This is a genomic window from Chelativorans alearensis (assembly GCF_010993735.1).
Taxonomy (GTDB): Bacteria; Pseudomonadota; Alphaproteobacteria; order Rhizobiales; family Rhizobiaceae; genus Chelativorans; species Chelativorans alearense.
This window is the reverse complement of sequence record NZ_WQNI01000004.1, coordinates 1-115,343: the sequence shown is the minus strand read 5'-3', so window position 1 is coordinate 115,343 and position 115,343 is coordinate 1. Positions and strand designations below refer to the sequence as shown.

91 protein-coding genes are annotated in these 115,343 nt (G+C 64.4%); 28 read left to right on the top strand and 63 right to left on the bottom strand.

Going from position 1 to position 115,343, the window contains the following annotated elements:
- Positions 1-470: 470 nt before the first annotated feature.
- Positions 471-1,148 carry a Crp/Fnr family transcriptional regulator gene (locus GPJ75_RS07750; RefSeq protein ID WP_163266804.1) on the top strand — a complete coding sequence of 226 codons (678 nt, stop codon included), beginning with the start codon at positions 471-473 and terminating at the stop codon, positions 1,146-1,148.
- A 20-nt stretch (positions 1,149-1,168) separates the two neighbouring features.
- Here the strand turns inward: GPJ75_RS07750 and GPJ75_RS07745 are convergent, their stop codons facing one another.
- Both GPJ75_RS07745 and GPJ75_RS07740 read right to left on the bottom strand, forming a co-directional pair.
- Positions 1,169-5,335, bottom strand: coding sequence for a cytochrome P450 (locus tag GPJ75_RS07745; protein WP_163266802.1), 4,167 nt, complete (start codon positions 5,333-5,335; stop codon positions 1,169-1,171).
- Positions 5,336-5,416: 81 nt separating this feature from the next.
- Complete coding sequence (locus tag GPJ75_RS07740) at positions 5,417-7,156, bottom strand: adenylate/guanylate cyclase domain-containing protein (RefSeq protein ID WP_163266800.1); 1,740 nt, start codon at positions 7,154-7,156, stop codon at positions 5,417-5,419.
- A gap of 263 nt (positions 7,157-7,419) precedes the next feature.
- On the opposite strand from GPJ75_RS07740, the gene GPJ75_RS07735 reads away from it, so the two are divergent.
- Positions 7,420-8,214 carry a LuxR C-terminal-related transcriptional regulator gene (locus GPJ75_RS07735; protein ID WP_163266798.1) on the top strand — a complete coding sequence of 265 codons (795 nt, stop codon included), beginning with the start codon at positions 7,420-7,422 and terminating at the stop codon, positions 8,212-8,214.
- Between the two features lie 136 nt (positions 8,215-8,350).
- Here GPJ75_RS07735 and GPJ75_RS07730 read toward each other — a convergent pair whose 3' ends face one another.
- From GPJ75_RS07730 to GPJ75_RS07715, 4 genes are all read right to left on the bottom strand, one after another.
- Positions 8,351-9,037, bottom strand: a complete 687-nt coding sequence (locus tag GPJ75_RS07730) for a response regulator transcription factor (protein WP_246248983.1) — start codon at positions 9,035-9,037, stop codon at positions 8,351-8,353.
- Positions 9,038-9,442: 405 nt separating this feature from the next.
- Positions 9,443-10,171 (bottom strand): Crp/Fnr family transcriptional regulator, encoded by a 729-nt coding sequence (locus GPJ75_RS07725; protein WP_163266796.1) that lies wholly within the window; start codon positions 10,169-10,171, stop codon positions 9,443-9,445.
- Between the two features lie 210 nt (positions 10,172-10,381).
- Positions 10,382-11,647, bottom strand: coding sequence for a polysaccharide pyruvyl transferase family protein (locus GPJ75_RS07720; RefSeq protein ID WP_163266795.1), 1,266 nt, complete (start codon positions 11,645-11,647; stop codon positions 10,382-10,384).
- Entirely contained in the window at positions 11,644-13,104 is a 1,461-nt protein-coding gene (locus GPJ75_RS07715; protein WP_205602490.1) for a hypothetical protein, read from the bottom strand. Before GPJ75_RS07715 ends, GPJ75_RS07720 begins: the two co-directional genes overlap by 4 nt.
- Positions 13,105-13,264: 160 nt before the next feature.
- Here GPJ75_RS07715 and GPJ75_RS07710 point away from each other — a divergent pair, with 160 nt between their 5' ends.
- The 5 genes from GPJ75_RS07710 to GPJ75_RS07690 all read left to right on the top strand — a co-directional run bounded on the left by GPJ75_RS07710 (position 13,265) and on the right by GPJ75_RS07690 (position 28,781).
- On the top strand, positions 13,265-14,104 hold the full coding sequence (locus tag GPJ75_RS07710) for a glycoside hydrolase family 16 protein (RefSeq protein WP_246248964.1): 840 nt from the start codon (positions 13,265-13,267) through the stop codon (positions 14,102-14,104).
- A 281-nt stretch (positions 14,105-14,385) separates the two neighbouring features.
- Positions 14,386-16,326 (top strand): non-ribosomal peptide synthetase, encoded by a 1,941-nt coding sequence (locus tag GPJ75_RS07705; protein ID WP_163266793.1) that lies wholly within the window; start codon positions 14,386-14,388, stop codon positions 16,324-16,326.
- Positions 16,323-24,314 (top strand): non-ribosomal peptide synthetase/type I polyketide synthase, encoded by a 7,992-nt coding sequence (locus GPJ75_RS07700; RefSeq protein WP_163266791.1) that lies wholly within the window; start codon positions 16,323-16,325, stop codon positions 24,312-24,314. Before GPJ75_RS07705 ends, GPJ75_RS07700 begins: the two co-directional genes overlap by 4 nt.
- Positions 24,311-27,130 (top strand): condensation domain-containing protein, encoded by a 2,820-nt coding sequence (locus GPJ75_RS07695; RefSeq protein ID WP_163266789.1) that lies wholly within the window; start codon positions 24,311-24,313, stop codon positions 27,128-27,130. Before GPJ75_RS07700 ends, GPJ75_RS07695 begins: the two co-directional genes overlap by 4 nt.
- A 1-nt stretch (position 27,131) precedes the next feature.
- Entirely contained in the window at positions 27,132-28,781 is a 1,650-nt protein-coding gene (locus GPJ75_RS07690; protein WP_246248963.1) for a glucosamine inositolphosphorylceramide transferase family protein, read from the top strand.
- Here the strand turns inward: GPJ75_RS07690 and GPJ75_RS07685 are convergent.
- Entirely contained in the window at positions 28,751-29,557 is an 807-nt protein-coding gene (locus GPJ75_RS07685) for a 4'-phosphopantetheinyl transferase family protein (protein WP_163266787.1), read from the bottom strand. The two genes, GPJ75_RS07690 and GPJ75_RS07685, sit on opposite strands and share 31 nt — an antisense overlap.
- A complete protein-coding gene (locus GPJ75_RS07680; RefSeq protein WP_163266785.1) occupies positions 29,547-30,725 on the bottom strand; it encodes a DegT/DnrJ/EryC1/StrS family aminotransferase in 1,179 nt (392 codons plus the stop codon). The genes GPJ75_RS07685 and GPJ75_RS07680 overlap by 11 nt, the downstream gene beginning before the upstream one ends.
- Positions 30,726-31,065: 340 nt before the next feature.
- Between GPJ75_RS07680 and GPJ75_RS07675 the strand changes: the two genes are divergently transcribed.
- The gene (locus tag GPJ75_RS07675) at positions 31,066-32,694 is read left to right on the top strand and encodes a GMC oxidoreductase (protein ID WP_246248962.1); all 1,629 of its coding nucleotides are present in this window, start codon (positions 31,066-31,068) and stop codon (positions 32,692-32,694) included.
- On the opposite strand, the gene GPJ75_RS07670 is transcribed toward GPJ75_RS07675, so the two are convergent.
- Both GPJ75_RS07670 and GPJ75_RS07665 read right to left on the bottom strand, forming a co-directional pair.
- Positions 32,681-33,499, bottom strand: a complete 819-nt coding sequence (locus GPJ75_RS07670) for a methyltransferase, TIGR04325 family (RefSeq protein WP_343036177.1) — start codon at positions 33,497-33,499, stop codon at positions 32,681-32,683. The two genes, GPJ75_RS07675 and GPJ75_RS07670, sit on opposite strands and share 14 nt — an antisense overlap.
- Before the next feature lie 99 nt (positions 33,500-33,598).
- Entirely contained in the window at positions 33,599-35,131 is a 1,533-nt protein-coding gene (locus GPJ75_RS07665) for an oligosaccharide flippase family protein (RefSeq protein WP_246248961.1), read from the bottom strand.
- A gap of 276 nt (positions 35,132-35,407) precedes the next feature.
- Between GPJ75_RS07665 and GPJ75_RS07660 the strand changes: the two genes are divergently transcribed.
- Complete coding sequence (locus GPJ75_RS07660; protein ID WP_163266780.1) at positions 35,408-35,560, top strand: hypothetical protein; 153 nt, start codon at positions 35,408-35,410, stop codon at positions 35,558-35,560.
- Between the two features lie 6 nt (positions 35,561-35,566).
- Here GPJ75_RS07660 and GPJ75_RS07655 read toward each other — a convergent pair whose 3' ends face one another.
- From GPJ75_RS07655 to GPJ75_RS07635, 5 genes are all read right to left on the bottom strand, one after another.
- On the bottom strand, positions 35,567-36,244 hold the full coding sequence (locus tag GPJ75_RS07655) for a sugar transferase (protein WP_163266778.1): 678 nt from the start codon (positions 36,242-36,244) through the stop codon (positions 35,567-35,569).
- Between the two features lie 219 nt (positions 36,245-36,463).
- A complete protein-coding gene (locus GPJ75_RS07650; protein WP_163266776.1) occupies positions 36,464-37,756 on the bottom strand; it encodes a glycosyltransferase family 4 protein in 1,293 nt (430 codons plus the stop codon).
- 2 nt (positions 37,757-37,758) lie between these two features.
- Positions 37,759-38,664, bottom strand: coding sequence for a glycosyltransferase family 2 protein (locus GPJ75_RS07645; RefSeq protein WP_163266774.1), 906 nt, complete (start codon positions 38,662-38,664; stop codon positions 37,759-37,761).
- Complete coding sequence (locus GPJ75_RS07640; RefSeq protein ID WP_163266772.1) at positions 38,651-41,008, bottom strand: GumC family protein; 2,358 nt, start codon at positions 41,006-41,008, stop codon at positions 38,651-38,653. The genes GPJ75_RS07645 and GPJ75_RS07640 overlap by 14 nt, the downstream gene beginning before the upstream one ends.
- Before the next feature lie 37 nt (positions 41,009-41,045).
- Positions 41,046-42,389, bottom strand: a complete 1,344-nt coding sequence (locus GPJ75_RS07635; protein WP_246248960.1) for a polysaccharide biosynthesis/export family protein — start codon at positions 42,387-42,389, stop codon at positions 41,046-41,048.
- A 311-nt stretch (positions 42,390-42,700) separates the two neighbouring features.
- On the opposite strand from GPJ75_RS07635, the gene GPJ75_RS07630 reads away from it, so the two are divergent.
- From GPJ75_RS07630 to GPJ75_RS07605, 6 genes are all read left to right on the top strand, one after another.
- Positions 42,701-43,831, top strand: coding sequence for a glycosyltransferase (locus GPJ75_RS07630; protein WP_163266770.1), 1,131 nt, complete (start codon positions 42,701-42,703; stop codon positions 43,829-43,831).
- A gap of 38 nt (positions 43,832-43,869) precedes the next feature.
- A complete protein-coding gene (locus tag GPJ75_RS07625) occupies positions 43,870-44,214 on the top strand; it encodes a hypothetical protein (RefSeq protein WP_205602489.1) in 345 nt (114 codons plus the stop codon).
- Positions 44,215-44,611: 397 nt separating this feature from the next.
- Positions 44,612-45,604 carry a hypothetical protein gene (locus tag GPJ75_RS07620; protein ID WP_246248959.1) on the top strand — a complete coding sequence of 331 codons (993 nt, stop codon included), beginning with the start codon at positions 44,612-44,614 and terminating at the stop codon, positions 45,602-45,604.
- Positions 45,605-45,796: 192 nt separating this feature from the next.
- Positions 45,797-46,153 carry a hypothetical protein gene (locus GPJ75_RS07615; protein WP_163266766.1) on the top strand — a complete coding sequence of 119 codons (357 nt, stop codon included), beginning with the start codon at positions 45,797-45,799 and terminating at the stop codon, positions 46,151-46,153.
- A 102-nt stretch (positions 46,154-46,255) separates the two neighbouring features.
- Positions 46,256-47,716 carry a multicopper oxidase family protein gene (locus GPJ75_RS07610; protein ID WP_163266764.1) on the top strand — a complete coding sequence of 487 codons (1,461 nt, stop codon included), beginning with the start codon at positions 46,256-46,258 and terminating at the stop codon, positions 47,714-47,716.
- A gap of 44 nt (positions 47,717-47,760) precedes the next feature.
- On the top strand, positions 47,761-48,216 hold the full coding sequence (locus GPJ75_RS07605; protein ID WP_163266762.1) for a DUF411 domain-containing protein: 456 nt from the start codon (positions 47,761-47,763) through the stop codon (positions 48,214-48,216).
- 24 nt (positions 48,217-48,240) lie between these two features.
- On the opposite strand, the gene GPJ75_RS07600 is transcribed toward GPJ75_RS07605, so the two are convergent.
- The 5 genes from GPJ75_RS07600 to dksA all read right to left on the bottom strand — a co-directional run bounded on the left by GPJ75_RS07600 (position 48,241) and on the right by dksA (position 53,922).
- Positions 48,241-50,352: a DUF294 nucleotidyltransferase-like domain-containing protein gene (locus GPJ75_RS07600; protein ID WP_163266760.1), complete on the bottom strand. Its 2,112-nt coding sequence runs from the start codon at positions 50,350-50,352 to the stop codon at positions 48,241-48,243.
- 87 nt (positions 50,353-50,439) lie between these two features.
- The gene (locus GPJ75_RS07595; RefSeq protein ID WP_163266758.1) at positions 50,440-51,237 is read right to left on the bottom strand and encodes an ABC transporter ATP-binding protein; all 798 of its coding nucleotides are present in this window, start codon (positions 51,235-51,237) and stop codon (positions 50,440-50,442) included.
- Positions 51,234-52,118, bottom strand: coding sequence for an ABC transporter permease (locus GPJ75_RS07590; RefSeq protein WP_163266756.1), 885 nt, complete (start codon positions 52,116-52,118; stop codon positions 51,234-51,236). The genes GPJ75_RS07595 and GPJ75_RS07590 overlap by 4 nt, the downstream gene beginning before the upstream one ends.
- 155 nt (positions 52,119-52,273) lie before the next feature.
- Positions 52,274-53,227, bottom strand: coding sequence for an ABC transporter substrate-binding protein (locus GPJ75_RS07585; RefSeq protein WP_163266754.1), 954 nt, complete (start codon positions 53,225-53,227; stop codon positions 52,274-52,276).
- Positions 53,228-53,505: 278 nt separating this feature from the next.
- Entirely contained in the window at positions 53,506-53,922 is a 417-nt protein-coding gene (gene dksA / locus GPJ75_RS07580; RefSeq protein ID WP_159586735.1) for an RNA polymerase-binding protein DksA, read from the bottom strand.
- Between the two features lie 231 nt (positions 53,923-54,153).
- Here dksA and GPJ75_RS07575 point away from each other — a divergent pair, with 231 nt between their 5' ends.
- The 3 genes from GPJ75_RS07575 to GPJ75_RS07565 all read left to right on the top strand — a co-directional run bounded on the left by GPJ75_RS07575 (position 54,154) and on the right by GPJ75_RS07565 (position 57,484).
- The gene (locus GPJ75_RS07575) at positions 54,154-55,620 is read left to right on the top strand and encodes a YcjX family GTP-binding protein (RefSeq protein WP_246248958.1); all 1,467 of its coding nucleotides are present in this window, start codon (positions 54,154-54,156) and stop codon (positions 55,618-55,620) included.
- On the top strand, positions 55,617-56,690 hold the full coding sequence (locus GPJ75_RS07570) for a YcjF family protein (RefSeq protein WP_163266750.1): 1,074 nt from the start codon (positions 55,617-55,619) through the stop codon (positions 56,688-56,690). Before GPJ75_RS07575 ends, GPJ75_RS07570 begins: the two co-directional genes overlap by 4 nt.
- 251 nt (positions 56,691-56,941) lie before the next feature.
- Entirely contained in the window at positions 56,942-57,484 is a 543-nt protein-coding gene (locus tag GPJ75_RS07565; RefSeq protein ID WP_163266748.1) for a hypothetical protein, read from the top strand.
- Between the two features lie 77 nt (positions 57,485-57,561).
- Here GPJ75_RS07565 and folK read toward each other — a convergent pair whose 3' ends face one another.
- Genes folK through folP form a run of 3 tightly spaced genes read right to left on the bottom strand, consistent with a single transcriptional unit; the run spans position 57,562 to position 59,270 of the window.
- Positions 57,562-58,077 carry a 2-amino-4-hydroxy-6-hydroxymethyldihydropteridine diphosphokinase gene (gene folK / locus GPJ75_RS07560; RefSeq protein WP_163266746.1) on the bottom strand — a complete coding sequence of 172 codons (516 nt, stop codon included), beginning with the start codon at positions 58,075-58,077 and terminating at the stop codon, positions 57,562-57,564.
- Positions 58,061-58,420, bottom strand: coding sequence for a dihydroneopterin aldolase (gene folB / locus GPJ75_RS07555; RefSeq protein ID WP_163266744.1), 360 nt, complete (start codon positions 58,418-58,420; stop codon positions 58,061-58,063). The genes folK and folB overlap by 17 nt, the downstream gene beginning before the upstream one ends.
- Positions 58,421-58,433: 13 nt before the next feature.
- Positions 58,434-59,270 (bottom strand): dihydropteroate synthase, encoded by an 837-nt coding sequence (gene folP / locus GPJ75_RS07550; RefSeq protein WP_425483127.1) that lies wholly within the window; start codon positions 59,268-59,270, stop codon positions 58,434-58,436.
- A gap of 159 nt (positions 59,271-59,429) precedes the next feature.
- Here folP and GPJ75_RS07545 point away from each other — a divergent pair, with 159 nt between their 5' ends.
- Positions 59,430-60,044, top strand: a complete 615-nt coding sequence (locus tag GPJ75_RS07545; RefSeq protein ID WP_163266742.1) for a DUF922 domain-containing Zn-dependent protease — start codon at positions 59,430-59,432, stop codon at positions 60,042-60,044.
- 9 nt (positions 60,045-60,053) lie between these two features.
- Here GPJ75_RS07545 and GPJ75_RS07540 read toward each other — a convergent pair whose 3' ends face one another.
- The 3 genes from GPJ75_RS07540 to GPJ75_RS07530 all read right to left on the bottom strand — a co-directional run bounded on the left by GPJ75_RS07540 (position 60,054) and on the right by GPJ75_RS07530 (position 61,923).
- Positions 60,054-61,082, bottom strand: coding sequence for an NAD(P)/FAD-dependent oxidoreductase (locus tag GPJ75_RS07540; RefSeq protein ID WP_163266740.1), 1,029 nt, complete (start codon positions 61,080-61,082; stop codon positions 60,054-60,056).
- 54 nt (positions 61,083-61,136) lie between these two features.
- Complete coding sequence (locus tag GPJ75_RS07535; RefSeq protein ID WP_159586743.1) at positions 61,137-61,457, bottom strand: 2Fe-2S iron-sulfur cluster-binding protein; 321 nt, start codon at positions 61,455-61,457, stop codon at positions 61,137-61,139.
- A 133-nt stretch (positions 61,458-61,590) separates the two neighbouring features.
- The gene (locus GPJ75_RS07530; protein WP_163266738.1) at positions 61,591-61,923 is read right to left on the bottom strand and encodes an Hpt domain-containing protein; all 333 of its coding nucleotides are present in this window, start codon (positions 61,921-61,923) and stop codon (positions 61,591-61,593) included.
- A gap of 288 nt (positions 61,924-62,211) precedes the next feature.
- Between GPJ75_RS07530 and GPJ75_RS07525 the strand changes: the two genes are divergently transcribed.
- Together GPJ75_RS07525 and GPJ75_RS07520 are read left to right on the top strand one after the other, a co-directional pair.
- Positions 62,212-66,972: an apolipoprotein A-IV repeat region-like domain-containing protein gene (locus GPJ75_RS07525; protein WP_163266736.1), complete on the top strand. Its 4,761-nt coding sequence runs from the start codon at positions 62,212-62,214 to the stop codon at positions 66,970-66,972.
- A 152-nt stretch (positions 66,973-67,124) separates the two neighbouring features.
- On the top strand, positions 67,125-67,856 hold the full coding sequence (locus tag GPJ75_RS07520; protein ID WP_163266734.1) for a LuxR family transcriptional regulator: 732 nt from the start codon (positions 67,125-67,127) through the stop codon (positions 67,854-67,856).
- Here GPJ75_RS07520 and glpK read toward each other — a convergent pair.
- From glpK to GPJ75_RS07425, 19 genes are all read right to left on the bottom strand, one after another.
- Positions 67,846-69,348, bottom strand: coding sequence for a glycerol kinase GlpK (gene glpK, locus GPJ75_RS07515; RefSeq protein ID WP_163266732.1), 1,503 nt, complete (start codon positions 69,346-69,348; stop codon positions 67,846-67,848). The genes GPJ75_RS07520 and glpK overlap by 11 nt on opposite strands.
- A gap of 79 nt (positions 69,349-69,427) precedes the next feature.
- Positions 69,428-71,155 carry an ABC transporter substrate-binding protein gene (locus tag GPJ75_RS07510; protein ID WP_159589872.1) on the bottom strand — a complete coding sequence of 576 codons (1,728 nt, stop codon included), beginning with the start codon at positions 71,153-71,155 and terminating at the stop codon, positions 69,428-69,430.
- Between the two features lie 74 nt (positions 71,156-71,229).
- Positions 71,230-71,511, bottom strand: coding sequence for a DUF2160 domain-containing protein (locus GPJ75_RS07505; RefSeq protein ID WP_159589870.1), 282 nt, complete (start codon positions 71,509-71,511; stop codon positions 71,230-71,232).
- A gap of 15 nt (positions 71,512-71,526) precedes the next feature.
- Entirely contained in the window at positions 71,527-72,345 is an 819-nt protein-coding gene (locus tag GPJ75_RS07500) for an ABC transporter permease subunit (RefSeq protein ID WP_163267025.1), read from the bottom strand.
- Between the two features lie 110 nt (positions 72,346-72,455).
- On the bottom strand, positions 72,456-73,325 hold the full coding sequence (locus tag GPJ75_RS07495; protein ID WP_163266730.1) for a carbohydrate ABC transporter permease: 870 nt from the start codon (positions 73,323-73,325) through the stop codon (positions 72,456-72,458).
- A complete protein-coding gene (locus GPJ75_RS07490) occupies positions 73,322-74,398 on the bottom strand; it encodes an ABC transporter ATP-binding protein (RefSeq protein WP_163266728.1) in 1,077 nt (358 codons plus the stop codon). Before GPJ75_RS07490 ends, GPJ75_RS07495 begins: the two co-directional genes overlap by 4 nt.
- An 11-nt stretch (positions 74,399-74,409) precedes the next feature.
- The gene (locus GPJ75_RS07485; protein ID WP_163266726.1) at positions 74,410-75,492 is read right to left on the bottom strand and encodes an ABC transporter ATP-binding protein; all 1,083 of its coding nucleotides are present in this window, start codon (positions 75,490-75,492) and stop codon (positions 74,410-74,412) included.
- On the bottom strand, positions 75,476-77,038 hold the full coding sequence (gene glpD, locus GPJ75_RS07480) for a glycerol-3-phosphate dehydrogenase (RefSeq protein ID WP_163266724.1): 1,563 nt from the start codon (positions 77,036-77,038) through the stop codon (positions 75,476-75,478). Before glpD ends, GPJ75_RS07485 begins: the two co-directional genes overlap by 17 nt.
- Before the next feature lie 97 nt (positions 77,039-77,135).
- The gene (locus GPJ75_RS07475) at positions 77,136-77,900 is read right to left on the bottom strand and encodes a DeoR/GlpR family DNA-binding transcription regulator (protein WP_163266722.1); all 765 of its coding nucleotides are present in this window, start codon (positions 77,898-77,900) and stop codon (positions 77,136-77,138) included.
- An 89-nt stretch (positions 77,901-77,989) separates the two neighbouring features.
- The gene (locus tag GPJ75_RS07470; protein ID WP_163266720.1) at positions 77,990-78,718 is read right to left on the bottom strand and encodes a proteasome-type protease; all 729 of its coding nucleotides are present in this window, start codon (positions 78,716-78,718) and stop codon (positions 77,990-77,992) included.
- A gap of 36 nt (positions 78,719-78,754) precedes the next feature.
- Positions 78,755-79,549: a transglutaminase family protein gene (locus GPJ75_RS07465; protein ID WP_163266717.1), complete on the bottom strand. Its 795-nt coding sequence runs from the start codon at positions 79,547-79,549 to the stop codon at positions 78,755-78,757.
- Between the two features lie 23 nt (positions 79,550-79,572).
- Positions 79,573-80,511, bottom strand: coding sequence for an alpha-E domain-containing protein (locus GPJ75_RS07460; RefSeq protein WP_163266715.1), 939 nt, complete (start codon positions 80,509-80,511; stop codon positions 79,573-79,575).
- A gap of 18 nt (positions 80,512-80,529) precedes the next feature.
- A complete protein-coding gene (locus tag GPJ75_RS07455) occupies positions 80,530-81,939 on the bottom strand; it encodes a circularly permuted type 2 ATP-grasp protein (protein WP_425483126.1) in 1,410 nt (469 codons plus the stop codon).
- 185 nt (positions 81,940-82,124) lie between these two features.
- Positions 82,125-83,255 carry a tRNA guanosine(34) transglycosylase Tgt gene (tgt, locus tag GPJ75_RS07450; protein ID WP_163266713.1) on the bottom strand — a complete coding sequence of 377 codons (1,131 nt, stop codon included), beginning with the start codon at positions 83,253-83,255 and terminating at the stop codon, positions 82,125-82,127.
- Positions 83,252-84,322, bottom strand: a complete 1,071-nt coding sequence (queA, locus tag GPJ75_RS07445; RefSeq protein ID WP_163266710.1) for a tRNA preQ1(34) S-adenosylmethionine ribosyltransferase-isomerase QueA — start codon at positions 84,320-84,322, stop codon at positions 83,252-83,254. The genes tgt and queA overlap by 4 nt, the downstream gene beginning before the upstream one ends.
- Positions 84,323-84,408: 86 nt before the next feature.
- The gene (locus tag GPJ75_RS07440) at positions 84,409-84,888 is read right to left on the bottom strand and encodes a peptidylprolyl isomerase (RefSeq protein WP_163266708.1); all 480 of its coding nucleotides are present in this window, start codon (positions 84,886-84,888) and stop codon (positions 84,409-84,411) included.
- A 16-nt stretch (positions 84,889-84,904) separates the two neighbouring features.
- Positions 84,905-85,486: a peptidylprolyl isomerase gene (locus GPJ75_RS07435; RefSeq protein ID WP_163266706.1), complete on the bottom strand. Its 582-nt coding sequence runs from the start codon at positions 85,484-85,486 to the stop codon at positions 84,905-84,907.
- A 26-nt stretch (positions 85,487-85,512) separates the two neighbouring features.
- A complete protein-coding gene (gene coaD / locus GPJ75_RS07430; RefSeq protein WP_163266704.1) occupies positions 85,513-86,013 on the bottom strand; it encodes a pantetheine-phosphate adenylyltransferase in 501 nt (166 codons plus the stop codon).
- Between the two features lie 63 nt (positions 86,014-86,076).
- Positions 86,077-86,688, bottom strand: a complete 612-nt coding sequence (locus GPJ75_RS07425) for a LysE family translocator (protein ID WP_163266702.1) — start codon at positions 86,686-86,688, stop codon at positions 86,077-86,079.
- A 224-nt stretch (positions 86,689-86,912) separates the two neighbouring features.
- Between GPJ75_RS07425 and GPJ75_RS27575 the strand changes: the two genes are divergently transcribed.
- Entirely contained in the window at positions 86,913-87,047 is a 135-nt protein-coding gene (locus GPJ75_RS27575) for a hypothetical protein (RefSeq protein WP_281354756.1), read from the top strand.
- Between the two features lie 27 nt (positions 87,048-87,074).
- Here GPJ75_RS27575 and GPJ75_RS07420 read toward each other — a convergent pair whose 3' ends face one another.
- The 3 genes from GPJ75_RS07420 to GPJ75_RS07410 form a co-directional block, all read right to left on the bottom strand.
- Positions 87,075-87,461, bottom strand: a complete 387-nt coding sequence (locus GPJ75_RS07420) for a VOC family protein (protein WP_163266700.1) — start codon at positions 87,459-87,461, stop codon at positions 87,075-87,077.
- Positions 87,462-87,507: 46 nt separating this feature from the next.
- Positions 87,508-90,285: a DNA gyrase subunit A gene (gene gyrA / locus GPJ75_RS07415; RefSeq protein ID WP_163266698.1), complete on the bottom strand. Its 2,778-nt coding sequence runs from the start codon at positions 90,283-90,285 to the stop codon at positions 87,508-87,510.
- Between the two features lie 555 nt (positions 90,286-90,840).
- Positions 90,841-91,596 carry an NYN domain-containing protein gene (locus GPJ75_RS07410; protein WP_163266696.1) on the bottom strand — a complete coding sequence of 252 codons (756 nt, stop codon included), beginning with the start codon at positions 91,594-91,596 and terminating at the stop codon, positions 90,841-90,843.
- A gap of 405 nt (positions 91,597-92,001) precedes the next feature.
- On the opposite strand from GPJ75_RS07410, the gene GPJ75_RS07405 reads away from it, so the two are divergent.
- Positions 92,002-92,634: a LysE family translocator gene (locus GPJ75_RS07405; RefSeq protein ID WP_163266694.1), complete on the top strand. Its 633-nt coding sequence runs from the start codon at positions 92,002-92,004 to the stop codon at positions 92,632-92,634.
- 354 nt (positions 92,635-92,988) lie between these two features.
- The gene (locus GPJ75_RS07400; protein ID WP_163266692.1) at positions 92,989-93,591 is read left to right on the top strand and encodes a dihydrofolate reductase family protein; all 603 of its coding nucleotides are present in this window, start codon (positions 92,989-92,991) and stop codon (positions 93,589-93,591) included.
- A 286-nt stretch (positions 93,592-93,877) separates the two neighbouring features.
- On the opposite strand, the gene GPJ75_RS07395 is transcribed toward GPJ75_RS07400, so the two are convergent.
- The 4 genes from GPJ75_RS07395 to GPJ75_RS07380 form a co-directional block, all read right to left on the bottom strand.
- Positions 93,878-94,273 (bottom strand): DUF4168 domain-containing protein, encoded by a 396-nt coding sequence (locus GPJ75_RS07395; RefSeq protein ID WP_163266690.1) that lies wholly within the window; start codon positions 94,271-94,273, stop codon positions 93,878-93,880.
- A gap of 380 nt (positions 94,274-94,653) precedes the next feature.
- Entirely contained in the window at positions 94,654-94,974 is a 321-nt protein-coding gene (locus tag GPJ75_RS07390) for a hypothetical protein (protein WP_163266688.1), read from the bottom strand.
- Positions 94,975-95,020: 46 nt separating this feature from the next.
- Positions 95,021-95,419 (bottom strand): hypothetical protein, encoded by a 399-nt coding sequence (locus tag GPJ75_RS07385; RefSeq protein ID WP_425483125.1) that lies wholly within the window; start codon positions 95,417-95,419, stop codon positions 95,021-95,023.
- Positions 95,420-95,456: 37 nt separating this feature from the next.
- Positions 95,457-95,945, bottom strand: coding sequence for a single-stranded DNA-binding protein (locus GPJ75_RS07380; RefSeq protein WP_163266686.1), 489 nt, complete (start codon positions 95,943-95,945; stop codon positions 95,457-95,459).
- Between the two features lie 955 nt (positions 95,946-96,900).
- On the opposite strand from GPJ75_RS07380, the gene uvrA reads away from it, so the two are divergent.
- Entirely contained in the window at positions 96,901-99,825 is a 2,925-nt protein-coding gene (gene uvrA / locus GPJ75_RS07375; protein WP_163266684.1) for an excinuclease ABC subunit UvrA, read from the top strand.
- An 825-nt stretch (positions 99,826-100,650) separates the two neighbouring features.
- Positions 100,651-101,418, top strand: coding sequence for an alpha/beta hydrolase family protein (locus GPJ75_RS07370; protein WP_163267019.1), 768 nt, complete (start codon positions 100,651-100,653; stop codon positions 101,416-101,418).
- A gap of 299 nt (positions 101,419-101,717) precedes the next feature.
- Here GPJ75_RS07370 and GPJ75_RS07365 read toward each other — a convergent pair whose 3' ends face one another.
- Positions 101,718-102,353, bottom strand: coding sequence for a DUF2726 domain-containing protein (locus tag GPJ75_RS07365; protein WP_163267017.1), 636 nt, complete (start codon positions 102,351-102,353; stop codon positions 101,718-101,720).
- 362 nt (positions 102,354-102,715) lie between these two features.
- On the opposite strand from GPJ75_RS07365, the gene GPJ75_RS07360 reads away from it, so the two are divergent.
- Together GPJ75_RS07360 and GPJ75_RS07355 are read left to right on the top strand one after the other, a co-directional pair.
- Positions 102,716-103,546, top strand: a complete 831-nt coding sequence (locus GPJ75_RS07360) for a hypothetical protein (RefSeq protein ID WP_163266682.1) — start codon at positions 102,716-102,718, stop codon at positions 103,544-103,546.
- Positions 103,547-103,888: 342 nt separating this feature from the next.
- A complete protein-coding gene (locus GPJ75_RS07355; RefSeq protein ID WP_163266680.1) occupies positions 103,889-104,689 on the top strand; it encodes a DUF72 domain-containing protein in 801 nt (266 codons plus the stop codon).
- Here the strand turns inward: GPJ75_RS07355 and GPJ75_RS07350 are convergent.
- From GPJ75_RS07350 to GPJ75_RS07305, 10 genes are all read right to left on the bottom strand, one after another.
- Positions 104,670-105,527: a glycosyltransferase family 32 protein gene (locus tag GPJ75_RS07350; protein WP_246248956.1), complete on the bottom strand. Its 858-nt coding sequence runs from the start codon at positions 105,525-105,527 to the stop codon at positions 104,670-104,672. The genes GPJ75_RS07355 and GPJ75_RS07350 overlap by 20 nt on opposite strands.
- A gap of 3 nt (positions 105,528-105,530) precedes the next feature.
- A complete protein-coding gene (locus GPJ75_RS07345) occupies positions 105,531-106,706 on the bottom strand; it encodes a lipid-A-disaccharide synthase (protein ID WP_163266678.1) in 1,176 nt (391 codons plus the stop codon).
- Positions 106,703-107,599 carry an LpxI family protein gene (locus GPJ75_RS07340; protein WP_163266676.1) on the bottom strand — a complete coding sequence of 299 codons (897 nt, stop codon included), beginning with the start codon at positions 107,597-107,599 and terminating at the stop codon, positions 106,703-106,705. The genes GPJ75_RS07345 and GPJ75_RS07340 overlap by 4 nt, the downstream gene beginning before the upstream one ends.
- Positions 107,580-108,413: an acyl-ACP--UDP-N-acetylglucosamine O-acyltransferase gene (gene lpxA, locus GPJ75_RS07335; protein ID WP_163266674.1), complete on the bottom strand. Its 834-nt coding sequence runs from the start codon at positions 108,411-108,413 to the stop codon at positions 107,580-107,582. Before lpxA ends, GPJ75_RS07340 begins: the two co-directional genes overlap by 20 nt.
- 8 nt (positions 108,414-108,421) lie before the next feature.
- Positions 108,422-108,892: a 3-hydroxyacyl-ACP dehydratase FabZ gene (gene fabZ / locus GPJ75_RS07330; RefSeq protein ID WP_163266672.1), complete on the bottom strand. Its 471-nt coding sequence runs from the start codon at positions 108,890-108,892 to the stop codon at positions 108,422-108,424.
- A complete protein-coding gene (gene lpxD / locus GPJ75_RS07325) occupies positions 108,885-109,943 on the bottom strand; it encodes a UDP-3-O-(3-hydroxymyristoyl)glucosamine N-acyltransferase (RefSeq protein WP_163266670.1) in 1,059 nt (352 codons plus the stop codon). Before lpxD ends, fabZ begins: the two co-directional genes overlap by 8 nt.
- Positions 109,944-109,998: 55 nt before the next feature.
- A complete protein-coding gene (bamA, locus tag GPJ75_RS07320) occupies positions 109,999-112,356 on the bottom strand; it encodes an outer membrane protein assembly factor BamA (RefSeq protein WP_163266668.1) in 2,358 nt (785 codons plus the stop codon).
- A gap of 240 nt (positions 112,357-112,596) precedes the next feature.
- A complete protein-coding gene (gene rseP / locus GPJ75_RS07315) occupies positions 112,597-113,736 on the bottom strand; it encodes an RIP metalloprotease RseP (protein WP_163266666.1) in 1,140 nt (379 codons plus the stop codon).
- A gap of 87 nt (positions 113,737-113,823) precedes the next feature.
- Positions 113,824-114,675 carry a phosphatidate cytidylyltransferase gene (locus tag GPJ75_RS07310; protein WP_163266664.1) on the bottom strand — a complete coding sequence of 284 codons (852 nt, stop codon included), beginning with the start codon at positions 114,673-114,675 and terminating at the stop codon, positions 113,824-113,826.
- A partial coding sequence (locus GPJ75_RS07305) for an isoprenyl transferase (RefSeq protein ID WP_163266662.1) occupies positions 114,672-115,343 on the bottom strand: 672 nt, incomplete at its 5' end. The genes GPJ75_RS07305 and GPJ75_RS07310, both read right to left, overlap by 4 nt.

The window sequence follows — 115,343 nt, the reverse complement described above, 5'->3', positions numbered from 1 at the left end:
CGTCAGACAGCTCTTTCGCGTTCCTGCAGGTCATGGAGCGGGGTCAACTTGAGCGTTGCGAAGGTCGGCCTTCAAGAAGCCCGTCGAATGGCAATTTATAAATTCCACCCTTCTGCGACGGTCGGGAACTGTAAGGTTACTGTGTGTAATTTGTACGGTTTCTTCTACAATTGACTGAAATATTTGAACTTTCGTCTCAATTCATCAGAGGCGTATTGGCAAATGCCTCTTCTTTGTTTTTCAAAGTTTTATGATACATTTCAGCTGGATTAGACCGTAGCGCCATGCACTTTCTTGGATCAAATTGCACGGGTTTCCGGCCCGGATCCCGCTGTGCACGGATTGGGAGACTATAGGGGACGGCTATGGTTACGGAGGGTTCAAGTTCGGCGAATTGAGGACCCCTGTGGCCTGCTATATGCCCAAGCGTGGTTGTACAGATGACGGCGGAACAGCCTGGAATGCGGGAGATGAGCGCCCCGTGGAGCGGTGACCCCGCCCCACGCCTGGCCATGTTGCGCCCCGATCTGTTCGACCTTCTGTTCGGCGCATGCCGGCCCGAACAATACAGCGCTGGCGTCCATCTCTTCATGCAGGAGGATGTGGCCGACCGCATTTATGGCGTGTTGTCGGGCACGGTGGAGATTTCGATCTACTCTCCAGGCGGGCGCAAGCTCGTCGCCAACATCGAATTGTCGCGAAGCCTCGTCGGCGAAATCGGGGTGCTCGACGGAGGCGCCCGCACGGCAAGCGCACTTTGCCTGACCGATTGCACGCTGGTCTCCCTCAACAGGGCGCAGCTTTTTGACAAGCTGGAGAAAAATGCCCCCCTCGCGCTGGCGATGATAGAGCTTCTGTGCGCGCGGTTACGCTGGGTCAGCGGCGAGCGGAACGACCAGGCTTTGCTCAAGATCGAAGCCCGTCTCGCCAAACGGCTGTTGTTCCTCTCCGGAATATTGGCTGACAAGGATGGTTGGATTCCAATTTCGCAAGCCGAACTCGCCGCGTTTCTGGGGGCGACCCGGGAATCGGTCAACAAGATGCTGAACGAATGGCGTAGCCGCTCGCTGATCACGATAAAGCGCGGCGCGATCCGCGTGAGGAGCGCGGATGGCTTGCAGGAGATTGTCGATCTGGGGGATGCGTGATCGGCCCGAAGCGCGGCGCTCTAAAGTCTTGAAAGCAGATAGCGCAGGCTTGACCGGCTCGGCATGAAGAAATAGCCGCCGCCGCGCGTAGTGACGAATTCGGGTAGGCCGGTCAGCACCAATGAGCCGTCGCTGGAAGGGATCGTGAACCGCCCTTCCCCGCCATTGGCTCCTATTGTCGGGTCCTTCTCCGCCAGAAGCCCATGGAAGGTGGTGGCCGAGACCCAGCTTTGCTGCATGAACTCGTACTGGCGCTCAATGTCGGCGTTGAGACACATGAAGAGCAGCCCTTTTTCGCTCCCCCTCTCGTAGGTGCGCCCGCAGCGCAGGATGCGGTGGCGATTGTTGAGCCTGATCTGTGTCTCCTTGTCGTCATTGTCGTCACCCAGCGAATCCCGTGGATTGGAGCGCCTCACATGCGAGCCGAACGGGCAGCGCAGCCCCTGCGGGTCTTCTGTGGCGTAGGAGAAGTCGTTATCCGGGTTGCGTGCCTTGCGGCCATTCGGGTTACGGACCAGCGACGTTCCGTCGGGCCAGCGACCGACCATTTTTGCGGAGATCCAGCGCGCATTGATGGCGGGATTGCCGATCTGCGAGCGCGCCGTGGTCGCGGCTTTCTTGCAGTACGCGTGGAACGTGTCGACGTGCTGTTCGAGCTGGCGTACGACCACGAAGGAGCCGTTCCTGCCGAAATCCCGCAACCGCGACCTTGCCCCGAAGAGAGGTTGATGCTCGCTCTCTACTGCCGGCAGTATGCCGCAGCGATCGCGTGATGAATGCACTGTCGGGGTCAGCGGATAAAAGCCGCTTTCATCCTTGTAACCTAGGAGGAATTCGCCAGGTGCCACCAGGTGCATGGAGGGGACCGGCGCGTTGGCGCGTCGGGTGCCCATCACAACGGGCTGTGAGATCCCATCCGCGAAGCCGAAATGCTCGACCGCCTGTTTCCCCCGCCTCTTTACCTGGAGCGGCAGTTGCGTGACGATCGCCATCCCTGCCTCTTCCGTGCGCTCGTGCAATTCCTTGATGTCTTCCGTGAGCGTCTCCTCATCGGCTGCGTAGCATATGAGCACTGCATCCACCGGCTTTTCCGCCGATCCCCACTCCCACTGTTCCGGCGCACTGCGGCCGATGTCGTCGAGTATGCGGCTTCTCGGCTCTGTACCCATTCCCTGGCGGAACACCGCCGGGAAAGTCTCAAGCCCACTCTCGGGCGAATGATCGTCAAGGCCGAGGCGCGCCAGCCCGTTCGGCCCGAACATGACTGCCATAGCCCGCTTCCCGGGAAGCCGGTTGCCGAAGCTGGTCCTCTCCGCCACGAAACGCAACCAGGCCTTCCGCTTCGTGCGCCCAAGGCCCTCGGGAATGCCGACTGCCGTCATGCGGGCATACTGTAGCGGCCCGAGGGGACCGAAGAAGATCGTCTGTATCTCCTCCGTTTCCAGCGTGCCGTGCGGGCGTGGCTGGGAACCGAAAAGTCGAAGCCAGTCGCGCGCCTCGCTCTCTGTCTCGGCCTTCGCAATGCCGCTCCTTATGAGCGAATTGATACGGATGCGATTCGTGTTGAGGTCGGGATAAGCCGAATACCAGAAAAGGGTCGGTATCTGTTGCGCCCGCGCCCACCGCTTGAAGCGGGCGCCGTCTCCCGCGCCTTCCAGGAAAAGGGAACGGGTCCTGGGAAAGCCCAGCGTATTGCTCCAGACACCCGTCAAACCGGCGCGCGCCTTGGCAATGAAGTCTTCGAGATAGCTTTCCCAGCTGCCTCCGTAGTTGCTGAAGAACACCAGCCTGTCTGTGCCGGGCAAAAGCACCCAGCGCGCAAAGTGGATTGTGTTGATGTCGGCGAGGAAGCCGGGCCGGAAAACGTGCCGGGCCATGATGGAGATAAGATAAAAGGAGAGGCGCAGCGTCAGCCGCCGCAGCCAGCCGGGCTTCATGACCGAGACGGCGGTCAGGTGGTTCTGTGGAAAATGGTTTTCCCGCCTTATAATCTCGGCAAGCGTTTCCGGATCCGGCTGAGCGTCACTAGGCACGTCCCGCTTTTCAAGCCGCCGCAGCGCGAGATGGAGGACCAGTCCGATGAAGGCCAGAGACATGCTGACCCCCAAGAGGCTGAGCACAAGCGAGGTCCCGAAGACCAGAAGATTGCGGAAGATGCCGGGCGTGTATCCGAAAACGAGGGTGTAGGTGATCCCCCAGCACACGAGGAGCACGATCGCGGCCGTGACCAGCAGCCTAGGGGATCGAAGCGTTCTCTTGATGGCCGCCCACAGACTTCCCTCCGGCAATTCCAGAAGACTTTGCACCGGCTCGAATGCCCATTCGTAGCCGCCGTCCCGCGCCAACCTTTCCCGCACCTCGGCAAGTACGTCGCCGGCATCGTTACCCCGCGCTTCGGCTATGATTTCGCGTGCCGCATTCTGCAGCTTCGCCTCCGCACGGATGCGGGCAACCGAATGGCCGGGCGTGCCGGAAAATACGAGGCCCGCATTGCTGCCGAAGGTCGGGGAGATTTTGATCATTCGCGCGCGCATGAAATCCTCGAGGGACTCTTCGGCACCCAGCCCGCACACGTCTTCCAACAGGTCACGAACCAGGGAACCGGCGTGTTCGGCAAAAGCCTGGGTAACGGCCTCATCCGCGCCGTCGCCCGAGAGTTCGAGCACGAGATATGGCCGTTCACCGTTCGCGGGGGTGCTCGGAGCGCAGACGACAGCGAGGCTCGCGAAGTGGATGATGCCGCTTGCATCCAGCGCCGCCGCTGCCCGTTCGTTGGCCGGGTTGCCGAGCTTGTCGACCTCTTTCCGCAATCTTTCGGCTTCTGTGCCTTCGCTGCACTCGAACACGACCGTGACCATCGAGTGCTCTACCGCTTTCGAAAGCGGCGAAGGCTCGAAGGCTATCCTCAGGCTCTCCGGATAGGCGCCGAGCCGCGAAAGACGGCCGGCCCTGCCCTTGGCTCGCCGCACACCCGGTTTTGAGAAGATCGCGCGGAAGCATTCGGCGATCTGCACGCGGGCGATCGCCGCGCCTATGCATTGGTGAATGCCGTGACCGAAGACGAGATAGTCGCGCGCCGGCCGTTCGATGTCGAACATGTCCGGATTGGTCACGGCGTCCGGATCGAACATCGCCGACAACACTGCCGGCATGACGGAGGTTTCGGCCTTAACTTCGCGCTCCCGGCGCGTGCCCCTGGCTATCACCGCGTCGCGGGCGGTGTAGCGAAAAGGCCCGATCCAGATTGGCTTGAACCGCATCGCTTCCAGGATCACCCGCTCGAGGCGTGCATCGTCCTTCGCGGCGACAGCCTCCCCGATTTCCCTGCGCGCGTCGTCACGCGAAAGCACCACGTCAAGGCAGTTGCTGCCGGCAAGCAGGTTAGTCGGCGCAAAGCCGGCTATCATGCCCATCATGATGGAATGGACATGCCCGATACCGACGTCTGAACCGGCGTCGTCGAGCAGGTCGACAAGCCGGCCAAGCGGCGTAGACCGGCTTGCCGTGCCGTCCCTGACGGCTTCTATGGATAGGTCGATCGTCCTTTTCATTCTGTCCGCGGCGACAACGGCAAGCTCGCGCGCGGTCGGATTGGCGAAAGGGTCGGCAAAGAACAGACCGCTCAGCGCATTCGCCCAGTCGGAGAATTGCCTCTCGTCGTCGATCTTGATGCCGAAGTAGTCGCGGCAGATGCGTACCGGCATCACCTTCAAGAGCTCGCCCACCACGTCGAAATCGGGAGCCGCCAGCCGCATGATCTCCTGGGCGTGCCGGGCCGCCAGCGGCCTCACCAGCTGCTCCACCTCGTCCACGGGAAAGACGCTCAGGATAGTAGACTTCATGTGCCGGTATTGCGGCCCATCCTGCATTCCGAGGATGAAGTTGTGCCCGCCGGCGATTTCCGCCATCTCCAGGCCGTAAGGCGTCTGGAACACATCCTGCCGCTCGAGGACTTCACGGACGTCCGCGTTCCTTGTCACCAGAAGAAACTTGCCGAAACGCGGCATCGGCCAAAAACGCCTAAGCAGCGCGAGCGCCCAGCGCGGGTCTTCCAGAAGCCGCTCCGTCAGGCGTCCCCACATGCCCCTGGTGCGCAGGCGCTCCATGTCGAATGGGGGCATCTCGGCAAGCGGCCGCTGCTCCTCTTGCGCTTCGAGAACCCCTTCGTAGTACTTGACAGCCACCATCGCTCACCCCCGGATTCAACGGTTGCCTACGTCCTTGAGCGCCCCGCGTATGTGAAACAGATCACGTAGCCGACATTGTTATCATGCCAGTTCGAAATTGCTTATGAGAGCGGCCTTCGCGGATGCGTTGGCGAATGGGATCCATTCGATGCGCGCGTTCGTGAAGTCGGGGTGCCGTGTCCGGAAAATTGAAAGCTCTCGCCGAGCCTCCTCGAGGCGCCCACCGCGTGCGAGCGCGCCGATCTTCAGGAAGCGCGCATAGAAATAGCCGGGGGAAAGACTGAGCGAGCGGTCCGCGGTCTTGATCGCCTCGTCCCACTGGGAGGTTAGGCAATAGGCGGCTGTCAGTTCGCCGAGATTGTGGAACGCATAGATGTCGAAGGGGCTCAGTCGCGACGCCGCCTGGAAAAGTGGGATCGCCTCCACCGCCTGGCCGAGAAGAAGGTGCGCGCTCCCCATTGCCGAGTGGGCAAAAGCGAAACTGGGATTTATCTCGAGCGCCTCGCTCAGATGTGCGAGAGCCATCTTCGGCTGGCCGCGCATAATCGCGACGACACCAAGATAGGCGTGCGGGCGCGCGTCCTGGCTGTCCATCAGCAGCGATTTGCGCGAATACTCCACGACCTTGTCCAGATCGTCGCTGTCGCCCGAACGCAGCCAGGCACGCCAGAAATACCACCACGCGAACTCGTTGAGCACGGCGCTCGAATTGGGATCTTTCGCCTGTGCCTGCTCAAAGCACTCGAACGCCAGGGCCATATCCTCGCGGCTGCGACGCTGCATGTGCCAGCGGCCGCGCCTGACGAGCTGCCATGTCTCCAGGCTCTCCCACGGAACCTGGAACGTGCGCGCCTGCTCGGCCCGCTCGACCTCCTTCTCCAGCATGGAGACGATCATGCCGCCGATCTCGTCGTGAAGCAGGGCCACCTCGTCCGCCCGGCGCTTGAACTCCCTCGACCAGATCAGCCTTCCATTCGCCGCGTCGGTAAGCATGACCTTCAGGACGAAATACGTGTTTGCCCGGGCAAGCCTGCCGTCGACGATGTAGCGCGCGCCGAGCGCACTGCCGATCATCCGCGTGCCGAGCGATTTACTACGAAACTGAAAGCTGGAGCTCTTGGCGATAACGGGGAGCCATCGGGTGTTGGAAAGGCCCTGAATGACGTCCTCCGCAATGCCGTCCGCAACGTAGTCAAGTTCGCGATCTCCGCTCTCGTTGTGAAACGGCAGAACGGCAACGGACGGCGGCATGGCCGCAGAGGCCTCCTGCCGACGAGGAACTTCGGCGCCTTCGCCGCCACGGGTTGCCGTGAATATACGCACGGGCAGCGCTATGTTCTTCAGGATCTGTTCGCCCAGGTCCGTGAAGCGGGCGGCCGTCTTGTCCTTCACGTGATGCCAGGTGGTCTCTGAGATCGCCAACCCGTCATAGGGCGCAAGTTCCTGGATCCGGGCGGCGATGTTGACGTCGTCGCCGTAAAGGCTTTCGTCGCGGACGATCACGCTCCCGGTATTGATGCCTACGCGGAAGGGCATACGCATCTCGTCGGAAACGGAGGCATTCAGCGCCGCGATCTTCTCCTGAAAATCGAAAGCCGCCCTCATGGCATCGATCGGCGCCCCGAATTCGGCCATGAGGCTATCGCCTGCTGCGCCGAACATCCGCCCGCCCCCAGCATCGCAACTCTCTACAATGATCGCCCGCCGCGCCTCGAAAGCCGTTACAGCAAATTCATCATTGATGCCCATCAGGCGTGAAAAGCCGGCGGCATCAATAGAAACGATGGTTGCGACATGACGGGTATACAGCCGTCCAGTCATCTTCGATCGGGCTAGCCGCCCTCGCCTTCAAGTGGAAAGAATATCTCTGCAGTAAGTTTCCGACAACCGAGTGGCAGCTTGAATATTCGCCGTCGCCCCAGTGTAACCCCCTGCATTCGCCGCGTCGGAGCCGGTACCGCATGATTGCACGAATAGAAGAAACATGTGTAGCAAATTTCACAGACGAAAGGGCCATCACTCCCTAACTTGCAATGCTCCAAGACAACCAGTTCCTAATTCTCAACGCACGGGGGATGTTCGACATGACTCTTTCCACGCACACCGATCTTGGTCTGCGAAGGCCGAGTGCTTTCCATGGCACGGAGCGCGTTGTCAAAGAAGAGATAGGCAGCTTCGACCACGAGATACACTCCGATGAGAATGGTCCCGTTGAAATCGGCGAAGGGCTGCAATCGGTTGCACTCATCGACAATCGCACGCTCCGCAGAGAAAGCCTGCGGCGCAGCCTGGTATCACAACGCGTTTCGTGGGTGGTGGCTGCCTATGGCTCATTGGAAGAGTGGCGTGCATCGGAAGATCTTCACCCCCCCTTGGCGGCGATCGTCTTTCACCTGGGGGCACAGAAGGCTACCGAGGCCGCGGACCAGATCAGAAAGCTCATTGCCGATGCCGGTTCGCTGCCCGTTATCATTCTCGCCGACTCCGACGATATCGTTCAGATCGTTAACGCGCTGGAATACGGGGTCAGCGGCTATATCCCGTCATCGGTGAGTATAGAAGTCTGTGTCGAGGCGATCAATTTGGCTATCGCCGGGGGTGTATACGTACCGGCAAGCAGCGTTTTTGCGATACGCCAGACCATCACATCCGATACGTCGCGAAACGGCCGTCTGGCAGAACTTTTCACGCCGCGTCAGATAAAGGTTGCAGACGCCATCAGGCAGGGCAAACCGAACAAGATCATCGCCTATGAACTTAACATGTGCGAAAGCACCGTGAAGGTTCATATCCGCAACATCATGCAGAAGCTTAAGGCAACGAACCGCACCGAGATCGCTTACAAGATAAGGGATCTGTTCCCCAGCGATACAGCTTGACCGGACCCGCGTTCAGCGGGTCCGGCAGCCGCCGCGACCGCCCTCGCGGCGACAATTGGATTGCAGGGGCAAAGAAAGCCTCTTAGGGGCGCTGATGGCGCCGGCATCAGTTCATCGGCGATGAACGATTTCCTGGTCAGGGCAACATCTCCCTTATCTTGTAGGCCACCTCGGTGCGATTGGTGGCGTTGAGCTTTTTCATGATGTTGCGGATATGGACCTTGACCGTACTTTCACAAAGCTGCAGCTCGTAGGCGATGATCTTGTTCGCCTTTCCGCGCCGCAATGCCTCCGCAACCTCCGCCTCGCGCGATGTGAACAGATTGCCGAGACCGGCAATGCGGTTGGTCGTCGAGTTGATGATGTCGCGCATGGCGAGCACACCACTGGCGGGTACGAACACGCCCCCCGCGCGGGCCAGCAGAATTGCCTCCGCAGCCACACCGACACCAACGTTGCTGGGGATATAGCCCCGCGCTCCCGAGTCGAGCGCCTTCAGGATTTGTCCGAGATCATCCGTATCAGCAACCACGACGACCGGGCTTCCCTCGAATTTCCTCGCCAGCTCCTGGATTTCCCCGCTCACGGCCGGTTCGGCAATCTTCCTGCTGCCGACAATGAACAGCACCGCGGATGGTTCACGTGATTCATGCTTTCCGCGCCATTCGTTGGCGGAGCCGACCGCCACGATATCCATGGCAGGGTTCTGCTCACTCAGGCTTCGCGCCAGGCACTCCCGGTCGAGCGCCCGCGGATCGATCAGCAGAACAAGATCGCGGCGCTTCTCCCCGCCGGGCTCCCCGCCTGCTTCATACTCTCCGATTTTCTCCAAAGTCCCCGGTATGTTTGGTACCTGTTTAAGGCCAGGTACCTGTGTAATCGCGTTCGTATATTCCACGACACAACTCCCCTGAACTGTTTACTTGTCTTGCACAGGCCAAGTCTCCCCGACCACAGGGTCGGCGAACCTGCGTGTTTCCTTCTCTGCTCCCCAGTTGCCATTCCCCAACCTTGCGGAACAATTGTCCGCCCCATTTCGAGAGATATCCCGATTGGTCAACTTGGATGGTAAGTATCTGCGAATTGGGGATAAGATGCACTAACTTGGATTAATACCTTGCCAAATATTTATCGTTTGGTAAGTAATATTCTTGCAATTTATAGTTGTATAATTTTAAACCTACAACCCGGCGATACCCAGATGAGGCGACACCGGTCGAAATGGAGTCTATACCGAGCGCAATTCAAGGTAGGATGGATCGAAACCGGCGAGTTCAACCAAGCCTCGCCGATTGTAAATCTGGACAACCCCACCCCTGAACGACACAAAGCCACCTTCGCGCAACTCTTTCAAAACACGGTTCACATGCACCGCAGAAAGGCCAAGGGCATCGCCTAGGTCGGCTTGCGTCAACGGACAGGCAAAACCCGCGACCCCGTTCTTTTCTCGTGCGTTTATGCGATATGCAAGTTCCAGAAGCAGATGCGCCGCGCGCTCGACCGCTCCTCGCCTGCCGATATTCACCACATGCTCGGCAAGCCTGGCATAACGCTTTGCCATCCCCTTGAGAATGATCTCCGATATCGGTTGGGGATAGGACAGAAGGCCTTCAAAGGTCGGCCCGGGCAACTCCACCACCACCGCGGGAGAAAGGGCAATGGCTGCCTCCCGGGTCCATCCCGTCATGATCACGTCGCCGGCGAGTGAAACGTCGAGGATCGTTCGCATGCCGTTGTTCAGCACCTTGCAGGAAGCCACCCAGCCGGACATGACCAGCAGAATTGCCGGCTTCTTCTCGTCGCCATCGGCAATAGTCGATCCTGTTGGGTAGGTCTGCCGCCTAACGGCTGATCGCAGGATACCCTTTGGCCAAGGGTCATCTGGCGGCACAGCTTTAGCGGGAGCCTCGAGAGCCCCAAGAATATCTCGAAAATTCCCCGTCGCGCTTAAAAGCACACCCCCACCTCTTACCGGTATGCTACTTATTCTTGAACTATCTCATTTATAACACGAGCAAATTTCCCCAGGCATTTCTCCTAAGGTGGTAGCGCCTACGTTTCTCGGTCATTCTCCGCTTCTATCGTCAACCGTCTCAAGGCAAACAGCGCGCTGTGCCCAAGGATCACATCTTGGTGATCAGGGTCTTCGAAGCCTTCGGCCGAACATTCATGGGCCTGCGGCGTCCATCTGGCGACGATTGTCCAAAGGTTGATTGGCAACGACATCCGTCTGGCCGACATCCATCTGACAGGTCATTTTCCGCATCTTCTCGACAAGCAGTGCTACCGCCCGCCTGGCATGCTCGAGATGCCTGCCATGTGCTTCCATGTCGATGCCCTCATCCATTGCCTTCAAGACAAGCGTGCCGATCTCCTGCGGCGGGACGTTTCCTTGAACAAAGAAGTCCTCGCGGCCGACGGATCTGAAAAAGCTCTCCACCTTGCGGTCCCAGCCGAGACCAATCTGCGGGGTACCCAGCGAATAGGAGGCGATGCAGGCGTGCAGCCGATGGGCGACAACGGCGGCAGGCCGCCGTAAAATCCCGACGAGATCCGCCGGTGCGCGCGGGGGAGCCGCTGCCACAAGCCGCCCCGCAGCCAGGTGCGCGGCGCAAGCAGGGTCTCGAAGAATACGCTCGAGAAACTGCTGGTCCTCGCTGGCGCCATTGGTGAACAGCAGGACCTTATAGCCGGCATTGATCAGCCACTCCGCTAGTTGCCGGTACTCGCCCACTGTCAAAAGTGGAATCTGTGCGTCGGCGATGGCCGCATGCCGCCGCAAGACGAGCGGATGCGTGACGCATACGCCGATAAGCGGACGGTCGACCGCGGGCTCCACCTCTCCAGCCCGCGGCAGGTCGCATGCCAGCAGGCCGGGATCGGGACAGACCTCCACATCGTGATGGCGGCCGAAATGGGCGATCCAGCTGTCCCGTGCGGCATGGTCGCGAACCGATACGTGAAAGATCCGGCAGCCGCGCAGCCTGCCGAAAAGCTTTGCCGCGCGGTCCGACCAGTGGGCGGTGACGCCGACGGCAAAGACGGCGAGCGGTCGCTTGGTGCGACATGCGCACTCCAGCACCGCCGCAATCTTGAGAGGGAAGTTCAAGTCGTCGTCCTGGAAGAGATTGCCACCGCCGATCACCACTGCATCCGCCATCTCAACGCGAGCCTGCCATCCACCGTGCAGACCCCGCAACCTGCGCCCGAGCACGAATGCAACCGCCGCCCTGCGCAGGCGCGGTGGCAACACTCCCAGTATCGCGAGCGCCCCCATGCGGCCGCCTCCCGCGCCCCCATAGGCACAGCGGCCGGCGAGATCGATCGTCTCGACCTCGCAACCGTTCCGTCGCAGCGCGCTCTCGAGGCACTCGGCCAGAATACCGTCGCCGAGGTTGGGGCTGTATTTGACGTTGAAGACCAGTATCTTCAATGGCTTTCCCTCGTGGAAGGCATGGCCGGCGCTTCATGCTTCTGGAAAGACATTTCCCGCACCCGCGTTCTCCTTACGCTGGGAACCGGCATGTGCATCGCCGCCACCGCACCGGCCAGCAGGTAGAACATCAACCCAAGATCATAAACGGTCCCGGAAATCAGCGCTTCGGCGAGACCGGCGACCAGTCCGGCTTTTGCGGCCCTGGCGATCTTGTCGTCCATCTCCTGGCCGGCACCGCCCGTTCCCACGCGCGAAAACAGGATGGAGCCGAAGAAGATGAAGAATATGACCGTGCCCAGCAGGCCGACGTTGGACAGAAGCACGAGAAGATAGCTCGATGCGCGGGCGCTCCCCAGTCCCGCACCAAGCCCCCACGTATCCAGAAAGGCCTGATAGGCGACGGCGTTCCACATGAAGCGTTCCCGCCCGGATTGGCTCTCGAGCTTGGAAAACAGGATCTCGTCGAGGAAATCCATAATCTGATCCACCGCCTCGGGCATGAGGATGACGGCAAGTAAGATAATGAGTGGAATCCCAAACACCGTCCCCGTCAGAAAGACGGGCCTACCCACGGGCTTCCTGCCGACCGATCCCCGTGCCGATCTCAGGCCGAGGAACAGAACGACGGCCATAAGGGCGACGAGCCCGGTTGTGGACGTCGCCAGGAGCAGCACGACAAGGAGCAGGCCGGCTAACAAGCCGCTGGTCCAGGAGCGCACCCGGTCGAGCCAGAGGCTGGCAATGAAGGCGAACAGCACCACGGTGTAGCCGGCAAAGGCCGAAGCTTCGGGAAACGTGCCCGAAATGCGCTTGAAGCCGGCTTTCTCGGCGCCGGTCAGCAAAGCGTAATTGGCTGTGCGGACATAGTCGAACAGATATGCGGCCCCCGAATAGTAGGTGACCACGTCGAGCAGAGCGAAAACCAGGTTCGCCGCCCCCAGCACAAGGACCACGCTGGCAAGATGGGCAAGCGAGCCGACGCGGCGAAGATAGGCGACGGTGAAGGCGAAGCAGACCAGCCCACCCAGCGCGTAGACAGCCTGTGTTATGTTGGCTGTGGACGGTGCCAACGGAACCATGGAAATGGCGCTGCGTCCGGCCGCTATCCGCTGCACGACCATCGTCTCCGTCATCCCCTCCAGAAGCCGCGGGAAGAACACCGCTGTGACGAGCGCATATACCGTCAAAAGCAGAAGCCAGAACCCGGCACGCGGCGCAGCCACGGCAGCCAACACCGGCCCCTCCCCGAACGCCATGAACAGGCGCAGGGAGTAGAAGACCAGGAACAGGCTCGGCACGAGCACCGAGGCCCCGCCCAACCCCGGCAGGCTGAAAGCCGCCGCCGCGCCGAAAAGCGTCGACAGGACCATGATGGAGAAAGCTCTGCGGATCGGGGCGAACAGAACGGTCACCCCAAGAACCATCGTCACAATGCCGAGCAACTCGAAATTCATGCGGCGTTCCCCGCCCCTTATCCGGAAGCGGCATAAATTATCACCGTTCCCCCACGCCGTCGTTCCACCCCCGGTACTGCTTATGATGTATGGCGCGCACCGTTCGCCCGTCTGGTTGCGGCCTTCGCCCATGAAGTATGCTGGGCCAGGAGGTAGTCATATGAATTCTCCGGAACAAATCCCCCTCAAGACACGCAACGTTCGATATGGTGGCGGAGGTAGGGTGCTCCTTGCCGCGGCTGCCCTTGCGGCAATGATTGCCTCTCCCGGCATCGCCGGCTCGGCGGAGGACAGGCTCGATCTGGAGGAGATGAGCGTCTCCTTTGAGGAGGAGTTCGATACCCTCAGCGTCTCCGCTTGGGGGCCAGGCACGCGTTGGATCGCGCACACGCCCTGGTCCGGAGACTTCGGCGGTGCCCGTTTCGCCGACCCCGAGGAACGCCCCTTCACCGTTGACGACGGCATCCTGCGCATCGAGGCGAAAAGGGACGCCGAGGGCGAATGGCGTTCCGGACTGCTGGCATCCGTCGACCCGAAGGGAAACGGCTTTGCGCAGCAATACGGCTATTTCGAAATGCGCGCCCGCCTGCCGGTGGGTCCGGGCGTGTGGCCCGCCTTCTGGCTGATCGGTAAGGACCGGTCCCGCTTCACCGCCGAAATAGACGTAATCGAATTCTACGGCGACAAGCCGGACGGCTACTCATCCGTCGTCCATGTGTGGCATCGCGACGGCCGGCACTATTCGCGCTACATGCGCAACGAGGTTTTTGGCGATGCCGACCCCGGCGACTTCCATACCTACGGCGTCAAGATCGACCGTGACTGGATCCGCTTCTATTTCGACCGCGAGCTCGTGTGGAAGACAGAGACCCAGGAAGAGCACCGGCAGCCGCTCTACATCCTGGTCAACCTCGCACTGGTCGACGGACCGACGAAAAACGATACCCTCGACCCATCCCACATGGATGTGGACTATGTACGCGCCTATCGCGCCGACTGAGATTTGGAGATCGTTGGGCAGTCATTTAATGCTTTTGGAACAGCGCTGGCTTGGGTGTGAAGCGCGTCCTCGCCGAATGATCTAAAACACAATCCACATACAGCTTCCGGTCAGGAAAGCCTCATCCGGATGAATATCTGTTCCTTTTCTCTCACGCATGAAATCCTTGCACTGGAGAACGCGGGAAATCATTGATTTTCTTGCATTCTATCTGGAGCAGCAGGTTTCTCAGGGGCAATCTCCGCGGTCGGCGCAGATCACCTTGAAGGTGGGGTGCTGGAATGAACAGCAATGAAGGGCGGGTGGAATTTCTTAATGGACGCGCGACGGCGGCGCGCCCCGTTTTTCAGGCGCGAAACAGCTACGAGCGCTGGCGCAGCATTCATGATCTCGTGAGCGAGCAGGCTTCGCTGCGGCCGTATGCAATAGCCGTCCAATTCGGCAGCACCCGCCTCACCTACGCCGAGCTCGACCGTCGGTCCTCCGCGCTCGCCGGCGAACTGATGCGGCTTGGGGTGGCGAAGGGCGACGTCGTCGGCCTCTTTCTGCCACGTGCGCTGAACACGATAGTCGCCAAGCTGGCGATCCTCAAATCGGGAGCGGCCTACGCTCCCTTCGACCCGTCCTATCCCGCCGAGCATCTCGGCTATATGATCGGCGACTGCGATCCCAAGCTTATCCTGGTCGATAAGGAGAGCGCCGCGGCGATCCGCGCGATTCCGACCGCCGGCGCTGTAGCAGACCTCGACCGCCTTCTGGAAAGCGCAGAAGAAGGCCCGCCTCAGGATTTGCCCGATGTCTCAGGCGGCGATGCCGCCTATGTCATGTACACCTCCGGCTCGACCGGCCGGCCCAAAGGTGTCGTCATCCCCCATCGTGGCATTGCCCGCCTCGTACGTGACCAGAACTACATTCGTTTCGGGCCCGACGACGTCGTCCTGCACACGGCCACGATCTCCTTCGACGCGGCGACCTTCGAGATCTGGGGCGCACTGCTCAACGGCTGCACACTGCTGGGAATAGGCGACCGCACGCTGTCGCTGCCGCGCATTGCCCAGGCCATCGACGACAATCGTGTCACCGTCATGCTGCTGACGACGGGCCTTTTCCACTTGCTGGTCGATCATTGGGGTAGCCGGCTTGCCTCATTGAGGCATGTGCTGTTCGGCGGCGAGGTTGCCTCGGCCGACCACGCTAAGCGGTTCCTGCGAAACAACCCCGATTGCATCCTCACAAACGCCTACGGCCCTACGGAAGTGACCGTCATGGCCTCGGCCTACACCATACCGTCGGATTTCAAAGGCGATGAAATTCCCATCGGGCGTAGCATCGCTCACAGCCGTATCCACATCCTCGACGAGCATCTCCGCGAGCTGCCGCCGGGTTCGGAGGGGCAGCTGGCGGTGTCGGGCGACGGTCTGGCGATCGGCTATCTCAACCGGCCCGACCTCACGCGCGAGCGCTTCGTCACCATCCATACAGCCGACGGAACCTCTTTGCGCTGCTACCTCACCGGCGATCTCGCCATGATGGACAGCGAAGGGATCCTGCACTTCAGGGGACGCCTGGACCGGCAGATCAAAATTGACGGAAAGCGTATAGAGCTCGACGAGATTGAGGCGGCGCTGCGCCGGGACGCACGCCTCGCCGATGCCGTGGCGGTCTGCCATGAGGGCAGCACCGGCGCCAAACGGATCGTCGCCTATCTGCGGCCCCAGCCTCCGATAGCGATGAGTGAAACCGACTTCGCAACAGCGGTTCTCTCTTCGCTGAAGATGGTGCTGCCTGCGCACATGATCCCGAGTCATGCGGTCGTGCTCGACCGGTTCCCCATGAACCAGGCCGGCAAGATCGACCGCTCGCAGCTTCCCCTTCCCCGGCTGGAAGCAGCTGCGCCGGCAGCACCGCCACCTACCGGAGACACCGCAGCGCTGCTGACGAAGCTCTGGCAAGAGGTGCTCGGCAGGGCCGACATAGGCATGGACCAGAACTTCTTCGATCTCGGCGGCACCTCCATGCAGCTCATCCGCGTACACGCCGCGCTGGAGGAAGCCCTCAAACGTTCGATCGACGTCGTGGCAGTCTTCCAGCATCCCAACATCCGAAGCCTGGCACATCATCTCGGTAATGGCGGGCCAGGTGCGGCGTCCGCCACCTCCGTCCAAGCGCGGGCGGACTTGAGAAAAAGGATGATGTCCCAATTCCGCCGGAGCGCCTCATGAACGAAACATCACCTCAGGTGGAAGCCCTTGCTGGTGAAGGCATAGGCAGCGTGGCGATCATCGGCATGTCCGGCCGCTTTCCCGGCGCCCCCTCCGTCGATGCACTTTGGGAGCTTATCGCCCAGGGCAGACATGCATTCGCGCATTTCTCGCCAGAAGAGATCGAGGACGCCTTCGGCGACGACGTTCGCGCTGCCAAGGATTACGTACCGGCGAGACCCCATCTCGACGATGTAGAGCTGTTCGACGCCGAGTTCTTCGGCATGTATCCGCGCGAGGCCGCCCTCATCGACCCGCAGTTTCGCATCTTCATGGAGATCTGCTGGGAGGCCATCGAAGGCGCCGGCTACGACCCCCATGCGTGCCCTGGACAGGTGGGTGTCTTCGCCGGTTCCGCGCTTGCCACCTACCTCATCAACAATGTGCTGTCGGACCGCGAAAAAGCCGAGGCCTTCACCTCGAACTACCAGATCGGCATGTTCTCCGAGCTGATCGGCTCGATCAACGACACGCTTGCCACACGCGTCGCCTACAAGCTCAATCTGCGCGGCCCCGCCTTCACCATCCAGTCCGCCTGCTCGACGTCACTCCTGGCGGTCGCGCAGGCCTGCCAGAACCTCCTGACCTATAGCTGCGACATGGCGCTGGCCGGCGGTGTGTCGATCACCTTTCCCCAGAAGCGCGGCTACATCTATCAGGAAGGCGGCATGGCCTCCCCGGATGGCTTCTGCCGTCCCTTCGATGCCGATGCGGCCGGCACGGTCTTCGGCAGCGGTGCCGGCGTTGTGCTCCTGAAGCGCCTCGACGACGCGCTGCGCGACGGTGACCACATCCACGCGGTCATCCTCGGCTACGGCGTCAACAACGACGGATCCGACAAGGTCGGCTACACCGCGCCGAGCGTGACGGGCCAAGCCGAAGCCATCACCGCGGCATATGCCAACGCCGGCATCGAGCCTTCCACCATCGGCTATGTCGAATGCCACGGCACCGCCACGCCGCTGGGCGACCCGATCGAGTTCGCCGGCCTGAGGAAGGCCTTCGGCGACGTCTCCACCAGATCGTCCTGCGCACTCGGCTCGGTAAAGGGCAATTTCGGCCATCTGGACGCGGCCGCCGGCGTGGCGGGGCTCATCAAGGCAGCTCTGGTGCTGCGCCGCGCCAAGATCCCGCCCATGGCGAATTTCTCCACGCCCAATCCGCACATCGATCTCGACGACAGCCCTTTCTACATTCCGCGGGCGCTCTGTGAGTGGCCGGCAGACGGCCCGCGGCGGCGGGCGGGCGTCAGTTCCTTCGGCGTAGGCGGCACGAATGTGCACCTCGTCCTGGAAGAGGCGCCGCCCGCTCCTTCACCTGGAGAAGAAGACGGAAAAGCAAATTACATCATACCTTTGTCGGCGCGCAATGAAGCATCGCTCGCAGTCATGCGCCGCAACCTGGCCGATGCGCTCCGCCGCAATCCAGGTATCCCGCTTCCTGCCGCCGCCTACACGCTTCAGAACGGCCGGCACCATTTTGCGCACCGCACGGCGGTAATCGCCACAAACGTGGAAGAAGCCGCCGCCGGCCTCGAGAACGAACGTCCGCTTGCCGGCACAGCGGAGGAAACCTCTCCGCCAGTCATCTTCATGTTTCCCGGCCAGGGCGCCCAATATGTCGGCATGGGCGGCGCCCTCTACGACAGCGAGCCCGAATTCGCCCGCTGGATCGATCATGGCACCGGCCTTCTGGAAGCGCGAACCGGCATCGACCTGCGCAAATTCATCTGCCACGCGGGCGATCCCACCGACGAGATGTCGGCTGCCCTGCGCGACACGAAGATCGCCCAGCCCGGGCTCTATCTCATTGAATACGCCACGGCGCGCCTATGGATGAGCCGCGGGCTCGTGCCCGCCGCGATGATCGGCCACAGCGTCGGCGAGTTCGTCGCCGCCACACTCGCCAATGTCATGTCCTTCGACGACGGGCTGCTTCTGGTGGCCAATCGAGGCCGTCTGATGCAGAAACAGCCGCAAGGCGCGATGGTCTCCATCCGCGCCGAGGCCGAGACGGTGCGTGTTCACCTTGACGAGGGCGTGGAGATCGCCGCGGTCAACGCGCCCAAGCTCTGCGTTATCTCAGGCACGTTCGAGGCTATAGACGCCGCCTGCGCGCGGCTGCAGGAGGCCGACATCGCCTTCAGCCGCCTGCACACCTCGCACGCCTTCCATTCGGCCATGATGGACAAGGCGGCGGCAGCACTGCGCAAGGAGACGGGCAAGCTCGCCTACGGCACGGCTACAATTCCCTACGTTTCCTGCACGACCGGCGACTGGCAGACCGATGCCCTCGGCACCTCGCCCGACTATTGGGCGCAACACTGCCGCGACGCCGTCCGCTTCGCCGACGGCCTCGCCACCGTCTGCCGTGACAGAAGGCCGGTCCTGCTGGAGGTCGGCCCCGGTCGAACGCTGTCCGTCTTCGCCGCGCAGACCATCAATCGCGGCGATCTGGCGGCGATCGTCCAGTCACTGCCCGAGCATGACCGGGCGTCCGCCGCCCCCGCCACCTTCGCCGAGGCGCATGCGCGGCTGTGGATCTCCGGCTGCGACCTTGACTGGCCGCAACTGCCGACGTCTGCCCAGCGGCGCCTTCCCCTGCCGACCTACGCCTTTCAGCGCCAGAAGCACTGGATTGAGGCGCCACGGCCAAACCGGCAAGTCTCCATCGCGGCAGAGGCCACCGCACCGCAGGCCAACGCGCCGCGACCGGCACCCGCACACGGAACCGATACCATGAATGTTGTCACGCAAATTCCCTCCGAAAACAGGATCGAGAGGCTGGAAGCGGCATTGCTATGCCTTCTAGCCGAGATGTCGGGCGAGGAGCTGGCCTCCGATGCCGCCGGCGCGACCTTCCTGGAACTCGGCTTCGATTCCCTCTTCATTGGCCAGTTCGCGCAAAAGATCGAGAAGCAGTACAAGGTAAAGCTCTCCTTCCGCGAGCTTCTGAGCAGCATCCCGACCGTCGGCGCCCTTGCGCGGCATCTCGACGCCGAGATCCCGCCCGACGCGCTGCAGCCTGCCGCCGCCCCGGCGGCGCAGCCCCCTGTTCCTGCGATCCAGGCGCCAATGGTGCCCACGGCAACGCCTTCCGCACCGGCTGCCGCCGGTTTGGAAGGGCTGTTCCAGTCGCAGCTTCAGATGATGCAGCAGCTTTTTGCCCAGCAATTGCAGGCGGCCCAGACGCTGGGTGCTACGGTACCGCCCCCGGCACCGCAGCAGACGAGCCCACAATCGACCATCTCCGCCAATCCTCCCGCGACCGAGGCGGCCAAGCCCGAAGAAGCGGAGACCGGCTCCGGGCGGCCGCGCCTTTATAAGCCCGGCATGCGCCTCAGCGACGGCGAGCTGACACCGCAAAAGCGCGCATTCATCGCCGAACTGGCGGAACGCTACGCCGCAAGAAATGCCAGGTCCAAGGCCTTCACCGAGGCCAACCGCCGCCGCCTGGCGGATCCGCGCGCGGCCTCCGGCTTCCGTGCGGAGTGGAAGGAGATCGTCTTCCCTGTCGTCTCAGACCGCTCCAAGGGCTCGCGCATCTGGGACATCGACGGCAACGAATATATCGACCTCGTCAACGGCATGGGCCAGACGGCCTTCGGCCATGCGCCCGATTTCGTCGTCAAGGCGATGATCGACCAGGTAGACAGCGGCTTTGCGATCGGTCCGCAGACGCCGCTTGCAGGAGAAGTGGCCGAACTTATCGGCGAGATGACCGGCCACGAGCGCGTGACCTTCTGCAACACCGGCTCGGAGGCCGTGATGGCTGCCATGCGGGTCGCCAGAACCGTCACGGGCCGGGAAAAGGTGGTCGTCTTCGGCAACGACTACCACGGTCAGTTCGACGAAGTTCTGGTGAAGGGCCGCAGCCGCTCAGGCGCGCCCACAGCGCTGCCGATCGCCGCCGGCATTCCGCCGACCTCGCTTTCCAACATGACGGTCCTCACCTACGGCGCGCCCGAAAGCCTCGACTGGATCCGCGCCAACGCCGAAGACATCGCAGCCGTCATCATCGAGCCCGTGCAAAGCCGCCATCCGGAGCTGCGCCCAGTCGAGTTCGTACGGGAACTGCGGCGGATCGCCACCGAAGGCGAATTCGCGCTGGTGTTCGACGAAGTCGTCACCGGCTTCCGCGTCCATCCGGGCGGCATGCAGGCCGTCTGGGGCATCCGGGGCGACATGGCGACCTACGGAAAGGTGCTGGGCGGCGGCATGCCCATCGGTGTTCTCGCCGGTGACAGCCGATTCATGGATGCCCTAGACGGCGGCCACTGGACCTATGGGGACGACTCCGTTCCGATGGTGGCGCCCACCTTCTTCGCCGGCACCTTCGTGCGCCACCCGGTCACGCTGGCGGCGGCCAAGGCGGTTCTGCAGCACATCAAGGGCGAAGGCCAGGCACTTTACGGCCGGGTCGCCGACCGCACGCAATTGCTCGTGGAAGAGCTGAATGCCGACCTCGCCCGCCGCGGCATCGCCGGCACGGTCAACGGCTATGCAAGTTGGTTCGTGACGGACTTTGGCAGCCTCGATCCTCTCGGCGCGCTGTTTTACCCGCACGCGCGCATGCAGGGCATCCATGTGCAGGACGGCTATCCCTGTTTCCTCACCACCGTCCATACGGAGGAGGATTTCCAGCGCATATCCGACGTCTTCCGCAACAGCCTCGATGCTCTCCAGGCCGCCGGCGTCCTGGCGCCTTCCGAGGGTAAAACGCTGGCCGCGGCCCCCGTGCCGACGGCTGGAGAGGCCGTGACATCGGCCGAACTCACTGAAGCGCAGAAGGAAATCTGGCTCGCCGCCCAGGCGGGCGACGAAGCTTCCTGCTCCTTCAATGAATCCTTCAATCTCACCCTTGAAGGCATTCTGAACAAAGAAGCTTTGCGCCGCGCACTCGACTTGGTTATCGAACGTCACGATGCCCTTCACATCCGTTTCTCGCGCGCGGGCGACCGGTTGGAGATCATCCCCAATTTCCGGATAAGCATGGAATTCAAAGATTATGCCGGGGATCCGGATCCCGAGGCCGAGCTTGAAGAGATCGTCGCGGAGGAGGCCTATACACCCTTCGACCTTGTGACTGGGCCCCTTGCCCGCACACGGCTCGTGCGCCTCGCTGCCGACCGGCACGTGCTGGTCTTCACTGCACACCACATCGTCTGCGACGGCTGGTCGACCAACGTCATCGTCGAGGAACTGGCCGCGGCTTATTCCGCGTTCGTATCGAACCGCGAGCCCAACCTTCCGCCCGCACTCTCCTTCGCCGCCCATGCGGGCAATCTCGCCAAGGCGGAGACGAACGCGGCGACGGAGGATTTTTGGCTAAAACAGTTCGAAACCGTCCCGGAATTGGCCGAGCTGCCGACCGACCGGCCACGCCCGGAGCGCCGGACATTCGCGGGCGGCACCTGCACCGCGCATATCGAAAAGGAGACCTATAAGCGCCTCAAGAAGGCCGGTGCGAAGAGCGGCGCCACCATGTTCTCGACGCTGCTCGCCGCGCTCCAGGTCATGATCGCGCGCCTTTCCGGCAGCACGGACATCGTCATCGCCGTCCCGTCGGCGGGTCAAAGCCTGCTTGGCGACCAGACCCTGGTCGGCCATTGCGTCAACCTCCTGCCGCTGCGCCAGGAGGTCGATGCCGGCGTTCCGTTCGAAAAGCATCTGCGCGCGACGCAGCAAGGCGTCCTGCAAGCCTTCGAACATCAGGACTACACCTACGGGACAATGGTTCGCAAACTCGGTCTCAAACGCGACCCGAGCCGCCTGCCCCTCACGGAAATCCAGTTCAACCTGGAACGTACCGCCAGGAACGCAGGATTTGAAGGTCTGTCGGCGCAGATCGCGCCGAACCCGAAAGCCTTCTCCAACTTCGACATGTTCCTCAACATGATCGAAAGCGAGGACGGCATCCGTATCGACGTCGACTACAATGGCGACGTTTTCGATCGGGCGACCATCGAGCGCTGGCTGGAGCACTTCAACACCCTCGTCTCCGCTATCGCTGACGATATAGGCCGCAAGGTCGTGGACCTCCCTCTGCTTTCCGACGATCAGGAGAACTGGCTCGTCAACGAGATCAACCAGACCGCGGCCGAGTATGAGCGCGACCGCTTCGTCTTCGAGCTGTTCGCCCGCAAGGCCGGCGAACATCCTGATGCAATAGCCGCCGAGCACGGCGGCGCATCCATCACCTACGGTGCGCTCGAAGCCAGGAGCAACCAGCTCGCCCGGCATATCCAGGCCAGGCTCTTCATACCCGGCCAGCGCGTCGCCCTGGCGCTCGACCGCTCCATAGAGATGCTCATCGCCCTTCTGGCAATCATGAAGGCGGGCCACGCCTATGTGCCGCTCGACCCCGACCACCCCGAAGCGCGTCTGCGGCAAACGATGGAGGCCGCGGATATCTCTGCTCTCGTCTGCGGCAGCGATGCGATTGCAAAGCTCGCCACCAAGAACACCTGCGTGATCCGCATGGACACCGAGCAGGCGAAGATCGAGGCGCAGGACGCGGCTCCGCTGGAGCTGCAGGTGGCGGACGCCGGCTCGGCCGCCTACATCATCTTCACCTCGGGCTCGACGGGTACGCCCAAGGGCGTCGAGGTGTCGCACCGCTCCCTGGTCAACTTCCTGACCTCCATGGCCAGGGAGCCCGGTTTCACACCGCAAGACGCGCTCCTTGCGGTTACCACCATCTCCTTCGATATCGCAGGTCTCGAACTCTACCTGCCGCTGATCGTCGGGGGCAAGGTGGTCATCGCCGACCGCGCGCAGGTGCAGGACGGCTTCGCGCTCGTCGAACTCCTCAAGACGTGCGGCGCAACGGTCCTGCAGGCGACCCCGACGCTGTGGCAGATGCTTGTCGAGGCGGGCCTTTCAGACCGGCCGAGACTCAAGATGCTGTGCGGCGGCGAGCCGCTGCCGAAGGAACTGGCGCGCGCGCTACTGAAGATCGGCGGCGAGCTGTGGAACATGTACGGCCCGACCGAGACCACCATCTGGTCATCGCTCGCCCGCGTCGAAGACGACGACAACCCTATCCACATCGGCCACCCCATCGCCAACACCCAGCTCTATATCCTCGACGGCCATGACCGCATCGCCCCGGTAGGCGTCGTCGGCGAACTCTGTATCGGCGGCGACGGATTGGCGAACGGCTACTTCAACCGCCTCGACCTGACAGAGGCCGCCTTCCGGCCAGTCAGGATTGGCGGCAAGTTGCCTCGCGGGCTCTATAAGACCGGCGACGTCGGCAGGCGCCTTCCGGACGGAACGCTGCAACTGCTCGGCCGGCGCGACAACCAGATCAAGCTGCGCGGCTTCCGCATCGAGCTCGGCGACATCGAAGCGGTAATCGACAGGAAGGACGGCATCAGGCAATGCGCCGTCGTCGCTGCCCAGAACAGGAACGGCGACCGTCAGCTCGTCTGCCACTTCGTGCCGGCGGACGGATCGGAGCCGTCAGCGGAAGAGCTCGCCTCCCACGCCAAAGCGCATCTGCCAGGGCACATGGTGCCGAGCTTCTGGGTGGCTACAAGCGAGCTTCCACGCACGGCGAACGGCAAGCTCGACCGCAAGGCGCTCGAGAGGCTGGGCGTTCCGCAGCGCGAGACCGCCCCCATCCGCACCAAACCGCGCACGCCTATGGAAGAGAGACTGTCGCATATCTGGAAAGAGGTGCTGGAGATCGGCGAAATCGGCGTTGACGAAAACCTCTACGCGCTGGGCGCGGATTCCTTGAGCATCTTCCGCATCGCCGCGCGCATGATGGATGACGGCCTGCCGCTCGAAGCCAAGCATCTCCTGCGCCACCCGACCATTTCGGAGCTGGCGAGCTATGCCGAGGAGCAGGACGAAGCGCCCATCAACGGCACGGCGCCGCACATTCCCTCGCTGCGGGAATTCCGAAACGGCGCGCGGCGCGGAATGGAGAGGCCCTCATGAACAAAATGGACCCCGCCGCGACATTCTCCGACAGGCGTCATGCCGTCGTCGCCGAGTTCCCCTGCACGCAGACGCAGCTGCGCTGCTGGTTTCTCGACCAACTCAGCCCCGGCAACCCCGCGCTCAACGTCGCCGTGCGCTGGGAAATCCGCGGCACCTTCAAGATCGCCAGCATAGAGGCTGCCTTCCGGCAAATCATCGACCGGCACGAAATCCTGCGCACCCGCTTTCTGGACGTCTCCGGCCAGCCGGTTCAGCAGGTGGTCGACAAGGTCGATTTCAAGATGTCGGTGATCGATCTCAGGAATGTGCCGGCGGACCAGCGCGACGAGCGCATCCAGTCCATCAGCCGCGAGACGGCGAGCGCACCGTTCGATCTGCGGGAGCCAGGGCTTTTCCGCGTCACCTTCCTGATGGTGGAGAATGATCGCGGCTTCATCCTCATCACCGCTCACCAGACCTGCTTCGATGGCTGGTCGATCCGCGTGCTCGGCCGCGAGGTGGGGGAAATCGCCTCGGCGATCGACGCCAACCGGAGCCCCAATCTCCCAGACCTACCCCTGCAATATGGCGACTTCGCCCTGTGGCAGGATGAATACCGCCGCAGCTATGGGTTCGAAGCAGAGAAGACATACTGGCGCCAGCAACTGGCGGACGCTCCCTATTTCGAGGTCCCTCCCGACCGCCCACGCGGGCACACAAAGACCAGCCGCGGCGAGATCCTGTCGGCGGCGATGCCGCTCGAATTCGGCGAGCGCATCGACAAGGCCGCCCGCGCCCATCAGGTCTCCCTCTTCAGCTACGGCGCCGCTGTGATCAGTGCCGCATTGGGCCGGCTCACCGGCGAGCGGCAGATCCTGTTCGGAACACAGATCGCCGGGCGCGACGAAGTGGACCTCGAAAACCTCATCGGCGTCTTCATCAACAACCTCGTCCTGCGCTTCGACGTAGCGGACGACCTGTCCTTTGCCGAGCATATCCGCCGTGCAAGCGAGACGGTCACTGCGGCCCTCAATCACCAGAAGATGCCGTTCAACAATCTGGTCGAACTCATAAACCCGGTGCGGGACCCATCGCGCAATCCGCTGATCTCGATCAATTTCAACCAGCAAAAGGCGTTCCTGGAGAATGCGCGCTACGGCGCGTTCGAACTTATCAGCGCCCCCTCGCAATCGCCTGGCGTGATCTACGACCTGAACTTCATCATGATCGGCCGACCGAACGGCTGGCGCATGTCGGTCGAGTACAACACCGACCTCTTCGACGCGGGCACGGCGCAAGAGCTGCTGCGCCTCTGGCAGGATACCTACGAGCAAGCCCTGGCGGATCCGGACACCGCACTTCACTTGCCAAGTGCACCCATCCGTCGGCGGGTTCCCGACGAGCCGGCTTCGGGCAGCCCCACATACCTAGAGAAAATCCTGACGGAGCACCCCGACGTTGCCGAGGCCGTCGCAATCGGTGCCGGCACATCGGCAATCGGCCGCCCCTACGGGTTCGTCGTGCCTTCGCCGACACTTGCCCATCCCGTCGAAGCGCTTCCCGAGCACCTGATGGAGTATCTGTCGACCCGTATCGAGGCCAGGGATATGCCGGATGGCATCAGCGTTCTGCTGGCGTTTCCGCGCACGGCCGCAGGTGGCATAGACCGGCAAGCGCTGCAAGCCCCCTCGCCTTCGCAGGCGAAGGAGCGTCCCGCCGCCACGCCAACGCCGGCAGTCGGGCGCCCCCTGACCGACACTGTAACCGGCCCCGCAACCGGCAAGGAGCGCCAACTCGCAGAGATATGGGCGGATGTGCTCGGCGTGGAGAAGGTGGTGGGCTCCGACGATTTCTTCGCTCTCGGCGGCCACTCCCTGCTCGCCCTGCGCATGTTGTCGACGATGAGGGAGACATTCGGCGTCGCACCGGATCTCGCCCTCCTCTTCAGGGCGTCCACCCTTACTGCTTTCTCCCGCGAAGCCTTCGGCGAGGAGCTGCCCGCGCCCGCAAGCCCCGAGCCGGCTACCATCATGCGGCGATCCGCCTATTGGGAGACGTCGCTCTACCGGGAAGGCAATGGCGCGTGCACCCTCTATACGCTGAATCACCCATTCCTCTACTACCGCATGGCCAACGAGCTTGCCGAAGGACCGGCGGTGGTGAACCTCCACATGTTCGGAGCCGAGATCGACGACGCGCTTCGCGGGTTCCCGATGGAGCAGATCGTGGCCGATGCGATCGCCGCAATGAACCTTCGTCCCGATTCAGGCCCGGTCGCCGTCGTCGGGCTGTGCGTGAACGGCATTCTGGCGATCGAGTTGGCAAGGCAGCTGCGCCGCCTCGGCCACCGCGTCCAGTTCGTGGCCGTCATCGATAGCTGGGCGCCCGGCTATTTCCGCTCGCTCCCCCGCTTGAGACAGTTACGCTGGACCATGGAAAAGCGCGCCAAGCGGCTCCTCTATTTCACCGGCAAGCTCATCGGCGGCAGGATAGCGCTGATCGACTACCTGAAAGAGTTCAACGTCACGCTGAAGCTTCTTGGTGCGAAAGGGGCGCCGAGCAAGGAGGAGCGGCAGAACGAGCTCGTCACGGAGTTGCTGGTCGAGGCTGCCCGCAGCTACCGGCCGCGGCCGATCACCGGCGAAGATGTCCTTTTGTTCCGCAGCCGGGCAAACCACAAACGCGCCAAAAAGCTCCTGTTCGGATGGCGCGGCTTCATCCGCGACGACACGCCGGCTTTCGATCTCGATGGGTGGCACGAGGATTCGCTCAGCAGCACCGGCATCAGCAAGCTGTCTTCGATCCTGTCGAAGCGGCTCAACGTGGGGGGCTGACTTGCGCTTCAATGGCAAGGCCTATGTACAGCCGGTCCTCGAGTGGACTGGCAAAAGCAACCGGCCTCCCCTTCGCATCGGCATCCTTGTCGGTAGCGAAGAGGGCTTCGAGAACTGGGAACTGCAGCTTTTCGACCGGCTGTTTGCCGACCCGCGCTTCGATCTCAAGGCCGTGTTGATACATCCGGGCGGCTATGGCCAACACCGCTCGACGCCCCTTTTCGACCTCGTCGCAAAGGTCGACCGCTTGCTGTTCGCTCGCCAGCCTGCTTATCGCCCGAGTTATTTCGAAGATATCCACCAGCGGACCGAGTTCATCCATCTCGGCGAAGCGGGTTCGGGCCACACGATCGGATCGCCGGCCCTGGAAGACCTGCGCCTCGATCTTGTCCTCCGCACGGTCCCCCGAGGGCTCCCAGACGCCTTCGTCGCCACGCTCCCATACGGAGAATGGGCGTTGACGTTCGCCGATCTTAAATCCCGTACCGCGGACTGGTGCAGCTTTGCCGAGGTCAGCGCCGGTGCGCCAACGGTGCAAATAGGGCTCAACGTCAATCATGGCGGAGGAGGCCCCGTTGAAGAGATCGCCTCGGCCGCCTTCAACCCAAAGTTCAGCGCCGCCAGAAATTCGGCTTTCCTGAAGGAAAAGGCCGTGATCCTGCTCATGAGAGAGCTACGGCGGCTGGCCGATACCGGAAGCCTCACATCTGGGCACGACACGGCTTCGGCTCGGCCCGCCGGCCCGCCGGGCACGGCAGAGGTCGCGCGCTATGCCCTCGGGTTGGCGCGCGCGGCGGCCGCACGTGCCGCGAAGGAGCTACGAAGAAAAGCGGGCATGGAGACAGCCGTCTGGACGCTCTATAGCGGCGCCGGCTCCGTCGAGCATTTCGATCCGCATCTCGCCGTCGAACTTTCGCCCACGAAAGACTCGATCAAGGCCGACCCCTTTCTCTTCAGACATGGCGAAGACGTCTATGTCTTCTACGAGAATTATGCTGTCGGCGACCGCAAAGCCCATATCGCCGTCGGCAGGCTCACGAACGATGGGATAGAGCCGCTCGGCCCGGCGATAGAGAGTGCAAGCCACCTCTCCTTCCCCTTCGTATTCCGTAACGGCAAGGGCATTTTCATGATGCCGGAAACGCATCAGGAAAAACGCATCGAGATCTGGCGCTGCACCGATTTCCCCTTGAAATGGGAACTCTATGCAACCGCGCTCGAGGGCTACTCGGCCGCCGACAGCACTCTCTTCCGGCACAAAGGCACATGGTGGCTCTTGTCGAATCTGTCCGACCACCACGCATACGAGGATCATTGCGGCGAACTTCACGCATTCGAGGTCGACGGGCCCACGTTGTCGCGCGTCGTCCCGCATGCGCGCAATCCCGTGGTCATCGGCAGCACCGTCGCGCGCAATGCCGGCAGGGTCTTCACCCGCCATGGCCGCCTGTTCCGGCCGTCGCAGAACAACGCCTACGGCATTTATGGCTATGGCCTCAATATCATGGAGATCCAGGAGCTGAGCCGCGAGACCTATCGCGAGACATGTATCAGGACGATCATCCCGGACTTCAAGCCCGGCCTCGCCGGCTGCCACCATTTCGATGCCGCCGGCGGCCGCTACATTCTCGACGCGCGGTTGAGCAGCTGATTGTCGGGCGAACCTCGCAGAACACGCGCTGCAAGCGGCATTTCCTCCTGCACATCTTCTGCCGCTTCATCCGCCCGATAACGCAGCGAAATATCGTTGTCGGCCGTCAGGGCCGCTATGGCGCCCACGAAGCCCGCCGGCAGGGTCAGGTTGAGAAGCCGCCACTGCGCGGGCGCTTCAAGATCACCCTCGAGCCGCAGCAGCCTCGGCTCGCCAACGGAATCGATCGACACGTCGAAGGCCTCGAGTGGCAGGGAAAGCCCCGCCCCGTGCGCCTTCACGAACGCCTCCTTGCGCGTCCAGCACCGGTAGAAGGCTTCGAGATAGCCGCCCGGCGGCACATTGCGCAGCGCCAGGCGTTCGCTGGGCGAGAAGAAGTGGCCCGCCACGTCCTCCTTGAGCGGCACGATCTTCTCGATGTCGATGCCGACGTGATACCGGTCCGACACTGCCAGGACCGCCATGCCGCCGGTGTGGCTGAGATTGAAATGCAGCGGCGGCCGCGATGCCGCCAGGCGCGGCTTCCCGAACGCGTTGCAAGCGAAGGAGAGGCGCCTGGCGGGCACGCGCAGATAACGGCCGATGATCTCGCGCAGCTTGCCTCGCCCGACGATGAAGCGCAGACGATCGCGCTCGTGCACGAAGCGCGAGGCGCGAGCGAACTCCCCCTCGCTGAGCGCGGTCACATAGCGCGGCAGGTCGTCCATCCCGACGTCGAGCGACCAGCGCCAGATGTCGATGACATCGGGGCCAATGGTGGGGGAGCTATACCGCATAGGAGAGCCTCCTCGCCGGATCGGCCCCGTTCGCCATGCGCCGCGCAAGGAAAGCCGCCAGGGGCGAGGGATAGTTCTCGCCGAGGCTGATGCGGCAAGTGCGCTGCAGGATGTCGAGCGTGCGTGCGCACATCTCCGGCGTATACTCGATCCTGGGCGAGGCCCAGGCGAAGGGGTTCATCTTGGGATGGGTGGCACGCTGTTCGAGAACGGGTACCCAGTTGGTGTAAACATGACGGCTTGAATCGTAGAGCCTGTAAACCCCGCGCCGGTTGCGCCCGGCGAAGCGCTCCGCTTCCTCGGCGCTCTCGAAGATCAGGTGCAGGCCGGCCGCGTTCTCCACGTCGTTGTGCGGGCCGATCCGGAATGCCGGCGAGGAAGCCAGGATGCGCGACATGATCCGATAGCGCTTACGCATGCGGCGGATCATCGGATCGAGCTTGGCGAGCTGGACATTGAGCATCGCGCCCTGGATCTGGCTCGCCTTCAGGTTCACGCCGAGGAAGTGTGGCTCGTTGTCGTTGTCGAGATGGCCGCGGAAGACCGCACCCACGTCGTGATACATCCGCGCACGTACGAAATAGCGGTCGCTGTTGGTGACAACGGCCCCGCCCTCTCCGATGTTGATGTTCTTGAACTGGTTGAAGCTGTAGGCGCCGATATCACCGATCGTGCCGACCCGTCTTCCCTTATAGGTGACACCGACCGCCTGGCAGGCATCCTCGATGACGAGGAGCCCGTGCTTGCGGGCAATCTCCATGATCCGGTCCATGTCGCAGACCATGTTGGCCATATGTACCGGCAGGATGGCGCGCGTACGCGGCGTGATCTTGCGCAGGATGTCGGCCGGATCCATGGTCAGCGTCTGGTCGATGTCGACAAGCACGGGAACGGCGCCGACGGCAAGGGGTGCTGCGGCGGTTGCGATCCAGGTATAGGCTGGCACCAGCACCTCGTCGCCCGGCCCCACGCCGGCCGCCGCAAGTGCGCAGATCAGCGCCCCCGTTCCGCTGCTTACCGCAAGCGTATGCTTGACCCCGAATTTCTCCGAATAATCTGCCTCGAACCGCGTCAACGGCCCCTCGCCTCCACCGCCATAGCGGGCGAGACGTCCCGACATCACGACTCGCCCGACCGCGAACCATTCCCGCAACCCGACCCTTGCCATCGCCTGCTTCCCCGAAATGCCTGGTGGCGTTGCGGCGGCGCGCCTGTCGATATCGCTATCGCCTGCAGGATGAACTCCCACGCCATCGAGCCGCCCTTAGTTCTTCAAGACTATTTCGCAGACGCGAATTATTCAAATAAGCCTATGATATCTTTCAACTTACCGAGCGCGTTATCCGCTAGTACCCAAATCCATTAGCAAGGCATTTATTATAGGCAATTTGGCTGAGTACGGGCATCGCGGATTGTTTGCTAGCATGGGAATTTCCAGTTCGGCGGGGCCCGCTGTGAAAATCCTCGACTTGCAATCCATCCCTGCAGGAACGTCTCTGAAAGCGGATTTGGCGATCATCGGCGCCGGCCCGGCCGGGCTGACGGTCGCGCGTGAACTCGCCAATACCAAGATACGGGTCCTCGTTTTGGAAAGCGGCGGCGCTGGCTTCGAACCCCGAGCACAGGCCCTCAACCAGGTCGACAATATCGGCGAGCCGATCGAACGCGGCACCGCGCCCGGCCGCGGCTATGCGGACGAGCTTTCATGGCTCAACGACATCCCTGCATTCGAGCTGCGCAACCGGCTCGTCGGCGGCAGCACCCATACCTGGGTCGGGAAATGTGCGGCCTTCGACGAGATCGACTTCGCCGAGCGCCACTGGGTCCCAGATTCGGGATGGCCAATCGCCCGCGAGAGCCTTTCAGGCGCGCTCGACCGGGCTGCCGTCGTGCTCAACCTCGGGCCGAACGTCTATGACGAGGGGCTCTACAGCCTCCTCCGCTCGCCGCCCGCCGATCTCCGGATAAACCGGGAACTGCTTCGCCCGTTCTTCTGGCAGTTCAGCCATGCGCGTGAGCGCGCCGAACCGCTGCGTTTCGGCGATGAGATCGGAAAGCTCGACGCCCCCAATATCGAGATCCTCACCAACGCAACCGTGACGCATCTCAACACGGACGAGACGGGACAAAGGCTCGTCTCGCTCGACCTTCGCTCCCTCGACGGCTCTCACGCATCCGTGCGGGCGGATGTGGTGGTGCTCAGCGCGGGTGGTATCGAGAACCCACGCCTGCTGCTCGCCTCCGGCGGCATCGGCAACCGCTTTGGCATCGTCGGCCGCTATCTCGCCGACCATCCCCGAGCCGTCGTCGCCCGCTTCGACAAAGAACAAGCAGCAGCCATCGCCCGGCACTTCGGCTTCTATGGCCTTGAATCAGGCTATCGGACACAGTTCTACCTGCATGGCCTCACCCTCAGCCCGCGGCTACAGGAGCGGGAGGGCTTGCTCAATTGCGCGGCCTATCCGGTACAGGAACTCGCCGAGGACGATCCTTGGCTGGCGCTGAGGCGCCTCGGTCGCAGCAGGGCTGGAAACCGGATGCGGCACGCATGGCGGGTGCTTTCGTCCCCAGGGCTCATTGCCGCCGGCCTTCACCGCCGTCTGGTGCTGAAGCGCGGTCTGCCGCGCAGGCTCGAAGGCATCCGCTTCGACACCATGGTCGAGCAGCGCCCGGATCCGGAAAGCCGTGTAACCCTCTCTGCCCGCCGGGACCGGCTGGGCATGCCGCTTGCGCGCATCAACTGGAAGATTTCGATCCAGGAGATCGCGAGCGTCGCACGGCTTGCCGAGTTGATGTCGGCGGAGTTTCAGCGCGTCGGCCTGCCTCAGCCCAGGCTGGCGGACTGGATCCAGCGCAATGACCTCGGCGGAGCAGCCTTCAGCGATATGGCTCACCCGGCCTGCACGACGCGCATGGGACGCGACCCGGCGACCAGTGTCGTCGACGAGAACGCCCGGGTCCACGGCATGGAGGGGCTCTATATCGCCGGAAGCTCGGTCTTTCCCACCGCTAGCCACGCCAACCCGACGCTCATGATCGTGGCGCTTGCTATCCGCCTTGCCGATCACTTGAAGGACCAGTTCGAGAAGGGCTCCCACCTCCGGCCCAAGCGGGAGCGGCTTCTCAGGCCAGTCTGAAATAGAACCCGGCGCTTTCGCTCGCCCCCAATTCGGGATGCGTATCGATCACGTGCGACAGCGAGGGGATCGACCAGCGGTCTACGAGGCTATAGCCGAGGCTTTGCACATCGTGCAGGAAAGCGTCCTCGTTGCGCATCTGGTACGGCACCCTCGCCTTGCCGATCCGCTCCAGCGTGACGACGGTCGGCCCCTCGCGCAGCGCAACCTTGTTGAGAATAAGGTGTCGCGGTGCCCACGGCAACCGGCGGAGAAGGTTCGACAAGGGAACATCGAGATATTGCAGGAGCCCCGAGCCGAGGAAGACTTCGGCTGCCCCGGCATCCTCCAGCCGCTCCACGAAGTGCAGGCCCGTCAGGCCGTCCGCCTCTGCACGCCGCCGCCCGGCGCGCACGATGGCCGGAAGGTCGTAGACCACCCAGTGCCAGTCGTCCGTTATCGGCAACAGGTCGCGGAAGGCGCGGTACTTGGTACCCATGTGGCCGCCAGCATCGATCAGGAATCTGACCTCGCCGGACAACTGGCGCAGCCAAAAAAGCACCGGATAGTCCCACAGCGCGACATGGCACATCTTCTCGAAGGCCACGTCGGCGACCTCGTCGTGATCGTAGCCCGCCAGCCCCCTTCCGGCGGCCGCCGCAAGCGCCTCGGCATAGGTGGCGTAAGCGCCCGAGAAGCGGCAGGGAAACGGCGACAGGAAACGCAGCCTCCCCCGTGCCGCGCGCAAAGGGGCCAGCGACGAGCGTGCGGTCCTGGCCGCGCGCGCAAGAGCCTGGCGGGCACCTTGCTTGGAGATCATATTCATCGCCCTGTCCTTGTTCGATGAATGTCTTTTCCGATCGGCCGCCGCGCCACGCCCGGCCGAGGCGGAATTAAACGCCCGCGCTTGGTCATCGCAGTACGCTCATTGGCTTGCCTCCACCCGCAATGAGCCGGTGTTCGCATCTTGATCGCCCGCCGCCTGAGACGCGGAGGTATGCTCTCTCGCCAGGGCGGAAAGCATGCTCGCGGCGAATTTCTTCAAAAGCAGCAGGACGAGCAGGTAGCCCGCGGCACCGGCTGTCGCCTGAAGCGCCAGCGCCGCCAAGGGAGGCAGCGTGGAGAGATCGATTGCCCGACCCAGCGCAAAGATAGCACAGAGCATCCCAGCGACGGCGAGCGCGACGAAACCGCTGCCGCGTACAACGCCATGCCAGTCGAGGCCGCCATAGCGCCCTTGCAGCCAGACCAAAGTCGCGAACGCCACCACGGCGGCGAGAACCTGCCCGCATGCCACCGCCAGCAGGCCGAAGGGCGCGAGGACGACGACGAGGCCAACGGAAACGAGCGAGTTTGCAAGGCCGACCGGGGCTAACCTGCGGATGTTGCCTTTGATGGCAAGCAGCGGCTCGGTCATGCTGCCGGTGATCAGCAGCAACTGCCTTATCGAAAGGATGCTCACCACCACGGCCGCTGGTGCCCATACCTCCCCAAGCAAGAGGTCGACGAAGCTGCCGGAGACCAGCGCCAACCCCAGAAAGACAGGTGCAGCGACGGCCAGAAGGACCGGGAGCAGCATGTTTCCCGCTCTCCTGACCTCGTCTTCCCTACCCGCTTGCGTGTCCTCACGATCGCGCGCGCGCCGGAAGACGATCCATGCGAGCGTACGCGCCGGCTCGCCCACGAGCTCGTAGAACGCCGCCACGATGCGCTCGGCTGCCCGGTAGTAGCCGACCTCGGCCAGACCGAGAAAACCGCCCACGGCGAACGTACCCGAATAGGAGCGGAAGAAGACGATCAGCCTGTTGGCGAGGACATGCTTTGAGAACCGTAGCACTTCGCGCGTGACGACCAGGCTCGGACCGGCGGGCCGCACCCAGCCGACGGCGAAGATCGAGCCGCACAGGATCACAAGCTGCATCGCCAACCGCCCGGCGACGAGGGCGAAGACATTCCACCCTATGAAAAGCCCGAGGACGGCCAAGGCGAGCCCCGCCGCCTCGGCGGTGATCCGGATGATCGCCTGGCTGTGCAATTGCCCGCGATGGACAAGCACCCCGTCATAGACGGTCGTCATCGCCGAAGGCAGTATCCAGCAACAGAAAAGCGCCAGAAGCGACGCCTCCCAGACCTTGTCGAAGACGCCGTAGAGAATGCCTGCGGCGCCCAACCCAAGGATCGTGAACAGAAGACCGCTCGCGAGCGAGATGGTCGTGACCTGGTCGAGGCGCCCTTCCCCATCGGCCGATTTCATAACGAATTCGGCCCATCCCCCCTCGGCCAGCACCACGAGGAAGATGGCAACGGCAGAACTGAAGGCGAAGAAGCCGAATTCCGCCGGCGTCAGGATGCGCGCGGCGACGACGAACGCGGAAAGCTGCGCTACCTGGGAGACGAGCTTGGCCGAAAGCGTCCAGAGGCCGCCACCAACGATGGTGGGGACGCTCAGGCGAAACATCCGTCTTGGTTCCGCTCCGGCGCTCACCCCGTTTGTCTCAACCACTATCCCCGCCCCCATGACTTGCCCTGTTGTCGGTGTAGAAGCCGTTCTTCATCTCCCCGGTATTCACGACCGCCCTTTCATCGGATAGGTTTCGTCGCGAACCGACGTTGATTCACCGCCTTCGGCATCAGGAGCACTTCGAGGACAGCCGCATGAGACATTCTCGTTTGAACGGTGGTGCATACAGGCCCGGCAGCCGGACGGGCTGTGACTTTGACGGATATTGAACGAATGGCGCGGAACGCGGGAAGGGAGACATATCTGGGCCGCATATTCCTGGCCCGGCCGCTGAGATCGCTGAGCACCAGGGCCGCGATCCGCTGGCTCGTCATCGCCTTCTGTCTCGTTTTCTGGATCGCCATCCTCGCCGCTTTCATCCTGTGAGCTGTCTCAGCAGCCGTTTCGGTCGAACAGCAGCACGCCAACCGTCCGCCACATGATCCTCAGGTCGAGATTGAGCGAGCGCGTGCGGTGATATTCCGCATCGAGATCGACACGATAATCGTATGAGGTGTCGCTTCGCCCCGAGACCTGCCAAAGGCCGGTGATGCCAGGCGTCATCGACAAGTAGCAGTGTATCCGGTCGCCATAGCGGGGGATTTCGTCCTCCACGATCGGCCGTGGCCCGACGATGCTCATCTCTCCACGCAGGACGTTGATGAACTGGGGAACCTCGTCGAGGCTCGTCATCCGGAGGAAGCGCCCAAGCCTATGGATCCGCGGGTCCCGCCGCAGCTTGTGTTGCGTGCTCCATTCCTGCCGCGCAGCCTCGCTCGTGCTCAACAGGTCATGAAGCACCTTGTCGGCATCGCGGCGCATGGTGCGGAATTTGAGGCAATCGAACGTCTTCCCGTCGCGGCCTACCCGCTTGTGCCGATAGATCAGCGGCCAGCCGTCGTGCACCAGCAGAAGAATGCAGATGATGGCAAGGGCGGGGAACAGAAACACGAGCGACAAAAGAGCAACAGAGACGTCGAGAGAACGTTTTACGGATTCTCCGGCTCCCCGTCTGTGCGAGGCATGGGAGCGGACCGATTCGCGAGTGGTGCTATCCAGCGTAGACAGCATAAAAATTCCCCAAGTGTTAATATACTTAGCTGGCCTCATCGCCGGCTACAGGAACAGATTATAATGTGGCTAACCAATCAGATATAATTCTATTGGTGTAACTTATACAGATATTTCGATGGCTTGGATTAAGCCTGCTTCCCCTATTTCATATCCCGTCGCTCTCATACGGCTTCACCTTGAATATCTTGCTCTCATGTCGCCCAAAAGTCTTAGAGCCTACGAGAGCGGATACACCTTTGCGGCGGCGCGCCTCGCACCGGCCGTGGCCATATTCATCGGCGGACGTGCATGTTCCAGAACGTCCGCATAAAGTGCCATCAGCGCCTCACACCAGGATTGCGGTGTGTTGGCCATGCGTGGGGCCTCCTGAAAGCCGTTCCGGCTCATGCGGCGCACGCCGAGGTCGTCGCACGCCATCGCCCGCATGGCGTCGGCGAGCGAATTGACGTCGCCGGTCGCGAAGCCCAACCCACAGTCCGCCTCGACGATCTCGCGGCTTAACAGCGCCCGCGATGGCACGATCACGGGAATGCCGCTGCCGATTGCCTCCAGCGCCGCCAGGCCAAATGGCTCGGGCACGCGCGAGGAAACGACAACGGCGCGCGCCTCCCGCACAAGCTGGGCAATCTCTTCCCGCTTCTTCCAGCCATGCAGAACGACCTCCGGATAGGAACGCTCCAAGAGCGCCCGCCCCGCCCCATCCCCGATCACGTGAAGCCGCACCCCCGCCATACGCGCGGCTCTTGCGGCATCTTCAAATCCCTTCTCCGGCTCCAACCGGGCGATGAAGAAAAAATTCCGGGATTTCCAGGGCTCTGCATGGGTCTGCGAGAATGGCTCTACCGGATTGCGGATCGTAACGACGCGTTGGTCCACTATGCCGGTGCGCTTGAAATAGCTCTGCATTTCCTCATGCACGAGAACGATATTCGCCGGCTGGCGCCGGATATCGTACAGGCTCTGGCGCAAGGCATGCCGCGCCGAACGCCACATCTTCTGGTGCACGCCGCGCTTGTCGCATTGCGTCAGCAGGCAACGTGCCGACATAGGCGTAAGGGGGCAGACAGACGCCTTCCGATAGTTGACGAAGCCGCCGTTCGGGCAAGCGAGAAAATAGTCGTGCGCGTGCAGGACGACACGCTCGCGCACCGTGTTCAGGGCCCGGAAGATCGCCGGCGAAAGGATCTTCGACCAGCCGTGCACATGGTAGACGGTCGATGGTGTGTCCGTGGTGCCGACCAGCCGGCTAAGGGCGGCAAATGCCGAGGCATTGTAAAGGCCGCCGACCAGTGCCGACAGGCGGCCCTGCTCCAGCAGCGGCGCACTGTTGAGGTTGACCGCATCCGTCTCGATTGCCGCCGCATCCGCCCGGTCGCCCGCAAAGAAGGTCACCGGAATGCCCCTTTCCCGCAACAGACGCGCTGAAAGGCGCGAGAGATTGGAAGCACCGCCCACATCGGCTGAGCGATCGTTGATGATGACGACGCGGTCTGGCCTCGGCTGTGTCATGGCTATTCGAGCGCCACGATTTTTTGCGGCGCCAGCCGGCCGCGAACGAGATCCGCCAGCGCCCGGAGATTGCCCTTCAAGCGCCCCTTGCGGTCCACCCACGGCTCGGGCGTGGTGAGCTTGACCGTGTTGGCGATGAGGTTTCGCGCGATCTGTACGGAAGCGTGCCGGAAGCTCATGGTTCTCTTGCGCATGAGATAGATCGGGTTGGCGATCTGCGAATAGCCGAAGCGGACGCCGGACGTGCGGCCTGATTTCGTGCCAAGATGAACACCGCGCAGCCGCCGCGAAACCACGATCTTTCCATAACGGGCCATCTGGCGGCTGAAATCGACATCCTCCAGCCAACCGTAAAGCGGCAGGTTTTCGTCGAAGGCCAATCCCTCGGCGCGCACCATTGCCATGCGCACGGCCATGTTGCAGCCATAGGCGTTGTAAATCACCTGTGGATCGTCCGCGGCGCCCGCGGGTTCATGCTGCCCGCGATCTATGATCGCCAGCGCCTCCGAGACATCTATGCCGGGGCCGGTGATCCCGTCCGCGTCGACCGTTCCCGTGCACATGACCACTTCCGGGTCCGACGCGAAAATCCGCTCCGTCTCATCGACATAGGACGGCCCCATGAGGAAATCGTCGTCCAGATACAGCAGGATGTCGGCGGTGGGGACATTGCGCAGGATATGATTGCGCTGCCGGCACAGGCCGCGCTCGGCAACAAGCACACGTATATTGAGCCCGACCGTGTCCAGCGCGGCCATGTCGACATCGTCCTCGCACGCCGCGCAGATGACGATCTCGTCCGGCCGACGGACTTGCCGCGCCAGATGCGGCAGCAACGTTCTCAGGATTTCGCGCCTGCCGCTGGTGGCGATGCCGATGGCAAAGCGGGTGCCGTCAGGTTGCGCCATGGCTGCCGCCGTAAAGCTGTGGAGCGGGAAGCGGGCCGGCAGGCCGCCGGCGGCGCGTGCTCCGATTGAAGATCACGCCGAGAATGCTCACGCGCGACTTGCCGAAGGTCGCCAGCGCCTCCGCCAGCCGCTCGACCGTCATCTTCCGATGATTGCCCATGACAAGCAGAATGCCGTCGAGATAGGAGCTGGCGACACGGGCATCGACCGAACTCTCGAACGCCGACAGATCAACGATGACGACGGCGTAGCGGCCGCGAAGCATATCGATCTGCGCCTTCAGAGCCGGCAGGTGGCCATAGCGATGGGAGGGATGCGCCGAACGCTTGATCTGATCGACCGTCAGCACCGGCACCGCCGCCAGATCGTCGGGTTCCTCCGGCAGCGACGGCTGGTCGCCCTCCTTCTCCTTCAGTTCCCCCTCCGCAAAGCGCGACGTGGTCTTGCGCTCGCTGTAACGCGGAAGGGGCTGCTCAACCTTGTCAGGCTCGACGGATGGTGCGGTAAGCCGCGCCATGGTGAGGCCCAGGTCCGCACCCTGCCCTGCCGCCAAATGGCTGATATGCGGGTGAGGGAAATTGGCATCGACGAGGATAACGGAGACGCCTTCGTTCAGGTAAAGCTGCGCCAGATTGGTGGCGATCGTCGTCTTGCCTTCGCCGGCATCGACCGAGGTGATGCCCAGCATGATCGATCCGTTCGCCGGAAAAGTTGCGTCGATGGAGTTCTTGACGCTGCGTAACGCTTCCGAAAAGTTCGAGTAAGGCGCGTCCAGCACATAGCGCAGGCTGCCGGTCTCGCTGCCGGACGATAGGTCCCAGGTCGGGCGGAAGCGTGCCGCCGGCACGTGGCCGAGCATGGGCAACCCCAACTCACGGCCGAGACGCTCGCCCGAACCGATGCGGCGGTCGAGGATTTCGCGCGCGCCGGCAAGGCCTATGCCGGCGGCGAAACCGAGCAGCATCGAGAACGGCAGAACCAGCGTCGTCTTCGGCCCAATCTTGGACAGCGGCGGTGTCGCCGCGGTGACGATGCGCGCATCGCCGACCGGAAACGACTGCTTCTGCAAGGCGGCGAGGAGCTGCTGTAGCAGGTTTTCATACATGCGCCGGTAGGTCGCTGCCCGGCTTTCCAATTCGGCGAGCTCGACGCGGGCAAGGTTCGTGCCGGCGGTGGCTTGCTTCAGGCCGTCGAGCCGTTCGCTCAACAGCTTCTCGCGCGTGATCGCGGTCTCCAGGTTCGTCTTGTAGACACCCTGAATGCGCACCAATTCGCGGCGGATCTCGCCTTCGAGTTGTGCAATCTCCTCCTTCGCCGCGCGCACTGGCGCTCCGCCCGCTCCATAGCGGCTCTGCAGTGTTTCCAGCTTGACGGTCGCCGCCTGAAGGTCCTCGCGCAGTTTGTAGATCTGCGTGTTGTTCAGCGCCTCGCCGACATAACCGTCCGCTATATCCCCGGCGAGCAGGCGGTTGATGGTCGCAAGCCTGGCCGATTCCGTGGCCCTGTTGGCCTGCGCCACCAGGAGCTGCGTGCTGATTTCAGAAAGCTGCTGGTGGTCGAGCGAGGCCGCATCGCCGACCTGTGTGATACCGTTCTTGTTGCGGTATTCCTCCACGTCGAGCGCGGCTTCGCGCGCCTGCTGGGCGACATCTATCAGCCGATCTTCCAACCACGCCGCGCCGCGCGTCAGGGCCTCGGCCTTGGCGTTAAGGTTCGCTTGCATATAGGCCCTGGCAATGGCGTTCGCAGCCCTTGCAGCTTTCACGGGGTCGGTCGAGGTGTACCCGATCTCCAGCACGTAGGATTGCCCGACGCGGCGAGCCGATACCCTGGACAGAAAGCCGGCCATCGTCCGGCGCATGGTCTCTTCTTCGTCCAGCACCCCCGCATCCTCCTCATCGGCATCCGGCTCGTTCCGGAAAAGCGTGAAGAGAAAGGCGATCCCCGAGCGTATGGCCGACCTCCAGGACCGGCTTGTCAGGATTTCCGGATCTTCAAGAAGATTGAGCTCCTTGATCACCGACCTGGCGATCGCCTCTGATTTGATGATCTCGACCTCGCTGGCGATTTCCGCCGCCTCGATGATGATTGTTCCCGTCGAGGGATCCTGGGAGGCGATGCGCGCCTGCTCATGATCGATCACCAGACGAGCGATGGCCGAATAGGTCGGCTCGGTCTTTGAAATGTAGAGCCCCCCGAGCGCGATGCCGACCACGGTCATCAGGATGAGGAGCAGGATGTGACGGCGCAGGAAAGACCAGATGTCGCGAAACGTGACATATTCCTTGCTCGCCGCCGACAGGCCGCGTTCGCCGCTAAGCTTGCGAATCTCCTGAACCACCATGCCCCTGTTCATCCATCCATGTTCGGTCGCCTCGCCCTTACCGGGAAAGCATTCCGCTGATCTCCGCGGCTCCTGCCGGTGCTGTCCCAACCGCCACCTCCGCCAAATCGAGACGCACCTCGAGAACATCGCCGGGCTCAAGAACCGTGCCGGGTGAAGCTTCGAAGGTATCGCCATTCTCGCCGCCCCGGACGATGGTGAAGCGCAGCGGATGCTCCTCGATGGCCATCTGCATGTCACGCCTTGCGATCGAGGCGCCTGTCGCCTGAAGCAGCCTTTCGTTGGTCTCCCGCCGCAGCTTCAGTTCCTCGATTTCCGCAATGGTCGTCTGCAGGTCGCGGCCGATTTCGGTCTTGCGCTGCCCCTTGAGGCTCAGTGCGTCGCGGTTCGTCTCGCTCAGCCTCTGCTTGGCGCGCATGGAGGCTATCGCCAGGTCCAGCCGCTCGCTCTGCAGATCGGCGACGACCCGCTCCAGCCCCGTCTCGCGCGACCGGGTGGCCGTGCCGCTGCTGACGAGCTTGGAGATGTCCTTGAGCTCGGCTTCGGCGATGCCAACCTGCCGGTCTTGCGCAACCATCTTTTCCTCGAGGACCGCGATCTCCTCGCTGAAGAGCGCACTCAACTCTTCCAGCGATTCAAGCTGACGCTCGAATGCCTCGGTCCGAGCCGTGAAGATCGTTTCCTCCTCGCGCAGGATTTGCGCGGTAGCGGCGGGTAGGCCGGCACCGCCGATCTCCGCCTGAAATTCGATCGTGGCTCTCCCGTGGAGTTCGGCTTCCAGCCGCGCCCGCCGCGCCATCGACCGATGCAATTCCAGATCGATACGCCCGAGTTCGCCCACGTAGCGGATCTGCTCCAGCTCCGAATATCCGCCCTGCGGGTCACTCTTCCGCGCCCGCCCGCCCGCCATCGCCAATGCCTGCAGGACGGTGAGGCCCGGCCGGTACTCGAACTCGCCGGGCCGGTCGACGCTGCCCGTCACATAGAGCGATGGGTACCGCACCACCTCGACGGTCGTGACCGGCGCGGTGACGAGCCCCGTCCGCCGTTTCAATTCCTCGGCGATTTCGGATGCAAGGGCGCTGGCGGTCCGTCCAGCGGCGGGAAGTTCGCCAACCAGCGGTATCGAGATCGAGCCCGACTGCGCAACCGCGTATTCGCCATTCAAAGGGGTCCATTCCCGGTATTCGCCCAGGTTGGGCACCCATTCCACCACCGTCACCTTGACCCGCGTATGCGGTCGGAGCTGGTACAATTCGTCCGCCCGCGCCGGCAGCGCTGCAAGACAGACGGCACAGACGATGATCGCTGTCAGCACCATGAAGGCGAGTTGCTGCGGCAGGCCGGGAGTTTCAACGATTTCTGTGCGGTTCTCTGCCATAAGATCCAAGCACCCCGGTGGAAAGGACGCGCGAAAAGCCCGCCCCTTCCTGCCGATCATCAATTGAATCCCGGCAAGGTAAATACCGTTGGCCCTAGTCCCTTTCGGCTATAGGCGGCTAAGCGTCTGCCATCTTCGACGCAGGTGGAACGCTGCATAAGGCCGATTCCAGCCCGAACGGATGAAGGCTTAGTCCCTTTGCGCCGGCGGATTGACCGTACAGATAGGGGATTGGCCTGATGTACGGCGTGTCCCCAAGCGCTCTTTCACGCCACGATCCCAACACTTGGATTCATTCCAGGAGGAATGTTTTGCGCGTCGCGATAGTCCATTATTGGCTGGTGTCGATGCGGGGTGGGGAGAAGGTCGTGGAGGCGCTCTGCGACATGTATCCCGGCGCCGATATCTTCACGCTCGTCTACGATGAAGAACGGGTCTCGGCGAAGATCCGGCGCCACAAGGTCACGCCGTCCTTCCTGCAGAAGATCCCCGGCGCGCGCAAGCATTACCAGTCCCTGCTGCCGCTGATGCCCTTCGCGCTCGAAAGCCTCGATCTGTCGGGCTACGACCTGATCCTCTCCAGTGAATCGGGACCCGCCAAGGGCATCGTCCCCGGGCCGCAGGCAACTCACATCTGCTACTGCCACTCGCCGATGCGGTATCTATGGGATCACTACCACTTCTACCGTGCCGGCTCCGGCCTTCTCACCCGCGCATTGCTGCCGGTCCTTGCCCCGGCGCTGAGGGCCTGGGACGTGTCGACCAGCGCGCGGGTCGACAAATTCGTCGCCAACTCGCACCACGTGGCCGCCCGCATCGAGAAATACTACCGGCGCGACGCCGCCGTGCTCAATCCGCCTGTTGCGGTTCAGGACTTCTCGCCCGCTGCCAAAATCGGCGATTTTTATCTCTGCGCCGGCCAGCTCGTCGGCTACAAACGCGTCGAGCTGGCAGTGGAAGCCTTCACGAAAATGGCGGAGAACCTTGTCGTCATCGGCGAAGGAAAGGAGATGGCGCGGCTCAAGCGCATGGCCGGTCCGACGGTCACCTTCCTCGGCCGGGCGCCCTCCCCCGTGTTGCGAGATATGCTCGCCCGCTGCCGCGCCCTCGTCTTTCCCGGCGAGGAGGACTTCGGCATCGTTCCGGTCGAAGCCATGGCGAGCGGCCGGCCTGTCATCGCCTTCTATGGCGGCGGTGCGCTGGATAGCGTCGTTCCCGACCGTACGGGCATCCTGTTCCAGGAACAGTCCGTGCAAGGGCTGATCGAGGCCGTAAGGCGCTTTCGGTCGATGGAAACGGCATTCCGCCCGGACCTGATCCGCAATCATGCCCTCCAGTTCAGCGAAGCAAACTTCAAGGCGAAGATGCAACAAATCATCGACGCGGAGCTGATGCGGCGGCATGGTGCCGGATCCCGCCTTCCCGAACGCGCCGCCGCCTAGAGTTACGGGTTGAGGTCGATGCGGAAGGGCAAGGTGGTATGATGTTAGGCTTTCTCACACGCAGGGAGGAACGCGACCGCTACGCGGACCATGAGCGGATCGCCACGCTCGAAAGGGTTCTCGACGAGATCGAGATGGAGCTGCTCGCCGAAAAGACAGGCTTCCAGAAGCGCTACGAATCCGCCGCCATCACTGCAGCCTTCGCCCAGCAATACTACGAAGACGAAGTCAATGATGCCCGGTCGTCGGCAAAGGTGGACGATCTCACGCGCTCGCTGAAGGCGTTCAGCGAGCGCATCGCGGCGCTGGACAGTCAGATCGGCCTTGTCACGGGGCTGCGAGGAGCTGTTCGCTCTTTCGCGGTCGAGCACGACATTGATTAGGTCCTCCCAACAGTCAGTCGATGCGGTGCGCGCCTTCGCGGTTGTGCATCCTGCACCTCCCAAATTGATTAGATCGATGGGCCGGATACGCTGATAGATAGAGAATGCTAACACCTATGCGCTGGGAATCTTGCACAAATATCTTAGCTGCATCAAACAGATACGGCTCTATGATCTGCTCTTACGACACGCAAATCGGGCCGTGTGGACGGGCATGGGCGATGCGGATTTCGAGGCAATAAGTTTCCTCAATTCCTTCATCAAATTGCCGCACAAACAAGAAGCCTTGTGGTTCGACAGCGGAGCAGAACGCGACCAACTCAACTGTCGGCAAACCGGGCAAGTACGGGTGATGTGGCACGCTAGCAGTTCCCAAAGACCGATTGCGCGAACCGACATGCCGAAGGTGCTGTCGCTCATCCAAAAGAATGTCGGCGATTTTGCGTTGGATGTCTCGGGCCTGCACGTTGTGGTTCCGGCAACCTTGGGGTACCGCGCGGCGACGGCGACGCTCGCGCTTCTGGCCGGCGCCGCGAGCGTGACGGCCATCACCCGCCCCTCCAACCGCTATCACTCCGCCCAGGAAGCGGCGGACATAACGTTGTCGCTGGCCGCGCTGGCGGGGGTTCGTGGCCGTGTCACGATCAGCGAGCGCATCGACCACCAGACCTGCAGCAACACGAACATCCTTTTCAACAGCGAACCCATCCCCCCCATCACGCGATCGATCATCGAGCGGCTGCCCAGGCGCTCGGTCATAGCGATGATGAGCGAGCCATGGATGCTGTTGAAGGGAGAGATCGACATCAGGGCGTGCCAGGAGCATCGGATCCCCATCTCCGCTGTCAACGAGTCCCATCCCGCGATCGGCGGGGCGGACTACCAGGCCGCTTTATGCCTAAAGCTTTTCCAGGAGGCGGGTATAGCGATCGACAAGACCTCGGTCGCGCTCATTTGCGGCAACCCGCTGGCTCGCAACCTCCAGCGAGGCATGCGGGCGGCGGGCGCCCAGGTCGAGGTGTTCCCCAATCCGGACATGGTGTTCACCCATTCCTGGGACGTTGTCGTCCTGGCGCAGAGGCCGACAAACCGGCCAAGCCTCGGCATCCACGATCTCGGGCGCATCGCAAAGGTCGCCCCAGATGCGGTTATCCTCCAGTACTGGGGAGATATCGACCGCAAGGCAGCCCGCTATTTCGACCTCAAGGTCTGGCCGCCGCGCACCCCCGGCAAGAGCCAGATGGGCATACCGCTGGAGGCGCTGGAGCCCGAACCGATGGTGCGCCTCATCGCCGGCGCACTCAAGGCCGCCGAACTTGTCCTGGCAGGCGGCCCCCCCGGCCCCGGCGGGGTGGCGCAGCTTTTCAACTCTTCCGACTGGACACTCTAGTGGTGCGATCCTGACAGATGGTACCCATCTGCGTCCGGAATTTCGACAAAACAAAGAGTTAGACCAGTTCATCGGATCCACGAAATGATGAACTGGTCTAACGGCGTCTTGGCCTGCAGGACGCGGCGGAAGGTCTCATATCGACGGGGCAGCTTGCCTTTTGGCGGCTTTGCGATCATCGTACCAAACGCTATGAAGCATCGTTCGGCACGCCAGGTCGTTACTTTTCTGCTCGCGGTATTCGTGACCGTGGGTTTGAGCCTAGCGCCGGTCCAGTCCGGCGATATGACGGTTCGGATGGCCACGGCGGAGATGACTGCCTCCGTCGACGGAAACTGCCAGGATTGCCCGGACACCGGCGGTGACCACGGGGCGCAAGCGCCCTGCCCGGCAGCGGCCTGCGCCGCTCCCACCCTCGCCGTGCTTCCGCATGTGCCGACGACGGCGATTGCCATAGTCTCGGCCCCGTCCTTGCCGCCGTCAGCCCCGATGAGCGGACGGTCCGCCCTGCCCGACCCGCACCCTCCCAGACCCGACGTCCTCGTGTGACGGGAGTGTCGGCCGCTCCACGCGGCCGGCGTCTGCGCCCTCACATGTGTCCGCACGCGCATCAGCGCTGCCACGATCTTAACCGTCCACAGGACGTAGGGCATGAGCAATCATTTCAGCAATCCCATCTCGCGCCGGGGGCTTCTTAAGGCCGGGGCCGGGTTCGCCGCCTTGGCGTTCCCCGCGCTTCGCCCGGCGCAAGCTGCCATCGGCAACGAATATCGGATCACGGCGAAGAAGGGGCGTGTGCCGCTGCTCGGCGGCCGCTACCCCGAAACGGCGGTGTGGCACTACAACGGCGCGGTGCCGGGACCGGAAATCCGGGTTCGCCAGGGCGAGAGGCTGCGGGTCGCCGTCGAGAACCGGCTTGACGAGGAGACCACGGTCCACTGGCACGGCATGCGCGTGCCGAACGCAATGGACGGTGTGCCGCACCTCACGCAGGCACCGATAGCGCCGGGCGAGACCTTCGTCTATGCCTTCGACTGCCCGGATGCCGGCACCTTCTGGTATCACCCGCACCAGCGCGGTTCCGAGCAGGTGGGGCGCGGCCTTTACGGTCCGCTGATCGTCGAGGAGCCCGAGCCGATCCCCGTTGACCGCGATGTCACATGGGTGCTCGACGATTGGCGGCTGCTGCGGGACGGGCAGATCAGCGACGACTTCGACAACATGATGGACGCCGGCATGGCGGGGCGGATCGGCAACACCGCCACCGTCAACGGCCGCCTGCCCGAGACTTTCGCCGTGCGCGGCGGCGAGCGCATTCGCCTGCGGCTGATCAACGCCGCCAACGCCCGCATCTTCGCCCTCGCGTTCGAGGGTCACCGCCCCCGCGTCGTCGCCCTCGACGGGCAACCGGTCGAGCCACACGCGCCGGAGGATGACCGGGTCGTCCTCGGGCCGGCCATGCGCGCCGACCTCGTCATCGACATGACCGGCACCCCCGGCGCGCGTTTCCAGGTGATCGACACCTTCTACCGGGACCTGGAATACCGCTTGTTGGACCTCGTCTACGCCGACCGCCCCTTGCGCGAAGCCCCGCCCGACACACCCCTCCGCCTGCCCGACAACCCGCTGGCCGAGCCCGACCTTGCAACCGCTGAGCGCCACGAGATCACCTTCGGCGGCGGCATGATGAGCGGAATGATGGGCGGCGGCATGATGGATGGAGGCATGCCGGGTAGAGACATGGGCAGGATGATGGATCGCATGATGCCGGGAATGCGCCATGGCGGCGTTTGGACGGTCAACGGCATCGCCGCCGAAGGCCACGTGATGGACCCCATGCTCACGCTCGCGCGCGGCCGCTCCTATGTGCTGGCCCTCCACAACGATACGGCCTGGCATCATCCGATCCACCTGCACGGCCATTCCTTCCGCGTGCTTGGCCGCGAGGGCACGCCTACGCGCCACCGTGAGTGGCAGGACACCGTGCTGATGGCGCCGCGCGAGCGGGTCGAGATCGCGTTTGTCGCCGACAATCCGGGTGACTGGATGTTCCACTGTCACATCCTCGAACACCAGGCGGCGGGTATGATGGGTGTGATCCGGGTCGCCTGAGACTGAAAAGACAAAGCAAAATGCGAAAGAAAGGAACTTGGCTCATGAAACGGACTTTTCCGATATCGATCATCGCTGCGGCGACCATTGGCGCCGCTGCAATGGCAAGCGGCGCGCCGGCTGCGGCGGCCGAGGTGAAAGCCGCGACCCTCTACAAGAACCCGCAATGCGGATGCTGCGAGGGATATGCCGAATACCTGCGCGACAACGGGTACACGGTCTCGGTCAAACCCACGCACGACCTCGCCCTCATGAGCCGCGAGGCCGGCATCCCGGACGAATACCAGGGTTGCCATCTGGTTCACATCGACGGCTACGTCGTCAGCGGCCACGTGCCGGTGGGCATCGTCGACCGGCTCATGAGTGAGCGTCCCGACATCAAGGGCATCACCCTGCCGGGTATGCCCATGGGTTCACCCGGTATGGGCGGCGAGAAGTCGGAGCCGTTCACGGTCTACGGGATCGCCGACGGCGCGCCGGAGGTTTACGCCGTCGAGTAGGTGGAACCGAAGTGCCGCCCGGCCTCACATCAGGTCGCGCACCAGTTCAGGGAGTATCTGCAGGTCCCGGAGCGCTATCCTGAGGGCGGCCTGCTGCGAGCGCGAGAGCGCGGCGATCTCCACCTTGTTGGAGACGGGGATGCCCTCGTGCCGGTCGCGGCTCTGCTGGGCGAGCGTAAGCGAAAGCACGAGGGTGTGGGCGGACAGTACGCGTTGAAGCGATACTTCGCTGCCGATCTCCCGCTCAAGCAGCCCTTCGAGACGCGCTCGGGTGGAGCGCACCCGGATATCGTGGCGGATCGACAGTGTGCGCGCCGCCGACACGATGGGGAAAAGGGCAAAGCGCTTGAGGTCCAACCGCCCCTCTTCGGTGCGAAACCGCCCGAACAGGGTGAACGGAGACGCCAGGTTCGCAAGCTGCTCGCCAAGCAGCAGCGGAAACGGCGCCTCGGCGTGCCCGCGCTGATACGCCTCCTCGAAAAGCGCCTCGCCGAGCCCTCGGTCACCGTGCACCGGGCTCAGGTCGAAGAAGATGTCGACGTTGAGAAGGTCTTGCGGGCGGGAGCGTCTCACCCACTGGCCGACGCGCTCCTTCCAAAGCGCCAGCGAGCCGCGCCACTCGGCGTTCTTCGCCATCACACCGCCGTTGCAATAGGCGATGCCGGCGGTGTCGAGCATGGCGGCGATCCGTTCTCCCAGCGCGGCAAACCAGCGGTCTTCCGGCCCGTCCGGCTCTCCGCTTTCGTAGACGATGGCGTTGTCCTGGTCGGCGGCAAGCAGGCTCTCGCCCCGCCCGGCCGAGCCGAGCACGAGCACGGCATAGGGCGAAGGCGGTCCGCCGAGGCCGACATCGCGCATCTCCTGTTCGGCGAGCACCGCCGCCCGGCGCGTCATCGCCCGCAGTTCCTCGCTGACGATCTCGGCGACGATACCGGCGTCCACCTCCTCGGCGGCCAGTGCATTGGCGACGGTGGGAAGGCTGGCCCAGGCGGCGGCCATTTCGGCGGTGGAGTTTGCTGCATCGATCGTGTCATCGAGTTGGATCGCCACGCTGGCACGCAGGCGCAGAAGATCGCGCGCCGAGATCACGCCGGCAAGCGCATCCTTCTCGTCGCGCACGCCGAGGTGGCGGATGCCGAGCCGCTCCATGCGGCCGATGGCGCGATAGGCGAAGGCCTGCGCGCGGATACTGACGAGCGGCCGGCTGGCAAGAGCGCCTGCCGGCCGCTCGAAACTCCTCTCGCCTTGCACCGCCACCAGCCGCAGCACGTCGCGCTCCGTGATGATGCCGTAATCGCCCACCGGCCCACCCGGTTCGCCGCTCTTGCTGACGAGGATCGAGCCGGTCTTCCTTTCCATCATCAGGGCCATTGCCGCACGCAGCGGGGTTTCGTCGCGCACAAGCACCGGCGGTCGCCTCATGAGATCGCCGACGTGGTGGCGGTAGGCGAAGGGATCGACGGCGGCAAAGGACGGCAGGGTCTCCGGGCTGGACGCCGGTGCGTCCCAGCCGGCCTTGTGCTGCCGTTCCCGCTCCTTGGCAAGCCGCAGCAAGGAGCGCTCGGCCTCGGCGAGCGTGCGGACGCCGCACGCCTGCAGCCGGGGCAGAAGCGCCGCGAAGATTTTCGCCGCGGAGATGGCATCTCCAAGCGCCTGGTGGCGCCCCGTCACCTCGATGCCGAGCCAGGCGGCGATCGCCTCCAGCGACGGGTCCCGAAGCTCGGGGTTGACGAGATGGCTCAACGTGCGCACGCACAGCGTTCGCGGCCGCTTCCACTCGAGGCCGGCGCGGCGGGCCTCCTGTTTGGCCACCGCCATGTCGAAGCCGACGGCATAGCCGACCAGAAGGCGCCCGGCACGGAACGCCTCGAAGCGTTCCCAGGCCGTGGCGAAGCTGGGCGCCTGGCGCACCATCGCATTGGTGATGCCGTGGATGCGCATGGCTTCGGGCGGGATGGGCACCGCGGGGTCGACCAGGGTCTCGAAGGTGCGGTCCGGACGCATCGCCCCACCGGCGATGGCGACGCCGCCGAGCTGCACGATACGCGCCTTGCGCGGATCGAGCCCGGTCGTCTCCGTGTCGATCGCCACCGCGTCGAGCGCGATCAGCGGAACCGCTCCGACAACCGCCTGCATAGCGCCTCCCCTTGCCGCGCCCCGCCCGAAAACGGCTTATAGCGCGTCTTCGTACCCTACGCCATCGGGCGTCCCGGCACGGAGGCCCTACCCGATGCGCAGCGAATCGTCGTCGAGCTCCTCGCCGCCACGCACGCGGCGGAACATGGCGACGAGGTCGTCCACGTCCATGTTCTTGCGGCGGTCGCCGGTGATGTCGAGCACGATGCGGCCTTCGTGCAGCATGACCGTGCGCGAGCCGAGATCGAGCGCCTGACGCATGGAATGGGTAACCATCAGCGTCGTCAGCCCATGGGCGGCGACGAGGCGGCGGGTAAGGTCGATGACGAACTCGGCCATACCGGGGTCGAGGGCGGCCGTATGTTCGTCGAGGAGCAGCACCTCGGCGCCGGCGAGCGTGGCCATGACGAGGGCGAGCGCCTGCCGCTGACCGCCCGACAGCAGGCCCATGCGGTCGCCCATGCGGTCTTCCAGGTCGAGGCCGAGCTCAGCCACCCGCTCGCGCAGGAGCGCCCGCCGGTCGGCGTGGAGAGCGGATCTGAGGCCGCGCCGGGCGCCGCGCATGGCCGCAAGCGCCAGGTTCTCCTCGATGGAAAGGTCGGCGCAGGAGCCGGCGAGCGGATCCTGGAAGACTCGGGCGACACGGCGCGCCCGTTTGGCCGGGGCCTCCCGCGTGACGTCGCGACCGCCGATCTTGATCGTGCCCTTCTGCGGCGGCGCGTCGCCGGCGATCGCCGCCAGAAGCGTCGACTTGCCGGCGCCGTTGGAGCCGATGACGGTGGCGAACTCGCCCTCTGTCAGCGCCAGGTCGATGCCGTTGACGGCTCGACGCTCGATCGGCGTGCCGGGGTTGAAGGTGACGTGGAGCGCCTCGACGGAGATCATTGGACGGCCCTCCTGCGGGCACGCAGCTTCGGCAGGATCAGCGCCAGCGTGACGAGGACGGCGGTGACGAGGTTGAGGTCGGATGCCTTGAGAAACAGGAAATCCGCCGAAAGCGCCAACTGCACGGCGACGCGGTAGACGACCGAGCCGACGACGACGGACAGAAGCGCCACCAGCATGGCGCGGCTGCGGAACAGCGTCTCGCCGACGATGACCGCGGCAAGCCCCACAACGATGGTGCCGACGCCCGAGGTGACGTCGGCAAAGCCGGCGATCTGCGCGAACAGCGCGCCGCCCAGCCCCGTCAGCGCATTCGACAGACCCATGCCGAAATAGATCTGGCGGCCGACATCGACGCCGTTGGCCCGCGCCATGCGCGGATTGGCGCCGGCCGCGCGCGTCGCAAGGCCGAAATCGCTGCCGAGAAAGCGTGCCAGAAGCAGCACGGTCGCAAGCACCAGGACGGCCAGCACCGCCGGCCGCACCAGGTGGTCGGCAAGGCCAAGGTCGTAAAACGGCGTGATCACGGTCTCCCGGTTGAGCACGGCCATGTTGGGCCGGCCCATGATGCGCAGGTTGACCGAGAAGAGCGCGATCATGGTAAGGATCGAGGCGAGCAGGTTCAGTATGCCGAAGCGGACATTGAGGAAAGCCGTCACCAGCCCGCACAGGGCGCCGCCGATAGCGGCGAGCACACAAGCAAGCCAGGGGTCCCAGCCGGCGGTGATCGCCACGGCAGCCACCGCCGCTCCCAGCGGAAAGGAGCCGTCGACGGTGAGGTCCGGAAAGTCGAGCACGCGGAAGGCCAGGTAGACCCCGAGGGCGACGAAGCCGTAGATCAGGCCAAGCTCGACGGCGCCCCAAAAAGCGATTGCAGACATTGGATCGAAGTGCTCCGCAGCGAATATCCCAAACTTGCGCCTTCCGGTGGCCCGAACGGGCGGTCAGTGCAAGGGAAAAATGGGGGGTGCGGCTTTAGGGACCGGTCGGCGCGCGCCCACTTCAGATTCGCGCGCCGACTTCTGCGTCTCCGGCCCTACTCGATAACCTTCGAGGCCCGCTGCACCATCTCATCGGGAAGCGTTACGCCCATGGCCTCCGCCGCATTGCGGTTGACCACCAGGTCGGTGCCGGCGGCGAAGGTCACTGGAATGGCGCCCGGCTCCTCGCCCTTGAGCACGCGCACCACCACTTCGGCGGTCTGCTTGCCGAGCGCGTAGTAGTCGAAGCCGATGGAGGCCAGCGTGCCGCGTTCCACCGAGTCCGTGTCGCCGGAGATCAGCGGCAGGTCGTTCTCTTCCGCCACCGCGACCAAGGCCTCGAGCGCGGAGACCACGGTATTGTCGGTGGGCACGTACATGGCGTCCGCCTTGCCGACCAGGCTGCGCGCCGCCGCCTGCACGTCAGCCGACTTGTTGGCCGCCGCCTCGACCACCGAAAGCCCCTCTTCCTCGGCCGCGTTGCGGAAGTGCTCGAGCAAGGCCACCGAGTTCGCCTCGCCGGGATTGTAGACGAAGCCGATGCTTTCCACCGAGGGCACCAGTTCCCTGATGAGTGCAACGTGCTCGGCGATCGGCGTCAGGTCGGAAACGCCGGTGACGTTTCCGCCCGGCGCCTCGATAGATTCGACCAGGCCGGCTGCCAGCGGGTCGGTGACCGCGGAGAAGACCACCGGGATATCGCGGGTAGCCGCGGCGACTGCCTGGGCGGAGGGGGTGGAGATCGGCACGATCACGTCCGGCGCGTCGCCCACGAATTCGCGTGCGATCTGGGCGGCCGTGGCGGGATTTCCCTGCGCAGACTCGTAAGCGAATTCGAGGTTCTCGCCTTGGCGATAGCCGGCCTCCTCCAGCCCGTCGCGGACGCCGTCACGCACGGCGTCGAGCGCCGGGTGCTCGACGATGGCCGTCACCGACACTTTGACGGTCTGGGCTGAAGCTGCCGTTGCCAGGGCAAGGCTCGCCGCGGCGACAAGAAGAAATTTTCGCATGGGTATCTCCCTAGTCGATGTTGCCTGATGTTCTTTTTGGGCGGACCGGTTGTCGGCCACGATCCGCGGCTACCGCACCGGCGCAGCCCCCGAAAACCGCCAACAGCCGTGCAGCGGCCAACTCTTGGCGACTTGCCGGGAGATGTCAATCTGGAGAGGATTGAGGCTGAAGTAGATTGAGGCTGGTGCAGATTTAGGGCTGGTCCGGCTTTGAGGAGAGACGCGATGCGGGGCGGCCGGGTGGAACCGTCTCCGCGCGAGAGGTCTGCGCGGCCCGCTTAGTCGTCGCGGTATACCTTCTCACGACGCTCATGGCGCTCCTGCGCCTCGATGGAGAGCGTGGCGATGGGGCGGGCGTCGAGGCGCTTCAGCGAGATCGGCTCGCCCGTCTCCTCGCAATAGCCGTAGGTGCCCTCGTCGAGGCGCTGCAACGCGGCATCGATCTTGGCGATCAGCTTGCGTTGGCGGTCGCGCGCCCTCAATTCGATGGCCCGGTCGGTCTCCGAGGAGGCACGGTCGGCAAGGTCGGGATGGTTGGCATTCTCCTGTTGGAGCGCGTCCAGCGTCTCGCGCGCTTCCCGCAGGATATCGCTCTTCCAGTTGATCAGCTTACCGCGGAAATAGGCGCGCTGGCGCTCGTTCATGAAGGGTTCGTCCTCGGAGGGGACATATTTGGCATCGACGGTATCGCTCATCGCTCACCCCACTGCTTACCAGCGGCGCCTATATATTCGGGCGCGACGGCGGCGACAAGCGTAAACCGCGCTGCAATAACACAATTGTCAAAACCGCCGACATTTTCAGGTGAAAGCGGAAATGCTCTGCGGCGGGCGGTTTCGTTCCGTGGGCAGCCGGTACGCCAGCCATTTCATCGCCGCGCCCCATCGCCTATATCCGGAAGGCCTTGAACGAATCGGGGGATGCCCTTGCCATCGCTGACCAGTCTGGCCGACGAGGCCCGCATTGCCCTCGATACCGTCGCGGACCGCGCCACCGGCCTCTGGTCGCCGTCGGTCAGGCTCGGCGTTACCGGCCTTTCGCGTGCCGGCAAAACCGTCTTCATCTCCGCGCTCGTCCACAATCTCGTCCATGGCGGCCGCCTGCCGCTGTTCGAGGCGCAAGCCTCGGGGCGGATCGCCAAGGCCTATCTCGAGCACCAGCCCGACGATGCCGTGCCGCGCTTCCAGTACGAGGACCATATCGCCGATCTTGTGGACAAGCGCATATGGCCGGCGTCCACCCGCGCCATTTCGGAGCTCAGGCTCACCGTCGAATACGAATCGGCATCGGCCTTTGGGCGCATGTTCTCGCGCGGGCGGCTGTCGCTCGACATCGTCGACTACCCCGGCGAATGGCTGCTCGACCTGCCGCTCATAGGCAAGAGCTTCGAGACCTTCAGCCGCGAGGCCATGGAACTGGCCGAGCTTCCGGTGCGCGAGGAGGTTTCCAGGCCCTGGCGCCAGCTTGCCGCCAGCGTCGACCCCGATGCTGCCGCCGACGAGATGCTGGCGCGGCGCCTGTTCGACAGTTTCTCGGCCTATCTCGCCGCCTGCAAGGAGGATGCCCGCGCCCTGTCCACCCTGCCGCCCGGCCGCTTCCTGATGCCGGGCGATCTCGAGGGCTCGCCCGCGCTCACCTTCGCGCCGCTCGCCAATCTGCGCGAAGGCCGGGCGCGCCCCGGCTCCATGCGGGCGATGATGGAGCGGCGCTACGAGGCCTACAAGACCCACGTCATAAAGCCCTTCTTCCGCGAGCATATCGCCCGGCTCGACCGGCAGATCGTGCTGGTGGACGCCATGCAGGCCATCAATGCCGGCGGGCCGGCGGTGGCCGATCTGGAGCGCGCGCTGACGGAGATCCTCGCCTGCTTCCGCCCCGGCCGCGGCAGTCTCCTGACCGGCCTCGTCTCCCGCCGCATCGACCGCATCCTGATCGCCGCCACGAAGGCCGACCACATCCACCACGAAAGCCACGACCGGCTGCAGGCCATCGTGCGGCGGCTCGCCGACCGCGCCATCGCCCGGGCCGACTTTTCCGGTGCCGCCGTCGAGGTGGTGGCGATGGCCGCCGTGCGCGCCACCCGCGAGGGCGCGGCGACACGCGGACGCGAGAGGCTTCCCGTCATCATCGGCAGTCCGCTTGCCGGCGAGACCATCGGCGAGGACACCTTCGACGGCGAGACGGAGACGGCGATCTTCCCCGGCGACCTGCCGGAAAGCCCCGCCGCCTTCTTCCGCAAGGACGTCGCGCCCACCTCCGGCGATCCGGCGATCCGTTTCGTGCGCTTCCGCCCGCCGAAGCTGGAGCGCACCGCCGAAGGGGTGACGCTTTCCCTTCCGCACATCCGCCTCGACCGCGCCCTTCAGTTCCTTCTGGGAGACCAGCTCGCATGAGCCGCCGCCCTGCCGCCTTCCGCATCGAACCGTCAAAGACGCCGAAAAAGCCCGAGCCTCGGGAGAGCGGGCGTGGGCCACGCGCGATGAAGGTGGACGAAGCGGTCACCGTCACCCCGGCGGAGATCGACATCTTCGAGGCGCTGGAACCGGCCGCCGCCCCGCCCGCGCCGGCCACGGGCACAAGGCGGGGCTCGCGGCTTGGCAAGATCTTCTTCGCCGCCTTCGGCCTCCTCGTCTCGCTGGCGGTAGGCCTTTGGACGGACCGGCTCATCCGCGACCTCTTTTCGCGCGCCGATTGGCTCGGCTGGCTGGCGGTAGTGCTCGCCGCCACCGCCGCGCTCGCCCTTGTCGCCATCCTTGCCCGCGAGTTCATCGCCCTTGCCCGCCTCTCCTCCGTGGACCGGATGCGCCGCCGTGCCGAGAAAGCGTATGAAGGTGACGACGCACGCGCTGCCCGCGCGGTGGTGTCCGACCTCACCGCGCTTCTGGCCGGCCACCCGGAGACGGCGGCGGGACGGCAGGCGCTCAAAGGCCTGGAAGGCGACATCATCGATGGGCGTGATCTCCTGCACATCGCCGAGAAGGAGCTGCTCGCTCCCCTCGATGCCCGCGCGCAAAAGCTGGTGCTGGACGCCGCCAAGCGTGTCTCCGTGGTGACGGCCGTCAGCCCGCGGGCTCTGCTCGATGTCGGCTACGTGCTCTTCGAGGCCGCGCGTCTTCTCCGCCGCCTGTCGGAGCTCTACTGCGGCCGGCCGGGTTTCCTGGGCTTCCTGCGGCTGTCGCGCAGCGTCGTCGCCCATCTCGCCGTTACCGGCTCGATGGCCGTGGGCGAGACGTTCGTGCAGCAGATCGTCGGCCATGGCATCGCCGCGCGGCTGTCGGCGAAGCTCGGCGAAGGTGTTGTCAACGGCATGCTGACGGCGCGGGTAGGCATCGCGGCGATGTCGGCCATCCGCCCCCTCGCCTTCCACGCGGTGCAGCGCCCCGGTATGGGCGATTTCCTGAAGGCCGTGACGCAATTCGCCTCGAAGGCGCAGGAAACACCTGCGGAAAAGCCAAGATCGTGATGCCTTTTCGTGGAATCGGCACCACGATCCATCTTTTTGTTTTAGCATGCTCTTACCCGGAAACCGGTGTCCACTTTTGGAGATCATGCTCAAAATGACCGCGTAATAGGGCTTGTCTAACCTGGCCGCCTCCTCCACTCTCGGCAAACTGTCATCGGCCGGCAAGAAGAGCGGCCGGCGGTGACAAAGCGTTAACCAAAATTCTTCATGCTTGTCCTGCCTGTTCTCGCCAGCTGTCCATCCAGGTGCCCATGTCTTCGACCCTGCGCAATTTCGCCCTTCTGCCTCTTGCCGCGGCACTTGCCACCGGCGTTGCCTTTTCCGCCGATGCCTCGGAGCGCGACAAGCAGTTTTTCGAGCAGGTGGAAGGCAACTGGTCCGGCCCGGGCGAGATCGTCGCCGGCAAGTACAAGGGCACCAAGTTCATCTGCAACTTCGCCGGCACGACGCCGGGTGGAAAGATCGGCATGGCGCTCGACGGGGGCTGCCGGGTCGGTGTCTTCAACCAGGAAATGTCGGCCAAGGTGGAGCGCTTGGCCTCCGGCTACCGCGGCACCTTCCTCGACGGGGCGGCCGGCAAGGGGCTCGACGTGGTGAGCGGCACGGTGAAGGACGGCCACGCCGTCTTCGCCATTCACCGCAACGAGTTGACCGGCGCCATGCGCGCCCAGATATCCGACAAGGATACGATGAACGTCACCATCTCCGTCCATGTCGAAGAGGAGCTGGTGCCTGTCATCGGCATAACGCTCAAGCGCCTCGACGCGCGGACCGTTGGGGCGGTGGCCGACTGAGCAATTCCGGGAAAAAGCCCGGAACTACGACAAAACAACGAGTTGGATTAGTTCATTCGACAAAACGATGAACTGGTCTAAGTCTTCCACCAGCTACCGTCGGCGCTGACCTGCTCGATACCGGAGATATCCAACCGGTCGAGGTGTTCGGCGACCCGCCGCCCCTCCACCGCCAGGTCGGGCGCAATCTCCGCCAACGGCAAGAGCACGAAGGCGCGCTCCAGCATGCGCGGGTGCGGGATCACCAGCCCGCCCTCCGACACCTGCTGCTGCCCATACACCAGGATGTCGATGTCGATCAGCCGTGGCCCCCAGCGCTCGCGGCGCTCGCGTTTCAGGGCGCGCTCGGTATCGAGGCACAGGTCGAGCAGCCGGCGGGGCGGCAGGCCGGTACGGATCTCGGCAACGGCGTTCAGGAAGTCCGGCTGGTCCTCTATGCCCCAGGGGGGCGTGCGGTAGAGCGCGGAGACCTTTTCAACATGCACGTCGGCATCGGCATTCAGCGCGCGAAGCGCTGCCGCCATCGCCTTTGCGGGCTCGCCGATGTTGCCGCCGAGACCGAGGAAGACGCGGGTTTCATTGCGGCCAGTCAATCGTCACCTCGACATGATCGAGCACGCCGGGCACCGGCGCGTTCGGCTTTCTAATGGTGATGGAGGCGCGCTTGATCTGCGGAAAGCGCTTGCAAAGCGCCTTGCCGACCTCCAGCGCCAGCGCCTCGATCAGGAAGCGCCGCTTGCCGGTAACGATCTTCTCGATAACGGTGAAGGCGACGCCGTAATCGACCGTTTCCTCGATGGAATCCTCTTCCAGCGCCCGGCCGGGCTCCACGGCAAGCTCGGCATCGACGTAGAAGCGCTGGCCAAGCCTCTCCTCCTCCTCATGCACCCCGTGGCGCGCGAAGAAGGCGCAGTTCTTCATCCGGATGATGTACATGGGCGCGATCCCGCTATTTTCCGGCGGCCAGCATAGCATCGGCCATGCGAAGCGCATCCCTGTTCTCGGCGACGTCGTGCACGCGGAAGATGGCCGCGCCCTTGAGGCGCAGAAGCGCGCTGGTCGCCGCCGTACCGACAGCCCGCTCCTCGACATCGCGGCCAGTGAAATGGCCGATGAAGCGCTTGCGCGACGTACCGACGGCGAAAGGAAAGCCCAGGCCCGCCAGTTCGCCGAAGCGCGCCATGATCTCGGCATTCTCCTGCGGGTCCTTGGCGAAGCCGAAGCCGGGATCGAGGACGATCTGCCCGTCCGCCACACCGGCCTTGCGGGCGATCTCGACGGAGCGGCTCAGGAAAGCGAACTGATCGGCGATCACGTCGGGCAGCTTCTCCCGCTCCCGTCCCGTGTGCATCAGCATCAGCCCCGCCCCGGTCTTGGCCGCGACCTCGGCAATGGCGCTCTCCTTGTAGAGGCCCCACACGTCGTTGACGATGTGCGCACCCGCATCGATGGCGAGCGCCGCCGTCTCGGCACGGTAGGTGTCGATGGACAGGACGGTGTCCCTCCCCTTGGCCAGCGCCTCGATGACCGGCAGCACGCGGTCCTGCTCCTCGGCGGCGCCGACGGGCGCAGCGCCGGGCCGGGTCGATTCCCCGCCGATATCGATGATCGCCGCCCCCTCGGCCAGCATGGCTTCGGCGCGCGCGACCGCGCTTTCGACGGCCGTATAGCGGCCGCCGTCGGAGAAACTGTCGGGCGTGACGTTGAGCACGCCCATGATGCACGCCTGCGCCCCCAATTCGAGGGTGCGCCCATGAGCGATTTTCCAGTGCCGCGTCTCAATCATCCCTTCAGGCCCTGTCCGGCTTCCCGCACCGTCTTGTGGGATGCCTGCGGGACAAAATCAATCGGCATTCGCACAGCCCGATTGCAACCGGAGGCGGGGCCTCTAGCTTTTCGTTGCACTGGCTCCGCCATTGCCGCAATGTGTCGCCCGGAGGTCTTCATGCAACGCGTACTCCTCGCCGTGTTCCTGCTGACTGCTACCGTGCTGCCGCTCGGCGCCGCAACGCTTTCCAAAACCTACAGCTATTTTCCCATCGGCGGCCTGACATTGCCGGAGGTCGAGCGGCAGCTGCAGACACAGGGGCCGATGTTGGACAGCACCGGGCAAAGGCATCCCGGCGCCACGAATATGAAGTTCACCACGCAAGTCGACTATGCCGATACCGGCAGAAACTGCCGCGTCGCCGACGCGCGCGTGTCGGTGAAAGCCAGCGTCATCCTGCCGAGGTGGCGCCAGCGCCGCCGCGCGGAAAACGAGGTGCGGCTGATCTGGGATACGCTTGCCCGCGACATCAAGCGCCATGAGGAAAGCCATCTCAGCATCGCCAAGAATCATGCGCGCCTTCTGGAGGACACGCTGGAGGGCCTGTCGTGGCAGAGGAGTTGCGACGTGCTTGCCAAAAAGGTGGAAGAGGCGACGGCAGGCATCCTGGCCAAGCACGATGCCGCCCAGCAGCGTTTCGACTATATCGAAAGCATCAATTTTGAAAGCCGGCTCCTGCGCCTTCTGCGCTATCGGCTGGAGCAGATCGAGGCCGGCCGGCTGGCGCAATAGAGCGCGGCGCTAGTCCAGCACACCCAGCTTCTTCTGCAGGCTGGTCGAGGAGGTGGTGTACTGGAAGACGACTTTCTCGTTCGGGTGCACGATGCGTTTGGCCGCCTGCGCCATCAGGGCGGCCTCGTGGAAGCCGGAGAGAATGAGCTTCAATTTGCCCGGATAGTGGTTGATGTCGCCGATGGCGAAGATGCCGGGCTCGGAGGTCTCGAACTTCTCGGTGTCGACGGGAATGAGGTTCTCATTGAGATTGATGCCCCACTCGGCGACGGGTCCGAGCTTCATCGTCAGGCCGAAGAAGGGCAAGAGCCGCGTGCAGGCGATCTCCACCTCGTCCTGCGGCCCCTTCACCGTCGCGCTTTTCAGCATGCCGTTCTCGCCGGTGAGCGCCTTCACCTGACCGACCTGGAAATCGATCTTTCCGGCCTCCTTCAGCGCCAGCATCTTGTTGACGCTGTCGGGCGCGGCGCGAAACTCCGGGCGGCGGTGGACCAGTGTCAGCCGCCGGGCCACCGGCTGCAGGTTGAGCGTCCAGTCGAGCGCCGAATCGCCGCCGCCGACGATCAGAAGGTCCTCGCCGCGAAACGCCTCCATGCGCCGCACGGCATAAAAGACGCTTTTGCCCTCATAGGCCTCGATGCCGGGAATGGGGGGCCTTTTGGGCTGGAAAGAGCCGCCTCCGGCGGCGATCACCACCACCTTGGCTTCGAACGCCTCCCCCTCGTCGGTCGTCACGCGGAAGCCGCCGTCCGGCAGGCGCTCGAGGCTTGCAACGATGCGGCTGAAGGTGAATTGCGGGTCGAACGGCCTGATCTGCTCCATCAGCCGGTCGACCAGTTCCTGCCCCGAGACCACCGGCAGGGCTGGAATGTCGTAGATGGGCTTTTCGGGATAAAGCTCGGCGCATTGCCCGCCCGGGCGGTCGAGGATGTCGATCAGGTGGCATTTGAGGTCGAGAAGGCCGAGCTCGAAGACGGCGAACAGGCCGACAGGGCCGGCCCCGACAATCAGCACATCCGTCTTGGTCACCTGGGTCATGCCCACCCTGTCCTCTGAAAGATATAAGACAACTCATATAAGATATAAGAACGGCTAGGCCTGGCGCTCCGGCACCCGCACCACCAGCCCGTCCAGTTCCTCGCGCACCCTGATCTGGCAGGAGAGGCGCGAGTTGGGCTGCACCTCGTATGCGAAGTCGAGCATATCCTCTTCCATCGCCTCCGGCTGGCCGACGACGTCCGTCCATTCCTCGTCGACGTAAACGTGACAGGTGGCGCAGGCGCAGGCGCCGCCGCATTCGGCTTCGATGCCGGGAACGCCGTTGCGGATGGCATTTTCCATCACCGTGGAGCCGTTCTCGGCCTCCACCTCGAAGGTGGCGCCGTCGAAGGCGATGAATGTCAGCTTGGTCATTCGGCGGTCCTGAAGGGATTGTGCTGCATGAACGGCACGGGGAACGGTTGCTCACGCCGAGATAATCGCTGCGCGCTGTGTGTCAACCGAGCGAAACGGCGCAGGGGCGCATATTAGTGGGGCGATCAGACCACTAGGCCAGCAATTCGGCGGCGAAGGCCTGCATTTCCTCGATCCGGGACGCAAGGCGATCTGCAAGCGCCGCCGAGTGCGGTGCAGCCTCAAGTGCCGCCGCGCAGTCGGCCAACGCGAAAGCGCCGACGGCGCGTGCCGAACCGACGAGGCAGTGCGCCAGCCGGTGGCGTGCCTCGGCATCGGCATTCGCCAGTTCCCCACGCACAGAGGCAGCCTGGGCGAGGAACAGTTGGAGCACCTCGCGCTGCAGCGCGGCATCGCCCAGGGTCTGGCGGGCCAGATGCGCCCGGTCGATCGGCCGGTCCTGTGGGTGCCCCTGTCGGTCAAGCATGCCCGTTTCCCCCTCTCGGACTGCCCGGCGGGCAGCCCGCTCCCACTATCGAACGTCGGCGTGAAGCTGGATGGCCACGCGTGCACAAGATGTTAATGACAGTGGCAGAATGCTTACAATCCTACCAGCCCAGCGTTAACCTTATATTTAAACTTGTAGTCATCTGCCCGAAAACGTGTTTCCATCACAATTCCGTGCCACTACGGTACGGTTGGCGCGATGTGGGGCGCATGCGGGTTACGAGGATCCGGGTTCGGAACGACCCAAAAGAGTACAGGGTGACGGCGTATGGCGCGGAATACGACAAAGAAGAAAGCGGAGCAGGATAGTTTCGCAAGGGAGCTTGAGGAAGCCCTTGAGCTGGAGACGGATCAGTTCGAAGCCGCTGCCGGTGATTTCGACCTTGGCGACTTGGACATTGCGGCCTCCATGGAGGACCTGGAGGCGCAGATCTCTCTGGCGGCGGAAGAGCTCGCCCGCGAAGGACGCGAGGACGATGTCGACAATGATGTCGAAGCGGAGAACGCTGCCGATTCCCTCCCCTTGGAGAGCGAGCCTGCCATGGCCGCCGAAGAGGCCGAAGAGGCTGCCGCCGCCCAGATGGAAAATGCTCACCCCGCCGAGCGGCTGCGCCCGGCAGAGCCCGCCCCTTCTTCGGGCCCGGTGACGTTCGTGCCGGCCAACGACGACCAGCAGCGCGAGCCTGCCGGGATCGCGCACAGGCCCGACCTGCCGGCCTCGAGTACGGTCTACTGGCTTGTCGCCGCCCTGTCGGTCGCCTGGATCGCCGGCGCCGCCGTTCTCGGCAACGTCCTCTACGGCTCGTCGCTTTGGCAGATCCGTTCGCTTGAGGGCCTCTTCACCTCGCCGCAGGCGATCGGCCTCGCCATCGGTGCGCTTGTGCCGGTGCTCCTGTTCTGGGGTTTCGCGGTGATGGTCCGCCGCGCCCAGGAGATGCGGATTGCCGCCCAGCATATGGCGGATGCCGCCGCGCGCCTGCTCGAGCCGGAGAACCTTGCCCAGGACCGCGTCATGATGGTGGGTCAGGCCGTGCGCCGGGAGGTGCAGGCCATGGGCGACGGCATCGAACGCACCCTTGCCCGCGCCGTCGAGCTGGAAACCCTGGTCCACACGGAAGTGAACGAACTGGAGCGCGCCTATTCGGAGAACGAGACGCGCATTCGCCTGCTTGTCGACAGCCTGGGCAGCGAGCGCGAGGGCATTGTCAGCCACGCCGAGCGCGTGCGCGCTTCGATCACCGGCGCCCACGAAATCCTCAAGGAGGAGCTGGATGCGGCCGGCAAGCAGATTCGCCTCAGCGTCGATGGCGCCTCGCAGCGGCTGACGGATTCGCTTGGTCAGGCGGGCGACGGCCTGGTCGAGCGCATCAACTCGACGGGCGAATCCATCTACCTGGCGATGGACGAGCGCGCCGACACGCTGTCGCGGCACATCAGCACCTCGGGCGACAATCTTGCCAGCCTGCTCGACAAGCGGATCGAGGCGCTCAGCACGTCTGCGGATGGCTTCATCCAGCGCATGGACGCTTCGAGCGGAGCGATCAGCCACACGCTCGACCAGCGCTCCGAAGACCTGGCGCAACGCATCGCCGCCGCCGGCGAAAATCTTTCCGGCCTGCTCGACACGCGGATCGAGGCGCTCAGCACGTCCGCCGAGGGCTTCATCCAGCGCATGGACGCTTCGAGCACGACGGTCAGCCATGCGCTCGACCAGCGTTCGGAAGAGCTGTCGCACCGCATCACCGCCGCGGGCGACAACCTTGCCAACCTGCTCGACACGCGCAGCGGCGCGCTGGACACGATGTTCAATGACCGCCTGTCCGGCCTGGTCGCGGCGCTTGGAGAGGCCTCCGAGAAGGTCAACGCGGAGTTCGATACGCGGCTGAGCCAGCTCGACGGTACCCTGTCGGAGCGTGGCCGCGCGCTTATCAGCGATTTCTCCACACGCGCCGAGGCGCTCGACACGGGCATGCAGAGGCTCGACGCGGCGCTGGAGGCACGCGCTCGCGCCATCAACGAACAGCTCGTCGAGCGCACGCGCGAGATCGCCGATACCTTCGCCCACGGGCGCGAAGACGTCTCCTCGGCCATCGAGGCGGGCAAGTCCGCCATAGACAACGACCTGTCCGGTCTCGTCGCCTCCACCTCCATCATGCTGGATAACAAGGGTGAGGAGTTCGCCCGGCTGGTGGAGGAAGGCCAAGCGCGGCTCAACGCCCGGCTCGATGACAGCTTTGGCCGGTTCGATGCCGTGAAGACGCGCATCGACGAGACCGTCGATCGCCAGATCGAAGCCTTCGCCCAGAGCGAAAACCGGCTGAAGGCGCTGCTCGAGGCCGACCTCAGGAAGCTCGAGGAAACCCACGGCAGCTTTGCCGCCGCGCTCGAGGCCGACATCGCCAAGATCGGCGAGCGCCGCGAGGAGCTGACGGCCGCCATCCGTGCCGATATCGATAACGTCAACGCCGCCTTCACCTCGCAGGTGGGCGTCATCGACGAACGCACCAGCACCATGCAGAGGGCCTTGGCCGTCGGTGTCGACAATGTCCGCCAGACGCTGGAGAACAGCGCCGTTGTGCTGGCCGGCGCCCTGCGCGAGAAGGTGATGGAAGCCACCTCGACGCTCGGCAGCGAGTCCGCCAAGGTGCTGGACGACGTCGACCACCGCATCGCCGGTATCGACAGCCGCATCGCCGCCCGTACGCAGGAAACGGCCGAGACGCTGACAAACCGCGCCGAGGCACTGGTGCAGACGTTCGAGGAGGCCGACCACCGCATCATTGCCCGCACGCAGGAGACGGCCGAGACACTGGCAAGCCGCGCGAATGCGCTGGTGCAGACCTTCGAGGAGGCCGACCACCGCATCATCGCCCGCACACAGGAAACGGCCGAGACACTGGCAAGCCGCGCGAACGCGCTGGTGCAGACCTTCGAGGAGGCCGACCACCGCATCATCGCCCGCACACAGGAAACGGCCGAGACACTGGCAAGCCGCGCGAACGAGCTGGTGCAGACCTTCGAGGAGGCCGACCACCGCATCATCGCCCGCACGCACCAGACGTCCGCCGAGCTCGATGCGCGCGCCACGGCAATCACCGAGCGCCTGGGCGAGATCGAGAACCGGCTGAAGTCGACCGCCGGCTCGGCGGCCTCCGCTGTGGCCAGCGGCATGCTGGAGGTCGAAAAGCGGCTCGGCGACAGCGTCGGCCGCACGCGGGCCGTGCTTCAGGAAGGCCTCGGCGACGCCGAGGAGCGCCTGAAGCAGGGCGCGGAGCAGGCAGCCAGCCACGTGAGCCAGCAACTGGCGCGCACCCAGGCCGACCTGGTGTCGACCGCCGACACGATCGGCCAGACCTTCGCCCAGGTCAACGAGCACATCTCCAGACGCACCGGTGAGGCGGCGCGTACGCTGGAAGAGCGCACGCGCGAGTTCAACGCCATGCTGGCCGGGCGCAGCGCCGAGATTGGCCGCATCCTCGACGAGACGGCGCGCCCGCTCGTGGAGCGCTTCGAGGCCAGCGGCGGCGAGCTGCAGCAGGGCATCGAGGCCATTACCAACCGCACCACCGAGCGGCTGCAGCAGGAGAATGCCGCCCTCGTGAACGCATTGGCCAGCCGCACCGCAGAGGCGCTCGACGCCGTCGAGCGCGCCCGCAACGGCCTCGCCGGCAATGTCGATGAGCTCCTGCAGCAGCTGAACGCTTCCGGCGAGAGGCTGGGCCAACTCGTCGATGCCGCCGCGCAGAACCTTTCGCAGGTGGACGAGAAGCTCACCAGCACGACGCGCGAGTTTGCCGCGAACACCGGCAAGGCGGCGGAGACGTTCGCCAATTCGGCAAGCCTCATCAACGCCAATTCCGGCCGGCTCACGGACTTCTCGGAGCGGACGCTCCGCGAGATCTCGACCATCGCCAGCCGCTTCGAGGACCACAGCCGCATGCTGGAAAGCGCCTCGAACCTCCTGGAGAAGGCGCAGTCCGGCCTCAGCTCGTCCCTGGAGGATCGCCAGAGCGCGCTTGAGGCGCTGGCGAACGGCCTTGTCGACAAGTCGCAGCAGATCGAGAATGCCATGAAGTCCTTCGAGGGACTTCTCGACGGCATGTTCGACACGGCGGAAGGGCGCACGCGCCAGTCCGCCGAGGCGATCCGCGAAGCGATCAACCAGGTCCTGGAAGGTGCCGCCCAGCGCTTTACGGGAGCGACGGAAGATATCCGCCGCACGGCGGCCGAAATCCGCGCCGAGCTGGAAGAGACGCGTGCCGACATGAAGCGCGGCATTGTCGAACTGCCGGAGGAAGCCAGGCAGTCGACCTCGGCCATGCGCGTGGCCATCACAGAACAGGTTAACGCGCTGAAGGAACTGTCGGACATCGTTGCGAAATCCGGCCGTCTGCACGATATCGGCACGAGCGTCGAGGCCACGCCTCAGCCGCCTCGTCCGGCCCCGGTGCCGCCCGCGCCCAACGGCGCGCCGGCCTCAGGCGGCTCGCGTGTTCTGGAGAAGCCGCGTGCCGAGCCGGCGGCTCGTCCTGCCGCCCCTGCCCGCCCGGCGCCCGAGACGGCCCAGGCGGCACCGAACGCCGGCGGCGGCTGGATCCGCGACCTCCTGCGCAGCGCCTCGCGCGACGAGGAAGGCCAGGAGCGCGCGGGACAGGCCGCCAACAATGGCGGGCGGACGGCCCTGCATGTGGTCGAATCGCTCAACTCCCTGTCCGTCGACATCGCCCGGGCCATCGATCACGAAGCCTCCATCGACCTTTGGGAGCGGTATCGCCGCGGAGAGCGCAACGTCTTCACGCGCCGGCTCTACACGCTGAAGGGCCAGCAGACCTTCGACGAGATCCAGCGCAAGTACCGGGCCGACGCGGAGTTCCGCAAGGCGGTCGACCAGTACTGCCGCGATTTCGAGAAGCTTCTGGCCGACGTCTCGCGCTCCGACCGCGACAACATGATGAGCCAGACGTACCTGACCTCCGACACCGGCAAGGTCTACACCATGCTGGCCCATGCCAGTGGCCGGTTGCGCTGAACGCCGCTTCCGGAGCGCTTGTCCGATCCTGAAAGACCCCGGCAGAAGCCGGGGTCTTTCTTTTTGGAAGGGTCGGCCGGTGCAACAACTCGAGGCTCTTGCAATCCCCCCCATTGCCGCGCATTCTCGATTTGGGACAGAAAGGGGGACTTATGCATGGTACCCGAGGAGAAGCGATTCGGCTGGGACTGTCAGAAGCCATCGATGCGGTGGTGGGAGTGGCGAGCGTAGAGGACGCCGTCCTTCTGGTGCGAGACCGGCTCGGCCTCGACCACGTCACCTTTATGACCGCAGCATATGCCCGCCCGGTCGACAGTCCCTTTATCCGCTCCACCTATCCATCGCAGTGGATCGCGCGCTATGTGCTGCGTGGATATCTGCACGTCGATCCGGTGGTTCGGGCGGGGTTCGGCTCCACCGGGCCGTTTGCCTGGCACGACCTGGAATGGGACGAGCGCCAACGGGAATTCATGGCCGACGCACTGGCCCACGGACTGGGCGACAAGGGCTACTGCATTCCCGTGGTCGACCGCGCCTTCCGCCGCTCGCTTCTGTCGCTCAATACCGGCATGGCAGCCGATATTTGGGCCTCTTTCCTTGCTAGGAATGTAGCCGGGCTCGAGAAGGTCGCCCGCCTCATCCACGACAAGGCGATGCGCGAGTTGTCTCCCGACGGGCCCGCCGAGCCGACCCTGGCGCCGCGTCAGGTGGAGTGCCTGTTGTGGACGGCGCGCGGCAAGGAGGCCAAGGCCATCGCCGTCATTCTCGACCTTTCGGAATTCACCGTGCGCAGCTATCTGCGCACGGCGCGGCAGAAGCTTGAGTGCCGAACCCTTTCCCAGGCCGTTGCCAAGGCGATCCAGCGCGGCCTCATCAATCCGTGACCGCGGATGTGAGGGTGCGGCGCACGGCATCGCGCCAGCCGTTCAGCCGGCGCGCCCGCTCCTCTTCGCCCATCCTCGGCGTGAACTGGCGCTCGAGCGCCCAGCTCTGCGCGAATTCCTCGGCGCCTGGCCATACGCCGGCGCGCGAACCGGCGAGCCAGGCCGCGCCCAGCGCGGTGGTCTCCAGCACCGTCGGCCGGTCCACCGGCGCGTCGAGAATGTCGGCCAGGCACTGCATGGTCCAGTCGCTCGCCACCATGCCGCCGTCGACACGCAGAACCTTGGTCTCCGCCCCGCCCGGCCAGTCCCGGCGCATCGCCTCGAGCAGGTCGCGCGTCTGGAAGGCGACGGATTCCAGCGTCGCGCGGGCAAACTCGGCGGGGCCGGTGTTGCGGGTAAGGCCGAAGATGGCGCCACGCGCGCCGGCGTCCCAATAGGGCGCGCCGAGGCCGACGAAGGCCGGCACCAGATAGACGTCCTGCGTGGCGTCCGCCTTTTCCGCAAGGACGCCCGAATCGGCCGCCTTGCCGATAATCTGCAGCCCGTCGCGCAGCCACTGCACGGCCGCGCCCGCAACGAAGATCGAGCCTTCGAGCGCGTAGGTCGTCTTGCCGTCGAGGCGGTAGGCGATGGTGGAGAGTAGCCGGTTCTTCGAGCGCACCAGGGTCTCGCCGGTATTCAGGACGGCGAAGCAGCCCGTGCCGTAGGTGGATTTCAGCATGCCGGGCTCGAAACAGGCCTGGCCGATGGTTGCCGCCTGCTGGTCGCCGGCAACGCCCAGGATGGGGATTTCGGCGCCGAACAGCGCCCTCTCCGTGACCCCGAAGTCGTCCGCCGTGTCCTTGACATCGGCCAGGAGGGAGCGAGGGACGCGGAGGATCGAAAGCAGTTCCTCGTCCCACGCGTTCTTCTCGATATTGAAAAGCAGTGTGCGCGAGGCATTGGTGGCGTCGGTGACGTGGGCGCGGCCTCCGGTCAGCCGCCAGATGAGAAAACTGTCGATGGTGCCTGCCAGCAGCCGCCCCTGCTCCGCCCGCTCGCGCACGCCTTCCACGTTGTCGAGAAGCCAGGAGAGTTTGGTGCCGGAGAAATAAGGGTCGAGCAGCAGGCCGGTCTTTTCGGTGAAGGTCTCCTCCAGCCCCTCGCGCTTCAGCTTCTCGCATAGTGTCGCGGTGCGCCGGTCCTGCCAGACGATGGCGTTGTGCACGGCCCTGCCCGTCTCGCGGTCCCACATCACCACCGTCTCGCGCTGGTTGGTGATGCCGATGGCGGCGATGTCCCCGGCCTCCAGGCCGGCATCCTTGAGCGCGGCTTTCACGGTGGCGATAACGCTTGCCCAGATGTCCTCCGGGTCGTGCTCCACCCAGCCGGAGGCGGGATAGTGCTGCGGGAACTCCTGCTGGCCGGTGCCGACGGCGCGCATCGTTCCGTCGAAGACGATCGCCCGGGTCGATGTCGTGCCCTGGTCGATGGACAAGACGAAGCCGCTCATGTTGCCTCCCGCGTGATTGACAAAAGCCGGGAGAGGCGGCCGGAGCCGCCTCCCCCAATCTCACATCCGGCTAACCAGCTTACGAGTCGTTCCAGCTCTTCACCAGCTCGTCGTAGTTGATGGTGATGGGCTCTTCCTTCTCGTTCTCGATCTTGAGCTGCGGCGCGAGGTTGCCCGCCTTCACGGCCTCGGCGTTCCAGTATTCAAGATCGTGCTCCTCGGCGAGCATCGGGCCGATGTCGCCCTGGATGCCGGCCCGCTCGAGGCGCGAGAGCACCTGCTCCTGCTCGGCGCAGAGCGAGTCCATCGCCTCCTGTGCGGTCTTGGCGCCGGAGGACGCATCGCCGATCGCCTGCCACCACAGCTGCGCCAGCTTCGGGTAGTCCGGCACGTTGGTGCCGGTCGGCGTCCACTGCACGCGGGCCGGCGAGCGGTAGAACTCGACCAGGCCGCCGAGCTCCGGGGCACGTTCGGTGAAGCTGTCATGCTGAATGGTGCTCTCACGGATCAAGGTAAGCCCGACATGGCTCTTCTTCACGTCCACCGTCTTCGAGGTGACGAACTGGGCGTAGAGCCATGCCGCCTTGGCGCGGTCTTCCGGCGTCGACTTCATCAGCGTCCAGGAACCGGCGTCCTGGTAGCCGAGCTTCATGCCGTCCTTCCAGTAGACGCCGTGCGGGCTCGGCGCCATGCGCCATTTCGGCGTGCCGTCCTCGTTGACCACCGGCAGGCCTTCCTTGACCATGTCGGCGGTAAAGGCCGTGTACCAGAATATCTGCTGGGCGATGGCGCCCTGCGCCGGCACGGGGCCGGATTCGGAGAAGGTCATGCCCTGCGCCTCCGGCGGCGCGTAGGCGTTCAGCCACTCCAGATACTTCTCGATGGCGTAGACGGAGGCAGGGCCGTTGGTGTCGCCGCCGCGCGCCACGCAGGAGCCGACGGGGCGCGAGTTCTCGTCCACCTTGATGCCCCATTCGTCGACCGGCACGCCGTTCGGGATGCCCTTGTCGCCGTTGCCGGCCATGGAAAGCCAAGCATCGGTGAAGCGCCAGCCGAGCGACGGATCCTTCTTGCCATAGTCCATATGGCCATAGATCTTCTTGCCGTCGATCTCCTTGCCGGTGAAGAACTCGGCAATGTCCTCATAGGCCGACCAGTTGACCGGCACGCCCAGCTCGTAGCCGTATTTCTCCTGGAACTCCGCCTTGATGTCGGGATCGTTGAACCAGTCGTAGCGGAACCAGTAGAGGTTGGCGAACTGCTGGTCGGGAAGCTGGTAGAGCTTGCCGTCGGGCGCCGTCGTGAAGGACTTGCCGATGAAGTCGTCCACGTCGAGATTGGGGTTGGTGACGTCCGCGCCCTCGTTCGCCATCCAGTCGGTCAGGTTGCGCACCTGCTGGTAGCGCCAGTGGGTGCCGATCAGGTCGCTATCGTTGATGTAGGCGTCATAGATGTTCTCGCCCGACTGCATCTGCGTCTGCAGCTTCTCCACCACGTCGCCCTCGCCGATCAGGTCGTGGGTCACGCGGATGCCGGTGATGGCCGTGAAGGCCGGCGCCAGCACCTTGGACTCGTATTCGTGGGTGGTGATCGTCTCCGAGACCACCCGGATGTCCATGCCCTGGAACGGCTCGGCAGCGTCGACGAACCACTGCATCTCCGCTTCCTGCTCCTCGCGGGAAAGCGTCGAGAGATCGCCGATCTCTTCATCGAGGAATTCCGTCGCTTCCTCCATGCCCGCCATTACGCCGCCTGAACTCATGAGAAGCATGAGCGCGGATGTCGTCAGTAATAGATGCCGTTTCATAGTTTCCTCCCTTGCAATGTTGCTTCAGTGTTCGGAGAGACCGCGCAAATGCGGCCGCTCCATCCCTTTCTCCGCTAGACCCATCGAAACACGCCAACGGCGTAGGCGATGGACAGAGCGAGAGCCCACCACAGGTTGGGGCCGACGAGCCCCAGCCATGCGAGATTGATGAAAGCGCTGCCGAGCAGCGAGACGAACAGCCGGTCGCCGCGCGTGGTCTCGAATCGCAACAGGCCGACGCGCGGATGGCCGCCGGGCGAAAAATACTCCCATACGCCCATCCCCGCGAGCAGAAGCGCGATGGTGATGAAGAAAGTTGCCGTCGGCCAGGTCCAGGCCATCCAGGACAGGTTCATCGTCATACCCTCCCCTTACACGCGCCCGAGGGCGAAGCCCTTGGCGATGTAGTTGCGCACGAACCAGATCACGAGCGCGCCCGGAATGATGGTGAGCACGCCCGCCGCCGCCAGCACGCCCCAGTCGAGGCCGGAGGCCGACACGGTGCGCGTCATGGTGGCGGCGATCGGTTTGGCCGCCGTCGTCGTCAGCGTGCGGGCAAGCAGAAGTTCGACCCACGAGAACATGAAGCAGAAGAAGGCGGCGACCCCGACGCCGCTGGCGATCAGCGGCATGAAGATCTTCACGAAGAAACGCGGGAAGGAGTAGCCGTCGATATAGGCCGTCTCGTCGATCTCCTTCGGCACGCCGGACATGAAGCCTTCGAGGATCCACACCGCCAGCGGCACGTTGAACAGGCAGTGCGCCAGCGCCACGGCGATGTGCGTGTCGATCAGCCCGAAGGCCGAGTAAAGCTGGAAGAAGGGCAGCGCGAAGACCGCCGGCGGCGCCATGCGGTTGGTCAGGAGCCAGAAGAACAGGTGCTTGTCGCCGAGGAAGCGGTAGCGCGAGAAAGCATAGGCCGCGGGAAGGGCCACGGAGACCGAAATCACCGTGTTCATAACCACATAGATGATGGAGTTGATGTAGCCCGAATACCACGACGGATCGGTGAAGATCACCCCGTAGTTGCGCAACGTCGGGTTCTGCGGCCACAGCGAGAAGGTGCTGAGGATTTCCGTGTTGGTCTTGAAGCTCATGTTGATGAGCCAATAGATCGGCAGCATCAAGAAGAGGATGTAAAGCGTCGGCACCAGCCACCAGAAACGCGACTGCGTGCCGCGCCTGCGCATCGTCTGCCCGAGTGCGGCCTCCGCCTTGCCGGCCGCATCCGCCGCCGCTTCCGTCCGCTGCATCGTGATCCCGTCGGCCCTCGCCGCGGTGCTGCTCTTGCCCGCCGCCATCACCGCTTCTCCGTCCCGTAGTTGGTCATGACCGTGTAGAACACCCACGACATGAGAAGAATGATCAGGAAGTAGACGATCGACATGGCCGCCGCCTCACCGAGGTTGAATTCGCCGATGGCGAGCTTCACCAGATCGATGGACATGAAGGTGGTCGTGTTGCCCGGACCGCCGCCCGTGAGCACGAAGGGCTCCGTATAGATCATGAAGGAGTCCATGAAGCGCAGGAGGATGGCGATCAAAAGCACCCGGTGCATCTTCGGAAGCTGGATGTAGCGGAACACTGCCCAGCGCGACGCGCCGTCGATCTTTGCTGCCTGGTAATAGGCGTCGGGGATGGAGACCAGGCCGGCATAGCACAAAAGCACGACCAGGCTCGTCCAGTGCCATACATCCATGAGGATGATTGTCACCCACGCATGCACCGGGTTGTTGACGTAGTTGTAGGCGATCCCGAGCTCAGCCAGCGTGCGGCCGAGCAGGCCGATATCGATACGCCCGAAGACCTGCCAGATCGTGCCCACCACATTGAATGGGATGAGCAGCGGCAGGGCCATCAGCACGAGGCACACCGGCACGCCCCAGCCCTTGCGCGGCATGTTGAGCGCGATGAAGATGCCGAGCGACACCTCGATGCACAAGATAATGGCCGAGAAGGCAAGGTTGCGGCCCATCGCGGCCCAGAAGCGGTCGGAGTCGAGGATCTCCTGGAACCACTCCGTGCCGGCCCAGAAGAAGACGTTGTTGCCGAAGGTGTCCTGCACCGAATAGTTGACCACCGTCATCAGCGGGATGACGGCGGAGAAGGCCACCAGTGCCAAAACCGGCAGCACCATGAACCAGGCCTTGTTGTTCCAGGTCTTGTTCATGACCGGCCCTCCGTCTCGACGCGCCAGGAATCGGCGTAAAGATTGAGGTGCGCCGGATCGAAGGCAACGCACGGCTCCGCCGGCACCTCCGCGTCCTCGTCGATCACCACGGCGATCGCCTCGCCCTCGAGATCGGCGTGCACGATCTTCTTGCGGCCGATATCCTCGACCTTGGCGATGGAAATCGGCATGCCCTCGCGTCCGAGCCGGACAAACTCCGGCCGAATGCCGAGTTCGATGCGCTCTGCCGAAAGTCGCTGCGGCACGCCCGGCAGGGCGAAGGATTGGCCGCCGACGCGCACCATGCCACCGTCCATGGCGGCGGAAAGCAGGTTCATGCCCGGCGAGCCGATGAAATAGCCCACGAAGGTGTGGCGCGGGCGCTCGAAAAGCTCCTCCGGCGTGCCGATCTGCACGATCTCGCCCTCATACATCACCACAACCGTATCGGCGAAGGTGAGCGCCTCCGTCTGATCGTGCGTGACATAGACCATGGTGTGGCCGAAGCGGCGGTGCAATTCCTTGAGCTGGGTGCGCAGCGCCCATTTCATGTGCGGGTCGATGACCGTCAGCGGCTCGTCGAACAGGATAGCGTTGACGTCGGCGCGCGCCAGGCCGCGCCCGAGCGAGATCTTCTGCTTCTCGTCCGCCGTCAGGCCCTGCGCCTTGCGCCCTGCCCGGTCCTGAAGCCCGATCATGGCGATGATCTCGCGCACGCGCCGGTCCACCACGTCCTCCGGCACGCCGCGGTTGCGCAGCGGAAAGGCCAGATTGTCATAGACCGTCATGGTGTCGTAGACGACCGGGAACTGGAAGACCTGGGCGATGTTGCGCGCCTCGGTCGGCAGGTCCGTGACGTTCGCCGCACCAAAGTGGATTTCACCCTCGCTGGGGTGCAGGAGGCCGGAGATGATGTTCAAAAGCGTGGTCTTGCCGCAGCCCGACGGCCCCAGAAGCGCATAGGCGCCGCCGTCCTCGAATACGTGATCCACCCGCTTCAGCGCGTAATCGTCGTCCGAGACGGGGCTGTCCACATAGGCGTGGCGGATGTCTTTCAGGTTGATGCGTGCCATCGCTTCCTCCCCTACGCCGCTTCCGCGCGGTCGGTGACCACGCTGCGCCCCGCCTCGTCGAAGACGAGCAGATGGCGCATGTCGATGAAGACGCGCAGCGTCTCGTCGACGTCGAGCCGGTGCACGCCCTCCTCCAGCATCACCCATTGATTGCCCGCATAGTCGAGATGCACGAAGCTCTCCGAGCCGGTGATCTCCGTCACCGTCACGCGGGCATCGACGGATACGGCATCCGCTTCGCGGCCCTTGAACGAGAGGTGATGCGGCTGGAAGCCGAGCGTATAGACGCCGTCGGAAAGGCCCGCGAGCCGCGCCGGCACGGGCAGGCCGTCCGAACCATCCAGCATGAAGCGGTTTTTATCCTTGCGCACCTCGATCGTGTTGAGCGGCGGGTCCGAGAAGGTCTGCGCCGTCAGAAGATCGGCCGGGTTGCGGAAGATCTCGATGGTGGGCCCGAACTGGGTGACGCGGCCTTCGCTGAGCGTCGCCGTCTTGCCGCCGAGGAGCAGCGCCTCGCTGGGTTCGGTGGTGGCGTAGACGAAGATGGCGCCCGATTCGGCAAAGATGCGCGGCAGCTCCGCGCGCAGTTCCTCGCGCAGCTTGTAGTCGAGATTGGCGAGCGGCTCGTCAAGCAGCACAAGGCGCGCATCCTTCACCATGGCGCGGGCAAGGGCGGTGCGCTGCTGCTGGCCGCCGGAGAGCTCCAGCGGCAGGCGCTCCAGATACGGCGCCAGCCGTAAAAGGTCCGCCGCCTGGCGCACCTTGCGGTCCAAAGTCGCCTTGTCGACCCCGGCCACGCGCAGCGGCGAGGCGATGTTCTCATAGACGCTCATCGCCGGATAGTTGATGAACTGCTGGTAGACCATGGCGACGGAGCGCTTTTGCACCGGCACGCCGGTGACATCCGCATCGTCCATATGGACGGTGCCCGAGGTCGGCTGGTCGAGCCCGGCCATCAGCCGCATGAGCGACGTCTTGCCGGCCAGCGTCGGCCCCAACAGTACATTGAGCGAACCCGCCTCGAGCCGGAGCGAGACGTTGCCGATATGCATCTCGCCCGAGACGAGCTTGGAGACGTCACGCAGCTCCAGCACGGCCACGTCCTCCTTCCGTTGGTCCTTCCGCGCGCGCCACCTCGCGCAGCCTTAATTCACGCATGAACACGTCCACGGCCCGTGCCTCCTCCTGCGTCAGCCGTAGGCCACGCTTTGTACGCCGCCATAAGACATCGTCGCCGCTGCGCGCCCATTCGTTCGCCGCAAGATAGCGCAGCTCGGCCTCAAAGAGATCGGCGCCAAAGCGATGGCCGAGGTCCTGCGCGCTCGTCGCCTCGCCCAAAAGCGCCCGCGCCTCAATCCCGTAAAGGCGGGTGAGGCGCCGCGCATGGGCGCCTTCGAGAAAGGGATAGTCACGCCTCAGCGCCTCCACCGTGGCGTCGAACGCGTGCGGGCCGAACCCGCCGCCCGGCAGCGGGGCATCCGCCGTCCACGGGCTTCCCCGTTCGCCGAGCCGCTTGCCGATCTCCCCCAGCACGGCCTCGGCCAGCCGGCGGAAAGTGGTGATCTTGCCGCCGAAGACATGGATGACCGAGGCGCCGGCGGTGTCCTCCGCCTTCAGCACGTAGTCGCGCGTTGCCTCCTGGGCCTTGCTGGCGCCGTCGTCGAAGAGCGGCCGCACACCGGAGAAGCTCCAGACCACGTCCTCGGGGCGCACCGGCTCGGCGAAATATTCGCTGGCCGCGGCACACAGATAGGCGACCTCCTCCCCACTGATTTCCACGGCTGCCGGATCGCCATCGAAATCCTGATCGGTGGTGCCGATGAGGGTGAAGTCCTCCTCATAGGGAATGGCGAAGATAATGCGCCCGTCGGCGTTCTGGAAGAAATAGGCGCGCGGGTCGTCGAACTTCCTGGCGATGACGATGTGGCTGCCCTTGACGAGGCGCACGTTATGGGTGGCGTTGCGGCCGAGCGCGCCGGCGATCACCTCGTCCACCCACGGGCCGGCCGCGTTGACCACCAGCCGCGCGCGCACCTCCTCGATGGTGCCGGTTTCAAGATCGCGCAGGGAAAGCCGCCATACGCCATCCTCCACGCGCGCGCCCACCACCTTGGTGCGGGTGCGGATGTCGGCGCCCTTCTCGGTGGCGCTCAACGCGTTCAGCACCACCAGCCGCGCGTCGTTGACCCAGCAGTCGGAATATTCGAAGGCGCGCCGGTAGGCGGCCTTGAGCGGCTTTCCCGCCGGGTCGCTGCGCATGTCGAGCGTGCGCGTGGGCGGCAGGAGCTTGCGCCCGCCGATATGGTCGTAGAGAAAAAGGCCGAGACGGATGAGCCAGCCGGGCCGCAGGCCCTTGTGGAGCGGCAGGACGAAGCGCATCGGCCAGATGATGTGCGGCGCGCTCTTCCACAGCACCTCGCGCTCCATCAGCGCCTCGCGCACGAGGCGGAATTCGTAATATTCGAGGTAGCGCAGGCCGCCGTGGATGAGCTTGGTGGAGGCGGACGAGGTGCCGCTGCCCAGATCGTTCATCTCGGCAAGCATGACCGAATAGCCGCGGCCGGCCGCGTCGCGCGCGATGCCGCATCCGTTGATGCCGCCGCCGATAACGAACAGATCGTGAATGGGACCGTCGCCCAACCGCTCCTCCCGTGGCAATATGGAAAGCACCTCTCCCTGAAAATGAAACTAAACGAAAACATTGTGAATGTCAAATGAAGACAGGCACCGGTGAGAATTACCGGCAGGCTTCCACAAGTCGCACGCCCGCTTCCCCGCACACGGCGCGGAAGGCGGCGCTCGGGCAGCGATCGGTGATGAAGGTGTCCATCTGCGAGACATGGCCGATACGCACGGGGGCGCTGCGGTCAAATTTCGAGGAATCGGAGACCAGAATGACGTGGCGCGCATTGGCGATGATCGCCTGGGCGACCTTCACCTCGCGAAAATCGAAATCGAAAAGCGCGCCCTCCTCGTCGATCGCCGAGACGCCGATAACCGCGTAGTCCACCTTGAACTGGCGGATGAAATCGACCGCCGCCTCGCCGACGATGCCCCCGTCGGAGCCGCGCACCACCCCGCTGGCGATGATGACCTCGAACGCCGGATAAACCCGCATCCTATTGGCAACATTGATGTTATTTGTGATGACCATGAGCTCGCGATGGTCGAGCAGCGCATCGCTCACAGCTTCGGTCGTCGTGCCGATATTGATGAAAAGCGAGGCCTTGTCGGGAATGAGCTCCGCCGCCGCGCGGCCGATGGCGCTCTTTTCTTCCGCCCTGAGCTCGCGGCGCGCCTCGTATTCCATGTTCTCGATGCCTGACGGCAGGAGCGCCCCGCCATGGATGCGCGTCAACAGCCGCTGGTCGCACAAGTCGTTGAGATCCTTGCGGATCGTCTGCGGCGTCACGCGAAAGCGGGCGGCCAGCCCGTCGACCGTGACACGGCCCTCTTCCTTGGCGATCTGGAGGATTTCCTCATGGCGCGGCGCGAGAAACACTGCCTATCCCCATTTTCGTTTTGCCTGCGTTATAGCAGAAACGAAAATATAAGAAAGGTGCAACCGCGCGCACGCGCCCGCGCGAGAAATCAGGGCTTGAAATCGGGCAGGCTCTTGAACGCGGCCTTCAGCGCGCTCGACCAGCCCTCGGCGACCGTCCGGAAATAGCGGTCGTCCTGTCCGATCCGCTTCTCGAAGCCGACGCGAAAGCTATCGCGCGGGTAGTAGAGCAGGTCGAGCGGCAGACCGACCGAGAGGTTGGACCTCAGCGTCGAATCGAAGGAGACGAGCAAGAGCTTCACCGTCTCCTCGAAGCTCATCTTCGGGTCGTGCGCGCGCACCAGGATCGGCTTGCCGTATTTGGTCTCGCCGATCTGGAAGAAATGCGTGTCGGGGCCGGCCTCGATGAAATTGCCTTCCGGATAGACGAGGAAGAGCCGCGGTTCGGTGCCGCGGATCTGCCCGCCGAGGATGAAAGAGGCACCGAAGGCATCGGCGTTCTGGCCGGCGGGCGCGGCCTCGCGGATAACCTCCTTCAGCGCGTCGCCGACGAGCTTGGCCGTCTGGTACATGGACGACGTCTTCAATAGCGAGGGCGCCCGCTCCTTCGGCGCCTTGGTGCGCTCGTCGAGAAGGCTGATGACGGCCTGGGTGGTGGCAAGGTTGCCCGCCGACAGGAGCACGAGCACGCGTTCGTCCGGTTTCGACCAGCAATGCATCTTGCTGAAGGTCGACACGTTATCGACGCCGGCATTGGTTCGCGTGTCGGACATGAACACCAGTCCGCTATCGATCTTGAGCCCGACACAGTAGGTCATGCGCCCGAACGTCCCGTTGCGATTCTCCGTGTCAGATTACTGCTCGACACTGATCTGGACCGCAAGCTGTTCTTCAGCCTGGCCCAGACGAATCCCCATGACCGGCATGGCATCGCGATAGTCGCGGCCCGTCGCCACGCGCACATAGCGCTCGTCGGGCGAAATGCCGTTGGAGCAGTCGAAGCCGACCCAGCCGAGCCCTTCCACATGCGCCTCGGCCCAGGCGTGGCTCGCCGTCTGCTCGTCGGCGCCGTCGAGGCGCAGATAGCCGCTCACATAGCGGGCGGGAAACCCCATGCGGCGCGCGGCCGACAGGAAGATGTGCGCATGGTCCTGGCACACCCCCTGCCCTTGCGTCAGCGCCTCTTCCGCCGTCGTCACCGCACTGGTGGTGCCCGTCACGTAGGACACCCCCTCGCGCACCAGCCCCATCAGGGCGTGCAGACGGTCGATGCCCTCATCGCCGCCAACCGCCTCGATGAGCCTCGCTACGCCCGGGCCCGGCGCTGTCAGCGGGGTTTCCTGGCAGAACAGCCAAAGCGGCGCAAGGCCCGAATGCCGGCCGGAAACGCCGTTCGTATCCTTCGTCTCGACCACGCCGGAGGCGGCAATGGCGATGGTATGCGGCGTCCCCTCGATGCTCAGAAGGCGCGTGTCGTTGCCGAAGCTGTCGTCGTAGCGCACTTCCTCGCGCGCCCCCTCGATGGAAAGCGCCCACTCCACGACATTCTGAGTGGGGCCGCTTTTCGGGAACAGCCGTAGCCGCTGCAGGGCGTAGGACAGCGGCGCGTCATACTGATATTCGGTGCGGTGCGAGATTTTCAGGCGCATGTGGGTCGGCCAAGGGTTCCTGGTCAGTAGAAACGATAGTCCGTGGCAATCTGATCGCCCAGCGCGCCATTGTCACGAATGAAATCCTTCAGGAACTCGTGCAGGCCCTCCTCGAAGATGTCGGAAACGGAAGCGGAGCGCAGCTTTTCCCGCTTCGCGGCGGCCATGTCGTGGCTTTGATGCCGGGTGCCGTATTCCTCGGCCAGGAATTCCAGCGCGTCGCAGATGCCGCGGTAGCAGAAGGCAAGCGAGCGCGGCATGCGGCGGTTGAGGATGAGATAATCGGCGATGCTGGTGGGCTCGTAGCCTTCGTAGATCCAGCGGTAGGAGCGCTGGGCGGAGACCGAACGCAGGATGGTCTGCCACTGGTGATTGTCGAGCGGCGAGCCGACCCATGCGACCGAAGGCAGGAGCACGTAATATTTGACGTCGAGGATGCGCGCGGTGTTGTCGGCGCGTTCGATCAGCGTCCCGAGTTGGGCGAAATCGAATATCTCGTTGCGCAGCATGGTGCCGTGGAAGGCACCGCGGATGAGCGCGGTCTCCCGCTTGATGGCGTCGAGCACGGCCGGCAGGTCCCGCTCGTCGACGGGCCGCATGAGCATGCGGCGGAGCGCCATCCAGGCCTCGTTGATGCTCTCCCAGGTCTCGCGCGTCAGCGCCGTGCGCACCATGCGCGCGTTCATGCGGGCGGTCTCCATGGAGGCCATCACGCTGGACGGGTTCGAGAGGTCGCGCAGAAGGAAATCCGTCACGCTCGCCGTATCGTGGGGCCGCTCCTCCTGTTCGAAAGCCTCGCGCGCGCCGGCGCTGGTGAGCACCGATATCCATTCGTCCGACGCCGTGCCCGTCTGCGTCAAGGCAAGGCGATGGCCGGTATCGACGAGACGGGCCATATTCTCCGCCCGCTCGATATACCGGTGCATCCAGTAAAGGCCATTGGCCGCGCGCCCCAGAAGCATTGTCAGCTCCGCGCCTGTTCAATCATCCAGCACCCATGTGTCTTTCGTTCCCCCGCCCTGTGAGGAGTTTACGACCAGCGAACCCTCTTTAAGCGCCACCCGCGTCAGCCCGCCCGGCACCGTGCGGATGCGGTCCGACACCAATACGAACGGGCGCAGGTCCACATGGCGCGGCGCCAGCCCGCTTTCGGTGAGCACCGGGCAGGTCGACAGGGAAAGCGTCGGCTGGGCGATGTAGTTGGCGGGCCTGGCCTTGAGCTTGGCCGCGAAAGCCTCCCGCTCCTTGGCGGAAGCCGCCGGGCCGACCAGCATGCCGTAGCCACCGGAGCCGTGCACCTCCTTCACCACCAGTTCGTGCAGATTGTCGAGGACGTGAGAGAGGCTCGCCGGCTCTGAGCAGCGCCAGGTCGGCACGTTGCGCAGGATCGCCTTGCGGCCGGTGTAGAACTCCACGATCTCGGGCATGTAGGAGTAGATCGCCTTGTCATCGGCGATCCCCGTGCCCGGCGCGTTGGCGATGGCGATGTTGCCGGCGCGGTAGACGTCCATGATGCCGGGAACGCCGAGCACGGAATCGGGATTGAAGGTCAGCGGGTCGAGGAAGTCGTCGTCGACGCGGCGGTAGAGCACGTCGATGCTCTTGTAGCCCTGGGTGGTGCGCATGGCCACGCGGCCGTCGACCACGCGCAAATCCGGCCCCTCGACCAGCTCCACGCCCATCTGGTCGGCCAGGAAGGCGTGCTCGAAATAGGCCGAGTTGAAGCTGCCCGGCGTCAAGACGGCAATGGTGGGCGAGCCATCGCAGTTGGCCGGCCGGACGGCGGCGAGCGAATCGCGCAGGAGCTGCGGGTAGTTTTCCACCGGCAGCACCTTCACCTTCTGGAACAGCTCCGGGAAGAGCTGCATCATCGTCTCACGGTTCTCCAGCATGTAGGAGACGCCCGACGGCGTGCGGGCATTGTCCTCCAGCACGTAGAACTCGTCCTCGGCGGTGCGCACGATGTCGACGCCGATGATGTGCGTGTAGACGCCGCCGGGCGGGCGCACGCCGATCATCTCCGGCAGGAAAGCCTCGTTGCAGGCGATGATCTCCTTCGGGATGCGGCCGGCCCGCAGGATCTCCTGCCGATGGTAGATATCGTAGAGGAAGGCATTCAGCGCCTGCACGCGCTGCTCGATCCCCTGGACCAGGCGCCGCCATTCCTTGCCGGAGAGGATGCGCGGGACGATATCGAACGGGATAAGCCGCTCGGCCGCCTCCGCCTCCCCATAGACGGCGAAGGTGATGCCGGTGCGGCGGAAGACCTTTTCGGCATCCTGCGACTTCTCGTTCAGCCGTGCCGGGTCCTGGCCGTGGAACCAGTTCTCGTAAGCCTCGTATGGTTGTCTTGCCCGATCTCCCAGGCGCATCTCATCGAACATGGCCAAGAAATGCTCCTTCCTGAAAAGCATTTCAGCCAGCCTGCATCCGAAACGCAAGCTATTTCTATAAGTTACATGCGAATGCCCGTTCGGCGACCATTCTGCCCGCGATTTCTACACGCGATCGCACGGTTCTGCCTGCGAAATAGGCAGAGTGCGGGGGCGCCGGCATCCCATCTAAAGCCAAGCACCTACAGCGCCGCCAAATCCCCCCGCGCCCATTCTTCCCGCATCCCGGCGGCCCGCTCTTCAAGCAGCCCTTCCTCGATCGCCGCACGGATGTCGGCCATGAGCCGCTGGTAGTAGGCAAGGTTGTTCCAGGTGAGCAGCATGGCGCCCAGCGCCTCGCCCGACTTCACCAGATGATGCAGGTAGGCGCGGGAGTAGTCGCGGGCGGCGGGGCAGTCGCTCTCCTCGTCCAGCGGCCGGGGGTCCTCGGCGTGGCGGGCGTTCTTCAGGTTGATCTTGCCGCGCCTCGTATAGGCAAGGCCGTGGCGGCCGGCCCTTGTCGGCATCACGCAGTCGAACATGTCGATGCCGCGGGCGACGGACTTCAGGATATCGTCCGGCGTACCCACCCCCATCAGGTAGCGCGGCTTTTCCGCCGATAGCGCCGGGCATGTCGCCTCCAGCACCTCGAGCATCACCTCCTGCGGCTCGCCGACGGCAAGGCCGCCGACGGCATAGCCCTTCAGGTCCATGGCCGAGAGCACGGCCGCCGAGCGCGCGCGAAGATCGGGATCGATACCGCCCTGGACGATGCCGAACATGGCCTTGCCCGGCTGGTCGCCGAAGGCGTCCTTGCAGCGCTCGGCCCAGCGCAGCGACAGCTCCATCGCCCGCTCGACATCCTTTCGGGGCGCCGGCAGGCGCACGCACTCGTCGAGCTGCATCTGGATGTCGGCGTCGAGCAGGCCCTGGATTTCGATGGAGCGCTCCGGCGACATCTCGTAGACCTGCCCGTCCACATGGGAGCGGAAGGTCACGCCCTCCTCCCGGATCTTCCTGAGCGCGGCCAGCGACATGACCTGGAAGCCGCCCGAATCGGTGAGGATCGGATGCGGCCAGCGGGCAAATTCATGCAGGCCGCCGAGCCGCGCCACCCGCTCGGCCCCCGGCCGCAGCATCAGATGGTAGGTGTTGCCGAGGACGATATCGGTGCCCACCGCCTGCACCTGGTCCATATACATGGCCTTGACCGTGCCCGCCGTGCCGACCGGCATGAAGGCGGGCGTGCGCACCGTGCCGCGCGGCATGGAAATCTCGCCGCGCCTAGCCTGGCCGTCGCTCGCAAGCACGCGGAATGTGAAGGTGTCGCTCAACTGTCTTTCCTGAAAAGCAGGGTAGCATCGCCATAGGAATAAAAGCGATAACCATGTTCGATGGCGTGGCGGTAGGCCTCTTTCATCGTCTCGAGCCCGCTGAAGGCCGAGACCAGCATGAAGAGCGTCGAGCGCGGCAGGTGGAAATTGGTCATCAGCGCGTCGACGGCGCGGAACCGGTAGCCGGGCACGATGAAGATATCGGTCGCGCCGGACCAGGCGGCAATCTCGCCGCTTGCCCCTGCCGCGCTTTCGAGGAGCCTGAGCGACGTCGTGCCGACCGAGACGATGCGCCCGCCCCGCGCACGCACGGCGTTGAGGGCTTCGGCCGTCCCGGCACCCACCTCGCCCCATTCGGCGTGCATCCTGTGCGCCGCGGTGTCGTCCGCCTTGACGGGCAGGAAGGTGCCGGCGCCCACATGCAGCGTCACGAAATGGCGCTCGATGCCGGCAGCATCGAGCGCGGCGAACAGTCCCGGCGTGAAGTGGAGGCCGGCGGTAGGGGCCGCGACAGCCCCCTCCTCGCGGGCATAGATGGTCTGGTAGTCCGCCTGGTCGCGCTCGTCGTCCGGCCGCTTCGAGGCGATATAGGGCGGCAGCGGCATATGCCCGGCAGCGGCAATCGCCTCGTCGAGCACGGGGCCGGAAAGGTCGAAGACCAGCAATGCCTCGCCGCCCTCGCCTTTCTCGGCCACAGTCGCTTCCAGCGTTCCCAGAAAGCAGCTTTCGCCGTCATGGCCGAACTGGATGCGCTCGCCCACCGCCACCCGCTTCGCCGGCTTCAGGAACGCCTTCCAGCGGTCGGGGCCGGTGCGCATGTGCAGCGTCGCCTCGATATGCGCCACGGCCTCGCCGCGCCTGCGCAGGCCCGAGAGCCGCGCGGGAATCACCTTGGTGTCGTTGAACACCAGCGCATCGCCCGCCCGCAAGAGCTGCGGCAGGTCGCGCACGATACGGTCTTCGAGCCCGTCCCCGACCACAAGCAGCCGCGCGGAATCGCGCGGGCTCGCCGGCCGCAGCGCGATCCGGTCTTCCGGCAGCTCGAAGTCGAAGAGGTCGACACGCATGGGTGAGTGAGTAGCGAGTAGTGAATAGTGAGTAGTGAGCAGCGAGTAGCGAAGACTTCACTACTCACTACCTCACTACTCCCTACTCACTCCGTCACATCCGCCGCGACCTTCATCGAAACGATCGAATCGGGCTCGCGCACCGGCTCGCCCCGCTTCAGGCCGTCGATGCTTTCCATGCCCTCGATCACCTGGCCCCAGACCGAATATTGCCGATCGAGCCACGGTGCCCGGTCGAAGCAGATGAAGAACTGCGAGTTGGCCGAGTTGGGGTTCTGCGACCGCGCCATGGAGCAGGTGCCGCGCTCGTGCGCCGTGTTGGAGAACTCGGCCGCAAGATCCGGCTTTTTCGAACCGCCCATGCCGGTGCCTGTCGGGTCGCCCGTCTGCGCCATGAAACCTTCGATGACGCGGTGGAAGACGACGCCGTCGTAAAAGCCGTCGCGCGTCAGCTCCTTGATGCGCTCCACATGGGCCGGCGCGAGGCCGGGCATGAGTTCGATCACCACCCTGCCCTTGGTGGTTTCCATGAGAATGGTGTTTTCCGGGTCTTTGATTTCGGCCATCTGGGATAGTCCTTTCCTATTCGTCGGCGGCGACGGTGACGCGCACCATGCGGTCGGGGTCGGCGACCGCGCCATTCGCGGCCTGATCGCCCTTCTTGATCTGGTCGATATGTTCCATGCCGGATTCCACCTCACCCACAACGGTGTAGCCGCCGTTAAGGTGCGGTGCCGGCGCGAACATGATGAAGAACTGGGAGTTGGCCGAGTTGGGGTCCTGCGACCGCGCCATCCCCACCGTTCCGCGCTCGAAGGGCGCGTCGGAGAATTCCGCCGGCAAATCGGGCAGCGCCGAGCCGCCGGTACCGGCACGCTGCGGATCAAAACCCTCCTCCATGTCGCCGAACTCCACATCGCCGGTCTGCGCCATGAAGCCGTCGATCACCCGGTGGAAGGCGACATTGTCGTAGGCGCCTTCGCGCGCCAGCGTCTTGAGGCGTTCGACGTGCTGAGGGGCAAGGTCCGTGCGCAGCGCTATCTCCACCGTGCCGCCGCTGAGCTCGATGACGAGCGTATCCTCCGGTTCCGCCGCCTGGGCGGGGCCGGCGAGCGCAAGGCTTGCGGCGAGGCAAAAAGGTGCTGCGAAGGAAAGAAGGCGCATGAGGATAGTCTCCTGGATTTTTCGGCTCAGGCGGCGAACTTGGCTTTCAGCGCGCGCGCCACGACGGCCGGAACGAAGGGCGTGATATCGCCGCCCATCGATGCGATCTGGCGCACGAGTGTGGCGGTAATGGTGCGCACGGACGGGCTTGCCGGCAGGAACACGGTCTGCAGGTCCGGCGCCATGGTCTCGTTCATGCCGGCCATCTGCATCTCATAGTCGAGATCGGTGCCGTCGCGCAGGCCGCGGATCATGATGGAGGCGCCATGGGCGCGCGCCGCGTCCACCACGAGATTGTCGAAGGCGACGACCTCGATGCGCGCCCCGTCCTCGTCCAGTTCGTCCTCCGCGGCACGCTTGATGAGCGTGGCCCGCTCCTCATAGGAAAAAAGCGGCGTCTTGCCCGGATGCAGGCCGATGCCGAGGACGACCGTATCGGCCACCGTGAGCGCGCCCTTAAGCACGTCCAGATGGCCGTTGGTCAGCGGGTCGAAGGAGCCGGCATAGAAGGCGGTGCGCGTCGTCATGGCCGAGCTTCTATCGCGCCTTGCAGGCGAAGGCAATTCGCCCCGATGCCCTCAAATCGCCCCTCACCGGCGCGACAGCGCCAGCCACAGGCCGCCGCCGATGAGGCAGGTGCCGGAGATGCGCTCGACAAGCTTCACCCGCGCCCTTGTCAGCCGCGCGCCGGCCCCGCTGGCGGCGAACGCGTATAGCGAATCGCTCACCGTGGCGACCGCCATGAAGATCGCGCCGAGGAGCATGGTCTGCCACACCGGATTGCCCGCCGGATTGACGAACTGGGGAATGAAGGCGCCGAAGAAGAGCAATGCCTTGGGGTTCGACCAGATGACGATGAAGCCCTGCAGCACGAAGGAGCGGCCCACCGGCACCGTGTCCGCGCCGCCGAGCGAGCCGTCCGAGCGCCACATGCGGATACCGAGCCAGATGAGATAAGCCGCGCCGATCAGGCGCAGGACCTCGAAGATGCTGCCCATGGCGCCGACGATCGCCGCCAGGCCGAAGGCCAGAACGCCAATCATGAGCACGAGACCGACCTGCGTGCCGAGCACGTTGAGCAGCCCGGCGCGCGCGCCATGGCGCAGCGAATTGGCGATGATGACCGTCACCGACGGCCCCGGCACGATGACGATGATGAAGCAGGCGACGATATAGGAGATGAGAGCGGCATGGTCCGGCATGGAGCAGTCCTCGTGGCAATGTGTGAACGAAGCCACAGACGGACGGCAAAGGCAAGGTGCAGTGTCCGGGGCCAAGGTCCGTCGGGCCACCCTTGGATGAACAGAACCTAAACGGAACGTTCAGGGCCCGTTCCCGCCGCCTCTGCGAAGGTGGCGTCAGTTGGGGCGGTCATGGCGGAACAGAAACGAGCCGTCGCCCGTTATGATGCCAAGGAGGCAGACCGATGCTGATCTTCACGCTCGCAGCCGCAATGACCCTTGCCATGCTGATCGCCACCGCGTTCGGCCTTCACCAGGAAGCGCAGCGCGTAAGGCTGGAGAACCGGATCAGGTCCGATCGAACCGATTATCGCTGGTGACATCGGAAAGACGGATATAGCGCTGCTTCAGCCGGCTGAAAGCCGATTGCTGACCTCCACCAGATTGCCGTCCGTATCCCTGAAGTAAACCGACATGAGGGGACCGGTGGCGCCTTGGCGTTCGCCGGGGCCTGCCACGATCTCCACCCTTTCACGAGCCAGACGCGCAACGACCGCCGCCATCGGCATGTCCGTCAGCAGACAGAAATTGCCGCTTCCGGGGACCGTGTTGCGCGCGATGCCCGGCGCGGCGCGCGCATCCTGCAGGCTGATCTTGTGGGCGCCGAAGTGCAGCGACCATTTGCCTGGCCGCTCCTCGCGCGGCTCCATCCCCAGCACGCGTTCGTAGAACCGGCATGTCGCCGCCACATCCGTGACAGTGAGCACGAGGTGATCAAGCGTATGGACCTGCATGGGGCGCAGCCTAGACCGCGCCGCACGCCATGGCCAGACACGCGCCCTATGCCTGCGGGGTTCCGTCCTCCGGCGCCTCCGGCGCGGCGGCGCCCTCCTCCGCCTCGTCCTCGCCCTGCGGCTCGGAAATCCGCTCGACCGAGACCACCCGCTCGCCGTCCGCCGTGTTGAAGATGGTCACGCCCTTGGTGGCGCGGCTGGCGATGCGGATACCGTCGACCGGGACACGGATCACCTGGCCGGCGTTGGAGACCAGCATGATCTGGTCCTCCGGCGCCACCGGGAAAGCGGCGATCAGGGGGCCGATCTCCTCGCGCTTGGAGATGTCGGTGGCGCGGATGCCCTTGCCGCCGCGGCCGATGACGCGGAAATCGTAGGAAGACGAGCGCTTGCCGTAGCCAAATTCGCTGACGGTGAGCACCAGTTGCTCGCGCGCCTTCAATTCTTCGTAGCGCTCGGGCGACAGGTCGGCCTCCTCGCCCACCTCCTCGTTGGTGAGCGCGATCTCCTCTTCCTCGCCGCCATTGGCCAGCCGCCGCTCGGCGGCCGCCTGTTTCAGATAGGCCGCGCGCAAGGCCGCATCGGCCTCCACGTGGCCGAGGATCGCCATGGAGATGACGCGGTCGCCGTCGGCCAGGTTGATGCCGCGCACACCGACCGAGTTGCGCCCGGCAAAGACGCGCACGTCGGTGACGGAGAAGCGGATGCACTGGCCGGAAGCGGCCGTCAGAAGCACGTCGTCGTCCTCGGTGCAGGTGTAGACGCCGAGGATCTCGTCGCCCTCCTCGTCGAGCTTCATGGCGATCTTGCCGTTGCGGTTGACCTGCACGAAGTCGGACAGCTTGTTGCGCCGCACGGTGCCGCGCGTGGTGGCGAACATCACGTGAAGCGCGTCCCAGCTCTCCTCGTCCTCCGGCAGCGGCATGATGGAGGTGATGCGCTCGCCCTCCTGGAGCGGCAGCATGTTGCGCAGGAACTTGCCGACAGACTGCGGCGTGCCCTGCGGCAGCCGCCAGACCTTCTCCTTGTAGACGATGCCGCGCGAGGAGAAGAAGAGGATGGGCGTGTGCGTGTTGGCCACGAACAGCCGCGTGACGAAATCCTCGTCCTTGGTCGACATGCCCGAGCGGCCCTTGCCGCCGCGCGCCTGCGCCCGGTAGATCGACAGCGGCACGCGCTTGATGTAGCCCTTGTGCGTGACGGTGACGACCATGTCCTCGCGCTGGATGAGGTCCTCGTCCTCCATGTCGGCGCCGCCCTCGGTGATCACCGAGCGGCGCGGCGTGCCGAACTCGTCGCGAACGGCGGTCAGCTCGTCCTTGACGATCTGCTGGATGCGGGCACGCGAGGAGAGGATCTCGAGGAATTCCTGGATCTCGGCGCCGATCTTGTTCAATTCGTCGGCGATCTCGTCGCGGCCGAGGGCGGTCAGCCGCTGCAGGCGCAGGTCGAGGATGGCGCGGGCCTGCTCCTCGGAAAGGTTGTAGGTGCCGTCCTCGTTCACCTTGTGGCGCGGGTCGGCGATGAGGAGGATCAGCGATTCGACCTCCTCTGCCGGCCAGCGCCGCTCCATCAGCTCTTCGCGCGCCGTCTGCGGGTCGGGCGCGCGGCGGATGAGCTTGATGACCTCGTCGATATTCGCCACGGCGATCGCCAGGCCGACCAGCACATGCGCCCGGTCGCGCACCTTGCGCAACAGGTACTTCGTCCTGCGGCTCACCACGTCCTCGCGGAAGGCGACAAAGGCCCTGAGCATGTCGAGGAGCGTCATCACCTCGGGCTTGCCGCCGTTGAGCGCCACCATGTTGCAGCCGAAGGAGGTCTGCAGCGGCGTGAAGCGGTAGAGCTGGTTGAGGATGACCTCGGCGTTGGCGTCGCGCTTCAGTTCCACCACCACGCGGTAGCCCAGGCGGTCGCTCTCGTCGCGGATGTCGGAGATGCCCTCGATGCGCTTGTCGCGCACCAGTTCGGCCATCTTCTCGATCATCATCGCCTTGTTCACCTGGTAGGGAACCTCGGTGACGATGATGGCCTCGCGCTCGCCGCGGATCTGCTCGATCTCCACCTTGCCGCGCATGATGACGGAGCCACGGCCCGTGGAATAGGCGCTGTGGATGCCGGAGCGGCCGAGGATGATGCCGCCGGTTGGGAAATCCGGCCCCGGTATCATCTCCATCAGGCGCGAAAGTTCGATCGCCGGATCGTCGATGAGCGCGATACTGCCGTCCACCACCTCGGTCAGGTTGTGCGGCGGGATGTTGGTCGCCATGCCGACGGCGATGCCGCCGGAACCGTTGACGAGCAGGTTGGGAAAGCGCGCCGGCAGCACGCGCGGCTCCTGCGCCGCACCGTCATAGGTGTCCTGGAAGTCGACCGTCTCCTTGTCGATATCCTCCAGAAGCTCGTGCGCCACCTTGGTCAGGCGCGATTCCGTATAACGCATGGCCGCCGGCGGATCGCCGTCGATGGAGCCGAAATTGCCCTGCCCGTCGATGAGCGGCAGGCGCATGGACCACGGCTGCGCCATGCGCACGAGGGCATCGTAGATCGCCGCGTCGCCATGCGGGTGGTATTTACCCATCACATCGGCGACGGGCCGCGCCGACTTCACATATTTGCGGTTCCAGTGATAGCCGCTCTCGTGCGAGGCGTAGAGGATGCGCCGGTGCACGGGTTTCAGCCCGTCGCGCACGTCGGGCAGCGCCCGGCTCACGATCACGCTCATGGCGTAATCGAGATAGGAGCGCTGCATTTCCTCGATGATGGAGATGGGCTCGATGTCGTCGGGCTCGCCCGGCCCGCGCGGCGTCGTCTGGTCGGTCAAATCAGGTCACATTCAGCTATGAGAATCATTCCCTTCCTTATATAGGAAGCAGCACCGATTCTCCAACGGGAACCGGCGTTATTCACGGTGGAAATGGCGCGAAATTTCAAGAAGATAGCGCTTTTGTTCGCACGTGCGGCATGAACCGCCGCGGAACGGCCACATTTGGCGAGGCCGGCTGCACCGGCGGACGCATAGAGAAGCGGCATCGCGCACCGGTTGGGCCGGCGTTGGATTGCCGACCCGCGATAGACCGCCCTGCCCTCAGGCCAGTTTTCACTCCTTGCCCGAGGATCCACGGCCAGGCAGCGCCATCGGCAAAATCGGCCTCCGGCCAATCCACCGAGGCGCCACATCCGCAGCACCATCCCGCCCACGCGACGAAGGGTAGTGTCTCAGTTGAATTTCGGCTCTCGACCCTCTGCGGAAGTTCGTTCTCACAAGGTCGAATTCGCAGGACGCCGTAAGCGGTCAGACCGTTTACGGCCCCAGTTCTGCCGTACAAAGGTAATTCGATCAACTGTCAGCGTTTGACTCTGTTGCCCACGAGGCCAATTACGATTTCCGACTCGTTGAGGCTCTCTTCGGTGCTGGCTTTTCGCGGATACGGACGGCTCGCCCTTCTGGATGCTCGATCTCGAAGGCGTTAGTCTTGCGGACAAGATCGCTCAGCTTGCGGAAGCCGAAATTGCGCGGATCGAAATCCGACGACAGGTTAGCCAGCTGCGTTCCTACAGCCCCAAGCGGTGCCCAGCCGTCTTCTGTCTCCATCTGATCGAGAACGCGCCGGATGATGGGTGTGGCCGCGCTCGGCGGCTGAAGGGGCTTGGCTCTGCTGCCTGCAGCCTCGACATTGGCAGGCGCATCCGGGAGCAAATTCTCGGTGTAGGTGAAGCGTCGACAAGCCTGCCGGAAGCTCTCTGGCGTCTTCTGCTCCCCGAACCCAAAGACATCGACGCCCTGTTCACGAATACGAGCGGCGAGCCGCGTGAAGTCGCTGTCGGACGAGACCAAACAGAAGCCGTCGAAACGGCCGCTATGCAAAAGGTCCATCGCATCTATGACGAGGGTAATATCGGAGGCATTTTTGCCGGTCGTGTAAGCGAACTGCTGCTGCGGAATGATTGCATGCCGTGCCAAGACATCAATCCACGCTTTCGATCTTGAGCTGGCAAAGTCGCCATAGATGCGCCGAACGCTTGCCTCACCTATCTTCGCGATTTCATCGAAAAGTCCGTCGACGATCTTGGCCGAAGCGTTGTCGGCGTCGATTAGCACAGCGAGGCGTGGGGAGCGCGTTTCTATAGCCATTGTCCAAGAGACCTTCCGGGCATGCGTGCTTTGGCAACCTATCACGCGTATCGTTGCACAGCGATGTCTGGGATTCAGCTCAAACCGGGTAATATCTCACAAGGCTTGGAAATCGCCACAGGTGGCCAGTGACTTCGGATCCACCTGATAGAATGTCCGCTATCCGCCTTCCAGAGCCGAAAGCGGATGATCAGCTCCCGGCCCCGAACACGCCATTCGGCGATCGGCTTGGCGATGACCGCTAGGTCCGCAAGCCGGTCGCTGGGCTGTCGCCCGCCCTCTTGCCGCTCTGTCCGTTTCCGCTTGCCTGCACGGCGAAAATCACATTGATTGATCCATCATCGGCGGTTTTTCGATGATACCGGATCGGCGCCGATATCGCGTCGGATCGGGTGGAGGTGCCTTGTGCCCGGGTTGGAATATCTGCTGCCGTTTCTGCTGACCGCCCTGCTCCTTTCCATCACGCCGGGGCCGGGGCTGCTTTATATCGCCGCTCAATCGATGGGACGGGGCCAGAAGGCCGGCTGGTTTTCAGCGGTTGGAACGCACTTCGCCAGCTATGTTCATATCGTCGCCGCGGCGTTCGGACTGAGTTTGTTCCTTGTCGCGGTGCCAACCGCCTATCTCGCTCTGAAAATCGTCGGCGCAACCTATCTTTTCTGGCTCGGTATCAAGTTTTTGATGACCGAGGAACAGGACACGGGGCAAAGCCTGAAGTCGCAACCACACTCGCATATCCGCGCTCTCAAGGAGAGCTTGATCGTCGAGTTGACCAACCCGAAGTCCGCTGTGTTCTTCATTGCTTTTCTGCCACAGTTTTCGGACCGGAATGCATCCTATCCGATCTGGCTCCAGATTATCCTGTTGGGCATTATCGCGAACATGATTTTTACCCTCGCCGAAATCTCGTGTGTGATCTTCGCGGACAAAGTCTCGTCTTTTCTGAAGAAATCGCGATCGGCCGGTCGTTGGATGCGACGCGCTTCCGGATCGGTTCTGATAGCGCTCGGCGCAAATCTGCTTTTCTCCGAACGCTGAGCCAGATCCGCAAGGCAAAAGTTCAGCCGACCTGGCGAATGGCGGCTTCGTCCGCAAACCGGTCAAAGGGCTGTCGCATGCCAACTACAATATTGAGCCCGGTCCAGTCGTTCCCGCCACACCTCAGGAACGACCGCTGTACGCCCCAAATGCGACGTCTGAGAAGTGGTCTGCGTGGCCAGTTGATAAACACATCGCTTGCTAATTGGTTCGCTCGGATATCCGCGCCGAAATTAAGGTGCGGCACGGCGCAGAAAAAGAGTTTCCCCGGATTGTCGTGAGACGCCACGGCCTTTCGTCCTTGGGACATAGTGCAGATCTACCGATCGCAACGTGGCTGAGGAGGCTGATTCGATGGGTATAGTGCAAGCGCAAGCGATCATGTCTCTGGACGGTTACGTCGCCAAACAGGACAACACGATCGGCCGGTTGTTCGACTGGCTTCAGAACGGCGAGGTCGCCTTGCCGACCCCGGCCGGAGACTTCGAGGTCCACCTCAGCCCGCCCAGCGCGGAGTTCTGGCGGCAGTGGGTCTCCTCTCTCGGGGTGCTGGTCTGCGGTCGCACCTTGTTCGACGTGACCAAGGGCTGGCACGGCCGACACACGCTGGATGTCCCCGTCGTCGTGGTCACGCATCACGTCCCTACGGACTGGGTCGACGCTCACCCCGACGCGCCGTTCTCCTTCGTGACGGACGGCGTGGAAGCCGCGATCGTACGTGCCCAGGAGATTGCCGGCGACCGCGTCGTCTCCGTCACCGGAGGGACCATCGCTAAGCAGTGCCTGGACCTCGGATTGCTGGACGAGGTAGCCGTCAACCTGGTTCCGGTGGTGATGGGTGAGGGCAACCGCCCCTTCTTCGGTCAACTCTCTTCAAACGACGTCCTACTCGGCAACCCAACGGTATGCGTTCAGGGCGACCGCGTAATTCACATGGTCTTCCCGGTGCAGCGGTGACTCGACGCGGGAGATACAGGTGTCATGATAAACGGTTTCGTGGCCATGTCCGCTTGTGCAGGTCGGCGCTCGTAAGCAGACAGTCTCGTAACGGCCTCCGAACACGTCATTCGGCAATCGGCTTCGCGACGACCGCTTAGTCCGCAACCTTCTCGTTCCGATGTGGAAGACGAAGGACGGTCTTCCACACCCACTGCCGAAACCCAAACTGAGGCACGACCCGACGAAGGTTTCCACCGCGATGTGCGGCGGGCTGGCGTCGGCGCCGGCCCGCCGCCACCGCAGCTTACTGGCTTGCCTGGCCGATCGCGTCCGTCAGCCGCTGCGCCAGATCGGGGTCGGCCTGTGCCGACTGGATGATCTGGTTGTACTCGTCGACCGAGATGCCGTCGGTCTCCTCCACGGCCTGCAGGATCTTCTCGCCGGCCTCGTTCTGGAGCTGCTGCTGGCGCTCGGCATCGTCGCCGGCTTCCTGCAGTTGCTGCGTGTATTGCTGCTTCAGGTTCTCGACCTCGAGAAAGGCGACGGCGAAGGACTGCAGCTTCTCGTCGGTGACTGCCGGCGCCTCCATGGCCGGTTCGGAGGGCTGGTTGGCATCCTGGGCCAACGCGTGGAGTGCGAAGGCGAGACCGGCCGACAGGCACGCCGCCATGAGCAGTTTTTTCGAACCGTTTGCGATCATCTATTCCTTGATCCTTTTAAACGTCTTCGTCCGGCGGGCTGGGCGCATCCCAAACCGCAACGCCGCCCCGACGGGTTCGCCAGCGGGCGGCATGGCTTACATGGAGCACCGATGTGGCGGAAGAAACGCCGCCCGCCCGCACAGCGCATCATTTCCGCTTAACCCGGGAAAGAAATCCTGACCGCAGGCGGGGTTGCCATGCCCGATTACAGACATGATCGCCGGCCAGCACATCGCCCGAAAATCGGAATCGGTTTTCGGAAAGCGCGATGCGCAGATCCAATAACGACAGTGTCCTTTGTACGTCCTGGAGCAATTCCAGGAAAAGTGGAAACCGGTTTTCCGTTCGGAATTGTGACAAAACAAGGAGTTAGACCAGTTCATCGATTCCATGAGACGATGAACTGGTCTAAAGGACACACCGCGCCGTAGGAGGCCGCACCGGCCAATCCCGACCGGATGCAAAAAAGCCTTAAGATGCCAATGGCGTCCACCAGGTAGCCGAAGCCGCCCGGGATGTCGTTCCAGGAGATGCCGACAAGGCCACCGGCATCGCTGCGCCTGGCCGCAAGAAGGGCGCGCCGACGCTCCATGTCGGCGGCGACCACCTTCAGATGCCCGGCGGCGGCCGCCTCGAAGCTGCCTTCCGAGACCCTTCCGAACAGTTCCGCGCCGCACGCGTCTCCACCGGAGTGCCTCAAAGCGCCCTCCTCCCGCCGGTCCGGTGCAACGCGGTGCGCTTCGCCGTCACCGGTCCGGCAGCGCCAGCCTCACCTCGCCCCCGCCATGGCCGTGGACGGAATCGCGGACGCGGACGACGACATGCGTCACGCCCTCGGGCACCGCGACGCCGCTAAGGCTGCGGGTAAAGGGCTGCTCGTCCACATGCGGATGCGCAAGGACGCGGGTGGCAAGAACGGTTCCATCCTCGTCCAACACCTCCCACCGGTCGGCATAATGGTCCCAGCCCTCGTCCCCATGGGCAACGGTGACGTCGAAACGATAGGTGCCGCCCGCCTCCGGCCGGATATCCACGGCCTCGACATCGGCCTCACCGGCCATGGAGGTTGCGGCGGAAAGAAACAGGATGCCGGCACAAGCTGCCGCCTGCGCCAAGGCCCGACCATGCAGCGCGCCAACCGTCAATCCCCGGCCTCCTTCCGCGAAGGGGCGCGGCGGCAAACTAGAACGGAATCTCGTCATCCAGGTCGCGCGAATAACCGCCGCCGCCGCCGGCGGCGTTCTCGGCCGGGCCCGACTGGCCGAAGTCGGAGCCGCGCGCGCCGCCGCCATAGCCCACCTGCCCTTCGCCGCCCTGGCCGCGCGAATCCAGCATCTGCAGTTCGCCGCGGTATTTCTGCAGCACGACCTCGGTCGTATAGCGGTCCTGGCCGGACTGGTCGGTCCATTTGCGCGTCTGAAGCTGGCCCTCGATATAAACCTTCATGCCCTTCTTCAGATACTGCTCGGCCACCTTGGCGAGGTTGTCGTTGAAGATCACGACATTGTGCCACTCGGTGCGCTCGCGCCGCTCGCTCGTGTTGCGGTCGCGCCACGTCTCGGAGGTGGCAATCCGCATATTGACAACCGGATCGCCGGAATTGAGCCGCCGGATCTCCGGATCGGCTCCCAGGTTGCCCACCAAAATGACCTTGTTCACGCTGCCCGCCATGGCATCACTCCACTCGTCCGAAATTACGCGTCCCTAAAGGCCGGCCTGCACTGCAGGTAAAGCCGGCAACTCCCGTCGGAGCCATCGCGACCTTATCCGATCCACCGCACACATGCTCGCTCCAACGGGCGAAGCGTCCGTCCGTCCACAACACAATTTTGTTCTCTTTTTGTTCATAGCGCGATTTTCACGCCGCTGCAAGATGCTTCGATGCTTGCCCGGCGATCGGCCGCCGCAAAAGGGATATGCGGACAGGGAAAGGCCCCGCCGCCGCTTCATCTCGGGCGCGCAGGGGCCACTTTCATTTTTTCGTGCCGGGAGTATTTTACCGGCGTTGGTCAGGACGCGCGACATCACTCGCGTTCGTCCAGCATACAAGTTATCGATGTATTGTAAGCAGCCGTCTGGAGATCTGACGCCTCTGCCGTCGCGGCACAGGCTACGGCTTCCGATCAACGCCGTTCCGGAAAAGCGCCTTGCCTCCGGAGCCGCGCGTGGCAAGCCTCTCAGCCCAGGGTCGGCTGTGGCTCCACGCTCAAGGTGGAGCCTGTCGGACAGTCGGGTGGAGTCATGCCTCCCTCCTGGTTCGTTGCTCCTGATCTCACCGTCCACACGTCAGCGCCAGGTTGCCCCGGCGCCCGTCTTGGCCAGCGGACGAGGCGACTTTGCGCCCACATGGGGCCACCCGTCAAGGCCTGCCGCCCCCACGGCGCGAATTGTGATCGGCCGAAAGCGGCTCCACCGTCGACAGGAAGATGTCAGGATACCGTTCGTTCTTTGTTCTTTCTACTTGCCCTTGAAGGGAAAAGCTGGAAAAGATGCCGGGGTTATCCATGATTAGCCTGGCGGCAGGGTTGCGGCCTGCGCCTTTTGTGGCGAGCTTCGCATCCCTAAATGAAGCCCGGCCGGCGCCTGCCGGCCGTCCCTTATAGTTTAGACAAGGCAGCGACGGGGCATGCCCGACCACAAGCTGATTTCCATTCGCGGCGCGCGCGAGCACAATCTGAAGAACGTCGATCTGGATCTCCCCCGCGAGAAACTGATCGTCATGACCGGCCTGTCGGGCTCCGGCAAGTCGTCGCTCGCCTTCGACACCATCTATGCCGAGGGCCAGCGGCGCTATGTGGAGAGCCTGTCGGCCTATGCCCGGCAGTTCCTGGAGATGATGCAGAAGCCGGACGTCGACCAGATCGACGGCCTGTCGCCGGCCATCTCCATCGAGCAGAAGACCACCTCGAGGAACCCGCGCTCGACGGTCGGCACCGTCACCGAGATCTACGACTATATGCGCCTGCTCTTCGCCCGCGTCGGCGTGCCCTATTCGCCGGCGACGGGCCTTCCCATCGAAAGCCAGACGGTGAGCCAGATGGTCGACCGGGTGCTGGCGCTCGAGGAGGGAACCCGGCTCTACATCCTCGCCCCCATCGTGCGCGGCAGGAAAGGCGAATACCGCAAGGAGCTGGCCGAGCTGCAGAAGAAAGGCTTCCAGCGCGTCAAGGTCGACGGCGCGTTCTACGAGATCGCCGACGTGCCGGCGCTGGACAAGAAATACAAGCACGACATCGACGTGGTGGTGGACCGCGTCGTGGTGCGCCCGGACCTTGCTACAAGGCTCGCGGATTCGCTGGAGACCTGCCTCAGACTGTCGGAAGGGCTGGCGGTGGCCGAATACGCCGACCGCCCCCTGCCCGACGCGCAGACCGCCGAGGGCGGCGGCGCCAACAAGTCGAAGAACGAGACGCACGAGCGCCTCATCTTTTCGGAAAAATTCGCCTGCCCCGTCTCCGGCTTCACCATTCCGGAGATCGAGCCGCGGCTGTTCTCCTTCAACAACCCCGCCGGCGCCTGCCCCTCCTGCGACGGGCTCGGCAGCCAGCGCGCCATCGATCCCGATCTCGTGGTGCCGGACGAGAACGCGATCCTGCGCGAGGGCGCCATCGCGCCGTGGGCCAAATCGACATCGCCCTACTACCTGCAGACGCTGGAGGCGCTGGGCAGGGAATACGGCTTCAAGGTCGGCAACCGCTGGAAGGAGCTGTCGGACGAGGCGAGAGAGGCCGTCCTCAACGGCACGGGCGAAAGGAAGATCGTCATCGACTATGACGACGGCCTGCGCTCATACCGCACCACCAAGCCGTTCGAGGGCGTGGTCACCAACCTGCAGCGGCGCTGGAAGGAGACCGAATCTGCCTGGATGCGCGAGGAGATCGAGCGCTACATGTCGGCCTACCCCTGCCCCGCCTGCGGCGGCCACCGCCTGAAGCCCGAGGCGCTGGCCGTCAAGATCGCCGGCCTGCACATCGGCGAGGTCACGGAGATGTCGATCCGCAAGGCAGGCGACTGGTTCAACACCCTGCCGGAAAAGCTCAACGTCAAGCAGAACGAGATCGCCACGCGCATCCTGAAGGAGATCCGCGATCGCCTCAACTTCTTGAACGACGTCGGCCTCGACTATCTGACCCTGTCGCGCAACTCCGGCTCGCTGTCGGGCGGCGAGAGCCAGCGCATCCGCCTTGCCTCGCAGATCGGCTCCGGCCTCACCGGCGTGCTCTACGTGCTCGACGAGCCGTCCATCGGCCTGCACCAGCGCGACAACGACCGCCTGCTCGCCACGCTCCGCCACCTGCGCGACCTCGGCAACACGGTCATCGTCGTCGAGCATGACGAGGATGCGATCCTCACCGCCGATTACGTGGTCGACATCGGCCCCGCGGCCGGCATCCACGGCGGCCGCATCATCGCCGAGGGCACTCCCGGCGACATCATGGCCAGCCCCGCCTCGATCACCGGCAAGTACCTCACCGGCGATCTCGCCATCCCCATGCCGGAGAACCGCCGCAATATCCCGAAGAAGCGGCGCATCCGCGTCGTCGGCGCCCGCGCCAACAATTTGAAGAACGTCACCGCCGACATCCCGCTCGGCACCTTCGCCTGCGTCACCGGCGTGTCGGGCGGCGGCAAGTCGACGCTCCTGATCGAGACGCTCTACAAGGCCGCCTCGCGCCGCATCATGGGCTCGAGAGAGCACCCGGCCGAGCACGACCGCGTCGAGGGGCTGGAGTTCCTCGACAAGGTCATCGACATCGACCAGTCGCCCATCGGCCGCACCCCGCGCTCCAATCCGGCCACCTACACCGGCGCCTTCACCCCCATCCGCGACTGGTTCGCCGGCCTGCCCGAGGCCAAGGCGCGCGGCTACCAGCCCGGCCGCTTCTCCTTCAACGTCAAGGGCGGGCGCTGCGAAGCCTGCCAGGGCGACGGCGTCATCAAGATCGAGATGCACTTCCTGCCGGACGTGTACGTGACCTGCGACGTCTGCCACGGCAAGCGCTACAACCGCGAGACGCTGGAGGTCACCTTCAAGGGCAAGTCCATCGCCGACGTCCTGGAGATGACGGTCGACGAAGGCGTCGAGTTCTTCTCCGCCGTGCCCGCCGTGCGCGACAAGCTGACGACCCTCGCCCGCGTCGGCCTCGGCTACATCCACGTCGGCCAACAGGCCACCACCCTTTCGGGCGGCGAAGCCCAACGCATCAAGCTCGCCAAGGAACTCTCCAAACGCGCCACCGGCAAGACCCTCTACATCCTCGACGAACCAACCACCGGCCTCCACTTCCACGACGTGGCAAAGCTCCTCGAAGTCCTCCACGAGCTCGTCGACCAAGGCAACACGGTCGTCGTCATCGAGCACAATCTGGAGGTCATCAAGACCGCCGACTGGATCCTCGACCTCGGCCCCGAAGGCGGCGACGGCGGCGGGGAGCTAGTGGTCGCGGGCTCCGTCGACGATGTTATGGCGGAGAAGCGGAGCTATACGGGCCAGTTCCTGCGCGAGCTCCTGGAGCGGCGGCCGGGCAGGAAGCGGGAAGCGGCGGAGTGAGGGGGCGCGATAGAGCGGCGCGCACGTCCCCGCTTCGTCATCAGGGCTCCGAACTCAGGTTAACGACATCGCATCGCCCCCCACTCCGACCGGTGGAGCCTGTCCTCGGGCTCGCCGAAGGCGAGACCCGGGGGCGGCCACCTCTCCCCCGCTCGACGGGGGAGAGGAAGTGCAAATCGCGCCGCTTGGCGCCCTTCCTCTCCCCCGGGCAGGGGGAGAGGTGGATTGCGAAGCAAGACGGAGTGGGGGTGATTTGCGCTGCATTAACCTGAATTCGCAGCCCTGGCTTTGTCATCCTCGGGCTTGAGCCCTAAGGATCCATGCGGGAACGCCATCGGCCGGGTACGGCGGCGATCCCCTGGATCGCCTCGCTACCTCTTCATCCCCGGCGTGAATATCCGGGTGAACGCCCCGTTCCTTCGCGCCCCTCTGGTCCTGAGCTTTGTCGAAGGGCCGGACATCCCCCCACAAGGGCAGGGCTATCGCATATGGATTGAGTCTTCGTTCGGCTTCGCCGGACCCCCACCCTCAATCCCTCCCCTCAAGGGGGAGGGAGGTGCGGCCGAGCACGCCATCGTCCCCCTTCCCCCTTGAGGGGAGGGGTTAGGGGTGGGGGTCCGAACAAGGACTCAGAATCCATATGCGATAGCCTTGCCCACAAGGGGGAGATCGGCGCCTTTGCGGTCTTCGCCAACGTTCGGCGTTACTGGCAGGCAAGTGTCGATTGACACGGTTGGCCGCATGGCGAGGCTCTCCCATACGACGCAATTGCGGACATTGACACGCTCTCGGGGCGCCATATCGTTGGCCTGCAAACTGGACCTGGTGGTGGATATATCAGTAGTGACGCGACATCTAATTGAACGAACTGACGGAGCCGCTGTTGAACTTTTTCAAGCGCAGGCCTCCAACGCCACACCTACGGGAGCAATACTGTTTGTCCATGGCAATCAGGGTGGCCTTCTTATCGGCGCGAAAGAGATCGTCGATAATGGGACGCTGCTTCGCTTCTCGACTGGCCTGAATATCACGGCGGCAGCGGTCTCGCAGGCTGGTTTCGGCGCTTCAGACGGCCCTGCCGATTTCTGCGGCCCAGGCACTCAGCAGACGATCATGGCCGCTCTGTCCTTTCTGAAGGAGCAGCCGTCTATCGATCCTGAGCGTATCGTTCTTTATGGTAACAGCCGTGGGGCTGTTGCATCGGCAATGGTCGCCGCCCAGGTATCCGATCTACGAGCAATCATTCTGTCCAGCGGCGTCTACGATCTCAAAGCGGCCTTTGAAAAGAGTTCTCGTGGCTTGCGACAGGCAATCCAGAAAGAGGCGGGCCTATCGCGCAAAGCCTTTCTGGCCCGCTCGGCCTTGCATCATGCGCATAAAATCCGGTCGGAAACTTTGCTTTTACACGGAAGGCACGACGACCGTGCTCCAGTTGCCCAAGCAGAGATATTCTCCGAAGCCCTGTCCGACGCTGGCGTTCCAGTCACTCTCAGCGTGTTCGAATGCGGACATCGAATTCCGCGCGAATACTCGCAAGGGGTTCTCCGCCCCTTCCTAGAAAGGGTGTTCGATTCCATCGTAGCGCATCACTAAGCTGGAAAGGGCGCTGTGGGCTCAAACGGTGAGTTCGCTGCGGGCAGACTTCACGAGCGCCATACCGGCTGGTCATCTTCATTCGGAGAATTTAGCAAGTTGTGGATTGGCAACAAAGGGCTCGAAGTGTGAATTCTCGCCCATCGAACAAGCGTCCGTTCTGGGTCGAGATTTCGCGTTGATCAGTGTCGTGGACGAGGGTGAACAGACCTTCAATAATTGCCCACAGGGCTGGCGGGCCCGGTTTACGCGCGGGCGGCTTGGCGAGTTCTGCAACTAGCGTGATTAAGAACCGGTCGCTATTGAGCTGCTTTTGGCTTGTCTACGAGTTTCTCGACCAGTCGCCTGAGTTCAGAAGGCGTAGTCTGGCCGGCCAGGACCTCGTGATAACCGATGCCTGCCCGTCGTAGCGCTTCCTTCTTGACCGCGTCTCGCGCTGCGGCGTCACTCTGATAATGCCCGACGCCTTGGTATTCGATTGCATGCCGAGGCCAGCAGCCCTCGTCCACCAGAAGCAGGTCGACCCGTTTCGAATTGATGCAGCCGTAGGCGTCCGCGTCCTTGCTACGCAGGATTTCACCTAACGACACTTGGGCCATCACCTGCCACCCGGGATTGCATCCAATCACCATCCGGTCGAGCTCCCAGAATACACGTGCTTCGCTCTTGTTGAGGAGTGACTTAATCGTGAAATTGGCGCCCATGACAATCCGCAGCTGCTTAGCAGCATCGGGTTGTTTGGGCGCGGCCGGATCGGGCTTCGCCCACGGTCGGTTATCAATGTTATCCCCGCTGCGCTTCCGCTCCCAGCGCCAGCGGTTCTTTTGCCGCCATTCCTGCCGTCGCCTCTCAGACAAGAAACGCTCGACGGTCCTGCCAGTAAAGGCGCCAACCAGCAGAGCGACAATCAGCAGTCCAATAGGCTCAGCCGGCATGCTCGCAACCCGGCGTGTGAACGCAGGCAGCTGTGGCAAGGGCTCAATCGCGAAGGAAAGAATCGACGCGGTCCCCGCCAAGACGGTGGCGACGGCCAGGAGTGCAACCGGCGACCGCCAAAGCAGCCGCCGCCGAGGCATTCGTGGATGGTTGACGTAGCCCACCCCGCCTTCTCCCTAAATCGCCTGACGCAGCCTCTCAGGTTTGAATTGCAATCGGAACTCGCCCAATAGGCGTAGGCCAGCATGGGCAACGGGAAGCACAACCGGCTGTCAGCATTTGTCAGGATTATTTTCCTATCTCTATTCACACTCCTCGCATTCGATGCGATGATCCCATCACCTGTTCGAAGGAGGCAGCCATGGACGGACGTGCGGCAATCGAGCGGGATCGCGAGGCGCTGAAGCGCATCGTGGCTTCCCTCGTGGCCATGGCCGGCCCGGCCGTGGGCCCTCATCCTGAGGCGCGGGCCGAAGGCGAGCCGCGAAAGACCCTGCCCCGCCATCTCTGGCGCGCCATCCTCCGCCTGCTGCGCCCGGCTGAGGCCGCCGCGCGGCGGCTGGTCATCGCCGCCGCGCGCGGTCTCACCGTCTGTCTGCCGCCCCCGCGCAAACAGAGGCCCGCAAGCCCGGCGCCGCTCCTGCGCAGCCTCGGCATCGCCGTGATGGCCTCGCCCGCGGACCTCTCCGCCGCAGCGCGCAGAGCGAGGGCGGAAGCCAGGCGGGCCGCCGCGCCCGCCCGTCCGCGAAGCTTGAGCCTGCCGCTCTTCGACCCGCTGCGGCTTTCGCTCAGCCCTGAGCTTGCCGAAGGGGGCCGCGGCCGCCATGGGCCCGCGCACGCTGTCCCGCGCATCCTGTTTCCTGGCGTCATCGAGCCGTCTCCCCTCCCGCAGCCGCCATCGCGCGACGATCCCGTCAGCGCCGCGCGTCTTGGCCAGCGCCTCGCGGCACTCGCCGCCGCGCTTGACGATCTGCCGGGACAGGCCAGGCGCTTTGCCCGCTGGAAGGCGCGCCGCGATCTGGGGCTTACGCGCCGCACTGCACCGCTGCGCGGCGGCCGCCCGCCCGGCGGCCGGCTGTCCCGCTTCGACCCGTCCGAAATCCGCCCCCGCAACATCCGCGAGGTCGACGAGATCCTGGCGCACGCCCATTCGCTGGCCCTCTACGCGCTGGAGAGCCCCGATACCTCATGACATGGGCGGTGCGGACGCGTTCAGAAAGTCGAGCATTCCAACAAGCCAGACGGGGCAAGACCCGGGCGTGGTAAGGATGGAGCACGGCCGAACGCCAAGGCGGCGACCGCCGCCCGCCCGACTTTTCGGGCGCCCCCGCGGAGGCCAGCGAGCCCGGACTTGTCCGGGGGAGCGCTCGGCCGCGAGCGAAAGGAACCAACAAGGCGGCGACCGCCGCCCGCCCGACTTTTCGGGCGCCCCCGTGAGCGAAGGGAAACCAGCATGTCAGGAGCCGACGGGTGCCGGGTGGACAAAGCGACGAGGCGGACGCATTTTCGGCGCGTGAACGTGAGGAGCGATGAGATGCAATCAGGCACTATCCGCGCCGGCATCGGCGGCTGGACCTTCGAGCCCTGGGAAGGCACCTTCTATCCGGGCGACCTGCCGAAGAAGCGGCAGCTCGAATATGCCAGCCGGCAGATGCCCACCATCGAGGTGAACGGCACCTATTACGGCTCGCAGAAGCCCGCCGTCTTTGCCAAATGGGCGTCCGAGGCGCCGGACGGCTTCATCTTTTCGCTGAAGGGCAACCGCTTCGTGACCAACCGCAAGGTGCTCGCGGAAGCGGCGGAATCGCTCGCCCGCTTTCTCGGCTCGGGCATCGCGGAGCTGGGCGACAAGCTCGGCCCGCTCGTCTGGCAGTTCGCGCCGACCAAGAAGTTCGACCCGGAGGATTTCGAGGGTTTTCTGAAGCTCCTGCCTGAAAAGCAGGACGGCATCCCCCTTCGCCACGTGCTCGAGGTGCGCCATGCGTCCTTCGTCGTGCCGGAGTTCGCCGCCCTTGCCCGCAAATACGGTGCCGCCATCTGCTACGCCCACCACTTCACCTATCCCGAAATGGCGGATGTGACGGCGGATTTCGTCTATGCGCGGCTGCAGCGCGGCGAGGATTCCATCCCCACCGCCTATACGCCCGGCGATCTCGACCAGTGGGCGAGCCGTGCCAGGACCTGGGCCGAAGGCGGCATGCCGGGCGACCTGCCGCTTGCCGACGAGACGGTGAAGATCGAGCCGCGCCCGCGCGACGTCTTCGTCTACTTCATCCACGAGGGAAAGATCCGCGCCCCCCAGGCCGCCCAGGCGCTCATGGAGCGGGTGCGATAGGCGGGCGACCGCCGGTCGGGGCCGCTGTCGGCTCGTCGAACCGGAATCCGTGATCGAACACCCTCTTTCGCGCCCAGTGGTAGAAGCTGCCCTCCTCGGGCGTGGCCGTCGTCGGGCCCTTCTGGTGAATGTGGAAGCCGATGAAGTGGGGGTGGTGGAGCGGTTCGAGGCCGTACTTGGCCGAGAAGATCTTCAGCGACTCCTTGCCGTTCCAATAATAGAAGCTCTCCTTGGGCGCCGCGTCGCGGAATATCCCGTAACGCTTCGCCATGCGGGAAATGCCGTCATTGGCGAAGATGGTGATGCCAAGGGCGGCCGGCGTGACCTCCTTTCCCTTCAGCCTTAAGAGCATCGGCCGCAGCACGCGCCGCCTTATCCCGAGCCAGCGCGGCGCGATATCGTCACTGGCGATATACCGCTCGAATTCCGCGATGATCGGGCTGTTCTCCGGCAGGTAGAGCGCGGAGACGCCGAGGCGGCTGCGGTTCTCGCGCGCCAGATAGTGCCGGGCGGGATCGGGCTCGAACCTCTTCACCAGATAGATGTCGGTATCGAGCCACACCCCTTGCTTGTGCCTCATGAGCGTGACGCGGAACAGGTCGCTGAAATGGGGAATGGTCCGGGACGATTTGAGTTTGGGATAGCCGGGATCGAGCCGCTTGAAGGTCTCGCGCGGCAATATCGCCTCCGCCTCGCAACACTCCACCCCCGCGGGGACGTTCAGCACCGGCTCGTAGCTGAACAGCTTGACCCGCTGTCCCGTCATGACCATCGAGGCCAGGCAAAGCTGATCCACCTCGCGAAGACGGGGCCCGTACCAGAAGGTGCAAATATCCATGGATCACCGCGTGCTGTTGTGCCCGATGTGCCGGAGCACGATCTCCGCCGCCATATCGCCCGAGGGGCGCGGCGTGGCAAGCGCCTCGGCCACTTCGACAAAGCCTTCGCGCTGGGCGCGGCGGGTCGGCGTGTCGCGCCAGAGCTGGTCCAGCTGGCGCGCCAGATAAACGGGACGGACGAACGCGTTGAAGTGCTCCGGCACGACCGGCCAGCCGGCGATCAGGTTGGGCAGCGAGGCCGACCAGACGGTGAGCAGAAACGGCGCCAGCCGCGAGGCGACGGCGTCCGTCTTGTAGCAACTTATGAAGGGCACTCGGGAGAGCGCAAGCTCCAGCGCCACCGTGCCCGAGCAGGCGAGCGCGGCATCGGCCTCGGCGAAGGCAGTCCATTTGCCCGCCTGATCGAGGATGACCTGTGGCCGCACCGGCCAGCCCGCCACCGCCGTTTTCACCAGTGCCGCAACATGCGGCACCGTTGGCAGAGCCACGTCGAACGTATGGCCCGCCGCCGCCAGTTCCGCCACCGTCTCGCCGAATGGGCCGAGAAGGCGCCGCACCTCGCCTTTGCGGGAGCCCGGCAGAAGGAGGAGCTTTTTCCGCGTTCCCTGTCCGCCCCGCGCGATCTGCGCCCGCGCCGCCGCCTGGATATTCTCATCATTGCTCAGGCGGTGGCCGACGAACGTGCCGGGCGGCCCGCCGAGGCGCCCAAGCTCGTCCGGCTCGAAAGGCAGAAGACACAAGACGTGGTCGACATGCGGCCGCATGGCCGCTGCCCGGCCGGGCCGCCACGCCCACACGCTCGGACACACGTAGTGGACGACGGGGATCGAAGGGTCGGCCGCCCTCACCTTCTTCGCAACGCGCAGGCCGAAATCGGGGCTGTCGATGGTGACAAGGCAATCGGGCTTGGCAGCGGCAATCGCGCTCGCCGCCTGGCCGATGCGCCGCATGAGGCGCGGCAGATCGCGCAGGACCGCCGAAATGCCCATGAGGGCGATATCGTCGGCGTTGAAGAGAGACTTCAGCCCCAACCCCTCGAGATTGCGCCCGCCGACGCCGGTAAGTTCGACCGTCCGCCCCGTCCGGCGCTCGATCGCCGCCGCGAGATCGGCGCCCAGAAGGTCGCCCGACTCTTCGCCGGCAACCACCGCGATCTTCAGCGGCCCCTTCCCGCTCATTGCTCCCGCCCCCGCGTAAAGCCGAGGAGGAAAAGGCCGTGAAGGTCGGCCAGGCGCACCGTCTCGGCGCAATCGAGGATGAAGCTCACCTCGGCCTCGACGGCAATCCCGGCAAGCCCCGCGCCATGGGCCGCCGTCACGGTCTGCGGGCCGATCGTCGGCAGGTCGGCGCGCGCCTCCTGGCCGGGCTTGGCGCATTTCACCAGAACGCCGCGCCCCTTTCCGGCAAGCCGCCCGTGCGAGCGCAACTCCTTGGTGCGGGCGAGCAGGCCGTCCGTCCCCTCGATGCCTTCAAGCGCGACGGCCCGCCCGCCAATGGCGATTGCCGCCTGGCCGATGTCCAGCCGGCCGATGGCGCGGGCGGCAGCAAGGGCGGCGGCGATGTCCTTCTCGTCGCCGCGCGCCGGTTTCGCCTTGCTCAAAAGCCCCTCCGGCGCCAGCAGGTCCGGCACCAGCTCATGGGCGCCGACGACGCGTATTCCGTTCGCCTCGACGTAGCCGACGAGCATGCGCAGCAGCGCGTCGTCGCCGCGCGCATAGGCGGTGAGGAGCCGCGGCAGGTGCAGAAGGAAGCGCGGATGGACACGCAGGCTCCTGATCGGCGGGCGTGCCGCCACCCCGCCGGCCAGCACGAGATGGGTCACGCCGTGCCGCTTGAGCTCGGGCATGAGAAGCCCCAGCCGCTGTGCCGGCACGCGCAGAAGGTCGTAGCGCTCCGGCGCTTCGGAAAATTCCGCCTCCCCCTCGATCGCCGCAACGAGTGGGCGATGGCCGGCATCGAAAAGGCCCTCGACGATATCTTGCGGCAGCCGGCCGCTGCCGGCGATGATGGCTATGCGGTCGCCCGTGCCGATTGCCAGACTGCGCGGCGGCTTATTCGGCGCCGTCGTCATCGTCCTCATCCGCGGCCCCGCTCGGCGGCACGGTGAAGTGGCGCTTTTCCCGGCCGGCAACGAAGCTGAGGAGGTCCGCCACCGCTTGCGAGCCGGGAAACGCGCGCTGCACGAGCTCAAGGTTCTCCGAAAGCGGCCGCTCCGGCGAAAACAGCAGCTTGTAGGCCCGCCGAAGCTGCGTCAGCTCGGAGCGCTCCATGCCGGCGCGCTTCATGCCGATGACGTTGAGCCCGCGCAGCTTGGCCCGGTCGCCGATCGCCATGCCGTAGGGGATGACGTCGCCGACGACGGCGGCAAAGCCGCCCAGAAAGGCATGATGGCCGATGCGGACAAACTGATGCACCGCCGCATAGCCGGACATGATGACGTGATCGCCGATCTCCGAATGCCCGCCAAGGCCGGCGTAGTTGGCCATGGTCACCTTGTTGCCGACGTCGCAATCGTGCGCGACGTGGCTATAGGCCATGAACAGGCAATCCTCGCCGATGGTGGTCTTGCCGCGGCTGGTGTCGGTCCCGCGGTGGAGCGTCACGCCTTCGCGGATCACGCAGCCGCGCCCCACGTTAAGCGTCGTGCGGCCGCCCTTGTGCTTGAAATTCTGCGGCGGGCCGCCCAGCACGGCGTTGGGGAAGACCTGGCAGCCGGCTCCGAGCGTGGTCGCGCTCATGATCGATACATGGCTGATCAGCTCCACGCCGTCGCCGAGAACGGCCTCGGCGGAAACGTGGCAGAAGGGCCCGATGCGGACACCGCTGCCGATCTCGGCGCCCTTCTCGACGACGGCCGACGGGTGGATGAGGGTCTCAGCTGTCATGCCGCCCGTCAATCCGGCTCGTTTGGCGACATCAAGGCGGAGATCACCGCCTCGGCCACCTTGCCGCCGTCGACCATGGCTTCGCAGGAAAACTTCCAGATCTTGCCGCGCTGCTTCAGCTTTACGACGTGGATCTCCAACCGATCGCCCGGCACCACGGGCTTGCGGAACTTGGCGTTGTCGATGGTCATGAAATAGACGACCGAGGGCTGGCTGTCGCCGGCGTTGTGGATGCAGATGGCGCCCGCCGTCTGTGCCATCGCCTCGATGATCAGCACGCCCGGCATCACCGGCTGGCCGGGAAAATGCCCCATGAAATGCGGTTCGTTGGCCGTCACGTTCTTGATGCCGATGGCGGAATTGTCCGCGTCGACGTCGATGATCCGGTCGACCAGCAGAAAGGGGTAGCGGTGCGGCAGGAGCCGCAGAAGGTTCTGTATGTCGAGGCTTTCCAGTGTCGTCGGCACAGTTTTATCCATCGCTCTTGCTCCCCCTCCGCTTTCCTTCCGCCAGGCTGCGCAGGGCGGCGATCTCCCGAAAGGCCTGGCGCATGGGCTGGGCGGGAGAACCGGCCCAGCGCTCGCCGGCTGGAATGTCGGTCATGACGCCGCTCGAGGCGGCAAGCTGGGCGCGGTCGCCGATGGCGATGTGGTCGGCAATGCCGACACGCCCGCCGAGCATCACATAATCGCCCAGCGTTACCGAACCCGACAACCCGCAATGGCCGGCGATGACGCAGCTGCGCCCGATGCGCACGTTGTGGGCCACCTGCACGAGATTGTCGATCTTGGTGCCCTCGCCGATCACCGTATCGGACAAGGCGCCGCGGTCCACGGTGGTGTTGGAGCCGATCTCGACATCGTCCTGGATGATGACGCGGCCGATCTGCGGGTTCTTCTCAAGGCCCGCCGCCCCCGGCAGGAAACCGAAACCGTCCTGGCCGATCTGCGCGCCCGGGTGAACGATGACGCGATCGCCGATGACGGCGTATTGCACCGTCGCATTGGGACCGATGTAGGTATCGCGGCCCACGCTGCAACCCGCGCCGACCACCGCATGCGGGGCGATCACCGCGCCACGTCCGATCGCCGCGCCGGCGCCGATCACGGCGCCTGCCTCCACCACCGCGCCCTCTTCCAGCACCGCATCGGGCGCGATGATGGCGTGGGCGGAGATGCCGGTCTCGCCGGTCACAGGCTGCGGGCGGATTGCCGCGGGGAAAAGCAACCTTGCCACCTCGGCAAAGGCCTGCTGGGGCCTTGAGGTCGCCAGAATGGCGATGCCGGCCGGCACCTGGCTGGCGGCCTCTTCCGTGCACAGCACAGCCGCCGCCCGAAGCGCGCCGAGCATTGCCGCATTGCGCTTGCCGTCGATGAAGACAAGCGTGTTCTCGCCGCCTTCGGAAGCCGACGCCAGGCGGGTGACCGCGATGTCGGAATGCGCCGCGTCGACCAGCCGGGCGCCAGTCAGCGTGGCAATTTCGCTCACCTGGAAGCGGCGTGCGGGAGCGAAAAATTCCGGTTCCTTCATTGAATGCCTTCTGGTCCGGGCCGCCGGCAGCCGCCCGGACAGCATGCTCTTGTTCCTAGAACCGGGTCGAGATACCGAAATTCCAGTGCTGGATCCGGTCCGTCGATTCCTTCACGACCGGTTCGGCATAGTCCACCCTGAGCGGCCCGAAGGGCGAAGCCCAGATCAGGCTCGCGCCGACCGAGGCGCGCCACTCCATGTCGGTTCCCCCGACATCCGCGCTGTCGTAGTCGCTGCCATAAAGCGTCGCCGCATCCGCGAACACCGCACCACGAATACCGAAGCTTTCGGGGATAACCGGCAGCGGGAACTGTGCCTCGGCGGTAGCATGGAAGTAGGTGGTTCCGCCGAGATAGTCCCGGTCACCGTCGGGGGTCGTCTCAAACGGGCCGATCCCGTTATACTTGAAGCCGCGAATGATCCGATCGCTGCTGTTGAACTGGTCGAAGATGCGCAGATCCTCATCGAAACCGACGATGTGCCCGGCGCCCACGGTCAGCAAGCCAACAAGATCAAGCTCGTCCGAAAGCATCTGGTACATGTTGGCGCGTCCGGTGAACTTCGCCCATTTCGCGTCGCCGCCCAGACCCGCGACCTCCGTCGTCAAAGTAGCGTGGATACCCTCACGCGGGTTCCGCATGTCGTCGATCGTGTTGTAGATGAGCGAGCCGCTGACCGAGGACTTTCGCCAGGTGCCCTGGTCGAGCGCCTGTTGCACCGCGGTCGACAGGTCGGCGCTGTCCGCCTCCTGGTCGAATTCTTCCTGCGAGTAGTTGTAGGCAACCTGTGCCGTCAGCGCTTCGGTGATCGGCAGGCCGAAGCGTACCGTACCGCCGGTCGTCTCTCTTTCGTAGATATCGTCGTCATCCGAGTTGCTGAACTTACGCGTGTTGCGGAAGATGTCGAAGCCCGCCGAGATCCGCCGGCCGAGGAAATAGGGCTCGGTGAAGGAGAAGGAGTAATCGCGCGAATCCTCGCCGCCGGCAGCCGCGAGGCGGACGAACTGACCGCGCCCGAGGAAGTTGCGCTCCGTGATCGAGCCCTCGACCGAGAAGCCGCCGCTGGAGGAGTTGGAGGCGCCAGTGGTGTAGCCGGCGCCGATGGAGAACTCGCCGGTCGACTTCTCGACCACGTCGACCACCAGCACCACCTGGTCCGGCTCGGAGCCGGGCACGGTGGTGATGTTCACCGTCTCGAAGAAGTTCAGCCTGTCGAGCCGGCGCTTTGCCCGCTGCACGAGGACCTGGTTGAAGGCGTCGCCCTCGCTGATGTCGAACTCGCGGCGGATGACGTAGTCGCGCGTGCGGTTGTTGCCGCGGATTTCGATGCGCTCGATATAGGCGCGCGGTCCCTCGTCGATGGCATAGACGACGGAGATCGTGCGATTCGCGAAGTCGCGGTTGCCGCGCGGCGTGACCTGCGCGAAGGCATAGCCGAGGCCGGCAACGTTCTCCGTCAGGCCGACGATCGTTTCTTCGACGTCCTCGGCGCTGTAGACGGCGCCGCTGCGGGTCTTGATTTCCGAGCGCAGGGCCTCGACGTCGACGCCGGGAATGGTCGATTCGACGGTGACATCGCCGAACGTGTACCGCTCGCCTTCCTCGATGGTGAAGGTGACCGTGTAATCGTTATCGGCAAGGTCGGCGGAGGACGAGATGACGCGGAAGTCGGCATAGCCGCGGTTGAAGTAGAAGCGGCGCAGCACCTCCTCGTCGGCGCGCAGCCGGTTCTCGTCGTAGATGTCGTTGCGCATCAGGAACGAGAAGATGTTCGACCGCTTGGTCGAGATCACATCCCGCAGGCGCCGGTCGCTGAAGGCGCTGTTGCCCTCGAAATTGATGGCGGCGATCTTCGTGCGGTCGCCTTCCTGGACCTCGTAGATCACGTTGACGCGGCCGTCGTCCAATTCCTGCACGCGCGCACTCACCGTCGCGTCGTCGCGGCCGATGCGGCGATAGGCCTCGCGGATGGCCTCGGCATCGGCCTCCATGAGCTGGTTCGAGAAGGCGCGGCGCGGCTGCAGCTGCACGGACTGCGCCAGGTTCTGGTCCTTGATCTTCTTGTTGCCCTGGAAGAGCACCTGGTTGACGATCGCATATTCGTCCACCGTGACGATAAGCGCGCCGCCGGACTGCGTGATCGACACGTCAGCAAAAAGGCCGGTGGCGAAAAGGCGCTTCACGGCCTCATCGAGATCGGCATTGCTGAAGGACTGTCCCGGGCTGATGCCGACCTGGGTGCGGATCGTATCGGCATCGACACGGCGGTTCCCCCGCACTTCGATCCGGCTCGCTGTCGCGGCCTCGGTCGAGGCGACGGTCGCGAGCTGAACGGCAACCGCTCCAGCTGTCGCAAAACCGGCCGACAGCGCTACCGCCGAAACGGCGGACATCAATCTCGAAGCTGCCTTCATAGAGCTAAAATACCTTCTATTCTCGTTGTCCCCACGGCGAGAAACCGGACGCGCAGGCAATTTGGCCTACCGTAATAGCCGGAATTTCCCTACACGCAAGGCTTCTGGTTAATTTGCGTTTACGAAGCGGACATTAGTGGCTTTCGCGCCACGCCAATCGTTCGCCGTGGTAAACGCCGCCTCAACAACCCCCGGTGGATGTCTCTCCCCTATCCTCCCTGCGGTGACTCGCCCCTTCGCTCAGCATCCAAACAGATCGTTCCAGAAAACGAAAGCCATGAACACCAGCACCATCAACATTCCCGCCCGGTAGACCACCTCGACAACCTGCGAAGGGACGGGCCGGCGCAGCACCGCCTCAAGCGCGTAGAACACCAGATGCCCGCCATCGAGCGGGGGAATGGGCAAAAGGTTGAGAATGCCGATGCCCACCGACAAGAGCGCCACCAGTTGCACCAGCCATTCGAAGCCCAGCCCGGCCGCCTTGCCGGCCATGTCGGCGATCTTCACCGGCCCGCCGAGCTGGCAGCGATCCTCGCGGCCGGCCACGAGCCGCTTGAGGAACTGCCCCGTGCGGGCGATCACGCTGCCGGTCTCCTCGACGCCGGCCACGACGGCCTCCAGCGGGCCGTACTCGATTATGCGCGGCTGGCCCAGCGCCTCGTTGTTGACGACGCCGATGATGCCGATCTTGACGGTGTTGCCGAGCGCGTCCGTCTGCTCCGTCGCCTCCGGCGTGGCGACCGTCTCGACCTGGCGGCCCTCGCGCTCCATGACGAAGGTGAGCGGATCGCCGGCGCGGCCGGAAACCAGCCGCTGCACATCGGAGAACGTTTCCACAGGCACGCCGTCGACCGAGACGAAGCGGTCTCCCGGCTCTATACCCGCCTGCGCCGCCGGGCTGTCCGGCCGCACCTCGGCCACCATGGGGTCGGCCACGTAGCGGCCGAACATGGCGAACATGACGGCGAAGACGACGATGGTCAGCAGGAAATTGAACAGCGGCCCGGCGAAAACGGTCGCCGCCCGCTTCCACACCGGCTGTGTGTGGAAGGCGATGCTCCGCTCCTCGCTGGAAAGCGTCTCCAGGCCCTCGGCGTCGGGCTGGCTCGCCGCCCCGACATCGCCGACGAACTTCACATAGCCGCCCAGCGGGATGGCCGAAAGGCGCCAGCGCGTGCCCCGGCGGTCGTTGAAACCGAAAAGCTCCGGCCCGAAGCCGATGGAGAAGGCCCTGACGCCGATGCCGCACCAGCGGCCGACCAGGTAGTGCCCCATCTCGTGCACGAAGACGACGACGGTGAGCACGAACAGAAACGGCAGGATGGTTCCGATAAGGAAGTCGCCGAGACCGAGGAAGGGAACAGCAATGTCGGTCACGTCAATTCCTTGCGCTTTTTCATGAAACGATGAACCGGCCTAGTGTCTGTTCAAAACCGGCAAATCCATGACAGCATGTAACATTTCTCAATTTGAGAAGAAACCGGCAGCCGGCGTGTCGGCACCCGAATATAGGGCGCCCAGCACATAAAAGATCACCGCCGCCGCCACCAGGGCGTCGACGCGGTCCATCACCCCGCCATGCCCGGGAATGAGCGCGCTGGAATCCTTCACGCCATGGCGCCGTTTCACGGCTGATTCGAAAAGGTCCCCCACCTGCGAGACGGCCGACAGGACGAGCGCCAGGAGCCCCGCCCACACGGGCGAAAGCCCGGTGGCGGCAAGCCAGGCGACGGCCGCTCCCGCGGCAACGCCGCCAAGGGCCCCGCCCACGGCGCCGCTCCAGGTCTTGCCGGGGGAGATCGCCGGCGCAAGCTTGGGCCCGCCCAAGGCGCGGCCGGTGAAATAGGCGAGAATGTCGGTCGCCCAGACGACGGCGAAGAGGAAGAGCACGGCGATCAGCCCCGCCTCGTCCGCCCCGCGCAGGAAGGCGAGCGCGGCAGCCGGCACGCCGGCATAGGCGATGCCGGCCGCGCTCCACACGCCGCCGCCGGAAAAGGCGGCATGCGCCAGCGTCAAAAGGCAGGCGGCAGCCAGCGCGGCGAAGACCAGCGGCGCCGAGGCCCCCGCTAAGAGGACCAGAAGGGCGGCGGCCAGAAGACCCCAGGAGACGATCTCGTGCGCGCGGCGGGCCGCCCGCCGCATGGCCGTCCACTCATAGAAGATCAGCGCCGCCGTCACGACGGCGAACAGCCTGAAGGCGATGCCGCCAAGGATGGCGGCGGTGAGCACCACGGCGCCCAAAACCAGCGCCGAGACGACGCGCTTTTGAAGATTGCTATGCTTGCCCGCGCCGCCTTGCGGCGCCTCTTCACTCATGACACCGCTTCTTGCGGCGCCACGCTGCCGAAGCGGCGGTCCCTTTCCTCGAAGGCGGCGATCGCCGTGGCAAGTTCCTCGCGCCCGAAATCCGGCCATTTGCACGGCAGGAAGACGAATTCCGCATAGGCCGCCTGCCACAGGAGGAAATTCGACAGGCGCTGCTCGCCGCTGGTGCGCACGATCAGGTCGGGATCGGGAATGCCCGCGGTCTCTAGGCTCGCCTCGAAATCGTCTTCCGTCAGGTCCTCCGGGTCGAGCCGCCCGGCCTTCACCTTTCGGGCCAGCGCACGGGCGGCGCGCAGGATCTCGGCGCGCGCTCCGTAGTTGAAGGCGACGACGAGGTTCATGTTGGTGTTGCCGGCCGTCAGGCTCTCGGCCTCGGCCAAAAGGGCGGCGATATCCGGCTCCAGCCCTTCGCGGCTGCCGACGATGCGCACGCGCACGCCGTTCTGGTGCAGTTCGGCAAGGTCGCGGCGGATGAAAAGCTTCAGGAGGCCCATGAGGTCCGAGACCTCCGACTTCGGGCGCGACCAGTTTTCCGAGGAGAAGGCATAGACGGTGAGCCAGCCGATGCCCATCTCGCCGGCGGCGCGCACGGTGCGGCGCAGCGCTTCGACACCGGCGCGGTGGCCGGCCGTGCGCGGCAGGCCGCGGGCGCGCGCCCA

Coding starts and splice junctions, on each gene's coding strand:
- GPJ75_RS07620 (WP_246248959.1), top strand. CDS start 44,612: ATGCCGAAGGTGCTGTCGCTCATCCAAAAGAATGTCGGCGATTTTGCG.
- GPJ75_RS07670 (WP_343036177.1), bottom strand. CDS start 33,499: ATGAATATGATCTCCAAGCAAGGTGCCCGCCAGGCTCTTGCGCGCGCG.
- GPJ75_RS07510 (WP_159589872.1), bottom strand. CDS start 71,155: ATGAAACGGCATCTATTACTGACGACATCCGCGCTCATGCTTCTCATG.
- coaD (WP_163266704.1), bottom strand. CDS start 86,013: ATGACGACGCGCACCGCCTTCTATGCCGGCTCCTTCGACCCGCTGACC.
- folP (WP_425483127.1), bottom strand. CDS start 59,270: ATGATTGAGACGCGGCACTGGAAAATCGCTCATGGGCGCACCCTCGAA.
- GPJ75_RS07590 (WP_163266756.1), bottom strand. CDS start 52,118: ATGTCTGCAATCGCTTTTTGGGGCGCCGTCGAGCTTGGCCTGATCTAC.
- GPJ75_RS07425 (WP_163266702.1), bottom strand. CDS start 86,688: ATGCCGGACCATGCCGCTCTCATCTCCTATATCGTCGCCTGCTTCATC.
- GPJ75_RS07525 (WP_163266736.1), top strand. CDS start 62,212: ATGGCGCGGAATACGACAAAGAAGAAAGCGGAGCAGGATAGTTTCGCA.
- GPJ75_RS07435 (WP_163266706.1), bottom strand. CDS start 85,486: ATGCGCCTTCTTTCCTTCGCAGCACCTTTTTGCCTCGCCGCAAGCCTT.
- GPJ75_RS07645 (WP_163266774.1), bottom strand. CDS start 38,664: ATGGCGCAACCTGACGGCACCCGCTTTGCCATCGGCATCGCCACCAGC.
- dksA (WP_159586735.1), bottom strand. CDS start 53,922: ATGAGCGATACCGTCGATGCCAAATATGTCCCCTCCGAGGACGAACCC.
- GPJ75_RS07345 (WP_163266678.1), bottom strand. CDS start 106,706: ATGAGCGGGAAGGGGCCGCTGAAGATCGCGGTGGTTGCCGGCGAAGAG.
- GPJ75_RS07545 (WP_163266742.1), top strand. CDS start 59,430: ATGCAACGCGTACTCCTCGCCGTGTTCCTGCTGACTGCTACCGTGCTG.
- GPJ75_RS07615 (WP_163266766.1), top strand. CDS start 45,797: ATGAAGCATCGTTCGGCACGCCAGGTCGTTACTTTTCTGCTCGCGGTA.
- GPJ75_RS07395 (WP_163266690.1), bottom strand. CDS start 94,273: ATGATCGCAAACGGTTCGAAAAAACTGCTCATGGCGGCGTGCCTGTCG.
- GPJ75_RS07660 (WP_163266780.1), top strand. CDS start 35,408: ATGGCGCGGAACGCGGGAAGGGAGACATATCTGGGCCGCATATTCCTG.
- GPJ75_RS07535 (WP_159586743.1), bottom strand. CDS start 61,457: ATGACCAAGCTGACATTCATCGCCTTCGACGGCGCCACCTTCGAGGTG.
- GPJ75_RS07465 (WP_163266717.1), bottom strand. CDS start 79,549: ATGCGCCTGAAAATCTCGCACCGCACCGAATATCAGTATGACGCGCCG.
- GPJ75_RS07640 (WP_163266772.1), bottom strand. CDS start 41,008: ATGGTGGTTCAGGAGATTCGCAAGCTTAGCGGCGAACGCGGCCTGTCG.
- GPJ75_RS07420 (WP_163266700.1), bottom strand. CDS start 87,461: ATGCAGGTCCATACGCTTGATCACCTCGTGCTCACTGTCACGGATGTG.
- GPJ75_RS07500 (WP_163267025.1), bottom strand. CDS start 72,345: ATGCGCAGGCGCGGCACGCAGTCGCGTTTCTGGTGGCTGGTGCCGACG.
- GPJ75_RS07680 (WP_163266785.1), bottom strand. CDS start 30,725: ATGGCAAGGGTCGGGTTGCGGGAATGGTTCGCGGTCGGGCGAGTCGTG.
- GPJ75_RS07540 (WP_163266740.1), bottom strand. CDS start 61,082: ATGACCCAGGTGACCAAGACGGATGTGCTGATTGTCGGGGCCGGCCCT.
- GPJ75_RS07600 (WP_163266760.1), bottom strand. CDS start 50,352: ATGCAGGCGGTTGTCGGAGCGGTTCCGCTGATCGCGCTCGACGCGGTG.
- GPJ75_RS07715 (WP_205602490.1), bottom strand. CDS start 13,104: ATGAATTTCGAGTTGCTCGGCATTGTGACGATGGTTCTTGGGGTGACC.
- GPJ75_RS07520 (WP_163266734.1), top strand. CDS start 67,125: ATGCATGGTACCCGAGGAGAAGCGATTCGGCTGGGACTGTCAGAAGCC.
- GPJ75_RS07635 (WP_246248960.1), bottom strand. CDS start 42,389: ATGGCAGAGAACCGCACAGAAATCGTTGAAACTCCCGGCCTGCCGCAG.
- glpK (WP_163266732.1), bottom strand. CDS start 69,348: ATGAGCGGCTTCGTCTTGTCCATCGACCAGGGCACGACATCGACCCGG.
- GPJ75_RS07490 (WP_163266728.1), bottom strand. CDS start 74,398: ATGGCACGCATCAACCTGAAAGACATCCGCCACGCCTATGTGGACAGC.
- fabZ (WP_163266672.1), bottom strand. CDS start 108,892: ATGGATAAAACTGTGCCGACGACACTGGAAAGCCTCGACATACAGAAC.
- GPJ75_RS07380 (WP_163266686.1), bottom strand. CDS start 95,945: ATGGCGGGCAGCGTGAACAAGGTCATTTTGGTGGGCAACCTGGGAGCC.
- GPJ75_RS07340 (WP_163266676.1), bottom strand. CDS start 107,599: ATGACGACGGCGCCGAATAAGCCGCCGCGCAGTCTGGCAATCGGCACG.
- GPJ75_RS07625 (WP_205602489.1), top strand. CDS start 43,870: ATGATGTTAGGCTTTCTCACACGCAGGGAGGAACGCGACCGCTACGCG.
- GPJ75_RS07460 (WP_163266715.1), bottom strand. CDS start 80,511: ATGCTTCTGGGGCGCGCGGCCAATGGCCTTTACTGGATGCACCGGTAT.
- GPJ75_RS07700 (WP_163266791.1), top strand. CDS start 16,323: ATGAACGAAACATCACCTCAGGTGGAAGCCCTTGCTGGTGAAGGCATA.
- GPJ75_RS07745 (WP_163266802.1), bottom strand. CDS start 5,335: ATGGTGGCTGTCAAGTACTACGAAGGGGTTCTCGAAGCGCAAGAGGAG.
- GPJ75_RS07565 (WP_163266748.1), top strand. CDS start 56,942: ATGTCTTCGACCCTGCGCAATTTCGCCCTTCTGCCTCTTGCCGCGGCA.
- GPJ75_RS07610 (WP_163266764.1), top strand. CDS start 46,256: ATGAGCAATCATTTCAGCAATCCCATCTCGCGCCGGGGGCTTCTTAAG.
- GPJ75_RS07355 (WP_163266680.1), top strand. CDS start 103,889: ATGCAATCAGGCACTATCCGCGCCGGCATCGGCGGCTGGACCTTCGAG.
- GPJ75_RS07440 (WP_163266708.1), bottom strand. CDS start 84,888: ATGGCCGAAATCAAAGACCCGGAAAACACCATTCTCATGGAAACCACC.
- lpxA (WP_163266674.1), bottom strand. CDS start 108,413: ATGACAGCTGAGACCCTCATCCACCCGTCGGCCGTCGTCGAGAAGGGC.
- GPJ75_RS07505 (WP_159589870.1), bottom strand. CDS start 71,511: ATGAACCTGTCCTGGATGGCCTGGACCTGGCCGACGGCAACTTTCTTC.
- GPJ75_RS07695 (WP_163266789.1), top strand. CDS start 24,311: ATGAACAAAATGGACCCCGCCGCGACATTCTCCGACAGGCGTCATGCC.
- GPJ75_RS07585 (WP_163266754.1), bottom strand. CDS start 53,227: ATGCGAAAATTTCTTCTTGTCGCCGCGGCGAGCCTTGCCCTGGCAACG.
- GPJ75_RS07650 (WP_163266776.1), bottom strand. CDS start 37,756: ATGACACAGCCGAGGCCAGACCGCGTCGTCATCATCAACGATCGCTCA.
- GPJ75_RS07655 (WP_163266778.1), bottom strand. CDS start 36,244: ATGCTGTCTACGCTGGATAGCACCACTCGCGAATCGGTCCGCTCCCAT.
- lpxD (WP_163266670.1), bottom strand. CDS start 109,943: ATGAAGGAACCGGAATTTTTCGCTCCCGCACGCCGCTTCCAGGTGAGC.
- GPJ75_RS07410 (WP_163266696.1), bottom strand. CDS start 91,596: ATGGCTATAGAAACGCGCTCCCCACGCCTCGCTGTGCTAATCGACGCC.
- bamA (WP_163266668.1), bottom strand. CDS start 112,356: ATGAAGGCAGCTTCGAGATTGATGTCCGCCGTTTCGGCGGTAGCGCTG.
- GPJ75_RS07685 (WP_163266787.1), bottom strand. CDS start 29,557: ATGCGGTATAGCTCCCCCACCATTGGCCCCGATGTCATCGACATCTGG.
- GPJ75_RS07605 (WP_163266762.1), top strand. CDS start 47,761: ATGAAACGGACTTTTCCGATATCGATCATCGCTGCGGCGACCATTGGC.
- GPJ75_RS07740 (WP_163266800.1), bottom strand. CDS start 7,156: ATGACTGGACGGCTGTATACCCGTCATGTCGCAACCATCGTTTCTATT.
- GPJ75_RS07310 (WP_163266664.1), bottom strand. CDS start 114,675: ATGAGTGAAGAGGCGCCGCAAGGCGGCGCGGGCAAGCATAGCAATCTT.
- GPJ75_RS07400 (WP_163266692.1), top strand. CDS start 92,989: ATGGGTATAGTGCAAGCGCAAGCGATCATGTCTCTGGACGGTTACGTC.
- GPJ75_RS07595 (WP_163266758.1), bottom strand. CDS start 51,237: ATGATCTCCGTCGAGGCGCTCCACGTCACCTTCAACCCCGGCACGCCG.
- GPJ75_RS07350 (WP_246248956.1), bottom strand. CDS start 105,527: ATGGATATTTGCACCTTCTGGTACGGGCCCCGTCTTCGCGAGGTGGAT.
- folB (WP_163266744.1), bottom strand. CDS start 58,420: ATGTACATCATCCGGATGAAGAACTGCGCCTTCTTCGCGCGCCACGGG.
- GPJ75_RS07365 (WP_163267017.1), bottom strand. CDS start 102,353: ATGCCGGCTGAGCCTATTGGACTGCTGATTGTCGCTCTGCTGGTTGGC.
- GPJ75_RS07750 (WP_163266804.1), top strand. CDS start 471: ATGAGCGCCCCGTGGAGCGGTGACCCCGCCCCACGCCTGGCCATGTTG.
- GPJ75_RS07735 (WP_163266798.1), top strand. CDS start 7,420: ATGACTCTTTCCACGCACACCGATCTTGGTCTGCGAAGGCCGAGTGCT.
- GPJ75_RS07570 (WP_163266750.1), top strand. CDS start 55,617: ATGAGCCGCCGCCCTGCCGCCTTCCGCATCGAACCGTCAAAGACGCCG.
- GPJ75_RS07710 (WP_246248964.1), top strand. CDS start 13,265: ATGAATTCTCCGGAACAAATCCCCCTCAAGACACGCAACGTTCGATAT.
- GPJ75_RS07495 (WP_163266730.1), bottom strand. CDS start 73,325: ATGAACAAGACCTGGAACAACAAGGCCTGGTTCATGGTGCTGCCGGTT.
- GPJ75_RS27575 (WP_281354756.1), top strand. CDS start 86,913: ATGCTGATCTTCACGCTCGCAGCCGCAATGACCCTTGCCATGCTGATC.
- GPJ75_RS07705 (WP_163266793.1), top strand. CDS start 14,386: ATGAACAGCAATGAAGGGCGGGTGGAATTTCTTAATGGACGCGCGACG.
- GPJ75_RS07470 (WP_163266720.1), bottom strand. CDS start 78,718: ATGACCTACTGTGTCGGGCTCAAGATCGATAGCGGACTGGTGTTCATG.
- GPJ75_RS07360 (WP_163266682.1), top strand. CDS start 102,716: ATGGACGGACGTGCGGCAATCGAGCGGGATCGCGAGGCGCTGAAGCGC.
- GPJ75_RS07665 (WP_246248961.1), bottom strand. CDS start 35,131: ATGTTTCGCCTGAGCGTCCCCACCATCGTTGGTGGCGGCCTCTGGACG.
- queA (WP_163266710.1), bottom strand. CDS start 84,322: ATGCGTGTCGACCTCTTCGACTTCGAGCTGCCGGAAGACCGGATCGCG.
- GPJ75_RS07530 (WP_163266738.1), bottom strand. CDS start 61,923: ATGCTTGACCGACAGGGGCACCCACAGGACCGGCCGATCGACCGGGCG.
- uvrA (WP_163266684.1), top strand. CDS start 96,901: ATGCCCGACCACAAGCTGATTTCCATTCGCGGCGCGCGCGAGCACAAT.